The sequence below is a fragment of the Shewanella sp. SM21 genome (genome assembly GCF_025654335.1).
Lineage (GTDB): Bacteria > Pseudomonadota > Gammaproteobacteria > Enterobacterales > Shewanellaceae > Shewanella > Shewanella oncorhynchi.
In genome coordinates, this window is the sequence record NZ_JAKKRL010000017.1 from 1 (window position 1) to 104,476 (window position 104,476).

The window sequence follows — 104,476 nt, forward strand, 5'->3', positions numbered from 1 at the left end:
AATGAATTCTGATTTTTTGTTTCTAACTAAAGAAACAAACTGTACATATTGCTATGAACACTCATTGTTACATTGATTTAAATTTTTGACTGCCAACCCGAAGGTTAAGCAGTTTCGATTAACTCAACACCTGTGAGTGTCCACACAGATTTCTTGTTTTATCTTGTTAAAGAGCAACTCAATATTCGTAATAGAACTTGAGTACCACACTGAGCGCCGAACGCTTCCAGTTGGCTAGGGCTGCGTATTTTACGCATTTCCCGTTTCGCGTCAAGGAGTTTTTGCAAACTTTCTCAACACTCATCAATCAGTAAACTCATCAATGAACTGTCACACCAGGCTGCTTAACGCTGTCTGCCGTGTCAGTGGATGCGCATTATAGGCAGCAGGAGATTTTGTGCAACCCCTATTTTCAGGAAATTTGCAGTTAATTCTAATTATCTAATCTAGCCACACCATACCCACAACTTACCCCCCAAAGTTATCCACAATTCAGCCAAGACTGCGCCTTTGTTTCGCATTCTGTATAGCCAAAAGCCATTAGATGATTTGTTGGTAGTTATAAAAATAGAAGACTTTCGTCTTTTAAAATGAAGATTAAATGGGGCTAAGCGCGAGATTGACCAACGGATCGGCTTAAATGGATTTGTTTTAATGGCGACAACGCCTGACCATTAGTAAGTAACGAGTTTGTGTGTAAAAACTAAAGGCATGACTATGATAGGGTTCATTGGTGCATATAGATGTAGAAATAAAACAAACCCACAAAAAAAGCCAGCTTACGCTGGCTTTTTACATCAAGTTACCTTAACGGCAATCGATTACACGGCAGTCTGGAAGATCACTTCCGATGCTTTTTTTGTGTAAGACTCGATTTGATCGAAGTTCAAATAACGGTATGTGTCAGCTGCTGTTGCATCTAACTCTTTAGCGTATTCTTGATATTCTTCAGGTGACGGCAGACGACCTAACAGTGCAGCAACCGCAGCCAATTCAGCAGAGGCTAAGTAAACGTTAGCACCTGTACCTAAACGGTTAGGGAAGTTACGGGTAGAAGTCGATACCACAGTTGAACCTTCAGCTACACGTGCTTGGTTACCCATACACAGTGAACAACCAGGGATCTCGATGCGCGCACCTACACGACCAAAAATCGCGTAGTAGCCTTCTTCAGTCAGCTGATCTCTATCCATCTTAGTCGGTGGTGCAATCCACAGACGTGTTGGCAGGGTTTTAGCAAACTTGTCTAGCATCTTACCGGTTGCGCGGAAGTGGCCAATGTTAGTCATACAAGAACCTACGAACACTTCATCAATCTTAGTTTGCGCAACAGATGACAGTAAAACGGCATCATCAGGATCGTTTGGCGCACACAGGATTGGCTCTTTGATGTCATTTAGGTCGATTTCGATTACTGCAGCGTACTCAGCATCTTTATCGGCGCTCATCAGCTCAGGATTGGCTAACCACTCTTGCATGCCTTTGATACGACGTTCAATCGTACGACGATCGCCATAACCTTCAGCGATCATCCACTTGAGCATGATAATGTTTGAGTTCAGGTATTCAATGATAGGTTCTTTGTCTAACTTGATGGTACAACCGGCAGCAGAGCGCTCAGCTGAAGCATCAGACAGTTCGAAAGCTTGTTCAACTTTCAGTGATTCTAAGCCTTCGATTTCCAGTACGCGACCAGAGAAGATGTTTACTTTACCTTTCTTCTCAACGGTCAGCATGCCCAGTTCAATGGCTTTTAATGGGATAGCATGAACCAGATCACGCAGTGTGATACCCGGTTGCATTTTGCCCTTGAAGCGCACTAATACGGATTCAGGCATGTCGAGTGGCATAACGCCAGTCGCAGCAGCAAATGCTACTAAGCCAGAACCCGCTGGGAATGAAATACCAATTGGGAAACGCGTATGTGAGTCACCACCCGTACCAACGGTATCTGGTAGCAGCATACGGTTTAACCATGAGTGGATAACACCGTCACCTGGACGCAGTGATACACCGCCGCGGTTCATGATGAAATCTGGCAGAGTATGATGTGTGTTCACATCCACTGGCTTTGGATAAGCCGCAGTGTGACAGAATGACTGCATAGTCAAATCAGCACTGAAACCTAAACAAGCTAAATCTTTCAGCTCATCACGGGTCATAGGACCTGTCGTGTCTTGTGAACCGACAGACGTCATCTTAGGTTCGCAGTATTGACCAGGACGCACACCCGCTACGCCACAAGCTTTACCGACCATCTTCTGTGCAAGTGTATAACCTTTGCCAGTATCAGCGACATCTTGAGAACGTACAAAGACGTCAGATAACCCTAAGCCTAATACGTCACGGGCTTTGTCAGTTAAACCACGACCGATGATCAATGGAATACGACCACCAGCACGAACTTCGTCTAACAAGACTTCAGTTTTTAAGCTGAATTCTGAAATCACTTCGTCGCTATCGTGACGCTTAACCACACCGGCGTATGGGTAGATGTCAATCACATCGCCCATTTCCATCTTGTTTACGTCAAGCTCGATTGGCAGTGCGCCCGCATCTTCCATAGTGTTGAAGAAAATCGGTGCAATTTTACCGCCAAGGCAGAAACCACCAGCGCGCTTGTTGGGTACGAATGGAATATCATCGCCCATAAACCACAGTACTGAGTTAGTCGCAGATTTACGTGATGAACCCGTACCCACAACGTCACCCACATATACTAATGGATGACCTTGTGCTTTTAATGCTTCAATTTTTTTCACTGGGCCAACGGCGCCAGCAACATCAGGCTCGATACCATCACGGGCGTTTTTCAGCATAGCTAACGCGTGCAATGGGATATCAGGACGTGACCATGCATCTGGTGCAGGTGACAAGTCATCGGTGTTGGTTTCACCAGAAACTTTAAATACTGTCAGAGTGACTTTGTCGGCCAGTTTTGGACGGCTTAAATACCAATCTGCATTCGCCCACGCTTCAACCACTTGCTTAGCAAACTCATTGCCCGCTTCCATCTTCTCAACCACATCGTGGAAAGAATCAAACATCAGCAGAGTGTGAGATAACGCTTTAACGGCTAAAGGTGCTAACGCTGGATTATCCAACTGCGCGATCAGAGGTTCGATGTTGTAGCCGCCTTGCATTGTGCCTAATAACTCAGTAGCACGCTCAGCAGACAGAATCGGTGATTTTTCAGTGCCTTTGGCAACCGCATCTAAAAAAGCAGCCTTAACATAAGCGGCTTCATCAACACCTGGGGGAATTCGATTTTCAAGCAGGTCGAGAACGAAAGCCTCTTCACCTGCGGGTGGGTTTTGAATTAACTTAACCAGTTCAGCCACTTGATGTGCATCTAATGGCTTAGGGACTACGCCCTCTGCAGCACGTTCTGCGACGTGTTTACGATATGCTTCTAGCACGGCAACATTCCTCTTTGTTTGGCGCTCTAACAACGAAACTGCACGTCTTCTTAATTGAAGCTGACAGTCCGACATGATCGACCCGTATTTCCGGCCTGCAGTATACTACAGCTTTGCAAAAGTATGAATCAGGTCACACTCGGCAAAAAGCGAAATAAGGACTAAATCCGGCGGCGAATGCCAACTTACGGGAAGATTAAAACAAGTGAAATTAGACAATAGTTTGAAAACAGACAAAAAACCATACACTACAAATAGTTAACAATGTTTCATTAATTTTAAATCGAACAAGCAATTTTCCGCGCCCCAGAGCAAATAGGTATAAATTTTTCTCATCTTGCTGCATTTTGGCTTTTAAGATGCAGTGCAAGAACTTACACTCAGGCTTAATTTACTGCATATCTCAGTTATTTCCTTAGTCCATCGGAGTACCAATGACATCCCTTAGCATTCAAGCCGTTATTTTTGATATGGATGGCGTTTTAATCGATTCAGAACCCCTATGGCAGCGAGTCGAGTATGAAGTGTTATCCGCACTCGGCGTGCCAGTGACGATAGAAACGATTCAACAAACCACGGGCTTACGCATCGATCAATGCGTCGATTATTGGTACCACAAGGCACCTTGGCCACACTATGATAATGCCAAGGTCAGCCAAACGATTGTTGATAAAGTTGCAAATGAAATTCTGGTTAGCGGCGAAGCTATGCTGGGCGTCCACGAAGCGATTGATCACTGCCAAGCGCTTGGCCTTAAAATCGGCTTAGCGACCTCGTCGTTCTACACTATTATTGAGGCAGTTCTTTCTAAGCTAGGACTCAGTGATAAATTTATGGCAGTACAATCGGCCGAGGGACTCACCTATGGCAAACCCCACCCAGAAGTTTATTTGAATTGCGCTAAGGCGTTAGATGTTGATCCCCGTTGTTGTCTTGCCATCGAAGATTCCTTTAACGGCTTAATTGCCGCCAGAGCAGCCAACATGCAAACGGTCGCGATCCCTGCGCCAGAACAAAGAGGCGATGCTAAGTGGATTATCGCCCATCATCAGGCCGAGAGTTTGTTGGCATTAACAACAATTTTGGCAAAATAACGTCACAACACACTGCGTTTCTGCAGGGCGGATAAGCTTAGTCTTTGCCCTACGGATAAATAGCACAATGGTGTATGCACCAGAAGGAATTCAATGTGAAATACCTGTCCTTAATACTGCCCATGGGCTTAATACTCATGTCCACCTGTTTACCCGCTAGTGCAGGTGAGACCATGCACTGTAAACAACAAGTGATCAATACGGGCGATACTTTAACGACTGTGCAGGATAAATGCGGCTCGCCCAGTGATATTCGAGAATACAGTCTGCCCGCGACTTATCTCAACGCTAACGGAGACAGGGTGATCGATCCCAGCAAGTTGCCAACTGAGTATCAAGAATGGACCTATGACTTTGGACCAACACGCTTAATGCGTCGCCTGTATGCCACTGATAATAAAGTCACTAAAATCGAATCCTTAGGTTACGGACATTAATCGGCAGCATCCTAGATTATGGTCATCAATAAAAAAGCCAGACATTGTCTGGCTTTTCTTATTTCAATCTAATGAATGTATTACCAAATTTTCACACGCTCATCTGGTGTTAAATACATTTTATCGCCTTGTTTCATATCGAAGGCCTTATAGAAGGCTTCCACGTTACGTGGCGTACCCATGGCACGATAATGGCTTGGTGAATGCGGATCTGTCAGCAAACGACGGCTCAGCTCTTCATCACGGTAATTACGGCGCCATACTTGCGACCAACCCACAAAGAAGCGTTGCTCGCCCGTTAAACCATCGAGCACAGGTGCAGGTTTGCCGTTAAGGCTCATCAAATACGAACGTGCCGCAACGGTTAAACCACCTAAGTCGCCGATGTTTTCCCCTAAGGTCAAATCACCATTAACAAACTTGCCGGGCATTGCCTCATAACCTGAGTATTGCGCAGACAACTGCTTACCGCGTTTTTGGAACTCTTCTCTGTCTTTATCTGACCACCAATCACGCAGGTTGCCATCACCATCGTATTTAGCGCCTTGGTCATCAAAACCATGGCTAATTTCATGGCCGATCACGGCACCTATACCACCGTAGTTAACGGCATCATCGGCATCCATATTAAAGAATGGCGGTTGCAGAATCGCAGCAGGGAACACAATTTCGTTTTTCACTGGACTGTAATAAGCATTCACCGTTTGTGGTGTCATGCCCCATTCCGTACGATCAATTGGCTTGCCTAGCTTGTTAATCATGTCTTGATATTCAAACTGAGCGTAACGCATGTAGTTACCGACTAACTCGTCAGCCTTAATATCTAAACCTGAGTAATCTTTCCATTTATCTGGATAGCCAATTTTGTAAGTAAATTTAGCCAGTTTTTCTTGGGCGGCGACTTTGGTTTCTGGCGTCATCCACTCAAGTTCATTAATGCTGACTTCAAAACCTTTGATCAAGTTTTTGATCATAGTTTCCATGCGCGCTTTAGCTTCTGGCTTGAAGTATTGCTTAACATACTCTTCACCCACTAACTCACCAATCACTTGGTCAGCACCATCAACTGCTTTTTTCCAGCGTGGCTGCTGCTCTTCGATACCCATTAAGGTTTTGCTCTTAAAGGCGAAGTTCAAATCAACAAAGTTTTTACTCAGTAACTCGGCGTAGCTATCCACTAAGTGGAACGCAAGATAATCCTGCCAAGCCGATACTGGGAATGTCTCGAAACTGGCGCCGAGTTTTTCAAAATAAGAGGGCTGACGCACGATCACTTCAGTCACTTTATCGCCTAAGCCCGCACTCGCAGCAAAGGCATTAAAATCGAATTGACTGGTTAACTTTTGCAGTTCAGCACGATCTAACTTGTTGTATGCCTTGTTGGCATCACGGGATTCGACTCGGCTCCACTGACTTTTGGCGATCATCATTTCGATGTCAGCGACGTTTTTAGCCGCACGTTTAGCGTCCTTGTAACCTGCTTCAGTCAGTATCTCTGTCACATACTTCGCCATGGCTTGACGATTAGCGGCAAATTTAGGGTCATCTTTAAGGTAATAATCGCGATCCGGTAGCGTGAGGCCTGACTGGCTTAAATACACCGCATACTGAGTTGAGTTTTTAGCGTCATTATTGACGTAAAAACCAAAAGGAATACCAGAACCCTTCGTCAGTAATTTGCCCATCACAGCGGGTAAGTCAGCGTGCGTTTTTACGGCTGCGATATCTGCCAGCAAAGGCTTTAGTGGTGTAACACCTAAGGTTTCAAGTAAATCGGTATTCATGAAACTGGCATTGAAATCACCGATTTTCTGCTCATTCGAGCCTGCGGCAGGATTCTTTTTAGCGGCCGCTTCGTCGATAATTTTCTTCAATGCATCTTGGCTTTGGTCGTACAACACAGAAAACGCGCCATAGTTAGATTTGTCAGCAGGAATAGGCGTATTTGCCAACCATTTTCCGTTAACGCTGTAATAGAAATCATCTTGATGGCGAACTGAGGCATCAAAGTTTTGCAATTCAATACCAGACACCGCGACGGCTTCAGTTTTAGGCTCAGTACTACAAGCCGCTAAACCTAAACTCAAGGCGATACTCAGTGCCAGTGTGCTTATCTTCTTCATTGTTTTCCCCAGCTTCCGTTGAGAGTTATTATTTTTCCCGCAAAACCTTAGCATCTTGACACGCCTCACAGTAGTAAGATTTTGTAAAAGGATATGACACTTTAGCGACACTCTTAGCTATTTCGGCAAGATAACTTCCATGGGATAACGCTTATAGGTTTTCCATCGACCAAAAAATAAGGGCACAACCTCAGTCATGCCCTTAAGTTCTTTACACAAATCTCAAACTAGAAGTTTTTACCCACAAATAAATAGAAGGACTTATCACCAAGATCTGTGATCCCAAAACCAAGTGCCGCGGGTCCCATGGAAGTATCTGTACCGATATAAAGACTCGATGCATAAATCAGATCGGTCAGGGTGACGTCAGTACGCTCGTCCCAGACATTCCCCGCCTCTAAGCTCCAACCTAGGTATAGAGGATAATCTGTCATACCTAGCGCATCACGCCCGAGATCATATTGATAAATAAAGGCCCCAAACACTTTATGTGCGCCCATAATGGAGTCTTTATGGTAACCAGACAGGTTTAAGAATCCTCCCAGCTCGGATAAATGCAGCGTATTGACACCATCATTATTGTTGGTAGCAATCGATGCCTTACCAACAAAAGCGTGGTTACCTACACTCAAGGCACCTTTCCAGTCGGCCTCTATTTGCACACTAAATTGGTTTTGATTATCGTCGATACTGTCATTGAAATCTTCATTGCGCACGTAGACGTTTAAGGTTACGCGATTACCTGATGTTGGAAAGCTAATGCTATCTAAGCTATCGTAACCGAACCTAAAGTAAGCACCATAGGAACTAAAATCTAAGTCCTGCGTTAGCCAAACATCATTGACTATCGACCCCTTCTCTGCGACTAAGCCTAACTCAATCATCCCTTGTAAGGTGTAGTTATAACCTATGCCTAATTCAATCGTATGGGTTTTCTTGTCGAAGGTTAAGATACGACTGTTATTATCGTATAAGTCCCAATCACGGGTATCGTATTGATAACGGGCACGGCTAAAGAACTGTTGGTCCCTGTCTAAAGGCTGATAGAACTCAGTTGCAAACAACTTTTCAATGCCGAGCTTCACCTCATTGCGCCACTCGCCACCATTAAAGGTCAAATCGGTCATGGTATAAGCCATATCAAAACTGATGGCAGATTCTGAATTAAAGTCATCCTCCCAATTAAAGCCCAGTTGGAAATAATTCGGCCCCCAAGACTTAGCCTTAGTGGTGACTGTGAGTATGCGGCCATCCTCACCTTCTACAAATTCAGCATCGACACGCTCAAATTTATTGAGGGAGTAAATACGCTTTAACGCCTCATTAAGCTCGTCTTTAGATACAGCTTGCCCAGGTTTAATATTCAAGGTTTCCGTCAAGAGATTCAAACTCACCTTAGATTGGTTTTCAAATACGATTTCATTAATGGGATGACGTACATCCGCCATTAATAATTTACCTTTGGCTTTTTTATCCTCGACGTAGGCGGCATATTCCTCGGGGCTCACGCTCATACTGCTCAACTTATAAAGCTGACCATTAGCGGCTTCTTTTCCAAGGGTTAATGCCAGCGGCATAATAGTGAAATCAGTGGTGCTGAGGGCGTCAATCGCGGGTCGGATCAATACATCTTTATCTGTCAGTAATTGTTTTTGTTTTTCAGTGCTGGCATTGGTCAAAAAATTAGAGAGCTGATCAAGCACTGCGATAGTACTGTCTAATTTATCTTTTTTAACCAGAGGCGAGCCAATATCGACGGCGATAATAATATCGGCTCCCATGGCCTTAACCACATCGACGGGCATGTTATTAGCAATACCACCATCGACCAATAACTTGCCTTCAATTTGTGCGGGCTGAAGTGCACCAGGTACAGTTGCAGACGCTTGCATGGCTTTAACCATACTGCCGTGACTAATCACCACAGGTAAGCTAGTTTCTAAGTCGGTTGCAACCGCTCGGTAGGGAATGGCTAAATCATCAAAATGACCAAATTGCTGTACCAGATCTGTCGACTGACGTAAAAGTTGTGACATAGTCTGTCCACGTAGCAGACCACTTGGCGCCCTCACTTGGCCTTCGTTATAGCCAATGTTTAACGGAATATTGTAACGGTCACGTAACTGTTTATCCCTGTAACTCAAAATATTGCGCGGTATGGTGTCCGAGTAACCACTGTCCCAGTTGACCCCCATCATGATAGCTTCCACTTCACTCGCACTGTAACCCAGTGAATACATGCCAGCGACATAGGCGCCTATACTGGTGCCCGCGATATAATCGACTGGGATGTTATGTTCTTCTAATATTTTGAGCACGCCCACGTGAGCGGCGCCTTTAGCACCACCACCACTGAGTACGACACCAATTTTAAGGCGCTCTGCAGCCAAAGACGGGGTAACACACAAACACAAAATAATAGAAGCGAGTAGTTGACGCATCATGTGAGGCTACTTTTTATGGGATAAAAATCCGAGTTATATTAACAAACTTATCGATTTAACCGTCAGTCATATTTTATCTGGACCGACTAGTGATAAGTTTGTGTACTCTTTATACAAACAGATGAAGTTTAATTGAATAAACCGCTAAACAAAATATCCATCACCACTGAAGACGATAACGTTTACATCTCAAGCTCACAGGCTTATATCGTGCAGACGATTGCCCATCAGCTGTACAAATATTAAGTATTCGCGAGCCAATAATAGACTATGTTTCTAGCTTAATGATCAATAGAGACGATTTTGTTATCTGTCTCTAAATAGCGCTCAAAATCATCAACGCACATAGGCTTAGCAAAATAATACCCTTGAATAATATAACAGCCACGGCTAAAGACTTGCTCTAACTGCTCAACCGTCTCAATCCCTTCAGCAACCACATTTAATTTAAGGTTACGGGCTAATTCAATAATACTGCTCACAATCGCCTGATCTGCGGTATTAGTGGCGATATCAATCAAAAAGGAGCGATCAATTTTTAGAGTATTGACCTCAAAATTACGCAAATAAGCAAGTGAAGAATACCCAGTACCAAAGTCATCGATGGCAACCTCGATCCCCAAAGATTTCAATCGAGTCAGATGGTCTTTAGCGACATGCAACTCCTTCATCAATACGCCTTCGGTGATTTCTAATCCTAAAGATGCTGTTGGCATTTGGGTTTCTTGTAAAATTCTTTGAATATCTTCAATAAAATCTGGCTGCCTAAAATGCACCGCCGAAATATTAACCGACAACTTAAAGCCCGAGCCATAGCGCTTAGTCCAATTGGCTCCCTGCACACAGGCTTGTCTTAATACCCAGCGGTCAATATCAACAATTAAACCGCAGGCCTCGGCGACTTTGATGAAAATATCGGGACGAATAAAGCCGTCCAGCGGATGTTTCCAGCGAATTAATGCCTCCATTCCTATGAGCTTATCGTTACGTAAAATATCAATTTGCGGCTGGTAATAAAGCTCGAACTCTTGCCGTTCTATGGCTTTGCGTAAATCGGCCTCAAGCCGTAAATGATAGAGGGCTTGAGCATTACGCTCCGAGGAATAATATTGGAAATTGCCTCGCCCTTCTTCTTTGGCATGGTACATAGCAAGATCGGCATTCTTGATAAAAGCCTCAGGCTGCACCGCATCGTCGGGCCAAATACTGATGCCTATGCTGGTCGAAATATAAAATTCCCGACCATATAACTTAAAAGGCGCGACAATTTGCTCCAACAGGCGCTCGGCGACATGGTTAATATCGTCAATGCTGTTTGCATTGCGGAGTAAAATCACAAATTCATCGCCACCAAAACGACAGAGTAAATGCTCGCTGGAAATACAAGATTGCAGTCGGCTTGATGCTTCGACCAGCAGTGCATCGCCCATGCTATGACCATAGGAATCATTAACATGCTTAAATCTATCGAGATCTAAAAACAGTAGCGCCAGTTTCTCACCTGTTTGCTGCGCAGCTTGAATCGACTGTAATAGACGGCTAGAAAATAAGGAGCGATTTGGCAACCCAGTAAGCACATCGTAATTAGCCAAACGGCGTAAATCGGCTTCAGTACGTTTACGCTCCGTGATATCAGAAAATACCACCACATAGTGGGTTACTTTCCCGTTAATGCTTTGCATCACCGACACGTTTAGCCACACAGGACAAAGTTGCTGATTGGCGCGGATTAACTCCCGCTCTCCAGTCCAAGACTGACTATCACGGAGAAGTTGCTTGATTTCCGATGCTAATCCGTCATTCATCTGTACGAATTGTGCAAATGGTTGCCCGACTAAGTCGTCAGAATCTATACCAATAATTTGTTGCGCAGCGTAATTCGCAACGCGAATACCGCCTTCGACATCTAAAATCAACACACCTTCAGAGGTATTGCCAAACGCTTTCGCCAATAAATTAATTTCATCTTCTAGCTGGCGTTGCACAGTAATATCGCTATAAATACCCGCGACCCGTTCAATTTCATTTGAGTGCTTATTGCGAGCAACTGGCCGCCCTCTAACCCTCAGCCATCCCCAATTACCGTCCTTACGCTGATAGCGATATTCGGCCTCGAATCGGTCAATCTCACCCGCCATCATGTTGTCCCACTGAGCGAGAGCTTTCTCCCTATCCTGCGGATGCACAGGCAAATCCTCTAAGCTCACCACAATCTCATTGGCATGCGTACCAAGCACCGAACCGCGATTATCAAGGTGAAATGCCTGAGTATTTTTATGCCACTCCCAGAGATCTGAGTCACTGCCGCGCAAAGACTGCCTTAACCTGTCCTCACTTTCCGTTAATGCCAGATTCATCTGCTTAAATGTATTGATCTGTCGTTGTCGATACCAAGCAAGACTTAAAGCAATAATTGAAAATAACAGCAGCAAAATACCTTTAAAACCTTGGGATAACCACCAATGCTGCTCAACATAAAAAGGATAAGAGAACGGCTTATCTGACCATATCCCATTAACTTGACTTAAAACATCTAACACATAGCCACCCGCAGCTAATCCTGCGAGGTTGATCTGAGATTCCCCCTGCAACAAGACATAATGGCTATCTTCATCCTGATAGCGTAATCGGTATTTAAATTGGATTGGCGAATCATCGAGGTAATCTAAGTTAGTGATTTGAAAACTCACCATATTCGCATCGGGTTTGATGGTCATCAGGTTACGCGGCAACAAGGATACTTCTGTCGTGTTGTTATAGTACACAGAGACAGATTCAAGCATCACATGGTCATCGGTTATACGATTGACCAGCCTATTGACATCGAGTCGCATCACACCTTCAGGTGTTCCTAAGTAAAAGCCTGTTTTTGGCGAATAAAAATAAGCGCCCTCGTTCATTTCATCGGAAATCAAACCATCGAGTTGATTAAACATGGCGATATTGCCAGTTTGAATATCCTGACGAATCAAAGAATCAGCACAACCCACAAGATTTGACTTAGGGGTCTTTTGAATAAAAAACACTGAACTACAATTTAATTGCCATTCGGAAGTCAGTGAAACTAACGATTCCGCCTGCTGCTGATATTCAAACAAACCTTTTTCATAGGAACCAAACCAGATAATTCCCGGGGACATTTCTTCAATATGGCTAATCGTTGGTTGTGCCGCAAAAGCATTAAATAAGTGCCGTTGATCATGAAACTCGTTTTGACTGTCTATGTAACCAAAGACTTTTTTACCGCCAACCCAAAGACGACCGTCAGAGGTACGATAAATCGTGCGGATCACTGGCCGCTTGGGGCCATCAAATTCGTTCGATGACTTATCAATATCAAATGGCTGGGGCTCATAGAGTCCCATTTCCCAAAAATAGAGTCCCGTGGTAGTCGCAATCCAGACACGTCCTTTCAGTTTGGGATCCCGATAAGTTTTATATATGAGCTTATTTTTAAAGTCATCCTGACCGTGAGTCCATTTAGAAAAACTGCTGCCTTGCAAGGTCTCTTTATCAATAACAAAAAGACCACTGGTTGTTGAGATCAGTAAATAATGGTCCTCAAACTCACTAATATCATAAATACTTTCGTGGGGATTAAACCCCTCAATCGGAATGTTAACCGCTTTTTTACTGCCCTTAGCAACAAAATCTAAACTAGAAGAACCGAGCCAAACCCCTTCATCACTGGCATGTACAGACCAAGTCATGGCATCGCTCAGCTGATAGGGTTCATCTGCCGCATAAGTATCAAGAATGAAATCAGGCGGTGACGCTAACAATGCCAATCCATCACCAGAGCCTCCAACCCACATCAAGCCTGCATCATCAAACAACATGGCTTTCAGCGTTTCCATGTTGGCCTCAGCCTTCAACTCTTGCTGATAATTCTCAATCAACCGCGTCTCAGGCGACCATTTTAACAAGCCAATACGACTGGCAAACCACAAATACCCTTTAGCATCTTCAATGATCGCTGTGCTCCAATCGGGTAATTCTGGCACAGGTGTAATTTGATGAGCGATTTGATCTAATTGATAAACACCACGCCCTGTCGCAATCCAGATCCTATGTTGAGTATCCTCCAACATATCGAGAATACTGCCCATAGATTCGGTCCAAGGGTATTGGAACAGCCGTTCGCCCTTGTTATCGAGAAGTTCTAGCTGCAACTGCCCCGCAACCAACATGTGTCCATTGGGCATAAGTAATAACTTGCGCCAAGGAAGGTCGCGATTAACAGCTAATTGGGTGATAAGGCGCAGTTCAGACTTTGAAGGAGAAAACTCATAGATCTGACCATTATCAATTAATAATCGCCATGTTTTGCTATTCTTGCGGGCTGCCGATATCAGCGCACCACCTGGAAACTGCGGGAATAGATAGGGAGAACCAAACGCGGTAAATTGATTTTGTACTATATCGTAAAGGTAAATCGCGGCATTGGTACTGACCAATAACTTGTCTCGGTCGATGTTCACCACTGTCGTTAAAAAGTCATCCGCAAGCCGTGATTCCGTGCCAATTTTATCAATGCGCCGCACCTTAGAATTACTGACCCGATACAAGCCCTGCTCAGTCGCTGCCCATACAAAACCGTAGTCATCTAAGGCTAAACCTCGGATGCTGGTGACAGCTAAACCGTCTCTATCGGTAAAAACACGCTGCACGAAGCCGCCCGCCCAAGCCGAATGGACGCTAATCAGTGAAAGGATGAAACATGTCAGAATTGTTCTAATTATTTTTGTTTGCATGTGACAACTTACCGCATACCATAGTTGTACTGTAGCAGCTCAATCCCTTCAATTCACCCGCTTGTTTACATAAAAGTTACAAAAAAATACAGGCAATAAAAAAGCGCTCAAGTGAGCGCTTTTTTAATCGACAGCTAAATTACTTTTTCTTTGCCTTTGGGTTTGGCAAATCAGTAATAGAACCTTCGTACATTTCAGCCGCTAAGCCTACTGATTCGTGCAGTGTTGGGTGAGCGTGAATGGTTAATGCTAAATCTTCAGCATCACAACCCATTTCAATCGCTAGACCGATTTCGCCTAACAGCTCGCCGCCGTTAACACCCACAATAGCACCACCGATCACGCGGTGAGTGTCTTTGTCGAAAATCAGCTTAGTCATACCTTCAGAACAATCTGACGCAATCGCACGACCACTTGCAGCCCATGGGAAAGTTGCGGTTTCGTAAGCAATACCTTGCTCTTTCGCTTCTTTCTCAGTCAGACCAACCCAAGCGACTTCAGGGTCAGTGTAAGCAATAGATGGGATGACTTTTGGATCGAAATAGTGCTTCATGCCAGCGATAACTTCAGCCGCTACATGGCCTTCGTGCACGCCTTTGTGAGCCAACATTGGTTGACCAACGATGTCACCAATTGCATAGATGTGCGGTACGTTAGTACGCAGTTGCTTATCAACCTTGATAAAGCCACGCTCATCAACGTTAACACCTGCTTTTTCAGCATCTAACGACTTGCCATTAGGTGCGCGGCCAATTGCTACCAATACGGCATCGTAACGGACTTCTTCAGTTGGTGCGCTCTTACCTTCCATAGAAACATAGATACCGTCTTCACGGGCTTCTACCGCTGTGACTTTAGTTTCAAGGATCAGGTTGAATTTCTTCTTGATTTGCTTAGTGAATACGCGAACAACGTCTTTATCAGCCGCAGGGATCACTTGGTCGAACATTTCAACCACGTCGATTTCACTGCCTAAAGAAGCGTACACAGTACCCATTTCTAGGCCGATAATACCGCCGCCCATCACTAACAACTTGCCTGGAACTTCTTTCAGTTCTAATGCGTCAGTCGAATCCCAAATACGTGGATCTTCATGCGGAATAAATGGCAGTTTGATTGGGCGAGAACCCGCTGCAATGATCGCTTGCTCGAAAGTCACTTTAGTCACAGTGCCATCTTCAGCAACCACTTCTAGCGTGTTAGGGCCAGTGAATTTACCAAAACCGTTAACCACGTTAACTTTACGCATTTTGGACATGCCGCCCAATCCGCCAGTTAATTGGCCAATGACTTTTTCTTTAAAGCCACGTAACTTATCTAAATCGATAGTTGGCTCGCCGAAGACCACGCCGTGAGCGGCAACCGCTTTGGCTTCTTCGATAACTTTAGCAACGTGCAGTAAGGCTTTAGATGGGATACAACCCACGTTAAGACACACGCCACCTAAAGTGCTAAAACGTTCAACTATGATGGTTTCCAGACCTAAGTCAGCAGCACGGAAAGCCGCAGAATAACCTGCAGGACCTGCACCTAATACCACTACCTGAGTTTTGATTTCGTTACTCATGTTTTCCTCTAATTCTCATTCAATCCGTTGGAGGAGCTATCCTGCCAACCGAAAATGCGCCAGCGCGTAAGGTGGGCGCATTTTAACCTGTGTTTGATACTGATCACAATAAACAAAAGGCTACTCAAGATGAGCAGCCTTATATGCTTACAGAACCAAAGTACGAATATCGGACAGAATTCCTGACAGCGTTACACTAAAACGTGCAGCCATGGCACCATCGATCACGCGGTGATCGTATGATAGTGACAGCGGCAACATCAATTTAGGTTCGAACTCTTTACCATTCCACTTAGGCTTAATTTCAGATTTAGACACACCTAAAATCGCCACATCTGGGTAGTTCACGATAGGCGTAAACGCCGTACCGCCAATACCACCTAAACTTGAAATGGTGAAACAGCTACCTTGCATATCAGCAGATTTCAGCTTGCCATCACGGGCACGGATAGAGATATCAGCCAGTTCACGAGATAACTCGATAATGCCTTTCTTATCCACGTCACGCACGACTGGCACAACCAAACCGTTTGGCGTATCAACCGCCACACCGATGTGGAAATACTTTTTCTGGATCAGTGATTCGCCATCAGAGCTTAAGCTCGAGTTGAACACAGGGAACTGTTGCAACGTTTTAGCCACAGCTTTCAGCATAAACACTAAAGGCGTGATCTTGTAATCGGCTTTTTTCTTCGCCGCTACATCGTTTTGCTGCTTGCGGAACTCTTCCATTTCAGTGATATCAGCTTCATCGAACTGAGTCACGTGAGGGATAGTCACCCAGTTGCGGTGTAAGTTAGGGCCAGAAATCTTCTGGATACGGCTTAATGGAATCTCTTCCACTTCACCAAACTTACTGAAATCAACTTTAGGTGCTGCAATCACTTGCAGACCGCCGCCATTACCTGAACCAACAGAAGTTGCCGCAGTCGCTTTCGGACGCGACAGTTCGTATTTCACATACGCCTGTACGTCTTCTTTCATGATGCGACCTTTACGGCCAGAACCTGTCACTTGGGTCAAGTCGACACCAAACTCACGGGCTAAACGACGTACCGCAGGAGACGCATGTACCGCACCAGTAGACACAGGTGTACCTGCGCTTGGGTGATGGGGTACTGGTGGACGGCTTGCAGGTGTTGGGGCTGCAACGGGTGCAGCGCTCACTGGAGCTGGAACAGCAGCTTGAGCTACCGCTGCTGGAGCTGCACCCGCACTTACTATTGCAACAGAAGTCGTCTCAATCGTCGCAATGACGCTACCTTGAGAAACCTTGTCACCCACTTTAACAGTCAAAGACAGCAGTTTACCGGCGAATGGCGCAGGCACTTCCATGGTGGCTTTGTCAGTTTCAAGCGTAATCAAACCTTGGTCGGCAGTGATTTCATCACCGACAGAGACGAGCACTTCGATCACATCGACATTGCTGGCATCGCCAATATCCGGCACTTGAATTTCTTTTACCGCAACCACACTTGCCGCTGGTGCAGCAGGTGCTGCGGCCACTGGCGCTACCGTAGCGGCAGGAGCAGCTTGGGCCACAGTTGCAGCTGCCGCGCTAACGCTTGGAGCCACAGCAGGTGCAGCACCGCCCACTTCAAGCATGATGACTAAAGAGCCTTGCGACACTTTATCGCCAACTGCAACTTTAACGTCTTTAACCACACCCGCGAAAGGTGATGGCACGTCCATCGTCGCTTTGTCTGTTTCTAGGGTAATTAAACCGCTATCAACTTCAATCGTGTCACCGACAGCAACCAATACTTCGATAACCGATACATCAGTGTCGCCACCGATATCTGGCACAGTGACTTCAACCACTTTGGTTGCGCCCGTCGCAGGAGCAGCAGCCACAGGGGCAGGAGCCGCTTGAACCGGTGCAGATGCTGGTGCCGCCTGAGCGGGTGCTGCAACTGGAGCCGGAGCGGCAACTGCCGCGCCCGCCGCTTGCATCATAGCAATCAATGTACCTTCAGATACTTTATCGCCCACAGCCACTTTCAATTCGGCTAAAACACCGGCGAAAGGCGCTGGAATATCCATAGTCGCCTTGTCGCTTTCGACGGTAAGAATCGATTCTTCTGCAGCTAAGGTATCACCCACAGCCACACAAATTTCGATCACTTGCACTTCATCGCCGCCGATATCAGGAACAAAAACTTCTTTTAATTCAGCCATTTTTATTGCCTCTTACGCGTACTGTGGATTGATCTTGTCAGCGTCGATACCATATTCTTTAATGGCTTTTGCTAACACATCGACAGGCAGCTCTTTGCGATCAACCAGTGATTTCAGCGCCGCAATAACGATGAACTTAGCATCCACTTCGAAGTGGTGACGCAGATTCTCGCGGCTGTCTGAACGACCGAAACCGTCAGTACCTAATACTTTGTAATCGGTAGGAATATAAGCACGTAACTGTTCGCCGTAAATCTTCATATAGTCAGTCGCGACGATTGCAGGTGCATCACTTGAAATCACTTGGCTGATATACGATTGTTTTGGCGTTTCGGTTGGGTGCAGCATGTTCCAACGCTCAGCGGCTTGACCATCGCGGGTCAATTCGTTAAAGCTGGTCACACTGAATACGTCGGCAGTAATACCAAAGTCTTTCGCCAGTGCTTGCGCCGCTTTACGAGTTTGTTCAAGGATAGTGCCACAGCTCATTAACTGAACTTTGCCTTTACCTGAACCCGCAACCGTTTCTAACTTGTAGATACCTTTTACTATGCCCACTTCCGCGCCTTCTGGCATGGCTGGTTGCTCATAGTTTTCGTTCATTGTGGTCAAGTAATAGAAGATATCTTCTTGATTTTCGCCGTACATACGACGGATACCATCTTGTACCACAACGGCGATTTCGTAGCCGTAGGTTGGATCGTAAGTAATACAGTTAGGGATAGTGTTCGCCAATACGTGGCTATGACCATCTTGATGCTGTAAACCTTCGCCGTTAAGCGTTGTACGACCTGAAGTGCCACCGACTAAGAAACCACGAGCACGCATATCACCCGCAGCCCAAGCCATGTCGCCAATACGTTGGAAACCGAACATTGAGTAGTAGATGTAGAACGGGATCATAGGTGTATCGTTGACTGAGTAGCTCGTCGCTGCTGATACCCATGAAGACATAGCGCCGAGTTCGTTAATCCCTTCTTGCAATACTTGACCGGTTTTGTCTTCACGGTAGTAAGCAACTTGGTCAGAATCCTGCGGAATATATTTTTGGCCTTCGTGAGCATAAATACCCACTTGACGGAACAAACCTTCCATACCGAAAGTACGAGCTTCGTCAGGAATAATTGGCACAATATTTTTGCCAATTTTCTTGTCTTTCAGCAGAGCTGTCAGAACACGAACGAATGCCATAGTCGATGAAATTTCACGGCCGTTAGAGCCCTGTAAAATCGAATCGAAAATCTTCAGTGACGGCACTTCCATCTCTTCGGTGAACTTTTGACGACGTTGTGGCACGCTACCATGCAGCGCTTCACGACGGCTCATCATGTACTTCACTTCTTCAGAATCTGGACCTGGGTGATAGAAAGGCAGATCTTCTAACTGGTCATCTGGGATCGGAATATTGAAACGATCGCGGAAGTAACGGATAGACTCGATACCCATTTTCTTCACGTTGTGAGCGATGTTTTTACCTTCACCCGCATCACCTAAGCCGTAACCTTTTACAGTCTTAGCTAAAATCACCGTTGGGCGACCTTTGGTTTTTTGTGCGTGATCTAAGGCAGCGTACACTTTCACTGGATCATGACCGCCACGGTTTAAGCGCCAAATGTCATCATCTGACATGTTAGCCACCATTTCGGCCGTTTCAGGATACTTACCAAAGAAGTGTTCGCGTGTATAAGCGCCACCTTTGGCTTTACAGTTTTGGTATTCACCGTCAACGGTTTCTTCCATTAACTGCAGTAACTTACCGCTCGTATCACGGGCTAATAATGGATCCCAGTAACGACCCCAAATCACTTTAACGACTTCCCAGCCTGCGCCGCGGAATTCGCCTTCAAGTTCTTGGATGATCTTACCGTTACCACGTACAGGGCCATCAAGACGCTGTAAGTTACAGTTAACGATGAAGACTAAGTTATCTAATTCTTCACGGGCCGCTAAACCAATCGCACCTAAGGCTTCTGGCTCATCACACTCACCGTCACCTAAGAAACAGTAAACAGTTTGTGCTGAACAATCTTTCAGACCACGGTCAGTCAGATATTTCAGGAAACGCGCCTGATAAATCGCTTGGATAGGACCTAAGCCCATAGAAACCGTTGGGAATTGCCAGTAATCCGGCATCAGTTTTGGATGTGGGTATGAAGACAGACCCTTACCATCCACTTCTTGACGGAAGTTAGCCAGTTGGTCTTCGCTTAAGCGACCTTCTAAGAATGAACGCGCATAAATACCAGGGGCAATATGGCCTTGGAAATACACTAAATCGCCACCGTCTTTTTCATTGGGTGCGCGGAAGAAGTGGTTAAAACATACGTCATAAATAGTCGCGCTTGAGGCGAAGCTTGAAATATGGCCGCCTAATTCTAAATCTTTCTTAGAACCACGAAGCACCATAGCTAAAGCGTTCCAACGGATGATGGCGCGAATGCGACGTTCCATCTCTTGGTTGCCAGGCATGTGCGGCTCTTGACCCGCAGGGATAGTATTCAGGTAAGCCGTTGTGGCGTTATAAGGCAAGTGAGTGCCATTACGACGCGCTTTATCGATCAGCTTTTCTAGTAAAAAATGCGCGCGCTCTGGGCCTTCCTGTTCCAACACGGCTTGCAGGGCATCAACCCATTCCTGAGTCTCTAACGGATCTACGTCTTGTAGCATATCTTCAGACATGACACTGTCCTTCTCTATATACATGATAATGAATGGTGTTTGCGGCATATTCCGATTTAGCTGGCAGCTAAATCACAGAACTTAAGCGCCACTCTTTAAACGGCGCAAGCTTCGCTGCAACCGGCTATCTTCTTCCCGCACAGATAACATCACCTCTTCGATGTAACTTAAGTGTTCATTCGAGGCTTCTCTGGCGGCGTCGGGATCACGACGAACGATGGCAGCGAGCAAGGCCCGTCTGTGATCGTTAGCCATAGTAGAAGCTTCTTCGCGGCGGCTTAAAAGCTCCAGGTTTTGCGCCACATTTTGATGCAGCACAGGGGTTAAACTAAGAACGAGGTGTAACATAGCCACGTTATGTGACGCTTCCGCCACAGCACGATAAAAACGCACAATCGCAGCAGCTTTTTGTTCGATATCGGTGGCGGCTTCCACCTCGAGGATCATACGCTTGATATTTTGCATATCGGCGTCGGTACCACGCAGGGCCGCAAAATAGGCCATCATGCCTTCGGTGGCATGGCGGAACTCCAGTAAGTCGTACTGACTCTCTGGATCTGAATTCATCAGTTCAACAATAGGATCGGCAAGGGTCTGCCAGAGTTGTTCTTTGACATAAGTACCACCGCCTTGGCGGCGCATTAACAGTCCTTTTGCCTCAAGCTTTTGAATAGCTTCACGCAAAGAAGGTCGAGACACTTCAAACTGGATCGCCAGTTCGCGTTCAGGCGGTAACTTCTGACCGGGCTGTAAACTCCCCTCTAAGATCATTTGCTCTAATTGCGCCATGATCACGTCAGAAATTTTTGGCTGATTAATTTTACTATAGGCCATCAGGCGCTCAGCTCCATTGTAAATTGGTCTTACCAATTTTTTTGAGTGAGCGCACTTTATCAAATCAGCGTTTTGATGTCCAGATTGAAGATCACTCCTTAAAAGCGATCTCGATCAAAAGCACCCACGAAGAGAGAGCATAGCGGAAAAAAATGTTTATGGGGTCAGACCATTTGACAAAAGCACGGACTTCGCCCACTAGGCGCTGCCAAAAGCGCAGCGGATAGATGCTAGGCTCTAGATTCTAGACTAGAAGGAGCACAACGACACCCTAGCAGCGAAGCGTTCTCGATTCTAGCTGCAAAGCATCCTTCTTTTAACTCACCAATCCAAAAATGGTCAGTAATGAAAGTATTGCAACAATAAGTGTAAAGTTACGTTTACTGAGCACTAATAATGCTAAGGTTGATTGTACACATATAGGTGCACTTGCGACCTCTGGTAAAGGTTGTGCCGCTAATGCCGTTTCAGCAACCACAGTACGAGCGCTCACATTTAAGGTCAATCCATTACGGCGCCACGCCGCTAAACCTTCACTAAATTGACCACTTAAGGCATAACCAAAGGCGAAAATCCGGCTCGGTAACCAATCCAGTAGCGTAACCACTTCATTGACTAAGGGTAGCTCTAGGGATTTACGGGCATTCTCTTCGGCATAAAAACGTACCGTGCAATACAGTACAGCACCGACTGGACCTAAAAAAATGAAAAACAGCGCCACTGCACCATAATAACGATAGTTAATCCAAGCAACACTTTGGCCCACTTTGGCACCAAGGTCTTTCTCGGATACAGCATCCAAACACTCGCTACAATCGAGTTCGGCGGCATAATGGTAACAAGCTTGGACGTCTGAGCGACAAGCGGCTTGCATATATTTTTTGAAAATATCACGCTGTTTCTGATGGTTAAAACAAACCACGGCCACAACAATCCATAGGGCTAAACTTAATAAGCCCCAAAACATTCCCGCCACTAACCAAGATAAAACATATACCAACAAGGCTGGTAGCACTAACGCCAACGCCATCATCACGCTTGTCAGTGACGCTTTATCACCAAAAAATGTTGTCTGATAGGATTGCAGTAAACGATCAAATTGCCATGATGAAGGAAGAAATTTAAGTCGCTCCACTAAAATGGCGACCAAGAGTGAAAATAATGCCATGGGCTGTACCTCTATAATTTGTCCATAAATAGTCTAGGTTTATATGGAATACGTCTAAAATCCAAAAAGTTAAGTGATTAACTAAGAGCGCAACGCCTGAGTATATTCCTTTAACTTGCCTAAATATCCTTCCCAATCAAAACTTTGCCCTGGGTCCGTTTTCCGCATTGGCGCAATATCACAATGACCCACAATCCGTTCAATACTCAGCAATGGATATTCTACCAGTAGGGCTTGTGTTAACTCGATAAGTGACTGATATTGTTCAGGAGTGTAAGGCTCAGCATCTGTGCCTTCCAGTTCAATACCAATGGAAAAATCATTACAATTCTCTCTCTCGCCATAACGAGACACCCCAGCATGCCAAGCCCTGTCATTACAGCTTACATATTGGACACGCTCGCCATTGCGGCGGATCAAAAAGTGCGCCGACACTTGCAAGCCCTTGAGCGGTGCAAAGCTGGAATCGGCATTAGTATCTAAACACCCTTGAAATAATTGATCAATGTAAGGTAATCCAAAGCAGCCTGCGGGCAGACTAATATTGTGGATCACTAACAAACTCACTTCATTCAAGGGACGTTGATTAAAATGTGGCGACTCACAACGCCTCGCACTATCACACCAACCCGAATCAAACCGCATTATGAGCTTATCCTCTATGCCACATATTACTGCTTACTCTAACAGTATTCCTCCAAGCAAAGAAGAAACCCTGCGCACGGAACTTACTGACTGAGCTATCTTTTAACATTGAGATCATGGAGCAAACCATCCACTATCAATTTAAATAAGGCTGCAGCTTACTCCTTTTGCTCAATCTTCCAACCTGTTCCGTGAGACCTAAGGCCGTGGTAATCTTAACCTAAAATGCAAGTAGGCCGTAATGCAAGGACTCCGCTTATGTTAGAAAACGATATCCGCCAATCAGTAAAATCAGCCCTCAGTGAAGACTTAGGTGGCACCGAAATCAACGATCAAACCAAAGCCATCGCTTATGGCGACATCACAGCAATGTTGATCCCCGCCGATAAGTACGCTGAAGCCACTTTAATCACCCGTGAAGAAGGCGTTTTTTGTGGTAAAGCATGGGCAGAGCAGGTTTTTAACCAACTCGGTGGTGAAGTCGCACTGCATTGGCATGTGGATGATGGCGATCTAGTATTACCCAACCAGCTATTATGTGAATTATCAGGTCCTGCGCGCGCTATTCTCACTGGCGAACGCACGGCAATGAACTTTATCCAAACACTTTCTGGTGTTGCCACCTTAACCAAACATTATGTCGATAAACTGGCGGGGACTCACACTCGCTTGTTGGATACTCGCAAGACAATTCCAGGCCTACGCACGGCACAAAAATATGCCGTCACCTGCGGTGGCGGAAAAAACCATCGTATTGGTTTATATGATGCTTTTTTGATTAAAGAAAACCACATTATGGCCTGTGGCGGTATTCGCCAAGCCGTAGATACCGCCCGCAGCTTGTACCCGAATAAACCCGTTGAAGTCGAAGTGGAGTCACTCGAAGAGCTCGCCTTAGCACTCGACTCTGGCACAGATATCATAATGTTAGATAACTTCGACATCACTAAGATGGTCGAAGCCGTAGAGATGAATAACCAGTACCTAGCTAAAGGCGCCGGCGCTAAGCTTGAAGTCTCTGGCAATGTAACCTTAGATACCTTGGCCGAATTTGCCAAAACAGGGGTGGACTATATCTCAGTTGGCGCACTCACTAAGCATGTTCGCGCCTTAGATTTATCACTCAGATTAAAAGCTTAAAACCGCTAGATGTTAAATGGCAGTGGAATGTTCTCGCAAAGTACCGTAAGCACATTCCACTCATAAAATATTAAGGCGAAGTGCATTTGTTTTGTAGGGCTCCTGCAAACCAAATGCAAAATCACGCCTGCACTATCATACTCAGCATTCACCCTCACGAAGCACCCAACCCGCCACCATTTCATGTCACCAATTTGACAACATCGAAAGACACGCCAGCTAAACTGAGATTGTCAAAAAGTTGTTATAACCTAACATGTCGATAAGTTAGACTTTTATACAAAAACAACACTTTATTAGTACTTTATACTTAATTTTTGTTTCCTTTTACCTAACTTTGTACTAACTTTTACCAAGGCGAGATGGCCGTTTGGTCAACCTCACCTAAGGTCAGCACTGGGATTCTTTTTAAAATTGCCTAGTTCACGTTTTTTGAGAGGCATATTTTTGAAAACGTTAGCCTAAGGTGCGGTTGCCGAAACAATTTATTCAAACAAGCGCTAACCCAGCATTAACTTAGTGCTAATTTAGCAAAGCTAGCTTGGATAAATCAGCATGAGTCATTACACATGGGTCATTCAAGATCATCGGTGTACTGTTAATGTTACATAGATCATATAAATGATTTTATTGACATAAATGAGTAATAAAGTTTGATGAGATAAAACAATTTATAGAGTAAAACAGCGGTTAGGTTAAACACTCTATTCAACCACAGTAAGTCACTAAATAGTTAGCTGGAGAGAAAAATGAAGGCCATGAATTTAAACAAAGCATTAAATAAAAAAGCTCAGGGTTTTACTCTGATCGAACTGATGATCGTTGTCGCCATTATCGGTATTTTAGCCGCGATCGCACTTCCTGCGTATAAGGATTATGTGAATAAAGGTAAAGTTAACTCATGCTTATCAGAAGCTGCTTCATTCGAAAAAGCATATGCTGCTGCAGTTATTGGTGAAATCACCCCTTTACCAGTGTACTCTGCATCAGCTTGTGCTAGCGGCCCGGTTGCTGCAGCTGCTGACACAACAAGAGTTTATGTACCGAAATCAGATCCTGTCAAAAATATTACATGTACTATGGCAACTGCTTCATGTGTAGCTGCTAGCTAATTTCTTTTTATAAAGAACACCTTGTTAGCAAGGTGTTCTTTTTTAGAAAAATGCTATAGGTTGTAGATAGTCAGAGCCAGTCTTAAAAAGTATTTTTCTTAGAAAATTTGTAGTATCACACATCTGTCAACATCAAACATATTTACAACTTAATAGCTAATCAATCCATTCACCCACATTCTAGGAAATAAGGCAGGGAGCAACTCTTCATTCTTGTAAGTGTTCAATAACACAAACGCCATAACACTCACGACTAAAAACAATAACATCCTGACTACGACACTTGCTTTATAGCCACGACATGTACCATATTGCACTTGCATGGCGACCACAAAAACCAGCATCAACTGTGCCAATGGCATGACAACAACACCGCTAAACAAAGAATAACAAAGCCCAGATAGCAGAGCATAAATAATAGGAATGACCTCGACGTCGTTTGCTAGATATAAATATCGTAATCTCTTATAAATTCGACTCAATACCCAAGCTATGCAAACGATACTGCAGATAACACCGTACTCATAAAGTAATTGCATCACTGAATTATGTGGATGAGCATGTGGTAATGGTTTACCTTCAGCCCAAGTAAAGCTCATCGGCCCAAAACCCAACCACAAACGTTCTGGAATAGATTTAAGAACATACAGCCATAAATCTAACCTTCCAGAACTCCCCGTTCTAATCTGAAAACTTGAACTGTCCATCAGCCAGTACGGAATTATGATGATAAATACTAGCCACAGGCAGATACCAAATAACATGGTTTGCAACATGGTCGAAATAAATTGTTTGCGGGTATTTGCATCTACAAAAAAAAACAGCACGACTGACGCTAAAATGAGCGAGAGCATAGCTCCCCGGGCTTCAGTCTGTAACAACACAGCCCAATGTAGTGCAACAAAAACTATGGAGACTCGTTTGAACTTAGCTAAACTTTGAACAAAAAAAGGCAAAAAAAGCAGAGGTGTCACCATTACTTGCAGTTGGTTAAAAAAGCGGACATTCACATAACCCGTAAGTAAGCCATGAATATCGAAGCTTTGTGCATCCGCATAAGAAAAGAATAAAAATAAAATATATTTAGCAAACGTCAATACAGAAAAGAATAAAACTCCCGCATAAACGGCAAAATACAAGATGCTGCGCTTCATCGAATTAATACTCAAAGCAAACAAGTAAAATGCTATTATGAGTATTCCGATATTAGTTATTTCAACCATTCCCCAAAAGGGATGTTTACTGAAAAAAGCAGATACAATAGCCAATACAAAAAAAATCGTTAAAGACACCTTGGTCAACCTTGAAAGCCTTATGAACTCAACATCCTTAACAAAACATAACCCCAACGAAGCAAGCCAAATAAAGCCAATAACAAGAAAACGCTTTAGATCATACTCACTGTCGATACCAACAAGATAAGAAAAATTAAAATAAAATACAGTCCCAAGCAGGAAAATACATGCAAATGTAATTAATAGTCCCCAAGAATAAGCTCCCAATTGCATATACAGACTTCCTCAAATAATTAATGGCTATAACGTTATAATTTACTAATTATCATACAAATTTATGTTAAGTCACCTCCATAACGTTCACCTAAGACTATAAAAGTTTGCAACTTCTTCTTTTTATTAAAACTTTAAAAATCCAAAATTTTTAATGTTTTTCTGCTAAAAATAAAATTTGATTTCATACGGTACATCTCGGAAGTTCCTTGCTATACGTATGCTCCTAGACTTACGATGACCGCAACGTTCAAAACCAACAACAAGCAATTGAAAATAAAGTAAATAATGCTTTCAATCTCACGACATCAATGAACTTCCGCACACATAAATTTGTTTGTTCCAAGGATAACTTTTTCATTAGACTAAATATGACAAAATGCTATAAAGACGTTATTATTTCAACACTTGTTTACAACTGGAGTCTCTATGCCATCTACAGGCCTGCATTTAGGGTTATCGACCCTCTTTATCCGTAAAGGTCTGCTAAATGAAGAGCAGATGGCGAATGCCATCACAAAATCCCGTCAGAATAAGCAAGCGTTAGTAAGCACTTTAGTTCAAAGTAAACTGGTTTCAGCACGTGCCATTGCTGAGATGTGCTATGAGGAATATGGCACGCCACTACTCGATCTCAATGAATTTGATCTTGCCTCGATTCCTGAGGACTTCCTCAATAAAAAACTCATTGAAAAACACCGCTGCTTACCCCTGTTTAAACGTGGTAATCGCCTCTATATAGGCACATCCGACCCGACCAATATTGCCGCCCTCGAAGATTTCCAATTTAGTGCAGGCCTGCACGCCGAAGCGATTCTGGTTGAAGAAGATAAATTGGCTAAAGCGCTAGAAAAAATCCTCGAAGAAGACATCAGCGGCCTAGATTTAGGCGGCATGGATGAAGCGGCACTGGCGAGCATTGAAATTACCGACACTGACAGACGTAATGAAGAGTCCGCAGGCGAGGCCAGCGATGATGCACCTATTGTTATCTATATCAATAAAATTCTAACCGATGCCATTCGTAAAGGAGCCTCGGATTTACACTTTGAACCCTATGAAAAGCGCTACCGCATTCGTTTTCGCATCGACGGTATCCTCCACGAAGTCTCTGAACCGCCTATAAGCCTTGCGGGTCGTTTATCAGCGCGCCTAAAAGTAATGTCAAAACTTGATATCGCCGAACGCCGCGTGCCACAAGACGGCCGAATCAAGATGAAACTTTCCCGCACTAAGTCCATCGACTTTCGGGTCAGCACTCTACCGACCTTATGGGGCGAAAAAATTGTAATGCGGATCTTGGATTCTTCCTCCGCACAATTGGGCATTGAAAAGCTCGGCTACGAACCCGACCAAGAAAAACTTTACCTTGAGATGTTAGCAAAACCCCAAGGGATGATTTTAGTGACCGGCCCAACAGGCTCAGGTAAAACAGTCTCCCTCTATACAGGATTAAATATTCTCAATACCGAAGAGCGCAATATTTCTACCGCCGAAGATCCGGTAGAAATAAACCTTGAGGGTGTAAACCAAGTTCACATAAACTTAAAAGCCGGTCTCACTTTCGCCTCTGCTTTACGCTCATTCCTGCGCCAAGACCCAGATGTGGTGATGGTGGGCGAAATTCGCGATCTTGAAACCGCCGAAATTGCCATTAAAGCAGCACAAACGGGTCACTTAGTGTTATCGACCCTACACACTAACTCGGCAGCCGAAACCTTGACCCGTTTAATCAATATGGGCGTGCCAGGTTATAACATCGCCAGCTCAGTTAACCTGATTATTGCCCAGCGTTTAGCACGTCGACTTTGCCCCGAATGTAAGCAAGCTGAAATCATCCCTGAGCATGAACTATTACGTTTAGGTTTTTCTCAAACACAAATTACCCACGGCTTTACTACCTTTAAACCTGTAGGCTGTGAACATTGCTCTGCAGGCTACAAAGGCCGGGTTGGTATTTACGAAGTGATGAAGATGTCCGATGAGATAGCGCGTACTATCATGGAAGGCGGTAACTCCTTACAAATCGCCTCCCAAGCTAAAGCGCAAGGGATGCGGGATTTGCGTCAGTCAGGATTATTGAAAGTAATTCATGGCGTAACTAGTATTGCAGAAGTCAATCGCGTAACCAGTTTTGGCTAAATCCAATCTTTTATATCTAAAATTTAGGCAATACCGTATTACTACTCGTATATTTGAATCTTAGAGTCCAAACTATTTCACAAGCACAGCGTTCAGTTAACTAGAAATCTAGAACGATTTATTTACAGGGATAATTTATGGCTACGGCAACGACAACAAGAAAGTCTCGAACTAAGAAAGCCGAGCAAAAAAGCCAGCCCAAAATCTATACCTTCGAATGGAAAGGCGTTAACCGCGATGGCAAAAAAACGGCAGGAGAGCTTAGAGGTGCTACCGCAGCCGAAATCCGTAGCCAGCTTAAATCACAAGGAGTAAACCCTAAGAGCGTTCGTAAGCAGTCCTCTCCGCTATTTAAGTTAGGTGAAGCCAATATCACCCCTATGGATATAGCCATGATGACCCGTCAAGTCGCGACTATGTTGGCGGCAGGCGTTCCTTTGGTAACGACATTTGAACTACTCGGCCGTGGCCATGAAAAAGCTAAAATGCGGGAATTACTGGGTACTATTTTAACCGAAATTCAATCGGGTATTCCCTTATCCGATGCTATGCGCCCCCATAGGCGTTACTTCGACGAACTATATGTTGACTTAGTCGCCGCGGGTGAGCATTCAGGTTCACTCGATTTGGTTTTCGATCGAGTCGCAACCTACAGAGAAAAAACGGAAGCGCTCAAATCAAAAATTAAGAAGGCCATGTTTTATCCTGCTGCAGTTGTAATTGTCGCTATTTTAGTTACGGTTTTGTTACTTCTTTTTGTGGTGCCACAGTTTGAAGATATTTTTAAAGGCTTTGGTGCAGAACTGCCCGCTTTTACGCAACTGGTACTGCATATTTCCCGCGGCTTACAATCTTCTTGGTATATCTTTTTAGCTGCCATTGTCGGCGGTGTATTTTTATTTGTACGCGCACATCGAAACTCGCAAATTTTACGGGATAGAGTCGATGAAGCCGTGCTTAAAATCCCAGCCATTGGACCGATTTTACACAAAGGTGCCATGGCACGTTTCGCCCGCACCTTAGCCACCACCTTTGCCGCAGGTGTGCCATTAATTGATGGCTTAGAGTCCGCCGCTGGCGCATCGGGTAATGCAGTTTATCGCAAAGCCATATTGAATATTCGCCAAGAGGTCATGGCGGGGATGCAGATGAATGTCGCGATGCAAACCACTGGTCTTTTTCCCGATATGTTAGTGCAGATGGTGATGATAGGCGAAGAATCCGGCTCACTAGATAACATGCTCAATAAAGTATCAACCATCTACGAAATGCAAGTCGATGATGCCGTCGATGGCTTATCAAGTCTGATAGAACCGATTATGATGGTGGTTATCGGTACTGTTGTGGGTGGTTTGATTGTTGCCATGTATTTACCTATCTTCCAGATGGGTAATATTGTTGGCGGCTAGTTATTACGCCTCACTTCCACAAATAATATATAAGAAATTGAATGACTGAATTTATCTCTCTTTTGGGCCACTCTTTTGATCAGAGTCCTTGGCTCTTTATTACGCTAAGCTTTATTTTTGCCGCCACCATAGGCAGTTTTTTAAACGTAGTGATCCACAGATTTCCTGTGATGATGAAACGGGAATGGCAGCAAGAATGTAATCAGTATTTGCAGGAATACCACTCAGAGATAGTCACACAAATCGGTATTGATAAACTCAATAAACCTATAGATAGCTTCCCCGAAAAATATAATCTTGTAGTGCCGTGCTCTGCTTGCCCTAAGTGCAAAACGGCGATTAAACCTTGGCATAATTTACCTGTATTCGGCTGGTTAATGCTCAAGGGAAAATGCGCCGCCTGTCACGCACCAATTTCCGCCCGCTACCCTATTATTGAATTCATCACAGGGCTGCTTATAGCGACTTTAGCGTGGCACTTTGGTCCAAGCTGGCAATTTGTCTTTGCGAGCATACTGACATTTGTACTTGTCGCCCTTACTGGTATCGATCTTGATGAGATGCTGCTGCCTGACCAAATGACGTTACCGTTACTTTGGCTCGGCTTGATCATCAATCTAAATCATACCTTTGCGAGTCCAACCGATGCCATTATCGGTGCGGCAGCTGGCTATTTAAGCTTGTGGTCCATTTTTTGGCTATTTAAAATCCTCACTGACAAGGAAGGCATGGGCTATGGGGACTTTAAACTGCTCGCCGTTTTCGGTGCTTGGCTCGGCTGGCAAATGCTGCCGCTGGTGATTTTACTTTCGTCCTTAGTCGGAGCTGTCGTCGGCATCACTATGATTGTCAGTAAACGCCTCAAGCAAGGAAATCCCATCCCATTTGGGCCTTATATTGCTGCCGCAGGCTGGATAGCCTTGCTATTTGGACAACAGATTGTTGATTGGTATTTAGGCACTCTATAGAGCGGACTTAGTCCTTCTAGGGTGATGCAAAAAACGCAGCGGCTAGAAAATGCAGAACGGGCTTCGCCCTTATAGATTCTCGCAGGACGAAGTCCGCCTTAGCAGCGAAGCGCTCTAGCTCCTAGTAGAGATGCGTCCTTTTTGGCTTTTAAGAGAAAGTTATGTCCAAATTTGTTGTTGGTTTAACGGGTGGGATTGGTAGCGGTAAAACGACTGTTGCCAATTTATTCGCCGCAGAAGGCATTACCTTAGTCGACGCCGATATCGTTGCCCGCGACGTTGTCGCTCAGGGTTCAAAAGGGCTTGAGGCCATCGTTAGCCATTTTGGCATTGAGATGTTAACGCCAGAAGGTGAACTCGATCGCGCCAAACTGCGGCAACGGATATTTAGCCACCCTGAAGAACGTGAATGGTTAAACCAGCTATTGCACCCCATGATCCGCAAAGAAATGTTAGCGCAGGTAGAAAAAGCAACCTCGGCCTATGTAATTATGGTCGTGCCCTTGCTATTTGAGAACGGGTTAGATAGGTTAGTCAATCGGACTTTAGTGGTGGATATTTCGCCTGAGTTACAAATCAGCCGCACCGTGAAAAGGGACAATGTTGATGTATCTCAAGTAAATAACATCATTAACAGCCAATTGAGCCGCAGCGAAAAACTCGCCCGAGCCGACGACATTATTGATAATCAGGGAGAGATATCAACCTTAAAACGAGAGGTGCTAGCATTGCACCAACGCTATTTACAACTATCTGGTACTCATAACGCCCATGACTGAATTAGTTTACGAACAGCCCCTAAACGAGAAAATTCGCAGCTACTTGCGGCTCGAATACCTCGATAAACAGCTGCAAAGTAACCTAAGCAATGACCACCAACATAGATGTTTTTATCCGCTGTTTTCCCTCTGTGAATTGTCCGAACGCTGCGATTATCGCAATGAAGTATTAAAAGATATTGAGCGGCACTTGCTGCAACTGAACAAATGGCAAGAATTAGATCACGTCGACCACCAGCAAATCAATATCTATATCAACGCCCTCACCCAAGCCCGCGAACAGTTACAAAAGCCTGAACGCTTCGGCAGCCAATTAAAACAAGACAAATTTATTTCCGCGCTACGACAACGCTTCGGCATGCCAGGTGCTTGCTGTAACTTCGACCTACCGCAACTGCATTATTGGCTATCTAAACCTTGGGAAGAAAAACAGCACGATTATCGCTCTTGGATAGCGCATTTCGAACCTTTGCTCACCCCCATCACACTATTACTCCAACTCACCCGCAGTACAGCCCATTACGACAATGCCGTTGCCCACGCTGGCTTTTATCAAGGCGACAGTGCCCAAGCACTTGCTTTGGTAAGGGTTAAAGTCGATGCTTCCCACGGGTGTTATCCTACGATTAGCGGCCATAAAAACCGTTTCGCTATCCATTTTGTGCAGTTTGAACAACAACGCCACTCCGACCGTTCAATTGATTTCTTACTGGCTACCTGTGCATGAAGCCTTTACACTAATGGCCTGAAAGACATTAGTATTGGCGGCCGCTTTATCGCCGTTAACCAAGAGAACAATTATGCCATTGACCGTTAACTGCCCTATTTGTAAAGCCCCTGTCGAGTGGGTGCCACAATCTGCATTTAAACCTTTTTGCAGCGAGCGCTGTAAGTTGATCGACCTCGGTGATTGGGCGTCAGAAAAACACGTCATCCCAGTCAAAGCCGAGTTTGATCCAGAAGCATTTGATGAATTTGATCTCGATGAAGGCGATTTTTTTAAAGAGTAATTTTGGGTTTACACACGAATAACTCAGCTCAAGCCTTTAATGCACTTACTTTTACCCACTCATTAATCGATAAATATTATGACTAAACGCATCCATGTTGCCGTCGGCATTATTACTAACTCGGCCGGTGAAATTCTGTTGGCAAAACGCCCAGATCATTTACATCAAGGTGGGAAATGGGAATTTCCTGGTGGTAAGGTTGAGACAGGCGAAACTGTCACTCAGGCATTGATCCGTGAACTCAAAGAGGAAGTCGCGCTCAATGTCACTGATAGTCAGCCATTTATGGCGTTGAGTTTCGACTATCCCGATAAACAAGTGCTACTCGATATCCATTCAGTCACAGAATTTAACGGCACAGCCCAAGGCCTTGAAGGCCAGCTTATCGCTTGGGTCACTAAAACCGACTTAACCAATTACGACTTCCCCGAAGCTAATAAGCCTATTCTTGAAAAAATTCTGGCTCAGTAATCAAGTAATTTACCTTATCCTCTCAATGTGTTCTGTCCCCGAATCACGATTCGGGGATGAAATTTTTCAATGCCTTAACTCCACAAACTAAGCAATTCTGTGATCGTTAAGCTGATAGATATTAGCAATGCGTGATCTTGCTTGCAGCAAATCAATTAATCGCTTTAATCGTATCCAGAATAATGTTTGAATCGAATTTCATTCTTTCTCTTCGATTTCGAGGGCGCATCATGCACAATAACGTTAAGGCATTCCTAGCCACTACTGCCTTATTTTTTAGTTGTCAGGTACTAGCCAATGGTGGCTGTGGATTTGAAGAACAACAGGGTTTAATTGCGACCTGCAGTGAGGAGAAACAAGAAGTGATTTTAACTGGCATAGTAGAAGCACAACATTTAGTCACAGATCTCAATGAGTTTGCTGAAGGGTATAAAACCTATCAAGTCGATACCACTGCAATCACCCCGCTTAAAAGCATCACTGAACCTACAGAAATTGTAGTGATCATTGGTACTTGGTGCCCAGATTGTCACCGGGAAACGCCGCGCTTTATCCGTATTATGGAAGAAGTCACTAATCCCAATATTAAAGTGACCTATATTGGTGTCGACCGAACGAAAAAAGATCCCGAAGGCTTAGCCGCAAAATACGACTTTACCCGCATTCCAACCTTTATTGTACTGCAGCAAGGTAAAGAAGTTGGCCGCATCGTAGAACGCCCAACGGTTTCCTTAGAAAAAGATCTCGCCGATTTATTGAAATAATCGACACAGTACAAAAACTAAAGGCCGCATCGCGGCCTTTAGTTTTTATCATGTTTTAATAAAATATTAGCTGACTTCGTCAATAATCCGCTGAGCTAACATCACTAAAACACCTTCACGTAATGCGCCGCCAGATAAGGCTAAATGCTCGATCCCCAGCAACTCAAACAAAGCCAATAGAATAGCGACACCCGCAGCAAAAGTCGGTGCTCGCTCACTGCAAAGCCCAACAATCCCCATTAAGCTAATATCTTCTTGAGCGAGGATCTCAGCCTTCAACTGAGTAAGCACATCGAGTGTGATAGTTTCAGATAACCCTCGGTGTAGTAACACTTCTACCACGGACTGTACAGCCCCGGAGGCACCAACGACACAATGCCAACCAAGATCACGTAGGGTTTGTCTATGCTCAGCTAATGCGGTTAGCACTTGCTGCTTAGCATCATCGAAATCTAACTGCTGCAGCGGCAAACTGCTGAAAAATTGGCGATTATAAGTCACGCTACCAAAGGGCAAACTGGTTTTGAACAGCACTTGATGCCCATCGCCAATGATAAACTCTGTACTCGCCCCACCGATATCAATAACCAAGCGACGGCCTTGACCACAAGTGGTCGCCACCATACCTTGATAGATGAGCTCTGCTTCACGCATACCAGAGATAATTTCGATCGGATGACCTAAGAGTGGCAATGCACGCTGATTAAACTCATCAGCATTGCTAATACTGCGAAGAGTTGCAGTTGCAATCACAGCAACATGGTTTGCTTCAATCTTATGTTGCACCAACATCTGGGCAAACATACTCAAACAGTCGAGGCCGCGCTGCATGACATCGGGGCTTAATTTGCCATCGTTGCCTATGCCTTCGGCGAGCCTCACCTTGCGTTTATATTTCGCAATAATATGCGGCTGACCACCACGCGTTTTGGCGATCAGCATATTAAAACTATTTGAGCCTAATGTTATAGCGGCATAAGCGGGTGTTGGCATTTACGAATGTCTACGTGTCCTATCATGACGAGGAGGGCGAGCACCACTGCGTTGAGCACCTGGACGGCTTGCCCCTGAACGATCACGCAAGTTTCGAGTGCCGCTAGGGTGTTTACGGTGGATCTTCGCTGGCGTAGGAATATCGGCCAGTAAAGCTTCACTGTCGTAGTTACTTACTGGAATCGAATGATTGATGTAGCTTTCGATTGCAGGCAAGTTCAATGCGTACTCTTCACAGGCAAAGCTTATCGACATGCCTTTGTTACCCGCACGACCCGTACGACCGATTCGGTGAACATAGTCTTCGCAATCATCAGGTAAATCATAGTTATACACGTGTGAAACGTCAGAAATATGTAAACCACGAGCCGCTACATCGGTAGCAACCAATATATCTAGCTGGCCACTGGTAAATTGCTCAAGGATACGAATACGCTTTTTCTGTGGCACATCACCCGTTAATAAACCCACACGATGTCCGTCACCTTCAAGCCAAGACCAAAGTGTTTCGCAACTGTGCTTAGTGTTGGAGAAAACGATGGCTTTTTCTGGCCAATCTTCTTCAATCAAGGTCAACAGCAAACGCATCTTCTCTTCTTGGGAAGGATAGAAGATTTCTTCTTTGATGTTTTTGGAGGTTTTTTCTTCGGGGGCGATTTCGACTTTAACGGGCTCATTCATATGATCATAAGCCAGCTCTTGTACTTTCATGGACAAGGTTGCCGAAAATAACATATTAAGACGTTGATTTGCCTCAGGCATACGTCTAAATAAGAAGCGAATATCTTTAATAAAACCAAGATCAAACATACGATCGGCTTCATCAAGTACCACAGCCTGAATTGAATTCAAGCCAATAATACCTTGGCGAACGTAGTCGATAATTCGACCCGTTGTACCAATCAAGATATCAACACCTTGATCTAATACTTTACGCTGCACATCATAACTTTCACCGCCATAAACAATACCCACCTTTAAGTGTGTGTGCTTAGCGAGTAAAATCGCATCTTTGGCAATCTGAATCGCCAGTTCGCGAGTCGGGGCCATAATGATGGCGCGGGGCTGATTAATCAGTCGACCTTCAGGTATGGGAGTCGATAATAAATGATTAAACGTGGCGACCAAAAAGGCCATTGTCTTACCAGTGCCCGTTTGTGCTTGGCCTGCGATATCTTTTGATTGGAGTAATACAGGCAGTGATAACGCCTGGATCGGCGTACAAAATTCGAAGCCGTTCTCGGCAAGGGCCTGTTTAACCTCAGGATGTAGAGGTAGGTCGGCAAACCTTTGGGTAGATAGATGTGTTTCGCTCATAGCGCAAGCTTACCTGTTGAGGTTGCAATAAGATACTCGATCGTTTGAAATAGCCACATTGTAAAAAGGTAACTTGAAAAGCTATTTTTCAGCCCCAATATACATGGTAAGCCATTAACAAACCAGCAATGGCACCCAAACTGGAGAACATCATGAGCGATAAAATTATATACCTGAGTGACGACAGCTTCGAAAACGACGTATTAAAGTCTGATTTGCCAGTATTGGTAGACTTCTGGGCCGAGTGGTGTGGTCCTTGTAAAATGATCGCTCCAATTTTAGACGATGTGTCTGAAGAATATGCAGGTCGCTTGACTATCGCTAAATTAAACGTTGACCAAAACAATGTTTCTCCAGCGAAATATGGCGTTCGTGGCATCCCAACTTTACTGCTATTCAAGAACGGCGAATTAGCCGCGACTAAAGTTGGCGCACTCTCAAAAACGCAATTGAAAGAGTTTATCGACGCTCAAATCTAATTTGACGTCGTAATGAGTGACCTCCGGCACAAGCTATAAATTAATTGTGCCGGAATTTCCCTAAATTTCTGGACGCCCCGCTTTGTTAGTGCTACTTTAATAACCAGATTCTTTCTAATAACCTCTTCTCGCTCGTCAATCACTATCCTGAATTACATCCTTACTGATTGATCGCGGTAAGCTTTGTCGCGTAACACAAGACCCCCAAAATGAACTTAACTGAATTAAAAGACACGCCGATTTCTGACCTAGTCTCGCTAGCTGAAAATATGAAGCTCGAAAATATGGCCCGCGCTCGCAAGCAGGACATTATTTTCTCAATCCTTAAAGCCCACGCAAAAAGTGGAGAAGACATTTTCGGTGGTGGGGTATTAGAAATACTCCAAGACGGTTTCGGCTTCTTACGCAGCTCAGACGGTTCTTATTTAGCTGGTCCAGATGACATCTATGTCTCACCAAGCCAAATTCGCCGCTTCAACATGCGAACGGGTGATACCATTTTTGGTAAAATTCGCCCACCAAAAGAAGGCGAGCGTTATTTTGCTCTATTGAAAGTCAACGAAGTTAACTTCGATAAACCAGAAAACTCCCGTAATAAAATCCTCTTTGAAAACTTAACCCCACTCCACGCAGAAGAACGTATGCGTATGGAGCGCGGCAACGGCTCAACTGAAGATATTACCGCGCGTATTCTAGATTTATGCTCACCGATTGGTAAAGGTCAACGTGGTTTGATCGTTGCACCACCAAAGGCCGGTAAAACGCTATTACTCCAAGGTATTGCTCAAAGCATCAGCTACAACAACCCAGAAGTGGTGTTGATGGTTCTGCTGATCGACGAACGCCCAGAAGAAGTAACAGAGATGCAGCGCCTCGTTAAAGGCGAAGTTATCGCATCAACCTTCGATGAGCCAGCCAGCCGCCACGTTCAAGTTGCCGAAATGGTGATTGAAAAAGCAAAACGTTTGGTTGAGCACAAGAAAGACGTCGTTATCTTACTCGATTCGATTACTCGTTTAGCCCGTGCTTATAACACTGTTATCCCGTCATCGGGCAAAGTGTTAACTGGTGGTGTAGATGCCAACGCCCTGCACCGTCCAAAACGCTTCTTCGGTGCGGCACGTAACATCGAACACGGCGGCAGCTTGACCATTATCGCCACAGCCTTGGTTGATACGGGTTCTAAGATGGACGAAGTGATCTACGAAGAATTTAAAGGTACAGGTAACCAAGAGCTACATTTGTCACGTAAAGCGGCAGAAAAGCGTGTGTTCCCAGCCATTGACTTCAACCGCAGCGGTACCCGTCGTGAAGAAAAACTCACGACTCAAGAAGAACTGCAAAAAATGTGGATCCTGCGTAAGATCCTCAATCCTATGGATGAAGTCAGCGCAATGGAATTCTTAATCGATAAATTGGCGATGACCAAGACTAACGAAGAGTTCTTTACCGCCATGAAACGCACTAAGTCTTAAATCTCAGTGAGTCTCTAAACTAAAAGCCGCATTATGCGGCTTTTTTGTTATCTAAGATTTTTTCACTGCTAATATTTTACTCAAGTTTTTACTCAAAGCCTGTGTTCGCTGCCGGAGCATTTCCCGCAGTAAGAGCACGACAGGCGTGACATGTTCGCGTCCTGGGCACACTAAGTACAAATCGACGGGCTCCCCTTGATACTCAGGCAACAAACGTACTAATCGCCCTGAGATTAAGTCATCGGCCAGATCTAGACTCGACTTAAATACCAACCCTTTGCCAGCCACAGCCCAACGGCGGGCAATCTCGGCATCATTAGCACTACGATTGCCCGTGACACGCACTTTGAATTCTTGACCATCACGCCTAAATAGCCATTGATCGTGGGTGCGATCATCCAACTTATAAAACAAGCAATTATGCTCAACTAATTGTTCTAATGAATTAAGCACACCAAACTTGGCGAGATATTCAGGTGAGGCGCACAAGACACGATCAACACTACAGATAGGGAAAGCCACTTGGTTAGAATCCTGCGGTTTTCCATAGCGCACGGCGACATCAATTTTATCGTGGTAAAAACTGCTGATATTGTCGCCAAGGTGCAAGCGCACTTGCAGTTGAGGAAAATCGAGCAAAAACTCGTCGAGCCAAGGCACAAACAAATTACGGCCAAAGTCTGAAGAAACCGACAGGCTTAAAGTGCCAGATATTTTACCTTTATCACTGGCGATAGCCTGTTCGCCAAGCGCTAAATCGCTTAGCGCTCGTCGGCAATGAATAAGATAACGTTCACCTTGCACAGTCAAACGTAAGCTGCGTGTCGTGCGGATAAATAAACTAGTATCGAGCTGTTTCTCAAGCCGTTTTATTGCTGCACTGGCAGAAGCAGCCGAGATATCCATCTCGGCTGCTGCGGCAGATATATTGCCGCAATCAGCGACTCGCACGAACAAAGCTAAATCATTAATTAGCATGATTATCAAAAATCCTTTGAAAAAATTACAAACTTTATCCTGTTTATCTCTTGGCTAATATTCCACACAATGGCTACACGATACAAGTACACTCAAACAAGTAGACTCCAGCAAGTACACCCAGAGGAATAAACATGAAAGCCATTGGTTACCAGACAGCAGGTGCAATCACAGCGCCCAATGCATTAGAAAACATCACGCTAGCCGAGCCAACTGCGACAGGTTTTGACCTTTTAGTGGAAATCAAAGCCATTTCTGTCAATCCGGTTGATACAAAAATCCGTGCATCTAGCTCTGCACCTGCAGGCGAATACAAAATTATCGGCTGGGATGCGGTCGGTGTCGTCAAAGCAGTTGGTGAGAAAGCCAGTCTTTTCAACATTGGCGATGAAGTGTGGTATGCGGGCGATATCAGTCGCAGTGGAAGTTATGCAGAATATCAATTGGTTGATGAGCGAATTGTCGGCCATAAACCTAAAATTTTAACCTATACCCAAGCCGCGGCATTACCTTTAACGGGGATTACGGCATGGGAGATTTTATTCGACCGTTTAGCTTTACCCCAAGATGGTTCGGCAACTGACGCCCGTATTTTAATTATCGGTGCGGCCGGCGGAGTGGGTTCAATCATCACTCAGCTTGCAGTAAAACTCACTGGTGCAGAAGTCATAGGCACTGCATCTCGTCCTGAATCCGCCGCTTGGGTGCACAAACTTGGTGCCGATGCTGTCATCGACCACACCAAGCCACTTTCGCAGGAACTTGCGAATATTGGCATTACTGATGTGACCCATGTGATTAGCTTAACCCAAACCGATCAACATTTTGATGAAATAGTACAAGTGCTTAAGCCACAAGGAAAACTAGCATTAATCGATGATCCTAAGGGGCCATTAGATGTGATGAAACTTAAGCGTAAAAGCTTATCCTTACACTGGGAACTGATGTTTACCCGCAGCCTTTATCAGACCGAGGATATGATTGCGCAACACCACTTACTCAACCGCTTAAGCGCCCTTATCGATACAGGCGAGTTACAGAGTACGTTCGGTGAGCACTACGGCACCATTAATGCCCAAAACTTAATCAAAGCTCACGCTCAGATAGAATCTGGCAAAGCGATCGGTAAAATTGTTTTAGAAGGTTTTAACCAATGAAAATAACAGTATTTGCCCAAATCATAGCGAATCAAGGCCAAAGCGATACGCTATTTAAGATACTCAAGCAACTCGTGACAGACACTCATACCGAGGCTGGCTGCATCGAATACAAACTGCATCACTCATTAGATGATGAAAATATCTTCTGGATGTACGAAATTTGGCAATCCCAAGCCGCACTGGATGAACATATGGCGAGTACGCACTTTCAAGCATTCGTCGCTCAAACCGCAGACATAATCAATCGAGCTGACATTCACAAAAGCTACGCCTGCTAATCAACAAAAAAGCGCCAAACACGTTGGCGCTTTTCATCATTTATCACTTATCAAATCAAAGTCATGGCCATCTTGCGGCGTAAATACGCGATTTGCTGCATGTGTGGCAAATCCTTAGGACAGTTGTCTTGGCAGCCGAGTAAAGTCATGCAGCCAAACACGCCATCCTGATTGCCAATCACATGGTAAAAATCCTCGGCAGTACGAGCGTCACGGCTGTCCATCTCAAAACGAGCGATTTTCATCATGCCCACAGCGCCGACAAAAGTTTCACGCATTTGTTTAGTCGCACAGGCAGAAACACACACGCCACATTCAACGCAGCGCTCTAGCTCATACAAACGCGCAGCTTCATCTGGATCCATAGGATCTTCAAGCCGATGCACGCTTATATCATTGGCCTTAGGGTGTAACCACAGCTTTAAGCGTTCGGCCAGTTCCCGCATAAACTTACCAGTGTTAACCGAGAGATCACCAATCAACTCAAAACCTGGCAGCGGCATTAAGGTGATTTCGCCCTTAGGGTATTTGGCTGTTAAGGTGCGGCAAGCTAGCGTCGGGAAACCGTTGATCACCATAGCGCAGCTACCACAGATACCAGCACGACAGACAAAGTCGAACTGCAATGAAGTGTCTTGTTCTTCCCTGAGTTTATTAAGGGCGATAAATACCGTCATCCCCGGCGTTTCGGTGAGCTGATAACGCACCATTTTCGGCTTATCGTTTGGCTCCTGCGGATCATAACGAAAGATATTAAAGGTTAACTGACGACCTTGGCTCATTATGATTTTTCTCCTAACGCATTGGCAGATGGACTTTTTAAAGTATCACTTAAACGTTCATTATTGGGTTGTAAGCTCTCGGGTAATTCAAAGGGCATAAGAGCCCGCTGCCTTTGATAACGGTCAGCATCATCACCTAGCTCAGCTAAAATCTCGGCAATTTGCTGTTCACGCTTTTCGGTATCGGGATGCACTATGGCGTTGTTGATGCCATAACCACGATAACCCGGCGGGAGTTCCATCTTCATCACATCGAGTGCTTCGTAGTTAAGCACAGGTTCGAGTGCATCGGGATCCGGCCAGCTGGCCAAGGTGCGATTCAGCCAGTCTCGATCATTTCGCTGCGGATAATCCTCGCGAGCATGGGCACCACGACTCTCTGTTCGCGCCGCTGCGCCGCAGGCTACGGTTAGCGCCACTTTTAGCATACGCTTGACCCGCAGGGCTTCAACTAACTCAGGATTGGCGTGACGCTTTTTACACTTAAGTCCGAGTTTACGCGAACGCTCGAGCAACACTTTTAGCTCGGCAACCGCTTTTTCAAGCTCGGGGCCATTACGGAAAATCCCCACATAATCCATCATGATGCGCTGCATTTCGCGCTTGAGCTCAAAGGCGCTCTCGTGACCATCACCCTCGACCAGCACATCGATTTCACTCTGCACCTGCTGCATAAACTGTTCAGCAAGCTGAGTGTCGATCTCAAGGCTATTGTTCTCACAAAAATCGGCGACATATTTACCAATAATCATGCCGCCAACCACGGTTTCGGCCAACGAATTACCGCCTAAACGGTTAAAGCCGTGCATGTCCCAACAAGCCGCCTCTCCTACGCTAAATAAGCCTTTAAGCTGCGGACTTTCACCTGTGGCATTAGTCCGAATACCGCCCATAGAATAATGCTGAGTTGGGCGTACAGGGATCCAATCTTTAGCGGGATCGATGCCAAGGAAATTCTCACAAATTTCCTGCACTTCCCTAAGATTCGTTTCAATATGCTTGCGACCTAAAAGGGTAATATCTAGCCACAGGTGGGGGCCATAAGGGCTATCGACGCCCTTACCTTTACGTATATGTTCAGTCATGCGACGCGATACGACATCCCGCGATGCCAACTCCTTTTTATCGGGCTCATAGTCAGGCATAAAGCGATAACCGTCTTTATCGCGCAATAAGCCGCCATCACCACGGCACCCTTCCGTTGTTAAAATGCCCACGGGTACAATGGCAGTGGGATGGAATTGTACCGCCTCCATATTGCCAAGCCTTGCCACGCCCGTTTCCAATGCCAACGCTTGGCCAATACCTTCGCAGATGATCGCATTGGTCGACACTTCATAAATTCGGCCATAACCACCAGTGGCTATCGTAGTGGACTTAGCCACATAGGCTCTAAGTTCACCCGTAATCAAACAACGAGCAATCACGCCATGGCAACGCTTACCATCGTGAATAAGTGCCAAGGCTTCGATACGTTCATGGACGGGAATATCCATGGAAATCGCTTTGTTATCCATAGCGTATAACAGCGAATGACCTGTACCGTCGGCGGTATAACAAGTGCGCCATTTTTTAGTCCCGCCAAAATCACGGGCGTTGATAAGACCATGGGCTTCTTGGGCCTCATGTAGCGTGACTTTTTGCGCATTGACTATCACTTCCCTCGGGCCAGCAGTCACCCGAGACCAAGGCACACCCCAATTGGCCAGCTCACGTACTGCCTTAGGTGCACAATGGGCAAACATCCGTGCGACATCTTGATCACAGCCCCAGTCGGAACCTTTTACCGTATCTTGAAAATGCACATCCTCATCATCGCCCATTCCCTTAACGGCATTGCCTAAACTCGCCTGCATCCCCCCTTGAGCGGCAGCAGAGTGGGAACGTTTTGCAGGAATGAGTGACAGAACTAAAGTATCAAGCCCACGCTCTTTCGAAGCGATAGCGACCCTTAAGCCCGCGAGCCCAGCTCCTACCACCAATGAATCGGTATAAATCAGTTTCACGCCTGCTCCTTAATGAGGTCTATTGTTTTGTGCTGTTTTTTATGTTCGACATTCTATTCACTGATTAGCTTAATCATTGATTAAAAGCGGAATTAACTCGCGTAGGGTAAAAATGCCAGGAGTGAGGCGACGCCAACAGTGACAAATAGCACGCTCACTATGGTCTTGATCTTACGTAATCGACTGCGGTTGTTGAGATCCCGCGCCGCGCCCCATTTCAAAGCCACACGGTAAATGCCAATTGCTGCATGTAACTCCACAGTGAACAGTAAAGGCAGATACACCATCCAGACACCTTGATTCCAAATACGATCGGCGCTTCCCTGAGGGCCAATGGTTTCGGGAGCCGAGCCAATAAGCCACAAATGCACAGGCAACAGCAGTAGAATCACCACACCGGTAATGGCTTGCCAACGCCACAAGCGAGTATCGCTGTGGTTGATCACTTGCATTTGTTGGCGTAGAGCCCTTTGCTGACGCAGACTCATGGGTAATTTTTGCAATGCCACTAACACGTGCACTAACGCCAAAATGGCAATACCAATGGCAATACAAGTCACTACCCAAGGATAACCGCGTCCATCAGCGGACAGAAAACTCAGCTCCATGGTGCGTGCCACCCAACTCATGGCATCCGCACCCAATAAAATCGATGACACTAACACTAAGTGGGTCCACAAAAAGACTGCGAGTATTACCCCTGACAAACTCTGGCTTAAATCCAGCCAAGCACTCCATTTTTTAATATTTAATTTGATCGCCATCCTATCGCCTCACGCCGTTGACCTTATCGAGCCAATCTCATTAAGTCTTATCGCAAACTAATATCGCTCACACATCCACACGAAAACGTGAGCCAGATCAATTGAGTGCTGAATAATTAACCTAATGCTTAATAATAGCAGTGAAACAAAATCCTGCTGCTGGCTTAAAGCCTACTCAGGTACGAAGGGCTGCACAGGAATATCGAGCTCGCTACCGATAAATAGATATGAAACAAGGCTCGCAGTCCCAAGGCATAGCAGATATATAATCAACACCTTAGCGACTTTTCGTAGACCTGAACGTTTAGTGGTTATGCCCCACTTTACCGCCACGCGATAGAGACCAATCATGGCGTGTACCACTACAGCGGGAAGTAACAGTGCATACAGCAACCAAGCATTATCGTGATAAACCCGCTCAGCCGATAAATGCGGGCCAATTTCGGGATTCAAAATCATAGTGAAGAGATGAACTGGAACGAGGAAAAATAAGATAAAGCCAGTGATCAGTTGCCAAAACCACGCATGGGTATCCTTATGCTTGATATTCCCCATGTGCGAACGCAGGGCTCGCCATTGCCCTAGCTGCGCCGGAAAACGCCGCAGCGCCACAGCAGCATGTACTATCACCACCAATAACATAAACACTGAAAACACTTTAGTGACTATAGGAAAACCATGTCCTGTGCTGCTAAACATTCCACCTTCAAGCAACTGAACGACCCGATAAAAAGCCTCTTTACCCAGCAAAATACTCGATTCAAAATGCATGTGTAATAGTAAAAAGCTGCCAAGCATAATCCCTGTCGCACTCTGCAGCCTATCAGCCTTAGCCGACCAAGGATGACCTAGCGGTGTACTCACCCTATTGTGAACTCGAGTTATGCTTGTCATCTTGAATTAACCTATGTCGTTTATCGTTGGCACCTCTTGGCAAACTACACCATAGCAGCAACTCAAATCAGGCTTGAGTGTCACAGATTTAAAGCGTGAGCCAACTCACCTGACGGAGTTAAACTCTTAGAAGATGATCACAAAAAACGTATCAAAACCAAACAAAGGTAAAACCAATTAACCAATACTTTTCATAGTGTTATATCAAATAATGAAACTGACAATTCGTTTTTTAACACCAATCCATACCCGCCAGCTAACCCCTTGTCTGTATAGACAAAAGCGTAATACCAGGATAGCCAGTCGTCGAACCTAAAGCCTAGTGATAACCAAACGACCTTACCTAAAGCGCTTTAAATTCCCGCTACATCCTGCATTTTGGGATAGTTTGGGTATACAATACCGCGATATTTTGAACCCTTAGTTTATGAACACCAGTCACAGGATGCCCCCATGCCTTGGATCCAACTCCGTATAAACACCAATAGCGATGACGCTGAAACCATCAGCGACTTGCTCATGGAAGAAGGTTCAGTCTCTATCACCTTCGAAGACGGTAAAGATACCCCTATTTTTGAACCTAAATTAGGCGAAACCCCACTGTGGCGCGATACCGTGGTAGTGGCCTTATTCGATGCAGAAACCGATCTGACACCGACCATCGCCATGCTGAAAACCTTGCCTTTCCTCGGTGAGAACTTCAGCCATAAAGTCGAACAAATTGAAGATAAAGACTGGGTACGCGAATGGATGGATAACTTCCACCCAATCCAATTTGGCACACGTTTATGGATCTGCCCAAGCTGGCGCGAAATCCCTGATCCAACCGCGGTTAATGTGATCTTAGATCCGGGTCTTGCCTTCGGTACTGGCACTCACCCTACGACAGCACTGTGTTTAGAGTGGCTAGACAGCTTAGATTTAAGCGATGAAGAAGTGATCGATTTTGGCTGTGGTTCAGGCATCTTAGCCGTAGCCGCACTGAAACTGGGCGCGAAAAAAGTCACAGGTATCGATATCGACTATCAAGCCATCGACGCCTCGCGTGCCAACGCCGAGCGCAATGATGTCGCTGACAAGCTGGCGTTGTACTTACCAGAAGACCAACCCGCCGATCTCAAAGCCGACGTACTGGTCGCTAACATTCTTGCAGGCCCTCTGCGTGAATTAGCGCCTTTGATCGCAGAACGCGTAAAAACCGGTGGCAAACTTGCCCTTTCCGGCCTCCTCAAAGAACAAGCCCAAGAAATCTCTGACTTTTATAGCCAATGGTTCGATATGGACGCAGCGGCTCACAAAGAAGATTGGAGCCGCTTGACAGGTAAGCGTAAATAGCGCTAAAGGGTGGCGCAACATGCGCCACCGCTGGCTTCCAACAATTTAGCCTCTGACTTCTCGTCGATTAAAAGTCAAGAAAAAAAATTACCTCTAGGTCATTTATTGACCTTTTCACGGCCAACAAAAAGGGCTACTATAGCGCCCCTTTGAAGAGCTAAGGTGAAACATAAAATGCAGATTGGACCCTATCAACTGAACAATCAGCTGATCGTGGCACCAATGGCAGGTGTCACCGATCAAGCCTTCCGCAATCTTTGTCTTCGTTATGGCGCAGCCTTAGCGGTTTCCGAGATGCTTTCATCCAATCCCGAGGTTTGGGATACAGATAAAAGCCGCCAGCGCATGACGCATTCTGGCGAGGAAGGCATCCGCTCAGTGCAAATTGCAGGGGCTGATCCTGATTTAATGGCGCAAGCCGCCTTGTTCAATGTCGAACAAGGTGCTCACATCATTGATATCAACATGGGTTGCCCGGCGAAAAAAGTGAATAAAAAGCTGGCAGGCTCGGCGCTAATGCAAAATCCACCGCTGGTAAAAGAGATTTTACAAGCCGTGGTCGCCGCAGTGAACGTGCCTGTCACGTTAAAGATTCGCACCGGCTGGGAGCCAGAGCACAAGAATGGTGTTCAAATCGCCCAGATTGCAGAGGATTGTGGCATAGCCTCGCTCGCCGTTCACGGCCGCACGAGACAATGTATGTACAGAGGCAACGCCGAGTACGACACGATCAAAGCAATCAAACAGAATGTCTCGATTCCTGTTGTCGCCAATGGGGACATCGACAGTCCGGAGAAAGCCCGCTTTGTGCTGGAATACACCGGTGCCGATGCCTTGATGATAGGACGGGGTGCTCAAGGACGGCCTTGGATTTTCAGAGAAATCCAGCACTACTTGGAAACGGGTAATAAGCTAGCGCCCATTGAGGTTGCCGAACAGCGTCAAGTGATGCTGGAACACCTCACCAAACTGTATGACTTATATGGTGAATACAAGGGTATCCGCTTCGCCAGAAAACATATGGGATGGTACCTAGACCAAGAAGCTCAGCGCCAATTTAGGGCTGACTTTAATCGGCTGGAAACCGCTGCAGAACAGTATTCCCTCGTGGAATGTTATTTTGATGAATTAGTACAGAATTAATAAAGAGCAGAATAGAATGTTTGATCAGACAACTAACACAGAAGTTCACCAGCTTACCGTTGGCAAAATCGAAACCGCAAACGGCACTATCAAGCCCCAGTTATTACGTGACGCCGTCAAGCGTGCCGTAACTAACTTCTTCGCACAGTTGGACGGTCAGGAAGCACAAGAAGTTTATGAAATGGTGCTAAGCGAAGTTGAAGCGCCTCTGCTTGACATCATCATGCAACACACTCGTGGCAACCAAACCCGCGCAGCAAACATGCTAGGTATCAACCGTGGTACTCTGCGTAAAAAATTGAAAAAATACGGCATGAATTAATCCGCAAGGATTAAGCTGTTGTATTGAAAAAAAGAAAAGGCCTGAAGAGATTCAGGCTTTTTTGCTTTCTGATACACCATTTTCTAATGTAAACCTTTCTAATGCGCGCCCTTCTTATGCACATAGTTACACAGTTACCATCATGCTTGGTTTGCCACGCCTCTCACGCCAACTAAGACATCATTCACCAATACAATGCACTTAGCTGCTCTAGAGACCAAAATCAATAAATAATCCATACAGCCCATAGCACAACCTTAACACGAGCCATCGGGTTTTAAGTTATAATGCATTTATAAATCAGTCTGTTAATTCTAAAACTTTTTAGCCGTAGGTTTTACATTGTCATTGAATCACTCTGAACAAGATATCAAACACAGTTGGTTTGGCCGTTTCTTTATTGGCAAAGCTGATGCGGTAAAACTCACCACGAGTGGTATTAGCATTAATCGCACTAAAGGCGGCTTTTTTGCTCACTCTCGCAGCGCTAACAAAGTAGAAGCTGACGAATGTTTTACCTGGCAACAGCTCGATTCCCCACCATTTTTTACCTTAAGTCCACTAGGTTATCTACTCGGTTTCACGGTATTAGGCAAAGCCTATCAACTGCCGTTTCTCAGCTATTTTGCACAACATCAATTTAGCTATCAAATCGCACAGTATTGGGCAAATGCCAATGGGCCGCGCGTTGCTGAGTTAATGGCGAAAGTGGATAAGACACTGACACACACTTATTTACGTGAATCACGGGTGGAAATGATACAAGCCAGAGTCGCGCGCGAATATCAGCGTTGGTTCCCTTGGTGTGAAAACCTGCCATTGTCTGCACATTTACACACAGTGTTAGCGAGGCTTAAGCAAATCCACCGCTGGACTCGTGCCGATATAAAGCAACTGCGTGAAGATTATATTCAGTCGCAGCTCATTAAATTTGCTGACTATTTTGAGCATGTAGAATCTAATCCCTTAACCGAAAAACAGCGCCGAGCTTGTATTATCGATGATAACAATAACTTGTTATTAGCAGGCGCAGGCACGGGAAAGACCAGTGTGATGGTTGGTCGAGCAGGATATTTGCTTAAGAGTGGTCAAGCAAAAGCCGATGAAATATTGCTATTAGCCTATGGCCGTAAAGCGGCTGACGAGATGGATGAGCGGATTAAAAACAGGCTCGGTACGGATGATATCAAGGCGAGCACCTTCCACAGTTTAGGCTCAAAAATTATCGCCGACGTTGAGCGAGCAAAACCGAGTTTGTCCCCTTTAGCGGAGGATGACAAAACCAAAGAGCTGTGGGTGCACAATACCCTTGAGACTTTGATTGAAAATGAGGCTTACCGTAAACAGCTTTTCGAGTACTTCAGTCGTTTCTATTATGTTGAAAAAAGCCCATTCGAGTTCGATATGGAAGGCGAGTATTTTCAATACTTGAATGATAACGATATTCGCAGTCTTAAAGGTGAGCGAGTCAAAAGCTTTGGTGAGCTCTACATTGCCAACTGGCTATTTAGCAATGGCATCGAATATGTCTATGAAGCTAAGTACGAGCATGATGTGCGCAGTATTGATTTTCGTCAGTATCAACCCGATTTCTATCTACCTGAATACCAAATTTATCTTGAATACTATGGTATTGATGAACACCAGCATACCGCTCCTTATATCGATAACCAGAAATACTTGGAATCGATGGCATGGAAACGCCAGCTACATCAACAGCATGGCACTAAGTGTGTTGAGCTATTTTATTACCAACATAAAAAAGGGTTGTTAATCAGTAAGCTTGAGCAAGCTTTACAGGTCTTTAAAGTACAATATGCGCCCTTACCCGATGAAGCCATACTAGCAACCCTACATGAACTTGGCCGCGTGACCGAATTGGCAAAAATGTTTAGTCAGCTGATAGGGCTGTATAAAGCGGCTTGCCTTGATGAACATGGGCTTGAGGGTGTATTTGCTCGCGCCGCCGATGCTCAGCAGACCCGCAAGGCATTCGAACTGCTTGAGCCTATACTCATGCGCTATGAGCAGCATTTAGCAATAAATGGCGACATTGATTTTGAGGACATGATAGGTAAAGCGTTGACGTATTTACAACGCGGGCAATTTATTAGCCCGTGGCGTTTTATTATGGTGGATGAGTTCCAAGATATTTCAGAACCACGTGCCCGCTTAGTGCGTGCCTTGAGGGATTCCTGTGCGCCCCATTCTAAAGCGTTGGCGTCTTTATTTTGTGTCGGGGATGACTGGCAGGCAATTTATCGTTTTAGCGGTGCAGATGTAAGTTTAACCACGCAATTTAGCCAATATTTTGGCCCAACAGCCCAAAGCTACTTGGATCTGACTTTTAGGTTTAACAGTAGTATTGGGCAAGTTGCCACTCAGTTTGTCACCCAGAATCCCACGCAATTGAGGAAGGACATTCGCTCCCTCATGCAGGTCGCCTACCCTGCAGTCTCAATATTACGCCGCGGAGAAAACGAGCAGTCAAACCTAAATGAACCAAGCCCAAATGCACTGGAACAAGCATTAACGGCCATTAGTGCAAGGATAAATGCTAGAAGTGACAAACTTAACAGCGTAGCAAGCGTCTATTTACTGGCACGTTTTTGGTTTCAGCTACCCGATAAAACCCAAGTAAACCAACTTAAAGCTAAATATCCCAACTTGAAGATTGAGTGCCAATCTTTTCATGCTTCGAAAGGGAAAGAAGCCGATTATGTGGTGATCATGGGGATGAAAACGGGAATGCATGGCTTCCCTTCAATGAAAGTCACTCCTCCGATACTAGATGCATTTTTACCAAAAACGGAAGTGTTTGAATTTGCAGAAGAACGTCGACTGTTTTATGTCGCGTTAACGCGGGCAAAACACCGCGCCTATGTGATTGCCGATATGACAGACGTGAGCCCATTCGTCACCGAAATGCTTACAAAAGGCTACGCAATTGAACAAGATGAGTTCAGCACCTCTTTAGTACAAAGGTTATTTGAAGACATAAAATGCGTGCGTTGTAGCACGGGAACGCTTAAGCATAGAACGGGAAAATTTAAATCGTTTTATTCCTGCTCACATTTTCCCCTTTGCGATCACAAGGAAGAAGGTTGTGAGCTCTGTGATAGCCCAATGACCCGCACACGCTTTGCTGGCTTTAAGGTATGTTTGAATGAGAACTGTGGTCATATAGCACCACTTTGTAGCCTCTGTGGTGGCGATATGCTGTTAAAGGATGGTCGATTCGGCCCCTTTTGGGCTTGTCGCAATTACCGCGGGCAAAACCTACCCAGCTGCATGAATATTCTAAACAAGGCCAAGTTATCGCTCCCAAGCGAGCGACCCAAAAAGCATGTGAGCTAAATGCAAAAATGCTCAACAAAAGCCTATAACAATGAGTCGCAACTCATTTTTATAGGCAGGGGATTTAGAGTAAAAAGAAGAAATAAACAACGAGGAAAAAGGAGCTGAGTGCGCCAATAACCACTGGGTAAATAAGATAAGCATCTTGCGCTCTGGCAGCACGAATAAAACATAAATGAGCCAGAAAATAATTATAGATAAAAATCATAATTGAAATCATAACACCATGGCTAAAGCGTAATGTATTCATATTGAGTGCAACAATAATAAGCAATAGCCAATTCAGCAGAATAAGATACAGAAAGACCTTCTGTAATTTATCCGAGCCGTTTCGATGAAAAGATGCAGCCATTGCATATCCTATATTTTCGCCCGTAGTCTAATTGCATCAATCAAGTTCTGGACTTCAGCTTTATCACGATAAATCCAGCGAGCGCCTAAGAACTTCAATCGACCTTTAATCGTGTGTTCTCGAGTTACCTCACATAAGACTCGTGTTTGCTCAAGTTCAATATAGAATCTCCTCCCTACTGATAGTGGTTCATTGCACAAAATCCCAACACCGCCAATGCTAATATCTTTTATATTTGCAGTTCCAATCGGCGTAATAACAAACCAGCGAGTTGTTGATAAATTTACTGTCAGGCCATCGCATGCAAATGCGAGTGGCGCTCTTTTATTTCGTCTCAGGCTAAATCTTTGATGAGTTCGACGATTATCAAATTCAATAATCTGATACTCAGGGGTCGCTTCAACTTCATCCTCAGAATGTACAAACTCTTCATACAGATTCATAGTCATCCCTAACAAATGAGAGCAGATATTAACACTAGCGAGTGTTTGCTTGGCGCTTAATTTCGTTGATTGTAACGCCACTTGGGACTGTATCGTTCGGAGCGCCAATCATGCCTCTTAATAACTGTTCAGCAGAGGAGGTTAAAATAAGCGCCTCAATCCGACGATTAGCCGCCGCAGCAGTATCCGAAGTGATGTAAGGAACCTGATCAGCCATACCCGTCACCTGAATAACCTGATCGCGTTTAACACCGCCACGCTCAAGCACTCTTCGTGCTAATAGTGCTCTTTCACTCGATAATTCCCAATTAGTAAATAAACTGCCCGCATAAGGCGTTGAATCCGTATGACCAGAAATAACCATGCTATTAGTTATATTTTTTAAAATAGGCCCTAAAGATAAAAGTAATTCTTCAAAATAGGGCTGCATCTGTGCACTGCCCCGCGTAAACATAAATTGATTCACATTATCGTGAATTAAGATGCGTATGCCTTGAGGCACAATAGTCACAGAAATGTTCTCAGCCATGCTCGAGCTTTGCACGACTCGATTCAATTCTCTGGCGAGCACAGTTAATTGCGCCTGAGTATCAAATTGCCCGGGGATGAGCGCACCTTCCTCTAATCCTTCTGACTCCGAACCTCTAGGCATAGAATTGGAAGGTATGATTGGAGGAGCAATAGACATATTTCCTTCTAAATCAATAATCGAAGATGACTGACTTAGCTCAAATGGATTCATTGGACCAGTGGGATTCATATCTCCACGTAAATACTGCACTATCATGGTTCGCTCTTTTTGATCTGCGATTTGCATGATCCACAGCACCATAAAGAGCGCCATCATAGCAAGCGTGAAATCGGCAAAAGCGACTTTCCACGCACCACCATGCCCATGATTACGCTTTCCTCGCTTTCGCCGCTTGATAATAATCGGCTCATTTTTATGGAGCATTAGCTTCTCTGCCCTTCCATCCAACGTTCTAACTCGATAAATGAAGGACGATTTTCACTTTGTATTTGTTTCCGTCCCGCATCAATAGCCATCATTGGTGGTTTACCTTTTGAAAAGGTCACTAAAATAGCGGCTATGCACCGAAGCTGTGCCGATTTGCGATCAACCAGATGTTCTAATGCCTTTGACATTGGATCGAAGAAACAATAACACGCGAAAATACCGATAAATGTACCGACTAATGCCGCGGCAACTTTGACACCAATCATAGTAATTGGGCCATCAATATTAGACATAGTAATGATAATACCGAGAACAGCAGCTAAAATACCAAAGCCAGGCATAGCCTCCCCCACCTTACTAAAAGCTTCCGATGGTCGTAATCTGTCCTCTTCTATTCGATGAATCTCTTCTTCTAGGATATGCTCTAAGTCATGGGGAGATATTTTCCCAATAGACTGCACTCGTAAGTTATCAATTAAAAACTGTAAAACATTTGGGTGATTGAGCACGGCTGGGTACATTAGAAAAATAGAGCTCTGATGAGGATTTTCTAAATGTTCATCGAGCACTTTTAAGCCTTGAGATTGGATCTGAGCCATTAAAGTGCCCATCAAAGGAAATAACTGAGGATATAATTCAGGATCTTCTTTGCCCTTATTAAATAATTCTTTTAACTGCTCAAGCATTTCTTTTAATACTGATTGCGGGTTAGCAATAATAAGAGCCCCTACTCCGGCCCCCATAATGATTAAAATTTCAGCAGGCTGCCACAATGCAGATAAAGCTCCACCAGCCCAAACATATCCGCCAAACACAGAAGCTAAAATGATTAACAGCCCAACTAGTTTACTCATTACGATCTTCTCACTTTTAAACTTTAGCGCTGCAATATTGTTTTTAACTGTGAAATAGCTGATTTATGCAGCTGGCAAATACGCGTTTCAGTCAATCCCAATGCCATAGCTATCTCTTTTAAATTCAGCTCATGATGATAGTAAAGCGACAGAATTAGCTGTTCTCTTTCATTTAATTTTGAAATAACTTTGATCAAAGTTTGCTTCAGCATTAACCGCTCAACATCATTACTTCTGTCTACTGGATGATCACCGCCCAATAGTAACTCATCTAAGCTTTTCATCGACTCTGCTTGCGTCGAGTATAAACGTTCCCGATAATCCTCCGCGCTCAACCCAAGCGCACTGGCCACTTCAAGATCGCTTGGTTCACGTCCCATCTCTCGACTCAAACGTCTAACAACATCATTAAGCTCATGGGCCTGCTGTCTAACAGGTCTAGGACGCCAATCCTGCCGCCTCAGCTCGTCGAGTATGGCACCGCGAATACGTTGCCCAGCGAAGGAAATAAATCCATTATCCAGCTCGCCAGGATACCGACGTGATGACTCAAGCAAGGCCATCATGCCAATTTGCTCCATATCCTCGAGGGATAACATCACACCGCAGTGACTGCGCATCTGCGAGACTATACGTTTGATTAATGGCAAGTATTGTCGAATAATCTGTTGTTCAGATTGACGCTCTTCGACTGGATAATCACAGGTTTGTTGATATGCGAGTTGGCCTGCTGCTGTCATGATAAGGCCTCTTACTGGATCACCATGCGAGTAAAGAGTACTTCATCAATATCTGACGGTAATTGGTTATCTGACAGCACTTTAACCATCAATATCAACGCCTCTGATTGTAAACTGTCAAGCTGATCTAAGTGGTTCAACTGCTCAAATGTTTTACGTGAGAACATCTTCATCATAGCGTTTCGTATAAGTGGATCTGACTCCAGCAACACCGTTTTCATATTGGGATTACGGCTTTTTAATGACATTTCAAGCAGCATGTAATGGGGATACTTATCCCCAGGAATCGATATCACAAACTTTTCTAAGGGGTAAAACTTGGCAACTGGTACAGGTTCGACTTCAGGTTTGGAAGCAAAGAATTCTGTTAGCTTCCAATCTCCACTACTTGTCCTAATCCAAAATGCACCTGCGGTCGAACTAATGAGCACAAGTAACGCTAAAATTACCTTTACTAAACGAGATTTTAAAATTGCCATGAAACGACTCCGGCACTTAAGCCAATAAATCTAATTGGGATTTCTCTCTCGCCATCACATCGACTACATTATCCGTTGTAGTTTCAGCCGCTATCGAAGAGGAGAATAATGCAGTTTCCTGTTGATGCTGTTGCGATTCACCTTGACCAATATCGACATCAATTTGACCGCCATGATCCATTGCTAAATCCACTCTCAAACGATCCAAACCATTGAGTAATGCATCTCGAATTGCCGGATTTACTGCATGCATTTGCACCTGTAAACGATCGCCCTCTAAACGGATATTGAGCTCAATCTTGCCCAGCTCTGGCGGATCTAACCTTAATTCGGCTTTCTTAATATGTTGATCGACTTGGAAACGAAGATGCTCTCTTAAGGGAGTAAGGATCTCCTGAGAGTGCTGCGCTAAAGAAGCCATGGGAGTGAGAGATACAGGGCCCCATTGAGTAGCACTTGCAGCCTGCGTACCCGCAACCTGCTGAGATCCTATCGCATTAATATCTTTAACTTCATGCCCCCTAAGTTCTGCCAACACACGCTGAAACACTGACGAGTCAGATTTCAAATGCTCAAAATCCCCAGAGAAAGTTGCCAGCGTTGAATCCTGCGTAAATACGCCGCTCATTTTCAAGGATTCGCCACTCATGCCCGCAGGCTGAGTACGACTTCCTGCAAGAGCCATAGATGAGGTCATCCCTGAACTAAATAGCGTTCCTCTTTGATCTGTGGCTAAAAGCCCAATTAAAGACGCAGGAGTTCGACCTATCGGATCCGCTTTAACAGTTTCTGCGGGAAAAATCACAGGAACAAACGGCGCTACAGCAGTCGGTGAAACGAGACTAGCCTGAGGCGTGGCGGCTAAGCCATCTTGAATAATAGGCACTGAGTTAATCTCAGTATTTAACAGTGACGGAGACAATCCCTGTGCAGCAGGAACTATAGACGCAAAAGGAGCCGAATCAATGAAACTACTATTAACATATTGATTTGAAAAAGTATCAGCATCTCTTTCTAAAGTATGTTCGCCATTCTGAGTCCACTGAGTCCCCTCTAACGGGAGAGGCGCTGCAGACAATCCGACTGGCAACCCCAACAAGGTAAATGACTCTGATTTATCTTGATCAACTACACTTGCCACTTTAGTCGTCAAGCTGGTATTTGTGCCAACAGGACGAGTTGAAAGAAGATCAGAGATCATCCAAAGCTCCACTTACTTGTGTTAATTGATAGGCGGCTAAACCTGGTTGTTGCGCCTTAAAGCGGCCCATTTCAGCGGCTAATTCATCACGAGCCAAGATCAACTCTTGTAGCACTTGGGAATGAACCCGCTTTAATTCTGCACGTGCCAATTTCTGCTCAATATCATGAGCCTCACCAGCCTGTTGCAGTGCTTTGATCAAAGCGATGTTCACTTTTCGGACGCTTTCCCAATCCTGAGCATCTGCATATTGGCGTAAAGCATTCGCAAAACGCGCCCACTGCTTAATTGAGATTTGTCCATCCTTCTCTGACATTCGTAATCACCTGAGTCACAGGAACTAGCGCTTCAGCACTGTTTTCGACACTGGCGCTGACAAGCTGACGGCTACAAAAGTCATAGAGACGATGTAAGCTCACGGCAACCTCACCACCATTTTCAAGGTCAAGCATAGAGTCCAAGCCATGCACGATATTAAGGCACTTATGGATACTCATTCCTTTCGCCTCAAACCTTTGGTATTCCATATGGCCAGCGGTCCGCTCTAGTTCTTCCAATAAACCATCAAGTAACATACGCACCATGTCATGGGTTGTTGCTGCCGCTACTTGTGCATCTAAAGCGGTTTGCTTGTAGGCATTAAATGGATCGTACTCATTTAACATTTTTTACTGCTTCCTATGAAAACAACTGACTTGCGGAATTAAACTGATTAATGGTGGATTCCATTGCCGTAAACTGGGTTAAATAAATCTGATACTTTTGATTCATTTGATAATCATGGCGCGCCATACTGTCATTCACACTTTTAATCTGCTTATTTAGCGCTTCCTGCTTTTGATCGATATAGCCATTAAACTGTGTAAAAGGTTTTAGGGTCTTTTCTATGCTTTTGATATAACTGTCAGGACCAGTAAACATGGCTTGTACTTTTTCTGGATCACTTTTAAAGCTATCGGTCAGCTTAGCATCATCAATTTTTAGTTTTCCGTCTCGTCCAATCTCAATCCCGATATCAGACAAACGCATGCCATTAGCAGCCGTTGCAAATACAGAATCACGTAATTTAGACTGGAGAAGACGAATAGAGGTATCCCCCTTCAACACACCAATTTGCGCTTCACTCACTGCAGTGCTTTTGTCTTCCTTATCTTTATCGGAAGAGCCAGAGTCAGAGGTTTTAACGCCCATAGAACGAGTTAATTGATTAATTTGCGTCATTAAAGAATTAAATGAATCGACAAAATCCTTAACCGCTTTCTTATTCGCTTCAAAATCGTCTGTGACTTTAATCATGCTGCTTTCACCAGCCGCATGCACCTTGACTAATTCGAGGCTGACACCATCAACAACATTTTCTAGATAGTTACTACTGCTGGTAATACTGATACCGTTTAATGTGAGTTCCGCATCTTGTGCTGCACGACGTTCTGTCATGCCCCAATCGGCACCGTTAAACTCTACCTTCACTTGATTCGCGACACCCGATTCCTTTGAAGACAGCATAAATTCGATTTGGTTACCTGTGCGCACTAATGACGCTTGTACACCAGGATTACCCACTTGTTTATTGATCACATCGCGTAACTGAGACACAGAAATAGCCGCACCGCCATTAACCGTTGCCAAATCAATTTCCATACGCTTAGTCGGATCACTACCGACTTGAATACTGATAATGCCCGACGTTGGTAACAATTCACTTTCAGAGGAATAGGCTTTAGTCAGTTGATGCGCTTGCGCAAGTTTATGCACACTCAAATCATAGTTGCCCTTAGGCGCATCAGATTTAACTGTAGCGGTCGCATTCTCGCCCGTAACCGTAGCAATTTTGCCTTTAGCTGCATCGCCACCCATTTCACTCAGCTTAGTGGCCATCTTCTTCATATTATTTTCGAGCAACGTATAAGCATCTAACTGTGTTTTGCTGGCAGTTAGCTTACCTTTGTAAAGCGTATCTTTACCTGCGCGGTCTGCGCCAATCAGTTGCTGAGCAAATTGTGCTGCATTCATACCTGAAATCATGACTACCTCCACTCGTTCTAGAGCAAAACGCATGCCAAAAACAAGTTACTGTTTTTAAAGAAATTAAAATAATTAACTGGCCAAAACACAGCTAAATACTTCCGCATGGACACTTAAACAGGAAAACCATCTTCCACTTTGTGTTATCGAAAATTACCCACTAAAACATGAACCTTATAGGTTTCAATCTCGGGTTTAGCGACTACCGACCAATACATAAACCGTGGCTAAAATAAAAATGCCAGTCAGCGCAACTAACTGGCATTTTAGCCGTGACCAATGACATCACTTGCCCAATAACATTAACGCAATAGACCCATGACTAAACCCGTATTCTGGTTAGCTGAAGACAGTACCGTTGTACCCGCCTGAACTAATAATTGATTACGTGTCATATTGGCAGATTCAACCGCGAAATCGGCATCCATAATACGGCCGGCAGCGGCTTTAGTATTTTCAGTTACGCTGGCAAGGTTAGCCGCAGTATGGCCAAGACGGTTAATGTTGGCACCTAAGGTTGAACGTTCTGTCCCCACTTTGGCCAAGAAGGTATCAACAGCCCCGATAGCCGTATTGGCAGCTGCAGAAGTCAACAAATCACCAGTAACTGTCTTATCAATAGCACCTAAGGTAACTGACATTTGCTCTGCTCCATCCGAGCCAATCTGAAAGGTCACACCTTTGACGAGTACACCATCAGTAGCATCTTTAAATAAGTTATTACCCGCATAGGTTGTATTTTCTACAATACGGGTAATTTCTGCATTTAATTGCTTAAATTCATCATCCAACGCTTTTAAATCTGCTGTAGAGTTAACGCCATTTGATGCTTGAGTCGCCAATTCTTTCTGGCGGTTAGCAATGGTCGTTAATTCTTCTAACGCACCATCAGCGGTTTGCAGCATAGAGGTCGCATCAGAAATATTGCGTGAAGCCGTTTCCATGCCCTTTACGTTAGCGCTCATGCGGTTAGCAATTTGCAAACCCGCAGCATCATCAGATGCGCTATTGATACGTAAACCCGTCGACAAACGCTCCATAGCATTAGTTAATAGATTATTGCTTTTATTAACAGCACCTTGTGCAACAATTGACGCGTAATTAGTGTGAACACCTAACATATCAGCTCTCCTAGAAAAAACAGTTATCTTGGCTATGCCTGAATCCCGGTATAGCTCCATAACTAAGTAAGGCGACAGTAACAGCGCAAAACTAAAACTTATTTAAAAATAGATGGGATCACCTCTATAAAAACAGACTTAAATGGCATCCACAAAACGCCATAAAAAATGCCAGCAAGCTAAGCTTACTGGCACTTAAAACTAACTCAATTCGGTGTAATTAACGCAGTAGCCCCATCACTAAACCTGTATTTTGGTTAGCAGAAGACAGTACCGTTGTACCCGCTTGAACTAATAATTGATTGCGTGTCATATTGGCAGATTCAACCGCGAAATCGGCATCCATAATACGTCCAGCGGCAGCTTTGGTATTTTCAGTCACACTGGCAAGGTTAGCTGCAGTATGTCCAAGACGGTTAATGTTGGCACCTAGGGTAGAACGTTCTGTACCGACTGCTGCGATGAAAGTATCAACAAGGGCAATTGCCGCATTCGCGCCAGTAGTTAAATCACCAGCAGCCAGCGCTGCATCATCTATGGCTGTTGTTGTAACAACCAATTTTTCACCCGTTCCAGCACCAATTTGGAAGGTAACACCAGCCTCCAACTTGGTGAATAAGTTATTACCGGCATAAGTTGTATTATCGAGAATACGGGTAATTTCGGTGTTTAATTGAGTAAACTCATCATTCAGAGCCGTTAAATCATCAGCAGAGTTCACACCGTTTGCCGCTTGAGTGGCGAGTTCTTTCTGGCGATTAGCAATGGTCGTTAATTCTTCTAACGCACCATCAGCGGTTTGTAGCATAGAGGTCGCATCAGAAATATTACGTGAAGCGGTTTCCATACCTTTAACGTTAGCGCTCATGCGGTTAGCAATTTGCAAACCAGCAGCATCATCAGATGCGCTATTGATACGTAAACCTGTCGATAAACGCTCCATTGCATTAGTCAATAGGTTATTGCTTTTGTTAACAGCACCTTGAGCAACAATTGAAGCGTAATTAGTGTGAACACCTAACATATGTAGTTCTCCATTAAATAACGAGCATTTGGGTTAGACCTGAGTTCAGGCATAACTAACTAAAGCGACTACACAAGCCCACAACTAAAATCGATATTTAAAAAATAGAGTGTATAGCACTGTAAAAACTAGACTGAAATGGCATGCACACCATAAAAAAATGCCAGCAAGCTAAGCTTACTGGCATTAAAACTAACACTGACTAATTGAATAACATTAGCGCAGTAACCCCATCACTAAACCCGTATTTTGGTTAGCTGAAGACAGTACCGTTGTACCTGCTTGAACTAATAATTGATTGCGCGTCATATTGGCAGATTCAACCGCAAAATCGGCATCCATAATACGGCCAGCAGCGGCTTTGGTGTTTTCAGTTACGCTAGCTAAGTTAGCCGCAGTATGGCCAAGACGGTTAATGTTGGCACCTAAGGTAGAACGCTCAGTACCCACAGCGGCTAAGAAGGTATCCACAAGGGCAATCGCAGCATTGGCGGTACCACCTGTTAAAGTACCTGCGACAGTTTTAGGAATTGCGCCTAATTTAACATCCATTGTTTCCGTTGTTCCGGCGCCAATTTGAAATTTCACGCCCGTACCAGAGGTCAATACACCAGTATCGAATAATTTATTACCAGCATAAGTGGTATTTTCTACAATACGCGTTATTTCGGCGTTCAATTGCGTGAACTCATCATTTAATGCCGTTAAATCAGCCGCAGAGTTAACGCCGTTAGAGGCTTGAGTAGCCAATTCTTTCTGGCGATTAGCAATGGTCGTTAATTCTTCTAACGCACCATCAGCGGTTTGTAGCATAGAGGTCGCATCAGAAATATTGCGAGAAGCCGTTTCCATACCTTTTACGTTAGCACTCATGCGGTTAGCAATTTGCAGACCAGCAGCATCATCAGATGCACTATTAATACGTAAACCAGTCGACAAACGCTCCATAGCATTAGTTAAAAGGTTATTGCTTTTATTTACAGCACCCTGCGCAACGATTGAAGCGTAATTAGTATGAACACCTAACATAGTAGTTCTCCAGAAAATAACGATTGTTTTGGTTAGGCCTGAATCCAGGCATAACTCATTAAGGCGACATGAAAAGCTCATCACTGAAGCCAAATAGCTTATTTTCAAAAATTAAATAATCACACTTAGGGTTCGCTTCAAAAATTAGAGCAGCAGAGCGCTAACCTGTTCGCGGTTCGTATTTCCCTGCGCCATCAAAGATGTTACTTGATAGGCAAAAGGATAGGGTTGCATAAATTTATGCAAATGCTGGAGTTCAAATTTGGGCTGACTAGATGCGGTCAATTGCTTAACCTTCACCAGCAGTAAGCGGTGGGATGCTTTAATATCATCAATTTGCACTGTGACTTTTTTATCTACCTTTGACACTTTAGCCAATGTCATTTTTAACTTTTCAGTATCCGTAAAATTCCATTCACGGGGATCCTGCCAACTAAATTTCTCTTCTAATGGTATATTCCTCGGCTCACCCGCGGGCAACCTTTGTCCTTCGCCCACCATTAAAATCCCCCCATTGAGCTTCATCCAAGTCTCATGCGGTGCTGTAAACACTGTGTCATTGGTCGATAAGCGGTCGATACTTATCCCAATCGAAGCTAAAACAGGCTCTATGATATCTTGTAGCTCTAAGCGATTTTTATTGGCAGGCAAAAGCAAATGCAATGTTTGCTTCTCTGTAAAAAGCGTAATCCGCTCATCGCGGTTCTTAGGTGATGTGAGATCGACTCGTCGGAACCTAAAAAAATGTAATGCCGCAGGCTGGGATGCTGAAATCAAATTCAAGTGATGATCGAGTAAACGCTTTTCTTGGTAATAAGGCCTAATCTCGATTAATTTTCTTCGACACTCCTCCGCTTTATGTAATGCATCTTCAACAACTGTGTTTTTACTTAACAAGCAGGTTTGTAGCTGTTTGTTCAGTTGACCTAGGATACTCTTGGCAGAAATCAAGCTCTGTAACACCACTTGCGATGCACTAATATTATGTTGCTCTTGAGTCACCTTAGCCCAACGTCCATAGGCTTCCAATCTATGCTTAGGTATGGGCCTCGCTTTCGGTGCACTGCGAGGCACACCTGATATCGGTGCAACATAATGAGACGTTACCGTCTGACTTTGACGTAACTGACTAAGTGACTCACCTATCCCTTTGATCATTTAACTCATTACCTACATATGATTGAAAAGGGACAGCTGGCTTATCTGTACAAAAGTTTGCTGGGTAATTTTTAATGCGGTTAATTTGACATTGAACTCGGCAGTGGCAGCGGCATAATCGAGCTCCTGCGTTTCACCTATCACTTGTTTACTAAACAACACCATTTCTTCATGGGAGCTTTTAACTAAAGCGAGATTATTTTGCTTGCCACCGAAATCGGTAATAGCCGCACCTATGCTATCTAAGGTTTCACTTAACGCTGTTTGTATTCCACTCGCGGCCGCACTAAAAGCAGGATCGCTTGGTGATAAGCTTGGATCATTTAATACGTTAATATAGTCCATTGCTTGATTCAAAATATCTTGACCAGCATTGGAGAACAAGACTTTTTCGGCGGTGACATTAGCCGTAGTCCATGAAGAGCTAGACGTTTGTACCGTTCTCTCGCTAGCATCACCTTGGTAGACGTATCGCCCAACCGCATCCTTAACTACCGCAGCTTTCTCAATCGCATTACCGGAAAAGAGATAATTACCCGACTCATCAGTGGCGTTAATATTATCCACTAACCCCTTTAAGAGTTCTTCCATTTCAGAAGCATAGGATGCTCTATCCTCTTTCGAGAGATTCGAGCTATTAGTCGCAATACTGATTTCTTTCATCCGCTGCTGCGTCTCAACCATGCTGGATAAATAGGTTTCAGCACGGCTCATATTGGTACTTAAGGAATCGATATTTTTAACATATTGCTGTACTAGTGCTAAATCACGTTGGTTATCCATTACCCGAACAACACCAATAGGATCATCCGAAGGCGATAGTATTGAAACACCTTTAGAGAGCATTTGATTCAAACGTGCCACATCATAGGTCGTGTTCTGCAAACTGTTTAAATTGTTAGTGTATAAATTTTGCATTGTTACACGCATGAATAAAGTCCTTAAAAGCTACTAAGCATAGTTTGAAACAGTTGATCTGCGGTGGAAATCACCTTCGCATTCGCCATATATGACTGCTGATAGATGATCAAATTAATCCCTTCTTCATCGGGATTCACACCACTGGTACTCGCCCATTGGGACTGCGCATCTTTTTGCAAATCTACACTGGTTTTAGCAAATGAAATCGCTTGGCGAGAAGCAGAACCTAACTGGCCAACCTTGCTGGAGAAGGATTCCGCTAAGCTTGTATTACTGCCAAGGCTAGTAAAACTCAGTTCTTTATTCGCTAGCTGTACTAAAGCTTTTAAATTTGCGTTATCGCCTTGGGTGCCATCTTTACCAAAGGCAAGTTTATCAGGCGTAAAACCGGCCGTTAGAGATAAGCTTCCTCCTGGGTTATTAGCTTGATAAGTAAATAAATCCTGTGACGGTGTCGCACCATTTAAGTCAGTGCCAGAAGCAAGAATAGAATTAAACTCGGTCGCTAACATGACCGCTAATTCATCTATGTACTGTTGCGAATCCGCAAGCTGCACATCACGGTACGTAAGCAAGGCACCTAAACTGCCACCAGCGGTTTCATCAACATTAAACTGGCTAGCACCAAATTGGATTGTCACCAAATCGTTCTTAGGATTGGTGGGATCGGGATTACTCGTTAACTTAGCGGCAGTATTTCCCGTCAATAGCGGCTCACCTCGTGCCAGCGAGATATTGACCATGCCTTGGCTATCTTCAACAACCCGAATATCTAAAATCGCAGCTAAGTCATCAATCGCAGCATCTCGACTATCTTGCAGTGCAGGGGGAATAGTTCCTGTCACACTCGCCGCCTGAATGTCGCGGTTGAAACTGGCAATAATATTTAGTTGTGAGTTGATCTCTTTTACGGACGAACCAAGCTGTCCATTGATCTGATTACGTTGCGAATCAATATTGTCGTTGATTGCATTCACTCTTTGGGCAACGGCTTTAGCCTCATTAAGTACACCTTGTCGGTAGGCAATGAGATTAGGTTGTTCCATAGATGAATTGAGGGCGGCGAATAATTGATCTAGGCCTTTTGAGATATTATTCCCTTCGGCACCAAATACTTGTTCAGCCTGACGTAAATAACTACTTTGCACTTTAGAAAAACCAACAGCACTCGTGGTTTGCCATAACTGCGCGACTTCGTATTGATCAGAGATCCGTCTAACACCATCAACAAACACGCCCGCGCCGGAGCCATAAGCACCGCCACCAACCGAACTTAACATCACCTGCTGACGTGAATAGCCTGCAACCATAGCATTAGCAACGTTATTTGAGGTTGCATTCAATGCGGCCATGCTTGCCAATAAGCCAGACTTACCAATGTTCAACATGCTCATTTAAAATCCTTCACAACGGGCCGCATAATAAGTGCAGGCTGCATCGCTGTTGTTGTCATCTGTTGAGGATCAAAGGCGACCGGATCTTTCTCAGACTGAAATGAACGTGATAGCTGCTTGGTCATCACGTCAGCCAAGCCCATACCATTGACTTGGCTTAAACGACTTGCCAATTCCGCATCATGTAAATCTTGATAAAGGCCATTATTGCTTTTGGAGGTTAAAGGATTATCTTCATCGGCCATAGCGTCGGTGGCTGAGCGCATTTGCTTAAGTACCGTTTGCAGGAACTGCGCCTCAAATTGTTGACTGACTAATTTAAGTGCACCTTGCTCGCCATTCGCCTTAATCAAATCATCGGCATTCAGCTTATTTAAGTAACCGCCCGTATTTTCAACTTTCATTAAATCACCACCAAATCAGCTTCTAAAGAGCCCGCTTCCGCCAAAGCTTCTAAAATTGCCATCAAGTCCATTGGTGTCGCACCTAAGCTATTTACGGCACGCACGATTTCTTCAATTGCTGTGCCCTCGGGCCAAACAAACATACGTTTGTTACCTTGCTCGACCAATACTTGGCTATCATTAGTCACCACGGTTTCCCCTGCGGCATTACCAAGATAAGCGCCATTAGGCTGGCTCACGTTTTCACGTTCAACAATAGTCACTGTCAGATTGCCATGGCTCACAGCGGCTTTACGAACCACAACATCTCCCCCTAATACCACTGTCCCCGTACGGCTATTAAACACGATTCTAGGTGAACGTCGGCCTTGGTCAATCTTGAGTTCTTCAAGCATTGACATAAAAGTCACACGCTCTCGATTCGACTTAGGCGCGTGTATCAGAACCTTGGCATGATCTTGCGCACGCGCAACATCGGGTCCAAATAGTTCGTTAACAGCCCGTTCGATATTTCGGGCGGTTTTAAAGTTGGGATCCTTAAGGTTTAATATGATGTCTTCATTATCACTAAAGTTACTTTTGATTGGTGCCTCAAGTAAGGCACCATTGGGGATAGTGCCAACAGTTGGCACATTCACAGTCACAGATGATCCATTACGACCGGCGGCAGAAATACCGCCAACCACTAAGTTGCCCTGCGCTACCGCGTAAACCTCACCATCGACAGCCCTAAGAGGCGTCATTAATAAGGTTCCGCCCTGAAGACTTTTTGCATCACCAAGGGATGAAACCGTCACATCTAAGGATTGTCCTGGGCTCGCCAGAGAAGTAATAGTCGCATGCACAGCAACGGCGGCGACGTTCTTTAACTTAGGATCGGTTTTATCATCAATCTGTACACCAAACTGCTTAAGCATATTGACGACAGATTGACTGGTAAATTTAACTTGAGAGCGGTCACCCGTCCCATTTAACCCGACGACTAAGCCATAACCCACGAGTTGGTTATCACGCAGACCTTGCACATCGACAATATCCATCAAGTAGCGGCTTTGCTCTTCCGCTTGCAGTGTACCAGTAGCCAAAAGTAACAATAATAAACAACGTAGCATCAAAATATCCTTTGCTAGAGCGGGAACCATGGACTATTGAAATAGCGAGAAGCCCATCCCATAGCATTACTGTCGGCAATGGCACCTTGACCACCATAGATAATTCGGGCATCGGCAATACGTTGCGACGATATCGTATTGTCATTACCTATATCATCAGCACGTATAATGCCAAGTAAGCGTAAATACTCATCGCCCTGATTCAATCGCAGCCATTTTTCACCACGTATCAACAAGGTACCATTAGGTAAAACCTTAGAAACAGTTACAGTGATTGAACCTGATAACTGGTTTTGCTGTGTACTTGAGCCTGCACCATTAAACCCTCTCGAAAAAGAGGTTTTACCGTCAGCATTGGCCGTTTTATCACCAATATTGCCCGCAAGTCCCATACCCATATCTTGTTCTTTGTTGGTCTTGGTATCCGCTTTCTTACTCGAATAGGTTTTTTCATCTAACGCGACGGTTAAAATATCGCCCTCACGGAAAGCACGTTTATCCTTAAAAAGTGTCAACATGAAACCGGGACGATAAAGACTGCCATCCTTTGCATCTGGCAGGCTGTAGTCAATCTCAGGCGGTGCCCACTCTTTAGTGCCAGGTTTAGTCTCCTTATCTGGAATATGCGACATACAACCCGATAACAGTGCAAACCATAAAAACCATAACCAACGCATGATTGCCTCTCTAAACCGATTGATTGAGGAACTTGAGCATATCGTCTGAGGCTGACACAACTTTGGCATTCATCTCATATGCTCTCTGCGTGGAAATCATTTCGACCATTTCTTCCACCACGTTGACGTTTGCGCCCTCTAGCGCACCCTGTCTTAAAGCACCTAAAGCTTGATCACCCGCCACACCTTCAACCGCCACACCCGATGCCGCCGTTTCACGGTAAAGGTTGTCACCTCGAGCTTCTAACCCTGCTGGATTAGTAAAGTTAACAAGCGTGATTTGACCTAAATCTTGAGGTTCAGCTTCACCCGCCATTTTCGCTGTGACAACACCATCGTTAGCAATGGTAACGGTTAGCGCATCTTCAGGGATCACGATATTAGGCACTAAAGGTAAACCTTGTGACGTGACCATCATGCCTTCACTACTGCGATAAAACTGACCGTCACGGGTATAAGCAAGATCGCCATTTGGCTCTTCTACTTGGAAAAAACCATGACCTTCGATCGCTAAATCCAACTGCTGACTGGTATTTTGCATATCCCCAGTAGTGAATATTTTTTGAGTACCAACGACTCTCGTTCCTGCACCTAATTGCAGACCCGATGGCAGATTATTCAGTGCATCAACCTGTCCACCTGGCTGACGTTGAACCTGATAAAACAGATCATTAAACGCAACACGGTCACGCTTAAAACCTGTGGTATTCACGTTTGCCAAGTTGTTGGCAATCGCAGTCATTTTCGTATCTTGTGCTGTTAGGCCGGTTTTACTTACCCATAACGCTGATTGCATACCAATAATCCTTAAACATTGCCCAGCAGACGATTACCAGCCTCGGCCAGCTTTTCTGCACTTTTCATTAACTTAACTTGAATCTCAAATTGACGACTCAAATCCATAGATGCAATAAGCTCTGACACGGCCTGCACGTTACTCGACTCAAGGAAGCCACTATCCACTAACACACCTTCATCTTGTGGCACTGCTTGGCCATCACGACGATAGAGCAACCCATCTTGCCCCTTTTGCATTAAGGCAAAGTCAGGATTCACTAGCTTTAATCGGCCCACTTCCTCAATGATCCCGCCTTCAGAGGGTAAAACACTGACGGTGCCGTCTTCACCCACAAAGACATCTTTATGCTCAGGCAGCGCTATCGGCCCATCAACGCCTAATACAGGTCGGCCATCGATAGTCAGTTGCCCCTCGGCATTTGTCTCGATTGCGCCCGAACGGGTGTATGCTTCAACACCGTCAACAGCCACACTGAACAAGCCACGATCGCGGATCGCTAAATCCAATGAACGGCCCGTAGGATTGATCACCCCACTTTGCTGGCTAAAACCACTACTCTCAGTCTGTGCCATGACCCTTGTGTTCAAACTATTACCTTGAACAGCTAAAGGCACTGCATTAACACGCTCAAGGTCGGCTTTAAATCCTGCAGTTTCAGCGTTAGCCAAGTTATTCGCGCGAATACTTTGCGCCTCAAGAATACGAACTGCACCACTGGCGGCGGTATAAAGCATCTTCTCCATGTCAGTGTCTCTTCTTAAATGGCATTAAGTAATGCTTGTTGCATAGTCGAGTTCACATCAAGAACTTTGGCGTTAGATTGATAATTACGTTGTGCCGACATGAGGTTAACCATTTCAGCGGTCGTATCCACATTCGAGCCCTCTAAATACCCCCCCGTTACAGTGCCCATAGTTCCTGTAGATGGCGCCCCCATAATCGCTTGCCCAGCGGTATTTGTAGCCACCCAAGCATTGTTACTCACGGCCGATAAACCGTTGGGATTACTAAAGTTTGCGAGGACGACCTGACCCTGTAATTGATCTTGGCCGTTAGTATAAGTGCCATACAACATGCCATTGTCATCCAGACGCACACCTTTCAATTCACCCGAGGTGTAACCGTCTTGAGATAAACTCGAGTTGTTGTATTTGGCGGCATACTGAGTGCTTTTATCAAAATTGATATCAAATTTAAGCGGTGATGCCCCATTACCCAATGTAAGGTCGAAGGTATCCTTTGTTGTAGTTGGATCTAAAATGCCTTTTGAATCAAATTTTAATGTTGTTTGGTCTGGCAGAAGAGTCCCATCCAGAGTGTAATTAATCGTCCACTCATTCGGCGCTGTTTTTACATAATACTGAGTCACCACATGCTCAGTACCCAAAGAGTCGTAGACACTGGTGGTACCAATAGAGTGATAACTATCAATATTTTTAGGATCAAATGGCACGGCTGGGACAGCTGGGGGAATAACATCGACTCTCGCATCGAGATTTGAAACCATGCTGACATTCGTTGTGGCTTTGGCCGCTAAAGAAGCCGTTTGTACCTGTAAATCACCCGCATTACCAGTTTGCAATCTTCCCGTCGCATTCACAGAATATCCCTGTAAACGATTACCGACTGGATCGGTTATAAAGCCTTGATTGTCCTTATGGAACATCCCTGCTCTAGCATACATGGCGCCGCCATCATTCCCCTTGAGAACAAAAAAGCCTTCGCCTTGGATCCCCATATCAAGCTGACGACCGGTATAAGTTAAGCTGCCACCTTTAGAGAAGTTTTGGCTCGTTGACATCACGCCAACGCCACCCGCCTGACCACCATTATAAATTGATGCAAATTCACTACGGCCACCGCGAAACCCACTCGTTGATGCGTTAGCAATGTTATTACTGATAGTGTTGAGGTCTTGAGTCGTCGCCTGTAAACCACTTAAAGCTATGTTAAATGACATCTTAATATCCTATAAAAATAATTTACGAAACTTCAGAAATATTGAGCACAGAAACAACCCCAACACCATGACCCATTTCAGCCATCATCATGCCGGATGCACTGGAGAAATGGATTCTCTCGATCGGTGCCTTAATATACGTTGGCGCAACTAAACTATTTTCACCTAGTGTCGCCTTAGCTTTGATTTCATATTTGCCTGCAGACAACCCCAGCTCAGCAGGATCGATAGAGAACCGAACATCACCAACATCCTGAGCACCGAGTTGAATAGTGCTAACGACCTGACCTTGTGCATCGATAATTTCAAGATCTAAGCCTTCAGCTGCATTCTCTAAATACACTTTGCCTTCAACCGCTTCACCATCGAGCTGAAACTCAGACACAGGCACCATGGCATTCTTACCAATCAAAGATGCCGACTGTACTATGCCCAAATTTTCCATCATGACCATTTGGCTTGATTGATTCTTCCGCATTCCCTCTAAGCTTTCGACCTGCGAAAACTGCGCTAATTGAGAGATATACTCAGCACTGTTAAGCGGTTTAGTGGGATCTTGATTCTTGATTTGTGCAATCATTAAGGTCATAAATTCATTCTTTAATGACGCAGCATCATTCCCTGGTGCCGCTAATGCACCTGCAGGATTCTGAATCGAGTTGTTACCAGAGCGAGCCAATTCCATTGCTATTTATTCCCTAGTTGCAATAAACCTTGCTGCATAGAACGCGCACGATTCATGATTTCAACACTGGTTTCAAATGAACGACTTGCCGCCATCATGTCAGCCATTTCTTCAATCGTGTTCACATTAGAGTAAGCAACATAGCCTTGTTCATTGGCAAAGGGATGATTCGGCTCATAACGCATATCCAATGGGGCATCCGCTTGGACTATGTCGCTCACTTCAATCGAAGCACCAATCGCACCTTGTTGAGTCGCATCGTAAATAGTCGCAAATACGGGTTTTAATGCTCGATAGGCCGACTCAGGGTTTTCGGCGGCAGTTCCAGCGTTAGCTAAGTTACTCGCGACCGTATTTAAACGTATGGTCTGAGCATTCATGCCAGCACCCGCTATTTGATAAATATCGCCAAATGACATACAGGCTCCTAACGACCTTCAATAGCAGACTTTAGACCGGCTATTTTCATGTTTAAAAATGTCAAACTCGTTTGATAATCCATCGCATTCTGTGAATATCTTGCCTGTTCCTTACCGAGTTCCACGGTATTATCATCGGCAGAATTTTGATAAGGCATGCGATAAGCGAGGCTGTACTCTTGATTCATCTGCATGCCTGCTTCAACTTGCTTCATGGCCGCTTTGAAATCCAAATCTCTCGCTTTGTACCCCGGAGTTTCGGCATTGATTAAATTACTCGCTAATACCTTGCTTCTCTCCACTCTAAAATCGAGTGTCTGAGGATGTATTCCTAATGCTTTATCAAGGTTGATAGCCATCTCAACTCCTAGTACTGTATGCGTAATTAATTTAGATGGCCGAGCAGCTTACAATTAGCATGCCAATATACTTATTCATATAAAACAGTTGGTTAAATGAAATCGCTATTGATATACGGAAAGTTCTTTTCCCTCACTTTCTTACTGAGCATAGGGTTACTTCCGCTCAATGTGCACGCGAAAGGGAAGATCACGGCGACAGAACAAATATCTCAGCAAATGACAAACTCCGTAGCCGCAGAGATAGCTAAGTGGCAACAATCGCAAGAGATAAAAAAAGTCAGCAAAAAAATCACACTGCACATTCCTTCCAGCACTGCCAAGCTAAAAACGTGTAGCACAGCGCTCCAAGTCGAGGCTGCTAAAGGGCTCCCATTCGGTCGGATCCAACGAAAAATAAGCTGTGCCTCTGAAGGCTGGTCACTCTATGTTCGGGCCAAGGTTGCTCTCAGCGCCTACATTCCTGTTGCCAACAAAACGCTTAAGAGAGATGAAGTTGTCACATCAGAAAATCTACAATGGCAAATGTTGCCCTTAACTGCGTCAGATCAAGACATTATTACTGATGAAAAACACATTTTAGGGCAAGCGGTTGCCAGAAAAATAATCAAAAACAAACCCATAAGAGCAAGCAATTTAAGTGCACCAGAACTCGTGAGCATAGGGGATGAAGTGATTATCGAAGCAGTCAGTGCCACCTTTTATGCCAATATGATTGGGATTGCTATGGATGCGGGTAAACAAGGTGATGCCATTAGAGTGAGGAATAGTAGTTCAGGGAAAATCATTACCGCTTACCCCATAGCTAAGGGGAGAGTTGAAACCCGTTTTTAACATTTAAGCCACCTTAGAATAAATTTAAAAATTTATTTTAGATTTATCCTATTTAGGTCGCCTATATCTAATATCTAGCCATTTATGACGATGAACATCTATGGAAATTAATAAAATTAGCAGTGCCTTGAGCACTGAGTTCAGCACGAGTAAGAGCGCTAATACGCCCAGAAAGCCCGTTGAATCAGAAAATCTATCAACGCCAACACGACAAGATATTAGTCACGACTGGCAATTGTTAGAACAAACCCAGAAAGAGTTACATACCATCTCCGACGTTGACACAGATAAAGTTGCTGCTATACGTCAGGCTTTAAGTAATGGCAGCTTTGAGCTGAGCTTAGATAAAATTGCAGATAAGATATTGATACAGCATGGATAATAGTCAAGTAAATAAACGCGAACTTGTTCAAAGTTTAATTCGCGATATTCGTCAAGATCTTGAGGGATATAGTCAATTAAAATCAATGCTTAAGCACCAACGTGAATTAATGCAACGCAGGGATAATGATGCGCTCTTAGCCCATAACGAGCGTCAAACTGCACTGTGTAACAAGTTGGCTTTGAGAGCCAAACAGCGAAGCGAAAATCTCGCGACACTAGGTTTTAATAGTGACAATAGTGGCATGAGACGCTTAATCACGGCGCTACCTGATCACCTAAGACCGCAAATAAAAATGTCATGGGACAACTTGCAGCTGTTAGTTAAAGATAGCCAAACAGCCAATGAAACCAACGGCAGATTGCTCGTAATACAGCAAGAAACGATTAACCGTATCCTGAATCAAGATGGCCAACACCATGAAATTGATTACGGTGCCAAACGCTAATTAAACTGAATTATTGAGAGTTACCAAAGCCCTCGCTAATGGGACATAGTTTAAAAGGTGGCTCTCAGCTGTAATGACACAGCGCCTATTGGCCTTTATTCTTGTAATAGAAACCCGCCATATCATCAACAATTGCCTGTTCACGGCGCGCCACTTGTGCTTGTTCTTGTATATGTGTTTGTTTTTCAAGCCACTTCAAACCTTGCTGACGCCCTAATTGCTTACGCCATAGGCGATCAATACGCAGTTGTTCCTGTTGTAGAAAAACCTCCTTTTGAGCTAACTTCACCCGCATAGGCTCTAACACTTGCGCCATACTTGCGGAATTTTGCCAGAGCAAAACATTTGAGCCCTCTTTCGCACCACGATAAGTCAATATCATTTGGGCTAAGGCTTGATTTTGTTGTTGATTTAGTTGGACGCTTAGGCTGGAATCATCGCGTTTTTGCCCTAGCTGCGCTAATTTCTTTTCAGCTTGAACACGTAACTTAGAGAGATGACGCTGGCTCATATCCCATAACTCCCATCAACTGTTCCAATTGCACTAAACTTTCAGCCAGATTGACTTTACTGTGTGTGGTCTGGCGTAAAAATCGTGCCATTTCTGGATACACTCGCACAGCAAGATCCATTTCAGGATCTTGGCCAGCTTGGTACCCACCTAAAGGTAATAAGTCTCTAACCTCATTGTAACGACTCAAAAGATGTCTAAAGATCTGACTCTGTTCAATACTGCTAGAGGTCGCTATGTGCATGGCTAAGCGGCTCACTGACGCATTAAGATCAATCGCAGGGAAATGTCCTTGCTCGGCCAATTTACGACTTAGCACTATATGGCCATCTAAAATAGCTCTCGCTGCATCTGCAACAGGATCCTGCTGATCATCACCCTCGGCCAATACGGTATAAAACGCGGTTAACGTTCCCGTCGGATGTTCACCATTGCCCGCCATTTCCACCAGTCTAGGTAACTGTGCAAATGCCGATGGCGGATAGCCTTTGGTTGCTGGAGGCTCACCTAAACTCAAGGCGATTTCACGCTGTGCCTGAGCATAACGAGTCAATGAGTCGACTAATAGCAACACTTGCTTACCTTGATCTCTAAAAGCACAGGCAATTGAGTGGGATAACCGCATTGCACGTAATCGCATGAGCGGTGTGGTATCTGCAGGGGCTGCAATAATCACAGCCCGTTTACGCCCTTCTTCACCGAGTGTTTCTTCAATAAACTCCCTGACCTCACGGCCACGCTCACCAATTAAGCCAACCACCACGACATCTGCTTCAGTAAAACGAGTCATCATGCCTAATAACACACTCTTACCCACACCAGAGCCCGCAAAGAGCCCGAGTCGCTGGCCTCTACCGATGGGCAACAAACTATTGATGGCGCGAATACCGACATCTAGCGGCTGCCGAATAGGCTGGCGCAGCAAAGGATTGTAACTCGTGTGAGATTGCGGGACTTGTGAAACACCGGTTAAATCGCCCAGTAAGTCGAGTGGCTGTCCAAGTCCATCAAGCACCCTGCCAAGCAAACCATCACCAATAGCAATTGTTTGCTCATCCGTAATAGGCAGCACTCTGGCACCTGGCATCAAGCCCTGTGTAGGCTCAATCGGCATAAGGCACAATACGTCCCGATGAAAGCCAACGACTTCAGCCTCAATTAAACGACCATTTCGCCCTTCAATCTGGCAACGATCCCCCATGCCAAGCTGACAGCCAACAGCCTCAAGCAATAGACCATTAACTCGAATGAGACGTCCATAAACCCTTGCAACTGGAACCTGAGGCCAATCGTCATGAAATACATCAGACTCCAATCTCAGCCTCATTCAACTTGGTTTCAACCTGCTTCATGCAAGCATCGAGTCGTGTCTCGACTGAAGCATCTGCATCGGATTTATCACTCACAATTCGACAACTGCCCGCTGAAATACTGCTATCAGCGATGAGATTCCAGCCACGGATTTTATCTTCCGAGAGCTCTTTTAATTTAGTCACGGCACTCGGCTCTAAATGGATTTTGATATCCGCTTGGTCATCGGGCAACGCACTCAAGGTTTCTTCAACGAGTTTAAGAATTTGTTGTGGCTGCAGGGTTAGCTCGCAGCGAATCACTTGTTGTGACACTCGGCGTACTAATTCAAGGATCAAATTTTGCTGTTCACGAACCTGCTTTGCATGACCATCTTCGAGTAGCTCTCTCAAAGCACCTAGCGGTACGAGTAAACTGTTGAGCTGCTCATCGATGGATGCTCTACCCGCTGACTGCCCATCTAACCGACCTTGATGAAAACCAGCTGCATGTCCAGCAATGCGCCCTTCTTCTATGCCAGCCTCATAACCCGCACTCTTACCTTGAATAACACCTTCGTCATAACCCTCATCGAATGCTTGTTGATAACTTTGAAAATCACTGCCCGCATCGGAATTTGATTCCACCGCATCGTGTAATGCAGGAAAACGATAACGACGAGCGAGATTGGTATTTAGACGCCAACGAGAATGCTTGTTTTCCATTAAACAACGACCTGTTCTTCAAATAGCTGCAATTCAATTTCACCTTCTTGCATTAATTGCTTCGCCAGTTCCATTATCTCTTTACGCGCCCCACTCGCTCGGCTAACAGGTACACCACCTAACGCTTCAATTTGCGTTTCAATCGCTGACGACATACGTTTAGGCAAGGCATTGAGCAAGGCATCTTTCAATTCAAAATCAATGCCTTTTAATGCTAACGATAGGGTTTCAGAAGGTACTTGTCCTAATAAGGTCTGCAACGTTTCTTGCTTTTGTCGCCCAAGAATAATGAAGTCAAACATGTTATCGGTGACATCAATCGCCATCTGCTTATCATGGAGTTTGATCATTTCCATCAACTGTTCTCTGTCGCCTTCGAAGCGATTGAGGATATCGGCAACCTGTTTGACACCCGCCACTTGCGTGTGACTTTTCTCCATTGCCATCAACATGCAGCGCTCAACCAGTTCTCGCAGTTCCTCAACAACATTACGATCCAATTCGCCAAGTTGCGCGATACGAACGAGCACCTCATCTTGGCTATCACTAGGCAACATTTTTAAGATTTTAGCGGCACTTTCTGGTGGTAATAATCCCAACAATACCGCTTGTAACTGGCAGTGCTCATGGGTGATTTCACGGGCAAGTAATTGGGGGTCAACCCATTCAAGACGCTTAACGAGCACTTTAATCTCATCACCATAAATGCTATCGATAAGACTTTTAGAGACTCTGTCTCCCAAAGCGATATCGAGTGTCTTTTGTAAATAGGACCGTGAGGCTCTGGCGATACCCGATTGTTCTTTATAGCGTTGGAAAAAACGGCTGAGTACTGCCTCGGCTTCTTGCTGGGTAATACTCGATAACCGTGCCATTTTATGGCTTAAGTGTTGCACATCGTTACGATCCAAATGCGCCATGACCATGGCAGCACCTTCTTCTCCCATACTCAGTAATAACATGGCCGCTTGGGCGTAATTGTCCATCTTAATTTCGATTGAATTATTCACCGTCTTTATCGCCTATCCAATGAGCTATCACTTCTGCAACACGCGCGGGTTCTTTGTTTGCGAGCAAGGCTAAATGCTCCATTTTAACGGTCAAAGGTGAGCCAGGCTCGGGTAAACCTTGACTGCCTAGCCAGTCGGCACTCGGTAACTGATGTGCTTGATTTGATAAAGTTTCGGCGGAATGCCCATCGAGTGCAGCAGCGGAAGCGGCACTTAATGCAACGGGCTCAATTCTAGGCGCGGTAATTTGAGCGGTTCGGGTCAAGTGCTTAACCAGCGGCCTTAATACGAACAAAATAAGTCCAAAGCCAAGGATGCCGCCTATGATGTAGCGTAAATAAGCTTGGTAATTTTCTGATTGCCACCAAGGTGACGGCGTAAATTCGGCAGCGACGGTTGGGGTAAACTCAAAGGCATTAATGGTAAAACTATCACCTCTCGCCGCCGAAAAGCCGATGGCATCCTTGACCATATTGCCAAACTTAACCAGTTGAGCCTCTTCATTGAATGCTCCTTGACCCGTAGCACTATTAATAAGCACTGAAACTGAGAGGTTTTCGAGCTGCATTTGTTGATAACGAACATGACGCACAGAACGACCAACGTCATATTGACGACTTTCTTCCTGCTTCAAATTACGGGTCTTATCATTCGTCGCCTCTTTCCCTGCTTGGGGTGGCTTATTACTTAAAGCTCCAGGAATTCCCGCGGCAATAGTATTACTTGAATCATCGACACTCGTGCGCTCTTGAGTCACGACATTTTGCGGATCGAGTGACTCCTTAGTTTCTTCAACCTGATTGAAGTTTACTTTTGCAGTCACCCGCACTTGGAAATTATCTTGACCAAGCACAGGCTCGAGCATAGAGGCGGCATTAGCCACTAAGCTATTCTCAAGTTCACGCGTGTACTGTAACTGCTTGTTTCTAGACTGACTAAGATCTTGATTGCCTGAAATATTCTCACTTAAATATCGACCATCTTGATCGACAACTTTGATATTACTGGCCGTTAGTCCAGTCACACTGCCAGCAACCAAATTAACAATAGCCTCAACTTGTGTTTCAGAGAGTCGAGTATTCGGGTCTAGCTGCAGCATGACGGAAGCCGTCGGCAGTTCAGGCTCCTGACGGATAAACAGAGTTTGTTTAGGTATCGCCAAATGAACTCTTGCGGCACGGACCGACTTTAACGACATGATAGTGCGAGCTAATTCACCTTCTAAACTATGGCGATACTTAGCTTGTTCCATAAATTGACTCGTGCCGAGCGCGGTATTGTCGAGTGCCTCCATACCCGAAGGTACTTTCGCTTTTACCCCTTTTGCGGCCAAAAGCATACGCGCATTACCGACTTGCTCTTCTGCAACGAGGACTGCCCCAGTATTAGCCTCGAGGCGATAATCAATGCCTTCTGCATCCAAGACATTTAACACTTGAGAGGTATCGACATTTTCTTGGCTGCCATATAAAGGTCGATACCCTGCAGTAGCAGTCCATAACATCAACACTATGACACTAGCGACAACCACCGCAAGTAAAGCTAAGGCGATAACCTGACGATCACCACGGTTAAAACGATGCCATTTTTGGGTCATGCCAGCAATGAATCCTGACGAAGATTCAGTCCCGGTAATATCCTGACCTGATTGAACAAAAGTGGTAGACATTCACACAATTCCTTAAATAGGCATCTTCATTACATCGTCAAATGCTTGCACAAGACGATTACGAATTTGGAGCATAGTCGCAAAGGACAAACTGGCCTTTTGCGAAGCCACCATAGCACCGACGAGATCATCACTTTTTCCACTATCGACAGCCGCCATCGCCATAGAGGATTGGTTCTGATCTTGGTTAACGGCAGAAACTTTACTCTTAATCAAGTCAGTGAATGACCCATAAGCCATACCATTATCGGCAGGGTTTGAAGTGATGTTGATCGCCCCTTTAGCCACTTCACGATGAATGTTTAAGGTTTCCATTAACATATTTGAGCTAACAATCGCTCCATTAGACATATTCCATTCCTATTACTTTTTGATTGCTCTAAGCTGCTCGACCCGCTTGCTCTAATAACATTTCAATATCAATACCCGCTTCACGCATTTGTACGAGGCGATATCTTAAGGCTCTAGTCGTCATCCCTAGCGCCTCAGCACTTAATGTGCGTTGTCCATTAAAACGTTTAAGTACATCAATAATATATTGAAACTCTGCCTGTTGTTTTGACGCTTTAAGCCCATCTGAGGCGCCTAAAGGCTCCAACTCAAGCATCTCTTCTTGAATGTTTAACCCGAGTTCCGCAACTTGAATCGCCTGACCTCTACGCATCACTAATGCACGTTGAATACAATTTTCTAGCTCTCTTACATTTCCGGGCCAATCATAGTTAACGAGCACTTGTCTTGCGTGCTCACTGAAATAACAGCGACTTGAGCAATCAGATTGGCCATATAAATTTAAGAAATGTTCAGCGAGAGGCAGGATGTCAGCCTTTCGTTCTCTTAAAGGCTTAATTTTCAGAGGTAAAACATCTAATCGATAGAACAAATCCTCCCTAAAATGTCCAAACTCCACGGCTTGTCTTAAGTCGCGATTGGTAGAAGCAATGACTCTGATATCCAGCGGTATAACATGCTGGCCACCAAGTCTTTCGACTTCACGCTCCTGTAGTACCCGAAGTAACTTCGCCTGTAACGGCAAGGGCATTTCACCAATTTCATCGAGTAATAAAGTACCGCCATTGGCCTGCTCAAATTTTCCTGCCTTATCACAAATGGCACCAGTGAAGGCACCTTTGACATGCCCAAAGAGAACGGACTCTAGAATACTTTCAGGGATGGCAGCGCAGTTAATCGCAACGAAAGGCTTATGTGAACGGGAGGAGTGGCGATGAATATAACGAGCAAGCGGTTCTTTACCAGTACCACTTTCACCCAATAATAAAACACTGGCCTCAGTGGTTGCGGCGCGATGGGCCAACATCAACAATTGTCGACTAACAGAAGCCGCGACAACCAAACTAGAATCAGGTAACTCTAAACGGTGTAATCGTTGAATTGAGGCAAGTAACTGCTCAGTTTCTACGGGAATTAATAGATAATCCTGTACGCCAGCTCGCATTGCTGCGGCTGCCAACTCACCTTGCTCTGGTGCTAATAAGGCGACGATATTACGGCCAGGAAAACGGGCAAGATAGGACTTCACATCACAAGGACTACAATCCGATAAGTTAACGATAGTGAGCCAAGGTAATTCCATTGCATCACTCCACAGATAAAAATCCTCATGTGTTATTTTGCATGCAAGTTCCGCAGATATGTTTAACCCTTCAATCCGTATACTTAGGCCACCCACTCACTAACTCCCTTTCGTTTACAGTACATTAAATAACACCTTTATTTAGACCGATTAAGTATCTGTGCATGAATGTATATAAAAGCTATTACAGCTTATAACGCTATTATCTCGATAGATTGAGTGACTCATTACTATGCTTCCTAAACAGATTAAGAAAAGACGGAAGCCAGAAAGCGGAAACAGAACTTCCGCAATGAATGTAAAAACACTGATAACACTGTTCACTCGAAAATTAGCATTCGCAATCCATAAGGTCATACCGCCAACTTAAATCAGGTTTAAATGTGTTCTTTCGCAATTATCGATAAAAATGTGACCAGCACCAAAATTTAAGATGCCATGCTCAAACAAATCTATTCTCATCAATTAAAAATCACAGTGAAACACTTGGAAATATAAAAGACCACCTGCAAAAAAGTGATACATATAACTTAGGACTGACTTATACCAAATATATTTGTAAAATAACATATCATAATGATAAAAATACAACGATGCTAATAACCATAGTGATGAAAAACTTAGCCACTTAGTATTTACAACAAATAAGACACAAAATAAATTTACAAAAAAGCAATAAAAATCAAAAGCAAGTGTAAATAAGTACACAAAGTAATCATTGATGACAAACATGTAAGCACTAGAATAAATATAGTCACGCCAAAATATCGACAAACGTCAAAATAATACTATTCCGACTATTTATTGACGCTGAAATATAAGACTAAAAAGCATTAATATCTTCTTACACAATCTCAAAATAAACATTTTGTTTACAAACTCAGTCACCCTAGAATTCTATTCACATATATTTCAGCTTTTCTTATAATTATTATTGAATACTTTAGCCTTATTACCTTATCATCCTCGTCGTTTAAAACAGCTTCCAACCTTATGCCTATGTGATAGGACGCTCAACTGTTTTAAGAAATTCATTAATCCTTAACGATAAAGAAATAAAAAATCAGGCTCTCTGTTTGTGTATATTTTTTATGCACCAACTGAATCGCGGAGGTCGCCAAGCAGTATTCTAGCGGGAAAAATACGTTTAATAGGAAGTAAAATGAAGACGACAGCGAAAGCTAGGCTTATAAAATCAAATTCTGATGAAATAATTAGACCTATTATGCTAGTTCAAGAAAAGCTAGCGAGAACGCGATTATTGCAACAGCTAGAAAAGCTACATCGTCCACTTATCGATGCCATAAATAATATCCTATCTCCGCTACTAAGACAGGGTCATCCCGCTGTTTCGGGGTCAACGTTAACAGAACCTAGAACACCTGTCGTTCCAGAACATTGCTATGCATGGTTTGTATTAAAACATCATCAAAATACCCTCGGTTATTGGAGAATTGATCGCTGTACGCTCGATCAATTGGCGAGTAATTATTACGGTAATACCTCAACACCATTAAGTTCTCCTTTGAGAAACCCCAGCCAATCTGAATTTAGGTTAGCCAAAAAGTTGCTACTTTCCGTAGTGGAGGAGCTACCTAATAGCACGATTGAAACCAATAATCTTGAAGTTGAGCTCATAAAAGGCCATATGCCACTCGCAGTATCGGCAGTATGGTCGTTCAATTTTACCAATGGCCCACTAACCCCTCCAATGCTCTTTTGCTTAACTGAGCATTTACTGGGGCATCTGGCCGAACAGCCTAAGAAATCTGAAGTATCTGCGGATTTACCCGCAAAACTAGCCGTCTGGCTAAAAAGTCTGCCCATAAAAATGCAGCTGACATTAGGGCAACATAGCATCCCGGTGCAATCACTCAGCCAATTAAAAACTGGGGATATTTTACCTATTAATCTCTATCCAAAAACCTTGTTATCAATCGGAAACACACCGCTATTTCATGCCTCTGTGCATAGTCATGAAGGACAGATGGTAGCGAAATTGACCCAAGATATTTATCAGCATGAGGAGCATGACATTGGCTGAACAATCTATTTTATCGGATGATGATTTTCTATTAGAGGACGATATTTTCTCTGAGAGAGCATTTTCAAAGCCGGCCCCCCATAACCGTAAATTGAAAAATAATAATTTTTTTCAACAACTTCCTGTTCAAGTTACTCTCGAACTGGCCAGTGCTGAAATGTCTTTAGGCGAACTAAATCGTATGGGAGAAGGTGATGTTATCGCACTCGACCGTATGGTGGGTGAACCGCTGGATATCAGAGTAAATGGAGCACTATTAGGAAGAGGCGAAGTCGTAGAAGTGGCTGGCAGATATGGCGTACGTTTGCTGGAAATAGAGAGCATTACTCTCGATGGGACAAGTAACGAATGATAGTTCGGGTATTGTTACTGGCGATTCTATTGTTTGCTCCCCAAGCCCTCGCATCGGAAGGACTGACCTTATTCACACTGGATAGCGCTCAAGACAGTCAAGCAGTTAACATTAAACTCGAAATTTTAGCGCTCATGACGGCAATTAGTTTCTTGCCCATCATGCTGATGATGCTAACCAGTTTTACTCGTATTATCATTGTATTAGCAATTCTCCGACAAGCTCTCGGACTACAACAAAGTCCCCCTAACCGAGTGCTTGTTGGGATAGCATTAGTACTCACTATCTTTATTATGCGCCCAGTGGGAGACAAAATTTATAAGGAAGCTTATTTGCCCTATGACCAAGGTAAGATCGAATTGATGGAGGCTGTCTCAATAGCCAAAATCCCTTTAACTCGATTTATGCTGGCGCAGACAAGAGAAACTGATCTTGAGCAAATGCTGAAAATAGCTAACGAACCCACACACATGAAAGCAGCAGAGGAAGTCCCCTTTTTTGTCCTTATGCCCGCATTTGTACTGAGTGAACTCAAAACAGCTTTCCAAATTGGCTTCTTACTTTTCTTACCTTTCTTAGTTATCGACTTGGTTGTCGCAAGTGTCCTCATGTCTATGGGGATGATGATGTTGTCACCGTTAATTATTTCTCTCCCATTTAAACTGATGGTTTTTGTATTAGTCGATGGTTGGGCTATGACGGTAAGCACCTTAACCGCAAGTTTTGGGTAGCTAGATGGACATCAATGAACTGACCTCGCTCTTTGCTGACTCAATGTTTCTCGTCATCATCATGGTTTCTGTGTTGGTGACACCGGGACTCATTCTAGGCTTAATCGTTGCGGTATTTCAGGCTGCGACACAGGTCAATGAACAAACCTTGAGTTTTCTGCCAAGGCTTATCATTACTCTACTTATGGTTCTGTTTTCAGGCCATTGGCTCATACAACAGCTAAGTGATTTATTTGACAGGCTGTTTATGAATATTCCTCATATTATCGGTTGATATGCTTTCCCTCACCTCAACCGAACTCAGCATGTTAATCGGCAGCCTTTGGTGGCCATTCTGCCGGATCATGGGGGCATTTATGATAATGCCCTTGTTAGGTAATTCTTATGTACCTGCAACAGTAAGAATTTTTCTTGCCTTAAGTATTGCAGCGCTTATTGCACCTATGCTGCCACCCGTTCCCGCTGTCGATGCGCTCTCGCTTGGATCATTATTTTTAGCCATAGAGCAACTACTGATTGGATTCATGCTCGCGCTATTTTTAACCATTTTAATCCATGTGATGACCATGCTTGGCACTATTATGTCGATGCAGATGGGTCTAGCGATGGCGGTGATGAACGATCCCGCTAATGGCGACACCAACCCCATTCTCAGTGAATGGTTACAAATCTTTGGTACATTGATTTTTCTGGCTCTTGACGGTCATTTAGTCGGGCTCAACATCATTGTTGATAGCTTTCGTTTATGGCCAATTGGAAATGGGATTTTTGACTTACCACTAATGGGATTGGTTAGTCGAATGGGCTGGCTATTTGCTGCATCGCTGATGCTCGCCATACCCGCAGTACTCGCTATGTTAATGGTTAACATCACTTTTGGTGTATTAAGCCGCGCTGCGCCGTCATTAAACATCTTCTCGCTCGGGTTTCCCATGACCTTGTTGATGGGCTTGATTTGCGTCTTCCTTTCGTTAAGCGGCATTCCAACTCGTTACAGTGATCTGTGCTTAGACGCATTAACTGCAATGTACCAATTTATCGGAGGGATCTCATGAGTAAAACGCCCCAACAAGATAAAACAGAAGAAGCTACACCGCAGAAAAAGCGTAAAGCGAGAGAAGAAGGCCAAGTTCCACGCTCTAAAGATCTTGCCTCCGCAGCACTGGTCGTTGGTTGCTCTGCCATACTGACCAGTAATGCGGATTGGTTTGCGACGAGAGTCAGTGGATTAGCTAAATACAATATGCTGCTCACGCGGGCAGAGTTAGATCAACCTGACATCATGATGCGCCATCTTGGCGCCAGCCTAGTCGAAATGCTAAGCATCTTAGGCCCACTATTCATCATGGTTGCTCTGTTGGCCGCAGTTGCAGGAGCCTTACCTGGGGGGCCGATATTTAATTTTGGAAATGCTAATTTTAAGTACAGTCGTATCGATCCTCTTGCCGGTGTCGGAAGAATATTTTCCGCTCAATCTCTTGTTGAGTTACTCAAGTCATGCCTAAAGATTGTGTTACTGATCGGAATTATGTTGGTTTTCTTGAATGGTCACTTACAAGAACTACTTAGCTACAATCAACGCCCTATTGATGAAGCGGTTCGCGATGGCATCAATCTACTGTCGCAAGGCATGTTTTATCTTGGTACTGGGCTGCTCGTGATCGCCTTTATTGATGTGCCTTACCAATATTGGCATAACAGCAAAGAATTACGTATGTCACGTCAAGAGGTCAAAGACGAGCATACCCAGCAAGAAGGTAAGCCAGAGATTAAAGCTAAAATCCGCCAAATACAGCAACGAATGGCTCGCTCTCGGGCAGATACCACCATTCCAAAAGCGGATGTTCTCTTGGTTAATCCCACTCACTATGCCGTGGCATTAAAATACAATCCTGACTTAGCGGATGCGCCTTACGTTATCACTAAAGGCACCGAAGAACTCGCCCTCTATATGCGAGAACTCGCTAAAAAACATGATATTGAAATTATTGATATCCCACCGCTCACGCGGGCTATTTATCATTCAACGCAAGTAGATCAACAGATACCCAGTGCCCTTTTTATCGCCATAGCGCACGTATTAAGTTATGTCATGCAAATAAAAGCATCTCGTAAGGGCTTACAGCAGAAACCTGACCCTTTACCACATTTTTTTATTCCCCCTAATTTACGTCACGATTAAAGGATTGCTTAACCTATGAATTGGCTTTCTCGCACCTTTTCAGGAAATTACAGCTATATCGGCATTCCCGTCATGCTGCTCGCTATTCTGGCAATGGTGATTTTACCGCTGCCTGCATGGCTACTGGACATTTTGTTTACATTTAACATCGTCCTTGCCGTCATGGTGCTGCTGGTGAGCGTATCGATCAGACGACCGTTAGAGTTTTCTGTATTCCCAACCTTATTGCTCCTTGCGACCTTAATGCGTTTAACCTTAAACGTTGCATCGACGCGCGTAGTACTCATTGAAGGTCATGAAGGAGGCGATGCTGCGGGTAAAGTGATCCAAGCCTTCGGTGAAGTCGTCATTGGCGGAAACTATGTCGTCGGTGCTGTTATCTTCTTAATTCTAATGATTATTAACTTTGTTGTAATCACTAAGGGTGGCGAGCGAATTTCTGAAGTATCGGCGCGATTTACATTGGATGCCCTACCGGGTAAACAGATGGCGATCGATGCCGATCTCAATGCTGGCACACTCACACACGAACAAGCCAGCCTACGTCGCCAAGATGTCGCCAGAGAAGCAGACTTTTATGGTTCCATGGATGGAGCCTCAAAATTTGTGAGAGGGGATGCCATCGCAGGACTCTTGATCTTAGCCATCAACATTATTGGCGGGATCAGCATAGGCATCTTTATGCATGATCTGAGTACAACAGAAGCCTTTAAAACCTATGCACTATTAGCCATTGGTGATGGCCTAGTTGCACAAATTCCATCATTACTACTCGCCACTGCTGCCGCAATTATTGTGACTAGGGTATCCGATGCAGAAGAAATGCCGACCCAATTGAGTCGACAGTTACTGGCTAACCCGAGAACCTTAGCCACTGCAGCCATTGTGATGGCGATTCTCGGTATCACCCCAGGCATGCCAGCACTGGTATTTTTATCTTTTGCAATACTACTAGGCTTTGCGGCGTGGAAACAAAACCAGAATAAGGCCTCCTTTACTGAAGAGAAAACTGAAGAACTCATAGAAACCAGCCTGACAGAACCTTCAGCGCCAAGCTGGGAATCCCTGCCTTTTACCGACATCATCGAAGTACGATTAGGCTATAGATTGGTTCATCTAGTCGAAAAAACCAAAGGAGCAGAATTACAAAAACGCCTAACAGGGATCAGACGTACCCTTTCAGAACAAATCGGATTTCTGCTATCGGAAGTAAGAGTGCGCGACAATCTAGCCTTAGCACCACATGCATACCAAATTAACTTTATGGGCACTCAAGTAGCTATCGCCGAATTAGAGCCTGATCTACTGTTAGCAATAAAAAGTGGTCCTGTGTACGGCAAAATTGATGGGATTTTAACTAAGGAACCCGCTTACCAAATGGATGCGATTTGGATTACGCCTGAACTAAAAGCCAAAGCACTCAATTTAGGTTATTCGGTCGTCGATAATGCCACGATCATTGCCACTCATGTCAGTAAATTATTACGTGAGTCTCTGCCTGAATTATTACAACATGATGATATTATGCTATTAACTGACAGGCTAAGTAAGCAAGCCCCCAAACTGGCGGAATCACTCAGTACCTGTTTAACCCCCATTCAGTTACTCAAAGTTTTCCGCTTGTTACTCAAAGAGCAAGTGCCGCTAAAAGACATACGCACCATAGCAACGACCTTGCTGGAATGCAGCGAGCAAACCAAAGATCCCGTCCTACTCGCCGCCGATGTGCGCTGCGCTTTGCGCAACAGTATTTTGCATCAAATCGCAGGCAGCAGTCCGCAGTTGAATGTACTCACTCTGACCGCAGAATTAGAACAGACTTTAATGACAGCGTTAAATCAATCGCAACAACAGGGCCGAGTTGCATTGGATAGTTTCCCTATCGAACCTAATCTACTGGCGCAACTACAACAAAGAATGCCCCAATTACTCGCGGAGACAAAAGAGAAAGGCTATAACCCTATCCTACTTGTTTCTCCACAACTCAGGCCCTTCCTCGCGCGATACGCATTAGCCTTCGCCCGTGGACTTCATGTTTTATCCTATAATGAAGTCCCTGAAACAAAAGAACTTATGATTGCGGGACAACTAGGGTAATCATTACTCACAGTAGCTTAGCAAGACCCGCTGAGAGAGGTGCAACACACCTCTCTCTAACTTAACTGCATCGCTCATCACAACAAACTAAGCCTCTCAGCAAACCACAACTGCATACCTCCTATAGAATATTGATAACTCACAGCTCCAATCTCATTTCCAATCAAAGCAATACCCTTCTACTCCTTAAGAGATATTTCGCTCGTCTAACTGTGACATCATCGGCAAATCCTGAGTATTTTAGTCGGGTTTAGTTGCCACGATTAAAAGCTGCAAATAATATGAATGTAAATTTATTGCTGCTCTGGAGCTACTCATGTCTGCTACTTCTGTCTCAAAAGATGCACAACTCCCACCCCATGGGTTTAATTCTCAACACAATCATTGGCTAGAACGAAAAATAGGTGAACTAGTGGCAGAAGACTTTCGCCGCGCACATGTGTTTAGTCAATTTGGTATCGATTTTTGTTGTGGCGGGGGTAAATCACTGGCGGTCGCCTGTGAGCGTGCAGATGTAGATCCCGCAAAAGTGGTTGCTGCGCTGAATGCCGCAACACTTACCGGTGGCAAAGAAGATGAATTAAATCAATTACCCTTAGATCAACTTATCGAATATATAGAATCAACGCACCATCAATACGTGCGCGAAAAAGCCCCTTTATTGGTCGAATATTCCGAGAAAATGATTCGCGCTCACGGTGAGCACTATGCCGAAATCGTTCCCTTTGCGGGTTGGGTACGAGCCTTAGTTGAAGACTTAATGCCACATTTAATGAAGGAAGAAAAAATACTGTTTCCGGCGATCCGCGCCATGAGTCATGGAGAGCAGGTTGAGGCTTGCTTTGGCCATATTGGCAACCCCATCAATGCGATGCAACATGAGCATGAAGAAGTCGGTTTGATTTTGCAAAAATTACACGAGCTCACTAACGACTTCACACCACCTGAATATGCGTGCACTACATGGCGTGTTTGTTATGCCACTCTGGCGGAATTTGAGGCGGACTTACATCAGCATATTCACTTAGAAAACAATATTCTTTTTCCTAAGGCATTGGGTCTGACTCAATAATTGATTAAATGTTTATCCCGTAGCGGCTCCAAATTACAGATTTTCCGCTTAACCTTGAGGCCAGACCTAAGTCTGGCCTTTCAATTGTTGACGTGCTACAACAAGTCATGTGTCGCTGACGGATAAGCTGCCATGACATTTCAATCATTTGCACTCGATGATATTGCCAATTTGCACGAATCGGCCCAAGTAGAATTTAAACTCGCAGGTGGCCGCGATGGCCAAGGTCAATTACCCGAAGACATTTGGGCTACTTATAGCTCTTTTGCCAACACTTTGGGTGGTGAAATCATCCTAGGTGTGCGGGAAGAACGTGGCCATTTCAGCATTGAAGGCATTCCCAATCCGCTTCCTGTTTTACAAGAGTTTTGGGAAATACTCGATGACCCGAGTCGCACTAGTCACAATCTTTTAGCGATCTCGGATGTACAGGTTATTGAAATTATGAACAAAAAACTCATTCGTATCCGCGTACCGCCGGCGCCTGAGCAGCTAAAACCTATCTACGTAGGCAGTGATCCTTACACTGGGAGTTATTTTAGGGTGGGAGATGCCGACATGCACGCGAGCCGTCGGCAAGTCAATCTACTGCTACGCCGCGCCCATCTTTGCATGAAGCAACTCAAGGCGCGTTAATCCAGTAAATCTAACATCCTGTTATTACGTTAAAAACCTGCTAATAGATAGCCGCCCATGGCCGCAATAGCTACACCAGTAACGCGCATTAAATTGCGTTGCCCTGTCATCCGCTGCATTCCAAGGCCTATCATTACGCCGCCTAAATGGATGACTGCTGTACCAAATAAAAATCCTAGGGCATACAGGACTGGGCTAGCCAATGCTGGCATTTCTGCGCCGTGGGCATGCCCGTGGAAAATCGCGAATACGCCCACAAAGGCCATGGCGAATAACAGCGGAATTTGACGATCGAAGGCGATAGCAAGACCGAGCAACAATACAGAAAGGGCGATACCAATTTCAACGAAGGGAACGGCAATGGCGTATAAGCCTAAAATCCCGCCCACTAACATAAAGGTGACAAATGCTAAGGGGACAGTCCAAATCGCGCGGCCACCGAGCTGGGTGCTCAACATGCCCACACTCAACATAGCCAGCAAGTGATCGAAGCCCAATACGGGATGATTAAAACCCGACATGAAACCGCCACCTGAATGGATCTCATGGGCCGATACCGGCGCTGTCCAACATAAAGTGAGCAGTAATAACAACCCGATACGCGCCATAAAATAGCCTTAGTCAGTGACTTTAGTGATATAAAACTTAACTTTAGTGCAAATTTGGCTGGCAAACCTTGATCTCAATCACCCAAAGATACAGATAAAAAATGCACGCTAAGCTAGTTTGCGTCGATAGCCAATACTTTTGTCAAAGCCTCGAGGGAGGCAATTTCTAAATGGGGCAACAAGGCAGCTATCGGTAAGGAATCGACTCGACCAAAACTGGGATTTAGCCACACAGACTGGCACCCCGCCAACCGCGCACCACGAACGTCGGCATTCATGCTATCACCAACATGCAGTAAGTGTTGCGGTGCAATCTTTAACCGCGAGCAAGCTAATACGAACATGTCTTTAGCGGGTTTCATATGCACGCCATTACCTGGATGCAACACAAACTCGAAGGCATCACCTAAACCAATCCGCTCGGCATCCACATTGCCATTGGTGATCCCGACTAATCTAAAATGCTGCGATAAGCGCTTGAGTAATAAGAGCACTTTGTCAGACACTTGGAAATGACTGCGGTAAAAATAAAAGCATGCTAATCCTTGCTCGGCGCCGCGTTCGGCTTCAGTCGCCGAATACCCTAGCTGTATTAGGCCTTGGCGAAGCGTAGCTAAACGGGCTGCGCTAGTGTCGTGGGCGAGCTCACGATTTTGCTGCAAAAGTTGCAGTTTTAGCCTGCGCCAATCATGGGGTTGCCACGCCTGCGATAATGGATAAGTCTGCAACAAAAACGTCGCCAGCTCAGCTTCGGCATTTAAAATATGCGGCAGATTGTCGTACAGGGTATCGTCGAGATCGAAACTGATCGCTTGAATATGTTGAGGTCTAAGATAGCAACGCATTATTTATCCTGTGTTTTTTTCGCTCTAGGATGGGCGTTATCATACACCTTAGCTAAGTGTTGGAAATCCAAACTGGTATAAATTTGTGTGGTCGCTAGGTTCGCATGACCCAATAATTCTTGCACCGCCCGCAAGTCGGCGCTCGCTTCTAACATGTGAGTGGCAAAGGAATGACGCAGCTTATGGGGATGTACTCGCACCGATAATGCCTGCTCTTGACCCCATTTAGCCATGCGCGCCTGAATACTGCGATGGGAAAGTCGTTTGCCTTTTTCAGTCACAAATAAGGCGTTATCTTCACAGGGGATCTGCTTTCGGCAATTGAGCCAATTCTGCAGCGCAGTAATCGCTAAACGACCGACTGGGACGATACGCTCCTTATTACCTTTACCTAAGACTCGCACTTCTTTCAAATCGTATTGCACACTGGATAAATTGAGCGCGGCAAGTTCCGCTAAACGTAACCCACTGGAATAAAACAATTCCATCATGGCTTTATCACGCAGACTCAGCGGATCTGTACCTTCAATGTCCAGCAAGTGACTGATAGCATCGACATCGATATTCTTCGGCAGAGGTTTGGTCTGTTTGGGGGCACTTAAGCCTTTGGCGGGATTAAGCTCAATCACGCCTTCGCGCAGCAAAAATTCACCCCATTGTTTTACCGCTGATAAACACAGAGAAAGCGATCGCGGGCTTAAACCTTTGCGGTGCAATTTGGCTAATACTTGCTGCCAATGCTCACGGCTCACATTGAGTAAATGCACGCCTTCGGGCAAGAGATCGCTACCGCGATTAAGCTCATAAAGGTAATTACGTACTGTATGGGCAGACAACTGTCGCTCGGTACTCAGATAACGTTCAAAGGTTTGTAACCATTGAGTATTTAATGCCGACACTTCGCCTGTTTGCGTACTCATATCGGTTTCCTCGTGGGTTTTGCTAAGCTTTGGGTGAGCACTATAGCTCAACGACCGTTACAGCTTTGCAAGCATATGCGCCAGTAAACGCCGCAACTGTTCCAGCAGCATGTTATCCATATCAGGATGAAAATGGGTGACATCTTGACTAGCAATGGCAAAAATCACTGGGTTGTCTTCCGACAATTTAGTCAGTGCCACCGAGCCCACTTCGCTACCAAATAACCGTTTGGCTTCTTGTTGCGTTAGCCGACCAAAATAGTGACCTTTATGCAGCCTTTGATCCCATATTGCCTTCATATCGGCATCGAGAACGCTGATCAAACGCACATGACTGAAATTAAACTGTAATTTTAAACTGTCGGCTAAGATTTCTTTGAGTGACACTAGATCGGCACAATTCAGTAGTTGGAAGGATAACTCAGTATTGAATTGGTAAATTTTCTCGTTGCGCGCCGCCATCGTTAACAGACTGGTGATCTCTTCTTCCAACTGGCTGACTCGCTGGCGTAGCATTTCTTGACGACGTTCCACCAAAGAGATGGCGCCGCGCTCCAGGTGGGGCAGACGCATTGCCAGCAATAGCTCGGGATAGCGATTGAAAAAATCAGGATTATCCAGCAGATACTCGCGAATAATCAACTCATCAAAGGGCACATTCGTCTGCGGCATCAAGGGCTCTGTCATAACTGAATTTGTCCATCATAAACGTGCTGCGCTGGGCCCGTCATCCACAAAGGTTTCCCCTCGCCTTCCCAGTTGATGGTTAAAGTACCGCCGGGTAAATCCACCCGCACTTGCTGGCCGAGCTTCCCTTGCACTTGACCTACAACCACAGCTGCACACGCGCCAGTGCCACAGGCCAAAGTTTCGGCCGCACCACGTTCATACACCCGCAGCTTAATGTGGCCCGAATCTACTACTTGCATAAATCCCACATTCACACCACGGGGAAAGCGCTCATGCTTAGTGAGCATGGCACCAATTTCAGCAACAGCGGCGCTCGCCACATCTTCAACGTCGAGCACACAATGGGGATTGCCCATAGAAGCCGCGCCACATAAAAAGGTTTGCAGTGGTGTTTGCAGTAAATAGGTTTTTTCAGCTTTCTTGGCTTTAAAGGGGATCAGACTTGGTTCAAGAATAGGCACGCCCATATTCACGGTAACGGTGCCATCTCGCTCTAAACGCAGAGTCATCTTACCTGATGAAGTACTAACACGGATTTTACTCTTATTGGTCAATCCTTTATTGCGCACAAAACGGGCAAAACAGCGGGCGCCATTACCGCATTGTTCGACTTCAGTACCATCGGCATTGAAGATGCGATAATGAAAATCTAAATCGGGATCATAGGGCGGCTCAACCAACAGTAATTGATCGAAACCTATGCCAAAGTTACGGTCGGCTAAACGGCGGATCTGCTCAGGCGAAAAGAACACGTTCTGCGTGACCCCATCGACCACCATAAAATCGTTACCCAGTCCGTGCATCTTAGTGAATTGGATCAAGATACTTATCCTTTAAGCCGAGGCGCCGCTCATTAAGTATGAAACCAAGCGCCTGAATCAATATAATTTTTCTAGTTTACGGCAGGAGTTGCTCACCTTGCCAGAGCTGAGACAATTTTTCTCGCTCACGCACTAAGAAAGCGTGCTCACCATCGACCATGACTTCGGCCGCACGAGGACGCGTGTTGTAGTTAGAGGCCATCGCAAAACCATAGGCACCACTCGAACGCACAGCCAGTAAATCCCCTGCCACTAAAGCCAGCTTGCGATCTTTACCTAAAAAGTCACCTGTTTCGCACACTGGACCAACAATATCAAACTCATAGGCCTCAGAGTCCCTTGGCACGACTGGGATAATATTTTGCCATGCACTGTAAAGTGCTGGGCGAATTAAGTCATTCATCGCGCCATCGACAATCGCAAAACGCTTGTCGCTGTTTTCTTTCAGATACAGCACCTGAGTGACAAAAATCCCCGCATTAGCGGCAATCGCACGGCCCGGTTCGAAGATTAGCTTAAGTTGACGGTCGCCCATACGCGCTAATATGGCGGCGGCATACACATCAGGATGCGGCGGAGTTTCAGCATCATAGGTCACACCTAAACCGCCACCCACATCAAAATGCTCGATGACGATACCTTGTTTAGCCAGACGATCGATCAACGCTAGCATACGATCCATTGCATCGAGGAAAGGTTGAATTTCGGTTAATTGCGAACCGATATGGCAATCGACACCTTTCACTTTTAAATGTGGCAAAGCATGGGCACGGGCGAAGACGGTTTCGGCCTCATCCATAGCGATACCGAATTTATTTTCTTTAAGGCCAGTCGAAATATAGGGATGAGTACCCGCATCCACATCGGGATTGACTCGCAAGGAAACTGGCGCCACTTTACCTAAACGACCTGCGACCAAATTTAACTGCTCAAGCTCGGCGCTCGACTCGACGTTAAAGCAATAAATGCCCAGATTAAGTGCCTGTTCCATTTCGGCCGCAGTTTTACCCACGCCAGAGAACACCACTTTAGCGGGATCGCCGCCCGCTTCAATCACTCTTGCTAACTCACCACCCGAAACGATATCAAAACCACTGCCTAAACGTGCCAACACATTCAGTACGGCCAAGTTCGAATTAGCTTTTACTGCATAGCAAATCAAATGTGGATGATCTGCCACGGCATTATTAAAGGCATGCCAATGGCGCTCTAGCGTGGCGCGGGAATAGATATACAGCGGCGTGCCATAGGTTTGAGCTAAGTCGGCGACCTGGCAGCCTTCGGCATGCAGGGCATTTTGTTGGTAGAGAAAGTGATCCAATGTCTGATTCCTTACTGCGCTTTATCGCTGCGATAGTGATGATAGTTATAGCTGCTATTATTGTTGTGTTTTTTGTACTTCGATGGCTCGAATTTCGGTTTTAATCTCTTCTACTTCAGGCTCAGGTTTAGACGCCTCAACCTTTTTAGGCTGATTCACCTCTGTGGCCGGAGATCGATAGAGGGGGCCCTTCTGGCCGCACGCAGTAATGAATAGGCTACCAAGCAATAACAATAAAAACAGTCTCATTTTTCTCAACATCTGTGCATCTGGTGACTAATGGCCTTATAATCGCACCCATCTTGACGAAAGCAAAGGACAGAAATGCATGGCCATGACAGATACAGAATTTCACCAGCTCGCCGATGACATGTTCCAAGCCATAGAAAATGCGATTGAAACTGCGATTGATGAGCAAGATGCCGATCTTGATATCGATGCCAGTGGCAACGTATTGCAATTAGAATTTGTTGATGGCTCTAAGATAGTGATCAACAAGCAAGAACCTTTGCATGAGATTTGGGTCGCCACACGCTTTGGTGGATATCACTTTGGTTTTGTTGAAGGTAAATGGATGGACGGACGAAATGGCGGCGAGTTTATGCCATTCGTGCAAGAGTCTATCGAGCGCCAAGGCGGCATTAAGCTTAGCTTTTAATCTAAGCCTGTCGTAGTGCAAAACCGTAATAGTACAAAACAATAATGGGAGCCTTGGCTCCCATTATTTATGTTAAAAACCAGCTAAAACTCAGTGTCTTGATCGCTAACATCGATACCGAAAGGCGCCACCGTTAACTCTCCGGCTACCCGCACTAAATGGAAAAATTGCGGAATATTAAACCGGGCCCGTGAAGCATAATGCTCATCGAACACATAGTGATGGCTCACTTTATTTACCAACTCGGCCATGTTTGATCCCGCCTGCACGTAATGGCTTAGTTGATTTTCCTCATCGAGGATAAATACATCCAAGTTATCGACCCGTTGGCGTAGAAAATACTGAATCGCGCCTTTAGCCGCATAGTTTTGCACCACTTTCGGCATACTCGAAAAGGGATCGTCACCTAATTCAGGCCGCGGCAATAGTACAAGATGACTGCGGGATAACTGTTGATAAAATGACTTGGCATCGCTCAAGTCCTTATAAGCCATACCTAAAGGATTAAAAAAGATCCCATAGCGAGTACGACTTATCTGCAGTGGCTGCACTAAGGTGCTGGATTGCTGCACTTGTTGGCACAAACGCATGGTTTGTTTTAGTAGATTTTTCACTGCTAATTTAAGCTGTGGGCGTAACTTCTGTGAACAGCTGATCACATCCATATCCACAGGTAAACTGGCCCGTCTTAGCCCCGGCGTTACAAAGGCTAAAGCTTGCAATACCGCGGTATCGCCTTCGAAGCGATGACACTGCCATTCACCCCAACTATTCAAGCAAATCGCATCTAACGCACCAAGCATATTGGCTTTTTTACGCCCGAGTGAGAACACGTTCGCATTCATCACATCGACCATCATTTCCTGTCCTTGCCATTCAATGGTGGGATCGCAATCCAGATTGAGCACGAAAATCAGCTTACGAAAATGCCATGGCTGGCATAAGTCACGTTTAGATACACGCCAATCGTGGTCGATAAAATTCAGTAACCGCTTTGAAGCTTCGGTAAGCCGTTTCGACTTTGCCTTACTCTGACCATATTCATGCCATTGAGTACTCGGCGTCGAGATCCCATTTAAACATGCCCAAATCATTAAGGCTGAAGGGGTTTTCCCCTTACATATTGCCGACTCGCCTAACAAATTTTGTGGCTGAGGCCCTTGTCGATACAGATAATATTGACGCTCGCGGGAGCTTGAGACCATAGTCACTTCGGACTCAGCGACTGAAGCACTCCACAGCAGATTCAGCTTAGCGATTTGGTCTTCATCTTGACTAAAATAGGTATGCAACTTGCGAGTCAGCATTCCCAAATCTTCGATCCGCAAGCCTTCATTTAACTCATGTGTCGATGCGAAGCGTAATAAGGTTTGGTAGCTCGCTAATAACAGTTCATTCAGTTGCTCGTTAAACCAATTGAGCTGGCCACTATGCCAATGTTCACAATTGTCTAAAGTGCTAATCAGACTATCTGGCCATTGCCAATCCTGCACCAGCTTTTGCAATTTAGGATAACGCCAATCTTTGCCCTCTTGAGTTCGACTCAAGTGCACGCCACATTTTAAATAGAAGCAGCGCCGCACTATCTCTAGTCGGCGAGTATCATTCTGCTTAAGTAAATAGGTTTCGATAATCTCATAGATAGAGTAATAGGCATCATTCGAAGTCGAAAAATCACCGGCGAGCGTTTTCTGCCATAAGTGATCACAAAGCAGAGTTGAATGGGGATAATCACTGGCATAAGCCTCGAGTAGCAATACTTTAATCAGCGCCTTATGGGGCTTTTCTAAGCCCTTGTAGAGCTGCCATAACGAAGCACCAAAGTACTCACTCGCAGGTAATTCATGTACATCGCCTAAGGACAAGAGCGCAGGATTGAGTTTAGCGTCTGGCCACCATGCAATCGTTTTACCTGCCAAACGAATTTGGCTGCGATAAAACTCTTCAAGTAATAACCAATGTTGCATACTACCACTATGCTCATGGGCCATCGCTGATTGACATCCGCGAACGGCTTTACCGCCACAAAACTGCTGCGGATGAACTAAGTAAAAATTCACCTCAAACTGATACTCGGCAAACCAAGCAGTCAATCGAGTCGCTTTAATCTTGATTAGCGCCAAATCCTCAGAACACAGATCAGCCCTATGTACTAACCAAACATCGACATCGCTCTTGGCATTTTGGCCAAAACTGCCAGTACTCCCCATCGCATAAACGCCTTCAAAGGCATTGATATCCGCTTCTTGAGTAGTAAAAGGCAGAGAGAACACATCGCAGGCCTGTGACTCAGTCTCACCAACCTGATACTCGTTGATTCCACAGGGCGTATTGGCGGCATGATAGCCAGGATACTGAACACCGTTCTGGTGAATTAAAAAAGGGATCAAATGGAATAAGTGTTTTTGTAGCGGTGATAGCAAAGCTAGGGCGCGTGCAATACGTACCTTATTAAGTCTTTCTGCTATATCAGGAAACTGTATTTGCCGATCCATTCAAAAACACAACACTTAAGCACTTATGGGAAATGTGCTCATGTTAACACTTTTACAAACTCGAGCAACTAAACGTGAAGCCCGTCACACTTTCATGGTATCTAGAACATCGCCAACTTCAAAGAATCGATACGGCTTCCTTACATAAACGATTTGCCAATGTTAGCATTGGCGCAACTAAGATCTTTGATGGAAACTAGGCATGTCTGAGAACCGCATACGTATCGCAACCCGCAAGAGTCCGCTGGCCATGTGGCAAGCTGAATTTGTTAAAGCCGAATTAGAACGCATTCACCCCGGTATTGTGGTGGAATTGCTGCCAATGAGCACTAAGGGCGACGTTATCTTAGATACGCCGCTAGCCAAAGTGGGCGGTAAAGGGTTGTTCGTCAAAGAGCTTGAAGTCGCCATGTTAGACGATCTTGCCGATATCGCGGTGCATTCAATGAAAGACGTACCCGTCGACTTCCCAGAAGGCTTAGGCCTTGAAGTTATTTGCGAGCGCGAAGATCCCCGCGATGCCTTTGTATCGAATTTATATAAAACGATCAGCGAATTACCATTAGGCGCAACTGTGGGTACTTCGAGCCTACGTCGTCAATGCCAACTGCGCGCATCACGCCCTGACCTTATTATCAAAGATTTACGCGGTAACGTAGGCACTCGTTTAGCTAAACTTGATAACGGCGAATACGATGCCATTATTCTTGCCGCTGCTGGCTTAATTCGCCTGAAATTATCTGAGCGGATTGCTAGCTTTATCTCTGCCGAAGAATCCTTGCCCGCCAACGGCCAAGGCGCTGTGGGTATCGAATGTCGCACCAACGACGCACGCGTTAAGGCTCTACTGGCACCATTAGAACATTTAGAAACGCGCTACCGTGTGATTGCCGAGCGCGCAATGAACACGCGCCTAGAAGGTGGATGCCAAGTGCCGATTGGCGCATTTGCCGAAATCAATGGTGATGAGATGACATTACGCGGCCTAGTCGGTAACCCTGATGGTAGTGAAATCATCGAAGGCGTGATCACAGGTCCAAAAACCGACGCCACGCAATTAGGGGTTGCCCTTGCCGAAGAGCTATTGAGCAAAGGCGCAAAAAGCATACTCGACGCTGTTTACGCTAAAGCATAAGTCGATGAAAGTCTTACTGACGCGCCCAGAAGGGCGCAATCAGTCCATGATCGATGCCTTGAATCAACAAGGCATTAGCCATTGGGTTACACCTCTACTGTGTGTCGAAGCAACGCCGCCCATCACAACGAATAACTCGCACCCACTGGCATACGCCGATATGATTATCTGTATCAGCGCCAATGCAGTCAGCTTTGCCGACTATGCCTTAACAACCGCTCATTCTCGAATAAAAGGCTGGCCTCAAGCTCAATATTTCGCCGTTGGTCATGCGACTTGGGAAGCATTAAATCAGCTCTGCATTGAAGCCCTCGAAGCCCCAGATGATTGTCAACAGACCGAAGGTCTACTCACGCTCGCGCCTTTGCAAGATATTAAAGGTAAACAGATTACGATCATACGTGGCGTTGGCGGCCGTGAAGCCTTAGCTGAACGACTGGCTGAGCGCGGTGCAAGAGTGCGCTATTGGGAAGTATATCAACGGGCTTGTCCACCACTCAATGAACAACAGATCGCACAACAATGGCAAGAGTTTGGCATCGACACTATTGTCGTCACCAGCGGTGAAGTACTGGATAACCTGATTAATCTAGTGCCAAAAGAGTTATTTGCATGGCTGCGCTCATGTCATATCATAGTCCCAAGTAACCGAGTAGAAGCTCAAGCTCACGCCTTTGGTATAACCCAAGTCACCAATGCCAATGCCGCCAACAGCAAAGCCGTGCTAAACGCCCTTAAACTCTAAGCGCTATTTAGCCCGATTTAACTCGAATTTCGGCAGTAGCATGTTTTCAAGGACTGTTAAATGGATAACAACAAGCACGACGCAAAGAGCCCTGAATTACAGGCTACCTCTATTATTGAACCATCAATAACGACTGATGACACGCCCGTAACTTCAGCGCCATCTTCTGAATCCCAAACAGCCAAAGCCACACCTTCAAGCACGCCGAGTCAAACAGCAGTACCCAATAGAAGTTCATGGGCGATTCGCTTTGGAGTGTTATTAGCGCTGGGTTTAACCGCTTGCACCCTTGGCGGTGGTTTTATGCTGTACCAACAGATGCAACAGCAACTGCTAGCGCAGGATGCGAAAAATATCGCCCTGCAGGATCAATTACAGCAAGCCCTGCTACAACCCAATCAACGTATTGGCCAGCTTGAACAGCAACAACTGAATGATGCTAAGACCTATCAAGAATTAACAAAATTGGCAGAAGACCAAAATCAACTGCAGGACAGGATCAATAAACTTGCCCAGCGCAGTCCAACGCATTGGATGGCGTCAGAAGCCGAATATCTAGTAAACATGGCGGGCCGTAAACTTTGGTTAGAAAAAGATCCCCGCACCGCCACCGATCTATTAAAGTCGGCGGATGAAACCATCGCTGCCATGAACAATCCCGCTTTGCTACCTATTCGTAAGGCTCTGGCAAAAGATATCGCCGCGACTGCAAGTATTAAAACCACAGATATTGATGGTAGTGTATTAGCACTCGATGCCTTAATTGAGCAACTCGATAAACTACCCCTTAATCGCACCGATGCAGAAACCGATGCCCCTGAAGATACAAACATTACTGGCGATTTAAATGACTGGCAGAGCAACTTAGGGAAGACGTGGAAAGCGTTAACCCAAGACTTTATCACCATACGCCATAGAACAGCCGATGCACCCGCTTTACTCGCTCCTGAGCAACAGTGGTATCTGGTTGAAAACATTCGTCATAAACTGCTGCAATCTCAACTTGCGTTATACCGCTACGACAGGGCCGCTTATCACCAATCATTAATGATGGTGCGTAAGTGGATTCAAACCTATTTCGATACTCAAGATCACAGCACTGCTGAAGCCATCGCCAAAATCGATAAATTGGCGACATTAGAACTTGATCCTATTACTCTGAAATCCTTTGCCGCAAAACCTCTGCTATTACAGCTGACAAGCTATGGTGAGCTGACCTCATCAGAGGATGTGCCATTATGATCAAGATATTAATTTTCTTAGGGATAATATTGATAGGGCTCTGCATTAGCCCTTGGTTGGTGGGCAACACAGGTTATGTATACATTGCGGCAGGTGACTACCAGGTTGAGACCAGTTTAGTCTTTGGGATCATTGCCTTAATTGTATTTTATGCCATGTTCCAAGTACTAGAATGGTTGGTGATTAGCGCCATTAATCTCATGCTGCGTAGCCGTTTTATTCCTCGCCACTGGCGCCGTCGCTCCGCGAAAAAGCATACCTTAATGGGTGCACTGGCTCTGGCAGAAGAAGATTGGCCAGCAGCAGAACGCGCTATGATAAAAGGCGCCGACAATGGCGAACTCCCTGCACTTAATTTACTTGCAGCGGCTCGTGCTGCCCAGTACCAACAGAAAATAGCAGAGCGTGATCAATATCTTGACCGTGCAGCAACACAACCGCTGGCCGCGAATGCCGTCGCAACCACGCGTACTCGATATCTGTTAAAACAAGGTGAGTTAGCTTTAGCCCGCACCGAGCTCGATAAATTAGCCCCCACAAGTAAGAGCAAAGCACCGGTACTCAAACTCGCCCTCGAGTTATATCGAGCGCAAGAGGATTGGGATGCGCTCAAGCTATTATTACCTATTTTGAAGAAACGCCAGATCCTAGATGACACCCAGCTAAATGAACTCAATGTAATCACTCACTGCGCTTTACTCAAAGCCGCAACCATTAAAGGCGAAGAAGCCTTAGAACAATGCTGGCAGTGGTTATCTCGCAGTGAGCGCAATCAGTCTGAGTTTTTGGCGATTTATGCTGTGGGTTTATGCCGCTTTAATCGCAAAGAGCAAGCGCTGAAGCTACTCTCGAAAAAATTACGCACTGCTCCTGAATCTGCACTTTTAGAAGTCATTCCAGAAATAACGACAGCCCAAGATACAGAAATCCGTAAGCAGTTACTCAAGCATGAAATCACCCATGAGAATAATGCCGACTACCAGATGTGCTTAGCTAAACTTTATCAGCAAACACGGGATATGAAAGAAGCCAGAACCTGCTGGCAAAATGTTTGCCGACTCGAACCCACAAAAGCCTCTTGGTTGGCGCTTGCACGGATTCAAGAACAGTTAGGTGAACAAGGTAACGCAAATCAAAGTTATCGTCAGGCGGTTAATCTGTAGTTCTACAATGCCTGCAACCTAGTCGCCGTGATTTGAGTAACGAAAGATCACGGCACTTGCCAATGCTGGCATATTAAAACCCACTTAACTTGCCAAAAATGTTAAAAACTAGATCGTGTCGCTTCTTTTCCGTAAAAACCACTCTCCCAATCCAGATTAATTTCTTATAACTATGCTTAATCTTAGAGTTAAAAAGTACTAAATACGGCCCTTTTTATAGATATAGCTACTACATCTAGTTATAGGTCTAAAAATTGTCACTTTTGCGCATTAAGATCCGTAAAACCGCATAAGAGCAGGCAACACAAGCGCGTCAAAAAATTGACTTAAGTCGTTTCGTTAGCTAAAATTCCACCACTTGTATCACAGTGCGACATATTTGTTGGACTTGTGCGTCTATGGATTAACACACTTTGGCTGTTGGGAGCTTACTATGGGATCGGTAATTACATCAAAGAAAGGTTTGCTTAAGTTAGTAAAAGGGCAAATCAATGTCGAAGTTGATGGTTCAAATCAACCCGCTAAGGATGGCGAACAACTCCCTAAAGGTGCTGTGCTCCATATTGGCGAAAACGCAACCTATGAAATTACCTTCGATGATGGCACTAAGCTATCAAATGAAGTCGCGCCCAGCGAAACTACTGCAGCAGCCTCTGGCACGGCTAACGAAGCAGCCCTAGATGAAATTCAAGCATTACAAGATCTTATTGCATCCGGTGAAGACCCAACTCAGAACCTACCAGAAACCGCAGCAGGCAACACACCAGGCAGTGATGGTAACTCGGGCTATGTCACTCTAGCCCGTAGCGGCACAGAAACCATTGCAGCTTCAGGCTACTCAACAAGCGGCCAAGCACTGACTGGAACGACGGTTAATATTCCACAATTCACCATTGCAGCAGACTCACCTTCAGCACTTGCTAATGACAGCAACACTTCCAATGAAGATACTGTAGCGACTGGCAATGTGCTCGATAACGACACTGATGTGGATTCCACTCTAAGTGTTGTGAGCTTCGAAATCAGCGGTACCACCTACGCAGCAGGCACAGAAGTGACTCTCGAAGGTGGTGTTTTAATTTTAAATATCGATGGTTCTTACACCTTCACGCCGAATGAAAACTGGAATGGCCAAGTACCAGTCATCACCTACACCACTAACACGGGTTCAACGGCCACATTAACCATTAATGTTACCCCTGTTGATGATGCCTCTGCGTTAGCCAACGATACTAATACCGTTGATGAAGATACCGTTGCCACTGGTAACGTGCTCACCAATGACAGCGATGTGGATAACACTTTATCAGTCGTTAGCTTCACCGTGAACGGCGATACAGTTACCGCCGGCACCACGGTCGCCTTAGAAGGCGGCAGCTTAGTCATTAATGCCGATGGTTCTTACACCTTCACGCCGAATGCAAACTGGAATGGCCAAGTACCAGTCATCACCTACACCACTAACACGGGCTCAACAGCCACATTAACCATTAATGTGACCCCGGTTGATGATGCTTCTGTGTTAGCCAACGACACCAATACCGTTGCTGAAGACTCGATTGCCACAGGCAACGTGCTCGCCAATGATAGCGATGTGGATAACACGCTCTCTGTAACCAGCTTTACGGTAAGTGGTCAAACGGTTGCGGCTGGCACCACCGTTGCATTAGAAGGCGGCAGCTTAGTCATCAATACCGATGGTTCTTACACCTTCACGCCCAATGCTAACTGGAATGGCCAAGTACCGGTCATCACCTACACCACAAATACCGGCTCAACCGCCACATTAACCATTAATGTTAATCCTGTCGACGATCCCGCTGACATCACGGTCGGTAACGGCGACAGCGATGCCGGCACCGTCACCGAAGACGGCGATTCCGACACCCTGCCAGGCACAGTACAAACGGTGGCTGGCACCTTAACCGTCACCGACGTCGACAACGGCGAAGCGGTATTTCAAGTGCAAACCAATGTYGCCGATGGCAACTACGGTTTCTTCAGCATTGATGCCGACGGTAACTGGACCTACACCTTAAACAACAGCCACAGCGACGTGCAGTCACTCAAGGCGGGTGAAACCCTGACCCGTGACATCACGGTCACCAGTGCCGATGGCACCGCCAGCCACACCGTGACCATCACCATTGTCGGCGCGAACGATCCCGCTGACATCACGGTCGGTAACGGCGACAGCGATGCTGGCACCGTCAC

At 45.0% G+C, this 104,476-nt stretch carries 96 protein-coding genes; 38 read left to right on the top strand and 58 right to left on the bottom strand.

Features of this window, described 5'->3' with window-relative positions:
- Nucleotides 1-821: 821 nt before the first annotated feature.
- Nucleotides 822-3,419 (bottom strand): bifunctional aconitate hydratase 2/2-methylisocitrate dehydratase, encoded by a 2,598-nt coding sequence (acnB, locus tag L5L94_RS18850; RefSeq protein WP_173496220.1) that lies wholly within the window; start codon nucleotides 3,417-3,419, stop codon nucleotides 822-824.
- Nucleotides 3,420-3,853: 434 nt separating this feature from the next.
- Here acnB and hxpB point away from each other — a divergent pair, with 434 nt between their 5' ends.
- Together hxpB and L5L94_RS18860 are read left to right on the top strand one after the other, a co-directional pair.
- Entirely contained in the window at nucleotides 3,854-4,513 is a 660-nt protein-coding gene (gene hxpB / locus L5L94_RS18855) for a hexitol phosphatase HxpB (RefSeq protein ID WP_113940780.1), read from the top strand.
- Between the two features lie 95 nt (nucleotides 4,514-4,608).
- The gene (locus L5L94_RS18860) at nucleotides 4,609-4,950 is read left to right on the top strand and encodes a DUF2845 domain-containing protein (protein ID WP_028759308.1); all 342 of its coding nucleotides are present in this window, start codon (nucleotides 4,609-4,611) and stop codon (nucleotides 4,948-4,950) included.
- Between the two features lie 80 nt (nucleotides 4,951-5,030).
- On the opposite strand, the gene L5L94_RS18865 is transcribed toward L5L94_RS18860, so the two are convergent.
- The 9 genes from L5L94_RS18865 to ampD all read right to left on the bottom strand — a co-directional run bounded on the left by L5L94_RS18865 (nucleotide 5,031) and on the right by ampD (nucleotide 23,342).
- The gene (locus L5L94_RS18865) at nucleotides 5,031-7,073 is read right to left on the bottom strand and encodes a M13 family metallopeptidase (protein WP_263164567.1); all 2,043 of its coding nucleotides are present in this window, start codon (nucleotides 7,071-7,073) and stop codon (nucleotides 5,031-5,033) included.
- A 227-nt stretch (nucleotides 7,074-7,300) separates the two neighbouring features.
- Nucleotides 7,301-9,517 (bottom strand): patatin-like phospholipase family protein, encoded by a 2,217-nt coding sequence (locus L5L94_RS18870; protein WP_263164569.1) that lies wholly within the window; start codon nucleotides 9,515-9,517, stop codon nucleotides 7,301-7,303.
- A 281-nt stretch (nucleotides 9,518-9,798) separates the two neighbouring features.
- Nucleotides 9,799-14,271, bottom strand: coding sequence for an EAL domain-containing protein (locus L5L94_RS18875; RefSeq protein WP_263164571.1), 4,473 nt, complete (start codon nucleotides 14,269-14,271; stop codon nucleotides 9,799-9,801).
- Nucleotides 14,272-14,410: 139 nt separating this feature from the next.
- Entirely contained in the window at nucleotides 14,411-15,838 is a 1,428-nt protein-coding gene (gene lpdA, locus L5L94_RS18880; protein WP_263164573.1) for a dihydrolipoyl dehydrogenase, read from the bottom strand.
- A gap of 147 nt (nucleotides 15,839-15,985) precedes the next feature.
- Entirely contained in the window at nucleotides 15,986-18,016 is a 2,031-nt protein-coding gene (gene aceF / locus L5L94_RS18885; RefSeq protein ID WP_263164574.1) for a dihydrolipoyllysine-residue acetyltransferase, read from the bottom strand.
- Between the two features lie 12 nt (nucleotides 18,017-18,028).
- A complete protein-coding gene (aceE, locus tag L5L94_RS18890; RefSeq protein ID WP_263164575.1) occupies nucleotides 18,029-20,695 on the bottom strand; it encodes a pyruvate dehydrogenase (acetyl-transferring), homodimeric type in 2,667 nt (888 codons plus the stop codon).
- A gap of 81 nt (nucleotides 20,696-20,776) precedes the next feature.
- Nucleotides 20,777-21,529, bottom strand: a complete 753-nt coding sequence (pdhR, locus tag L5L94_RS18895) for a pyruvate dehydrogenase complex transcriptional repressor PdhR (RefSeq protein ID WP_105250401.1) — start codon at nucleotides 21,527-21,529, stop codon at nucleotides 20,777-20,779.
- A gap of 316 nt (nucleotides 21,530-21,845) precedes the next feature.
- Nucleotides 21,846-22,697 (bottom strand): beta-lactamase regulator AmpE, encoded by an 852-nt coding sequence (gene ampE / locus L5L94_RS18900; RefSeq protein ID WP_263164576.1) that lies wholly within the window; start codon nucleotides 22,695-22,697, stop codon nucleotides 21,846-21,848.
- 81 nt (nucleotides 22,698-22,778) lie between these two features.
- A complete protein-coding gene (gene ampD, locus L5L94_RS18905; protein ID WP_263164577.1) occupies nucleotides 22,779-23,342 on the bottom strand; it encodes a 1,6-anhydro-N-acetylmuramyl-L-alanine amidase AmpD in 564 nt (187 codons plus the stop codon).
- Between the two features lie 258 nt (nucleotides 23,343-23,600).
- Here ampD and nadC point away from each other — a divergent pair, with 258 nt between their 5' ends.
- Together nadC and L5L94_RS21845 are read left to right on the top strand one after the other, a co-directional pair.
- Nucleotides 23,601-24,482: a carboxylating nicotinate-nucleotide diphosphorylase gene (nadC, locus tag L5L94_RS18910; protein ID WP_263164579.1), complete on the top strand. Its 882-nt coding sequence runs from the start codon at nucleotides 23,601-23,603 to the stop codon at nucleotides 24,480-24,482.
- Between the two features lie 749 nt (nucleotides 24,483-25,231).
- Nucleotides 25,232-25,594 carry a prepilin-type N-terminal cleavage/methylation domain-containing protein gene (locus tag L5L94_RS21845; RefSeq protein ID WP_317629653.1) on the top strand — a complete coding sequence of 121 codons (363 nt, stop codon included), beginning with the start codon at nucleotides 25,232-25,234 and terminating at the stop codon, nucleotides 25,592-25,594.
- Nucleotides 25,595-25,743: 149 nt separating this feature from the next.
- Here L5L94_RS21845 and L5L94_RS18920 read toward each other — a convergent pair whose 3' ends face one another.
- The gene (locus L5L94_RS18920; protein WP_263164580.1) at nucleotides 25,744-27,102 is read right to left on the bottom strand and encodes an O-antigen ligase family protein; all 1,359 of its coding nucleotides are present in this window, start codon (nucleotides 27,100-27,102) and stop codon (nucleotides 25,744-25,746) included.
- 429 nt (nucleotides 27,103-27,531) lie between these two features.
- Here L5L94_RS18920 and pilB point away from each other — a divergent pair, with 429 nt between their 5' ends.
- From pilB to L5L94_RS18960, 8 genes are all read left to right on the top strand, one after another.
- Nucleotides 27,532-29,244, top strand: coding sequence for a type IV-A pilus assembly ATPase PilB (gene pilB / locus L5L94_RS18925; protein WP_263164581.1), 1,713 nt, complete (start codon nucleotides 27,532-27,534; stop codon nucleotides 29,242-29,244).
- A 137-nt stretch (nucleotides 29,245-29,381) separates the two neighbouring features.
- Nucleotides 29,382-30,653: a type II secretion system F family protein gene (locus L5L94_RS18930; RefSeq protein WP_105250408.1), complete on the top strand. Its 1,272-nt coding sequence runs from the start codon at nucleotides 29,382-29,384 to the stop codon at nucleotides 30,651-30,653.
- Between the two features lie 41 nt (nucleotides 30,654-30,694).
- The gene (locus L5L94_RS18935) at nucleotides 30,695-31,621 is read left to right on the top strand and encodes a prepilin peptidase (RefSeq protein WP_263164583.1); all 927 of its coding nucleotides are present in this window, start codon (nucleotides 30,695-30,697) and stop codon (nucleotides 31,619-31,621) included.
- Between the two features lie 161 nt (nucleotides 31,622-31,782).
- Nucleotides 31,783-32,400: a dephospho-CoA kinase gene (gene coaE / locus L5L94_RS18940; protein ID WP_263164585.1), complete on the top strand. Its 618-nt coding sequence runs from the start codon at nucleotides 31,783-31,785 to the stop codon at nucleotides 32,398-32,400.
- A complete protein-coding gene (gene zapD / locus L5L94_RS18945; RefSeq protein WP_263164587.1) occupies nucleotides 32,393-33,127 on the top strand; it encodes a cell division protein ZapD in 735 nt (244 codons plus the stop codon). Before coaE ends, zapD begins: the two co-directional genes overlap by 8 nt.
- Nucleotides 33,128-33,200: 73 nt before the next feature.
- The gene (gene yacG, locus L5L94_RS18950; protein WP_006083355.1) at nucleotides 33,201-33,410 is read left to right on the top strand and encodes a DNA gyrase inhibitor YacG; all 210 of its coding nucleotides are present in this window, start codon (nucleotides 33,201-33,203) and stop codon (nucleotides 33,408-33,410) included.
- Nucleotides 33,411-33,488: 78 nt separating this feature from the next.
- The gene (gene mutT / locus L5L94_RS18955; protein WP_131523409.1) at nucleotides 33,489-33,881 is read left to right on the top strand and encodes an 8-oxo-dGTP diphosphatase MutT; all 393 of its coding nucleotides are present in this window, start codon (nucleotides 33,489-33,491) and stop codon (nucleotides 33,879-33,881) included.
- A 230-nt stretch (nucleotides 33,882-34,111) separates the two neighbouring features.
- Nucleotides 34,112-34,645 carry a thioredoxin family protein gene (locus tag L5L94_RS18960; protein WP_263164589.1) on the top strand — a complete coding sequence of 178 codons (534 nt, stop codon included), beginning with the start codon at nucleotides 34,112-34,114 and terminating at the stop codon, nucleotides 34,643-34,645.
- A gap of 66 nt (nucleotides 34,646-34,711) precedes the next feature.
- On the opposite strand, the gene L5L94_RS18965 is transcribed toward L5L94_RS18960, so the two are convergent.
- A complete protein-coding gene (locus L5L94_RS18965; RefSeq protein ID WP_219255455.1) occupies nucleotides 34,712-35,638 on the bottom strand; it encodes an exopolyphosphatase in 927 nt (308 codons plus the stop codon).
- Nucleotides 35,639-36,955 (bottom strand): ATP-dependent RNA helicase RhlB, encoded by a 1,317-nt coding sequence (gene rhlB, locus L5L94_RS18970; protein WP_063884693.1) that lies wholly within the window; start codon nucleotides 36,953-36,955, stop codon nucleotides 35,639-35,641.
- 152 nt (nucleotides 36,956-37,107) lie between these two features.
- Here rhlB and trxA point away from each other — a divergent pair, with 152 nt between their 5' ends.
- Both trxA and rho read left to right on the top strand, forming a co-directional pair.
- Nucleotides 37,108-37,434 (top strand): thioredoxin TrxA, encoded by a 327-nt coding sequence (trxA, locus tag L5L94_RS18975; protein WP_105250415.1) that lies wholly within the window; start codon nucleotides 37,108-37,110, stop codon nucleotides 37,432-37,434.
- A gap of 209 nt (nucleotides 37,435-37,643) precedes the next feature.
- Nucleotides 37,644-38,909: a transcription termination factor Rho gene (gene rho / locus L5L94_RS18980; RefSeq protein ID WP_011787892.1), complete on the top strand. Its 1,266-nt coding sequence runs from the start codon at nucleotides 37,644-37,646 to the stop codon at nucleotides 38,907-38,909.
- A gap of 51 nt (nucleotides 38,910-38,960) precedes the next feature.
- Here rho and L5L94_RS18985 read toward each other — a convergent pair whose 3' ends face one another.
- Nucleotides 38,961-39,887: a LysR family transcriptional regulator gene (locus tag L5L94_RS18985; RefSeq protein WP_219255453.1), complete on the bottom strand. Its 927-nt coding sequence runs from the start codon at nucleotides 39,885-39,887 to the stop codon at nucleotides 38,961-38,963.
- A 134-nt stretch (nucleotides 39,888-40,021) separates the two neighbouring features.
- Here L5L94_RS18985 and L5L94_RS18990 point away from each other — a divergent pair, with 134 nt between their 5' ends.
- On the top strand, nucleotides 40,022-41,044 hold the full coding sequence (locus L5L94_RS18990) for a zinc-binding alcohol dehydrogenase family protein (protein ID WP_263164591.1): 1,023 nt from the start codon (nucleotides 40,022-40,024) through the stop codon (nucleotides 41,042-41,044).
- Entirely contained in the window at nucleotides 41,041-41,325 is a 285-nt protein-coding gene (locus tag L5L94_RS18995) for a putative quinol monooxygenase (protein ID WP_168825853.1), read from the top strand. Before L5L94_RS18990 ends, L5L94_RS18995 begins: the two co-directional genes overlap by 4 nt.
- A 50-nt stretch (nucleotides 41,326-41,375) precedes the next feature.
- Here L5L94_RS18995 and L5L94_RS19000 read toward each other — a convergent pair whose 3' ends face one another.
- The 4 genes from L5L94_RS19000 to L5L94_RS19015 form a co-directional block, all read right to left on the bottom strand.
- On the bottom strand, nucleotides 41,376-42,107 hold the full coding sequence (locus tag L5L94_RS19000) for a fumarate reductase iron-sulfur subunit (protein WP_113940800.1): 732 nt from the start codon (nucleotides 42,105-42,107) through the stop codon (nucleotides 41,376-41,378).
- Complete coding sequence (locus L5L94_RS19005) at nucleotides 42,107-44,113, bottom strand: fumarate reductase flavoprotein subunit (protein WP_263164593.1); 2,007 nt, start codon at nucleotides 44,111-44,113, stop codon at nucleotides 42,107-42,109. The genes L5L94_RS19000 and L5L94_RS19005 overlap by 1 nt, the downstream gene beginning before the upstream one ends.
- Before the next feature lie 92 nt (nucleotides 44,114-44,205).
- Entirely contained in the window at nucleotides 44,206-44,877 is a 672-nt protein-coding gene (locus tag L5L94_RS19010; RefSeq protein WP_263164596.1) for a fumarate reductase cytochrome b subunit, read from the bottom strand.
- Between the two features lie 171 nt (nucleotides 44,878-45,048).
- Nucleotides 45,049-45,771 carry a fumarate reductase cytochrome b subunit gene (locus L5L94_RS19015; protein WP_131523403.1) on the bottom strand — a complete coding sequence of 241 codons (723 nt, stop codon included), beginning with the start codon at nucleotides 45,769-45,771 and terminating at the stop codon, nucleotides 45,049-45,051.
- 453 nt (nucleotides 45,772-46,224) lie between these two features.
- Between L5L94_RS19015 and prmA the strand changes: the two genes are divergently transcribed.
- The 4 genes from prmA (at nucleotide 46,225) to L5L94_RS19035 (ending at nucleotide 51,928) form a co-directional block, all read left to right on the top strand.
- Nucleotides 46,225-47,106 carry a 50S ribosomal protein L11 methyltransferase gene (prmA, locus tag L5L94_RS19020; protein WP_105250427.1) on the top strand — a complete coding sequence of 294 codons (882 nt, stop codon included), beginning with the start codon at nucleotides 46,225-46,227 and terminating at the stop codon, nucleotides 47,104-47,106.
- Between the two features lie 174 nt (nucleotides 47,107-47,280).
- On the top strand, nucleotides 47,281-48,249 hold the full coding sequence (gene dusB / locus L5L94_RS19025) for a tRNA dihydrouridine synthase DusB (RefSeq protein WP_105250428.1): 969 nt from the start codon (nucleotides 47,281-47,283) through the stop codon (nucleotides 48,247-48,249).
- Nucleotides 48,250-48,265: 16 nt separating this feature from the next.
- The gene (fis, locus tag L5L94_RS19030; RefSeq protein WP_006083371.1) at nucleotides 48,266-48,571 is read left to right on the top strand and encodes a DNA-binding transcriptional regulator Fis; all 306 of its coding nucleotides are present in this window, start codon (nucleotides 48,266-48,268) and stop codon (nucleotides 48,569-48,571) included.
- Nucleotides 48,572-48,913: 342 nt separating this feature from the next.
- Complete coding sequence (locus tag L5L94_RS19035) at nucleotides 48,914-51,928, top strand: UvrD-helicase domain-containing protein (protein ID WP_263164598.1); 3,015 nt, start codon at nucleotides 48,914-48,916, stop codon at nucleotides 51,926-51,928.
- Between the two features lie 64 nt (nucleotides 51,929-51,992).
- Here L5L94_RS19035 and L5L94_RS19040 read toward each other — a convergent pair whose 3' ends face one another.
- From L5L94_RS19040 to flgB, 25 genes are all read right to left on the bottom strand, one after another.
- Complete coding sequence (locus L5L94_RS19040) at nucleotides 51,993-52,280, bottom strand: hypothetical protein (RefSeq protein WP_113940804.1); 288 nt, start codon at nucleotides 52,278-52,280, stop codon at nucleotides 51,993-51,995.
- An 8-nt stretch (nucleotides 52,281-52,288) separates the two neighbouring features.
- Nucleotides 52,289-52,723 (bottom strand): pilus assembly protein PilZ, encoded by a 435-nt coding sequence (locus L5L94_RS19045; RefSeq protein WP_219251928.1) that lies wholly within the window; start codon nucleotides 52,721-52,723, stop codon nucleotides 52,289-52,291.
- 34 nt (nucleotides 52,724-52,757) lie between these two features.
- The gene (locus L5L94_RS19050) at nucleotides 52,758-53,678 is read right to left on the bottom strand and encodes a flagellar motor protein MotB (protein ID WP_263164600.1); all 921 of its coding nucleotides are present in this window, start codon (nucleotides 53,676-53,678) and stop codon (nucleotides 52,758-52,760) included.
- The gene (gene motA, locus L5L94_RS19055; protein ID WP_113940807.1) at nucleotides 53,678-54,535 is read right to left on the bottom strand and encodes a flagellar motor stator protein MotA; all 858 of its coding nucleotides are present in this window, start codon (nucleotides 54,533-54,535) and stop codon (nucleotides 53,678-53,680) included. The genes L5L94_RS19050 and motA overlap by 1 nt, the downstream gene beginning before the upstream one ends.
- A gap of 23 nt (nucleotides 54,536-54,558) precedes the next feature.
- The gene (locus L5L94_RS19060; protein ID WP_113940808.1) at nucleotides 54,559-55,275 is read right to left on the bottom strand and encodes an RNA polymerase sigma factor FliA; all 717 of its coding nucleotides are present in this window, start codon (nucleotides 55,273-55,275) and stop codon (nucleotides 54,559-54,561) included.
- A gap of 11 nt (nucleotides 55,276-55,286) precedes the next feature.
- Nucleotides 55,287-55,754: a flagellar basal body-associated protein FliL gene (fliL, locus tag L5L94_RS19065; protein ID WP_263164602.1), complete on the bottom strand. Its 468-nt coding sequence runs from the start codon at nucleotides 55,752-55,754 to the stop codon at nucleotides 55,287-55,289.
- Between the two features lie 16 nt (nucleotides 55,755-55,770).
- Nucleotides 55,771-56,955, bottom strand: coding sequence for a flagellar hook-length control protein FliK (locus L5L94_RS19070; protein ID WP_263164603.1), 1,185 nt, complete (start codon nucleotides 56,953-56,955; stop codon nucleotides 55,771-55,773).
- Nucleotides 56,945-57,271 (bottom strand): hypothetical protein, encoded by a 327-nt coding sequence (locus tag L5L94_RS19075; protein WP_113940811.1) that lies wholly within the window; start codon nucleotides 57,269-57,271, stop codon nucleotides 56,945-56,947. The genes L5L94_RS19070 and L5L94_RS19075 overlap by 11 nt, the downstream gene beginning before the upstream one ends.
- Nucleotides 57,240-57,620, bottom strand: coding sequence for a flagellar export chaperone FliS (gene fliS / locus L5L94_RS19080; RefSeq protein WP_113940812.1), 381 nt, complete (start codon nucleotides 57,618-57,620; stop codon nucleotides 57,240-57,242). The genes L5L94_RS19075 and fliS overlap by 32 nt, the downstream gene beginning before the upstream one ends.
- Before the next feature lie 13 nt (nucleotides 57,621-57,633).
- Nucleotides 57,634-58,980: a flagellar filament capping protein FliD gene (gene fliD / locus L5L94_RS19085; protein WP_131523397.1), complete on the bottom strand. Its 1,347-nt coding sequence runs from the start codon at nucleotides 58,978-58,980 to the stop codon at nucleotides 57,634-57,636.
- 302 nt (nucleotides 58,981-59,282) lie between these two features.
- Nucleotides 59,283-60,101 carry a flagellin gene (locus tag L5L94_RS19090; RefSeq protein ID WP_113940814.1) on the bottom strand — a complete coding sequence of 273 codons (819 nt, stop codon included), beginning with the start codon at nucleotides 60,099-60,101 and terminating at the stop codon, nucleotides 59,283-59,285.
- Nucleotides 60,102-60,321: 220 nt separating this feature from the next.
- Nucleotides 60,322-61,125, bottom strand: coding sequence for a flagellin (locus tag L5L94_RS19095; RefSeq protein WP_113940815.1), 804 nt, complete (start codon nucleotides 61,123-61,125; stop codon nucleotides 60,322-60,324).
- 216 nt (nucleotides 61,126-61,341) lie between these two features.
- Nucleotides 61,342-62,154 carry a flagellin gene (locus L5L94_RS19100; protein WP_006083386.1) on the bottom strand — a complete coding sequence of 271 codons (813 nt, stop codon included), beginning with the start codon at nucleotides 62,152-62,154 and terminating at the stop codon, nucleotides 61,342-61,344.
- A gap of 144 nt (nucleotides 62,155-62,298) precedes the next feature.
- Entirely contained in the window at nucleotides 62,299-63,312 is a 1,014-nt protein-coding gene (locus L5L94_RS19105) for a hypothetical protein (protein WP_263164607.1), read from the bottom strand.
- A gap of 12 nt (nucleotides 63,313-63,324) precedes the next feature.
- Complete coding sequence (flgL, locus tag L5L94_RS19110) at nucleotides 63,325-64,242, bottom strand: flagellar hook-associated protein FlgL (RefSeq protein ID WP_219251932.1); 918 nt, start codon at nucleotides 64,240-64,242, stop codon at nucleotides 63,325-63,327.
- An 11-nt stretch (nucleotides 64,243-64,253) separates the two neighbouring features.
- A complete protein-coding gene (gene flgK, locus L5L94_RS19115; protein ID WP_113940818.1) occupies nucleotides 64,254-65,627 on the bottom strand; it encodes a flagellar hook-associated protein FlgK in 1,374 nt (457 codons plus the stop codon).
- Nucleotides 65,624-66,031 carry a rod-binding protein gene (locus tag L5L94_RS19120; protein ID WP_113940819.1) on the bottom strand — a complete coding sequence of 136 codons (408 nt, stop codon included), beginning with the start codon at nucleotides 66,029-66,031 and terminating at the stop codon, nucleotides 65,624-65,626. The genes flgK and L5L94_RS19120 overlap by 4 nt, the downstream gene beginning before the upstream one ends.
- Nucleotides 66,031-67,143 (bottom strand): flagellar basal body P-ring protein FlgI, encoded by a 1,113-nt coding sequence (locus L5L94_RS19125; protein WP_113940820.1) that lies wholly within the window; start codon nucleotides 67,141-67,143, stop codon nucleotides 66,031-66,033. Before L5L94_RS19125 ends, L5L94_RS19120 begins: the two co-directional genes overlap by 1 nt.
- Before the next feature lie 14 nt (nucleotides 67,144-67,157).
- Nucleotides 67,158-67,820, bottom strand: coding sequence for a flagellar basal body L-ring protein FlgH (gene flgH, locus L5L94_RS19130; protein WP_113940821.1), 663 nt, complete (start codon nucleotides 67,818-67,820; stop codon nucleotides 67,158-67,160).
- A 10-nt stretch (nucleotides 67,821-67,830) separates the two neighbouring features.
- Nucleotides 67,831-68,616 (bottom strand): flagellar basal-body rod protein FlgG, encoded by a 786-nt coding sequence (gene flgG, locus L5L94_RS19135; protein WP_006083393.1) that lies wholly within the window; start codon nucleotides 68,614-68,616, stop codon nucleotides 67,831-67,833.
- 11 nt (nucleotides 68,617-68,627) lie between these two features.
- Entirely contained in the window at nucleotides 68,628-69,362 is a 735-nt protein-coding gene (locus tag L5L94_RS19140; RefSeq protein WP_131523393.1) for a flagellar basal body rod protein FlgF, read from the bottom strand.
- 14 nt (nucleotides 69,363-69,376) lie between these two features.
- Nucleotides 69,377-70,579, bottom strand: a complete 1,203-nt coding sequence (flgE, locus tag L5L94_RS19145) for a flagellar hook protein FlgE (RefSeq protein ID WP_198573117.1) — start codon at nucleotides 70,577-70,579, stop codon at nucleotides 69,377-69,379.
- 22 nt (nucleotides 70,580-70,601) lie between these two features.
- Complete coding sequence (locus L5L94_RS19150) at nucleotides 70,602-71,264, bottom strand: flagellar hook assembly protein FlgD (RefSeq protein ID WP_263148206.1); 663 nt, start codon at nucleotides 71,262-71,264, stop codon at nucleotides 70,602-70,604.
- A 2-nt stretch (nucleotides 71,265-71,266) separates the two neighbouring features.
- Nucleotides 71,267-71,683: a flagellar basal body rod protein FlgC gene (flgC, locus tag L5L94_RS19155; RefSeq protein WP_113940825.1), complete on the bottom strand. Its 417-nt coding sequence runs from the start codon at nucleotides 71,681-71,683 to the stop codon at nucleotides 71,267-71,269.
- A gap of 8 nt (nucleotides 71,684-71,691) precedes the next feature.
- On the bottom strand, nucleotides 71,692-72,042 hold the full coding sequence (gene flgB / locus L5L94_RS19160; RefSeq protein WP_113940826.1) for a flagellar basal body rod protein FlgB: 351 nt from the start codon (nucleotides 72,040-72,042) through the stop codon (nucleotides 71,692-71,694).
- A gap of 108 nt (nucleotides 72,043-72,150) precedes the next feature.
- Here flgB and flgA point away from each other — a divergent pair, with 108 nt between their 5' ends.
- The 3 genes from flgA (at nucleotide 72,151) to L5L94_RS19175 (ending at nucleotide 73,706) form a co-directional block, all read left to right on the top strand.
- Nucleotides 72,151-72,876: a flagellar basal body P-ring formation chaperone FlgA gene (gene flgA, locus L5L94_RS19165; RefSeq protein WP_251071169.1), complete on the top strand. Its 726-nt coding sequence runs from the start codon at nucleotides 72,151-72,153 to the stop codon at nucleotides 72,874-72,876.
- A gap of 100 nt (nucleotides 72,877-72,976) precedes the next feature.
- On the top strand, nucleotides 72,977-73,258 hold the full coding sequence (gene flgM, locus L5L94_RS19170) for a flagellar biosynthesis anti-sigma factor FlgM (RefSeq protein WP_113940828.1): 282 nt from the start codon (nucleotides 72,977-72,979) through the stop codon (nucleotides 73,256-73,258).
- The gene (locus L5L94_RS19175) at nucleotides 73,251-73,706 is read left to right on the top strand and encodes a flagellar protein FlgN (protein ID WP_028761850.1); all 456 of its coding nucleotides are present in this window, start codon (nucleotides 73,251-73,253) and stop codon (nucleotides 73,704-73,706) included. Before flgM ends, L5L94_RS19175 begins: the two co-directional genes overlap by 8 nt.
- Nucleotides 73,707-73,791: 85 nt before the next feature.
- On the opposite strand, the gene L5L94_RS19180 is transcribed toward L5L94_RS19175, so the two are convergent.
- The 7 genes from L5L94_RS19180 to L5L94_RS19210 are packed head-to-tail and all read right to left on the bottom strand — an operon-like array spanning nucleotide 73,792 to nucleotide 80,601.
- Nucleotides 73,792-74,217, bottom strand: a complete 426-nt coding sequence (locus L5L94_RS19180; RefSeq protein WP_131523390.1) for a hypothetical protein — start codon at nucleotides 74,215-74,217, stop codon at nucleotides 73,792-73,794.
- Nucleotides 74,195-75,544: a FliI/YscN family ATPase gene (locus L5L94_RS19185; RefSeq protein WP_113940831.1), complete on the bottom strand. Its 1,350-nt coding sequence runs from the start codon at nucleotides 75,542-75,544 to the stop codon at nucleotides 74,195-74,197. Before L5L94_RS19185 ends, L5L94_RS19180 begins: the two co-directional genes overlap by 23 nt.
- Nucleotides 75,522-76,232, bottom strand: coding sequence for a flagellar assembly protein FliH (gene fliH, locus L5L94_RS19190; protein ID WP_113940832.1), 711 nt, complete (start codon nucleotides 76,230-76,232; stop codon nucleotides 75,522-75,524). Before fliH ends, L5L94_RS19185 begins: the two co-directional genes overlap by 23 nt.
- Nucleotides 76,232-77,218 carry a flagellar motor switch protein FliG gene (locus tag L5L94_RS19195; RefSeq protein WP_049821660.1) on the bottom strand — a complete coding sequence of 329 codons (987 nt, stop codon included), beginning with the start codon at nucleotides 77,216-77,218 and terminating at the stop codon, nucleotides 76,232-76,234. The genes fliH and L5L94_RS19195 overlap by 1 nt, the downstream gene beginning before the upstream one ends.
- Before the next feature lie 16 nt (nucleotides 77,219-77,234).
- Nucleotides 77,235-78,911 carry a flagellar basal-body MS-ring/collar protein FliF gene (gene fliF, locus L5L94_RS19200; protein WP_263164611.1) on the bottom strand — a complete coding sequence of 559 codons (1,677 nt, stop codon included), beginning with the start codon at nucleotides 78,909-78,911 and terminating at the stop codon, nucleotides 77,235-77,237.
- 12 nt (nucleotides 78,912-78,923) lie between these two features.
- Nucleotides 78,924-79,262 (bottom strand): flagellar hook-basal body complex protein FliE, encoded by a 339-nt coding sequence (gene fliE, locus L5L94_RS19205; RefSeq protein WP_113940834.1) that lies wholly within the window; start codon nucleotides 79,260-79,262, stop codon nucleotides 78,924-78,926.
- Nucleotides 79,263-79,290: 28 nt separating this feature from the next.
- The gene (locus L5L94_RS19210; RefSeq protein WP_113940835.1) at nucleotides 79,291-80,601 is read right to left on the bottom strand and encodes a sigma-54 dependent transcriptional regulator; all 1,311 of its coding nucleotides are present in this window, start codon (nucleotides 80,599-80,601) and stop codon (nucleotides 79,291-79,293) included.
- 1,066 nt (nucleotides 80,602-81,667) lie between these two features.
- Between L5L94_RS19210 and L5L94_RS19215 the strand changes: the two genes are divergently transcribed.
- The 9 genes from L5L94_RS19215 to L5L94_RS19255 all read left to right on the top strand — a co-directional run bounded on the left by L5L94_RS19215 (nucleotide 81,668) and on the right by L5L94_RS19255 (nucleotide 89,619).
- On the top strand, nucleotides 81,668-82,549 hold the full coding sequence (locus L5L94_RS19215; RefSeq protein ID WP_263164614.1) for a FliM/FliN family flagellar motor C-terminal domain-containing protein: 882 nt from the start codon (nucleotides 81,668-81,670) through the stop codon (nucleotides 82,547-82,549).
- A complete protein-coding gene (locus tag L5L94_RS19220; RefSeq protein WP_263164617.1) occupies nucleotides 82,542-82,901 on the top strand; it encodes a FliM/FliN family flagellar motor switch protein in 360 nt (119 codons plus the stop codon). Before L5L94_RS19215 ends, L5L94_RS19220 begins: the two co-directional genes overlap by 8 nt.
- Nucleotides 82,898-83,632, top strand: a complete 735-nt coding sequence (fliP, locus tag L5L94_RS19225; RefSeq protein WP_131523383.1) for a flagellar type III secretion system pore protein FliP — start codon at nucleotides 82,898-82,900, stop codon at nucleotides 83,630-83,632. Before L5L94_RS19220 ends, fliP begins: the two co-directional genes overlap by 4 nt.
- Before the next feature lie 4 nt (nucleotides 83,633-83,636).
- A complete protein-coding gene (locus L5L94_RS19230) occupies nucleotides 83,637-83,906 on the top strand; it encodes a flagellar biosynthetic protein FliQ (RefSeq protein WP_006083412.1) in 270 nt (89 codons plus the stop codon).
- Between the two features lies 1 nt (nucleotide 83,907).
- Nucleotides 83,908-84,687: a flagellar biosynthetic protein FliR gene (gene fliR / locus L5L94_RS19235; RefSeq protein ID WP_168825895.1), complete on the top strand. Its 780-nt coding sequence runs from the start codon at nucleotides 83,908-83,910 to the stop codon at nucleotides 84,685-84,687.
- Nucleotides 84,684-85,814 (top strand): flagellar biosynthesis protein FlhB, encoded by a 1,131-nt coding sequence (gene flhB, locus L5L94_RS19240; RefSeq protein ID WP_263164619.1) that lies wholly within the window; start codon nucleotides 84,684-84,686, stop codon nucleotides 85,812-85,814. The genes fliR and flhB overlap by 4 nt, the downstream gene beginning before the upstream one ends.
- 15 nt (nucleotides 85,815-85,829) lie before the next feature.
- Nucleotides 85,830-87,911, top strand: a complete 2,082-nt coding sequence (gene flhA, locus L5L94_RS19245) for a flagellar biosynthesis protein FlhA (RefSeq protein WP_263164621.1) — start codon at nucleotides 85,830-85,832, stop codon at nucleotides 87,909-87,911.
- Between the two features lie 316 nt (nucleotides 87,912-88,227).
- Complete coding sequence (ric, locus tag L5L94_RS19250) at nucleotides 88,228-88,983, top strand: iron-sulfur cluster repair di-iron protein (protein WP_198573128.1); 756 nt, start codon at nucleotides 88,228-88,230, stop codon at nucleotides 88,981-88,983.
- 132 nt (nucleotides 88,984-89,115) lie between these two features.
- Entirely contained in the window at nucleotides 89,116-89,619 is a 504-nt protein-coding gene (locus L5L94_RS19255) for a helix-turn-helix domain-containing protein (RefSeq protein WP_263164624.1), read from the top strand.
- A 29-nt stretch (nucleotides 89,620-89,648) separates the two neighbouring features.
- Here L5L94_RS19255 and L5L94_RS19260 read toward each other — a convergent pair whose 3' ends face one another.
- The 7 genes from L5L94_RS19260 to lptM form a co-directional block, all read right to left on the bottom strand.
- On the bottom strand, nucleotides 89,649-90,227 hold the full coding sequence (locus L5L94_RS19260) for a HupE/UreJ family protein (RefSeq protein ID WP_263164626.1): 579 nt from the start codon (nucleotides 90,225-90,227) through the stop codon (nucleotides 89,649-89,651).
- Between the two features lie 113 nt (nucleotides 90,228-90,340).
- Nucleotides 90,341-91,072: an HAD-IA family hydrolase gene (locus L5L94_RS19265; RefSeq protein WP_263164627.1), complete on the bottom strand. Its 732-nt coding sequence runs from the start codon at nucleotides 91,070-91,072 to the stop codon at nucleotides 90,341-90,343.
- Nucleotides 91,072-91,992, bottom strand: coding sequence for a tyrosine recombinase XerC (gene xerC / locus L5L94_RS19270; RefSeq protein ID WP_131523372.1), 921 nt, complete (start codon nucleotides 91,990-91,992; stop codon nucleotides 91,072-91,074). Before xerC ends, L5L94_RS19265 begins: the two co-directional genes overlap by 1 nt.
- A gap of 57 nt (nucleotides 91,993-92,049) precedes the next feature.
- On the bottom strand, nucleotides 92,050-92,679 hold the full coding sequence (locus L5L94_RS19275; protein WP_173496192.1) for a DUF484 family protein: 630 nt from the start codon (nucleotides 92,677-92,679) through the stop codon (nucleotides 92,050-92,052).
- Nucleotides 92,676-93,503, bottom strand: coding sequence for a diaminopimelate epimerase (gene dapF, locus L5L94_RS19280; RefSeq protein WP_105250436.1), 828 nt, complete (start codon nucleotides 93,501-93,503; stop codon nucleotides 92,676-92,678). The genes L5L94_RS19275 and dapF overlap by 4 nt, the downstream gene beginning before the upstream one ends.
- Before the next feature lie 76 nt (nucleotides 93,504-93,579).
- Nucleotides 93,580-94,824, bottom strand: coding sequence for a diaminopimelate decarboxylase (gene lysA, locus L5L94_RS19285; protein WP_263164628.1), 1,245 nt, complete (start codon nucleotides 94,822-94,824; stop codon nucleotides 93,580-93,582).
- Between the two features lie 57 nt (nucleotides 94,825-94,881).
- Nucleotides 94,882-95,073 carry an LPS translocon maturation chaperone LptM gene (gene lptM / locus L5L94_RS19290; protein ID WP_168825920.1) on the bottom strand — a complete coding sequence of 64 codons (192 nt, stop codon included), beginning with the start codon at nucleotides 95,071-95,073 and terminating at the stop codon, nucleotides 94,882-94,884.
- Nucleotides 95,074-95,152: 79 nt separating this feature from the next.
- Here lptM and cyaY point away from each other — a divergent pair, with 79 nt between their 5' ends.
- Nucleotides 95,153-95,482: an iron donor protein CyaY gene (gene cyaY, locus L5L94_RS19295; protein WP_105250439.1), complete on the top strand. Its 330-nt coding sequence runs from the start codon at nucleotides 95,153-95,155 to the stop codon at nucleotides 95,480-95,482.
- An 83-nt stretch (nucleotides 95,483-95,565) separates the two neighbouring features.
- Here the strand turns inward: cyaY and L5L94_RS19300 are convergent, their stop codons facing one another.
- Nucleotides 95,566-97,977, bottom strand: a complete 2,412-nt coding sequence (locus tag L5L94_RS19300) for a class I adenylate cyclase (protein ID WP_263164630.1) — start codon at nucleotides 97,975-97,977, stop codon at nucleotides 95,566-95,568.
- Between the two features lie 202 nt (nucleotides 97,978-98,179).
- Between L5L94_RS19300 and hemC the strand changes: the two genes are divergently transcribed.
- From hemC to L5L94_RS19325, 5 genes are all read left to right on the top strand, one after another.
- On the top strand, nucleotides 98,180-99,112 hold the full coding sequence (gene hemC / locus L5L94_RS19305; protein ID WP_113940849.1) for a hydroxymethylbilane synthase: 933 nt from the start codon (nucleotides 98,180-98,182) through the stop codon (nucleotides 99,110-99,112).
- A gap of 4 nt (nucleotides 99,113-99,116) precedes the next feature.
- Complete coding sequence (locus tag L5L94_RS19310; protein WP_263164631.1) at nucleotides 99,117-99,857, top strand: uroporphyrinogen-III synthase; 741 nt, start codon at nucleotides 99,117-99,119, stop codon at nucleotides 99,855-99,857.
- 60 nt (nucleotides 99,858-99,917) lie between these two features.
- The gene (locus tag L5L94_RS19315; RefSeq protein ID WP_263164633.1) at nucleotides 99,918-101,099 is read left to right on the top strand and encodes a uroporphyrinogen-III C-methyltransferase; all 1,182 of its coding nucleotides are present in this window, start codon (nucleotides 99,918-99,920) and stop codon (nucleotides 101,097-101,099) included.
- Entirely contained in the window at nucleotides 101,096-102,262 is a 1,167-nt protein-coding gene (locus L5L94_RS19320) for a heme biosynthesis HemY N-terminal domain-containing protein (RefSeq protein WP_263164635.1), read from the top strand. Before L5L94_RS19315 ends, L5L94_RS19320 begins: the two co-directional genes overlap by 4 nt.
- Before the next feature lie 433 nt (nucleotides 102,263-102,695).
- A partial coding sequence (locus L5L94_RS19325) for a retention module-containing protein (protein ID WP_263164637.1) occupies nucleotides 102,696-104,476 on the top strand: 1,781 nt, incomplete at its 3' end.

Coding starts and splice junctions, on each gene's coding strand:
- fliH (WP_113940832.1), bottom strand. CDS start 76,232: ATGGAAAACAAGCATTCTCGTTGGCGTCTAAATACCAATCTCGCTCGT.
- L5L94_RS19100 (WP_006083386.1), bottom strand. CDS start 62,154: ATGTTAGGTGTTCATACTAATTACGCTTCAATCGTTGCGCAGGGTGCT.
- L5L94_RS18935 (WP_263164583.1), top strand. CDS start 30,695: ATGACTGAATTTATCTCTCTTTTGGGCCACTCTTTTGATCAGAGTCCT.
- L5L94_RS19060 (WP_113940808.1), bottom strand. CDS start 55,275: ATGACAGCAGCAGGCCAACTCGCATATCAACAAACCTGTGATTATCCA.
- L5L94_RS19185 (WP_113940831.1), bottom strand. CDS start 75,544: ATGAGGCTGAGATTGGAGTCTGATGTATTTCATGACGATTGGCCTCAG.
- zapD (WP_263164587.1), top strand. CDS start 32,393: ATGACTGAATTAGTTTACGAACAGCCCCTAAACGAGAAAATTCGCAGC.
- flgE (WP_198573117.1), bottom strand. CDS start 70,579: ATGTCATTTAACATAGCTTTAAGTGGTTTACAGGCGACGACTCAAGAC.
- cyaY (WP_105250439.1), top strand. CDS start 95,153: ATGGCCATGACAGATACAGAATTTCACCAGCTCGCCGATGACATGTTC.
- L5L94_RS19260 (WP_263164626.1), bottom strand. CDS start 90,227: ATGGCGCGTATCGGGTTGTTATTACTGCTCACTTTATGTTGGACAGCG.
- L5L94_RS19075 (WP_113940811.1), bottom strand. CDS start 57,271: ATGTCAGAGAAGGATGGACAAATCTCAATTAAGCAGTGGGCGCGTTTT.
- yacG (WP_006083355.1), top strand. CDS start 33,201: ATGCCATTGACCGTTAACTGCCCTATTTGTAAAGCCCCTGTCGAGTGG.
- L5L94_RS19310 (WP_263164631.1), top strand. CDS start 99,117: ATGAAAGTCTTACTGACGCGCCCAGAAGGGCGCAATCAGTCCATGATC.
- fliE (WP_113940834.1), bottom strand. CDS start 79,262: ATGTCTAATGGAGCGATTGTTAGCTCAAATATGTTAATGGAAACCTTA.
- L5L94_RS19180 (WP_131523390.1), bottom strand. CDS start 74,217: ATGAGCCAGCGTCATCTCTCTAAGTTACGTGTTCAAGCTGAAAAGAAA.
- L5L94_RS19315 (WP_263164633.1), top strand. CDS start 99,918: ATGGATAACAACAAGCACGACGCAAAGAGCCCTGAATTACAGGCTACC.
- lptM (WP_168825920.1), bottom strand. CDS start 95,073: ATGAGACTGTTTTTATTGTTATTGCTTGGTAGCCTATTCATTACTGCG.
- L5L94_RS18995 (WP_168825853.1), top strand. CDS start 41,041: ATGAAAATAACAGTATTTGCCCAAATCATAGCGAATCAAGGCCAAAGC.
- L5L94_RS19070 (WP_263164603.1), bottom strand. CDS start 56,955: ATGATCTCTGATCTTCTTTCAACTCGTCCTGTTGGCACAAATACCAGC.
- L5L94_RS21845 (WP_317629653.1), top strand. CDS start 25,232: ATGAAGGCCATGAATTTAAACAAAGCATTAAATAAAAAAGCTCAGGGT.
- L5L94_RS18930 (WP_105250408.1), top strand. CDS start 29,382: ATGGCTACGGCAACGACAACAAGAAAGTCTCGAACTAAGAAAGCCGAG.
- L5L94_RS18960 (WP_263164589.1), top strand. CDS start 34,112: ATGCACAATAACGTTAAGGCATTCCTAGCCACTACTGCCTTATTTTTT.
- pdhR (WP_105250401.1), bottom strand. CDS start 21,529: ATGGCCTATAGTAAAATTAATCAGCCAAAAATTTCTGACGTGATCATG.
- L5L94_RS19195 (WP_049821660.1), bottom strand. CDS start 77,218: ATGGACAATTACGCCCAAGCGGCCATGTTATTACTGAGTATGGGAGAA.
- L5L94_RS18985 (WP_219255453.1), bottom strand. CDS start 39,887: ATGCTAATTAATGATTTAGCTTTGTTCGTGCGAGTCGCTGATTGCGGC.
- fliL (WP_263164602.1), bottom strand. CDS start 55,754: ATGGCAATTTTAAAATCTCGTTTAGTAAAGGTAATTTTAGCGTTACTT.
- dusB (WP_105250428.1), top strand. CDS start 47,281: ATGCAGATTGGACCCTATCAACTGAACAATCAGCTGATCGTGGCACCA.
- nadC (WP_263164579.1), top strand. CDS start 23,601: ATGTTAGAAAACGATATCCGCCAATCAGTAAAATCAGCCCTCAGTGAA.
- L5L94_RS19215 (WP_263164614.1), top strand. CDS start 81,668: ATGAAGACGACAGCGAAAGCTAGGCTTATAAAATCAAATTCTGATGAA.
- pilB (WP_263164581.1), top strand. CDS start 27,532: ATGCCATCTACAGGCCTGCATTTAGGGTTATCGACCCTCTTTATCCGT.
- L5L94_RS19010 (WP_263164596.1), bottom strand. CDS start 44,877: ATGGCGATCAAATTAAATATTAAAAAATGGAGTGCTTGGCTGGATTTA.
- flgC (WP_113940825.1), bottom strand. CDS start 71,683: ATGTCATTTGGCGATATTTATCAAATAGCGGGTGCTGGCATGAATGCT.
- hemC (WP_113940849.1), top strand. CDS start 98,180: ATGTCTGAGAACCGCATACGTATCGCAACCCGCAAGAGTCCGCTGGCC.
- L5L94_RS19265 (WP_263164627.1), bottom strand. CDS start 91,072: ATGCGTTGCTATCTTAGACCTCAACATATTCAAGCGATCAGTTTCGAT.
- aceF (WP_263164574.1), bottom strand. CDS start 18,016: ATGGCTGAATTAAAAGAAGTTTTTGTTCCTGATATCGGCGGCGATGAA.
- ric (WP_198573128.1), top strand. CDS start 88,228: ATGTCTGCTACTTCTGTCTCAAAAGATGCACAACTCCCACCCCATGGG.
- L5L94_RS19050 (WP_263164600.1), bottom strand. CDS start 53,678: ATGCTCCATAAAAATGAGCCGATTATTATCAAGCGGCGAAAGCGAGGA.
- L5L94_RS19040 (WP_113940804.1), bottom strand. CDS start 52,280: ATGGCTGCATCTTTTCATCGAAACGGCTCGGATAAATTACAGAAGGTC.
- fliS (WP_113940812.1), bottom strand. CDS start 57,620: ATGTTAAATGAGTACGATCCATTTAATGCCTACAAGCAAACCGCTTTA.
- ampE (WP_263164576.1), bottom strand. CDS start 22,697: ATGGCATTATTTTCACTCTTGGTCGCCATTTTAGTGGAGCGACTTAAA.
- fliD (WP_131523397.1), bottom strand. CDS start 58,980: ATGATTTCAGGTATGAATGCAGCACAATTTGCTCAGCAACTGATTGGC.
- fliP (WP_131523383.1), top strand. CDS start 82,898: ATGATAGTTCGGGTATTGTTACTGGCGATTCTATTGTTTGCTCCCCAA.
- L5L94_RS19090 (WP_113940814.1), bottom strand. CDS start 60,101: ATGTTAGGTGTTCACACTAATTACGCGTCAATTGTTGCACAAGGTGCT.
- L5L94_RS19105 (WP_263164607.1), bottom strand. CDS start 63,312: ATGATCAAAGGGATAGGTGAGTCACTTAGTCAGTTACGTCAAAGTCAG.
- fliF (WP_263164611.1), bottom strand. CDS start 78,911: ATGTCTACCACTTTTGTTCAATCAGGTCAGGATATTACCGGGACTGAA.
- aceE (WP_263164575.1), bottom strand. CDS start 20,695: ATGTCTGAAGATATGCTACAAGACGTAGATCCGTTAGAGACTCAGGAA.
- L5L94_RS19255 (WP_263164624.1), top strand. CDS start 89,116: ATGACATTTCAATCATTTGCACTCGATGATATTGCCAATTTGCACGAA.
- fis (WP_006083371.1), top strand. CDS start 48,266: ATGTTTGATCAGACAACTAACACAGAAGTTCACCAGCTTACCGTTGGC.
- L5L94_RS19140 (WP_131523393.1), bottom strand. CDS start 69,362: ATGGAGAAGATGCTTTATACCGCCGCCAGTGGTGCAGTTCGTATTCTT.
- lpdA (WP_263164573.1), bottom strand. CDS start 15,838: ATGAGTAACGAAATCAAAACTCAGGTAGTGGTATTAGGTGCAGGTCCT.
- flgM (WP_113940828.1), top strand. CDS start 72,977: ATGGAAATTAATAAAATTAGCAGTGCCTTGAGCACTGAGTTCAGCACG.
- L5L94_RS18870 (WP_263164569.1), bottom strand. CDS start 9,517: ATGATGCGTCAACTACTCGCTTCTATTATTTTGTGTTTGTGTGTTACC.
- L5L94_RS19000 (WP_113940800.1), bottom strand. CDS start 42,107: ATGAGCCAAGGTCGTCAGTTAACCTTTAATATCTTTCGTTATGATCCG.
- xerC (WP_131523372.1), bottom strand. CDS start 91,992: ATGAGTACGCAAACAGGCGAAGTGTCGGCATTAAATACTCAATGGTTA.
- ampD (WP_263164577.1), bottom strand. CDS start 23,342: ATGCGGTTTGATTCGGGTTGGTGTGATAGTGCGAGGCGTTGTGAGTCG.
- flgH (WP_113940821.1), bottom strand. CDS start 67,820: ATGCGTTGGTTATGGTTTTTATGGTTTGCACTGTTATCGGGTTGTATG.
- L5L94_RS19230 (WP_006083412.1), top strand. CDS start 83,637: ATGGACATCAATGAACTGACCTCGCTCTTTGCTGACTCAATGTTTCTC.
- L5L94_RS18875 (WP_263164571.1), bottom strand. CDS start 14,271: ATGCAAACAAAAATAATTAGAACAATTCTGACATGTTTCATCCTTTCA.
- L5L94_RS19175 (WP_028761850.1), top strand. CDS start 73,251: ATGGATAATAGTCAAGTAAATAAACGCGAACTTGTTCAAAGTTTAATT.
- L5L94_RS19095 (WP_113940815.1), bottom strand. CDS start 61,125: ATGTTAGGTGTTCACACTAATTACGCTTCAATTGTTGCTCAAGGTGCT.
- flgK (WP_113940818.1), bottom strand. CDS start 65,627: ATGAGCATGTTGAACATTGGTAAGTCTGGCTTATTGGCAAGCATGGCC.
- mutT (WP_131523409.1), top strand. CDS start 33,489: ATGACTAAACGCATCCATGTTGCCGTCGGCATTATTACTAACTCGGCC.
- flhB (WP_263164619.1), top strand. CDS start 84,684: ATGAGTAAAACGCCCCAACAAGATAAAACAGAAGAAGCTACACCGCAG.
- rhlB (WP_063884693.1), bottom strand. CDS start 36,955: ATGAGCGAAACACATCTATCTACCCAAAGGTTTGCCGACCTACCTCTA.
- L5L94_RS19015 (WP_131523403.1), bottom strand. CDS start 45,771: ATGACAAGCATAACTCGAGTTCACAATAGGGTGAGTACACCGCTAGGT.
- L5L94_RS19320 (WP_263164635.1), top strand. CDS start 101,096: ATGATCAAGATATTAATTTTCTTAGGGATAATATTGATAGGGCTCTGC.
- L5L94_RS19300 (WP_263164630.1), bottom strand. CDS start 97,977: ATGGATCGGCAAATACAGTTTCCTGATATAGCAGAAAGACTTAATAAG.
- flgG (WP_006083393.1), bottom strand. CDS start 68,616: ATGCAATCAGCGTTATGGGTAAGTAAAACCGGCCTAACAGCACAAGAT.
- motA (WP_113940807.1), bottom strand. CDS start 54,535: ATGAGTAAACTAGTTGGGCTGTTAATCATTTTAGCTTCTGTGTTTGGC.
- L5L94_RS19125 (WP_113940820.1), bottom strand. CDS start 67,143: ATGCTACGTTGTTTATTATTGTTACTTTTGGCTACTGGTACACTGCAA.
- trxA (WP_105250415.1), top strand. CDS start 37,108: ATGAGCGATAAAATTATATACCTGAGTGACGACAGCTTCGAAAACGAC.
- prmA (WP_105250427.1), top strand. CDS start 46,225: ATGCCTTGGATCCAACTCCGTATAAACACCAATAGCGATGACGCTGAA.
- flgB (WP_113940826.1), bottom strand. CDS start 72,042: ATGGCTATCAACCTTGATAAAGCATTAGGAATACATCCTCAGACACTC.
- L5L94_RS18965 (WP_219255455.1), bottom strand. CDS start 35,638: ATGCCAACACCCGCTTATGCCGCTATAACATTAGGCTCAAATAGTTTT.
- L5L94_RS18990 (WP_263164591.1), top strand. CDS start 40,022: ATGAAAGCCATTGGTTACCAGACAGCAGGTGCAATCACAGCGCCCAAT.
- coaE (WP_263164585.1), top strand. CDS start 31,783: ATGTCCAAATTTGTTGTTGGTTTAACGGGTGGGATTGGTAGCGGTAAA.
- L5L94_RS19150 (WP_263148206.1), bottom strand. CDS start 71,264: ATGGAATTGGCTCGCTCTGGTAACAACTCGATTCAGAATCCTGCAGGT.
- L5L94_RS18865 (WP_263164567.1), bottom strand. CDS start 7,073: ATGAAGAAGATAAGCACACTGGCACTGAGTATCGCCTTGAGTTTAGGT.
- rho (WP_011787892.1), top strand. CDS start 37,644: ATGAACTTAACTGAATTAAAAGACACGCCGATTTCTGACCTAGTCTCG.
- L5L94_RS18920 (WP_263164580.1), bottom strand. CDS start 27,102: ATGCAATTGGGAGCTTATTCTTGGGGACTATTAATTACATTTGCATGT.
- flhA (WP_263164621.1), top strand. CDS start 85,830: ATGAATTGGCTTTCTCGCACCTTTTCAGGAAATTACAGCTATATCGGC.
- fliR (WP_168825895.1), top strand. CDS start 83,908: ATGCTTTCCCTCACCTCAACCGAACTCAGCATGTTAATCGGCAGCCTT.
- flgL (WP_219251932.1), bottom strand. CDS start 64,242: ATGCGTGTAACAATGCAAAATTTATACACTAACAATTTAAACAGTTTG.
- hxpB (WP_113940780.1), top strand. CDS start 3,854: ATGACATCCCTTAGCATTCAAGCCGTTATTTTTGATATGGATGGCGTT.
- L5L94_RS19045 (WP_219251928.1), bottom strand. CDS start 52,723: ATGAATCTGTATGAAGAGTTTGTACATTCTGAGGATGAAGTTGAAGCG.
- L5L94_RS19275 (WP_173496192.1), bottom strand. CDS start 92,679: ATGACAGAGCCCTTGATGCCGCAGACGAATGTGCCCTTTGATGAGTTG.
- L5L94_RS19120 (WP_113940819.1), bottom strand. CDS start 66,031: ATGAAAGTTGAAAATACGGGCGGTTACTTAAATAAGCTGAATGCCGAT.